Genomic DNA, 115,090 nt, shown 5'->3' on the forward strand with positions numbered 1-115,090 from the left:
GCCCCTGGTTGAGGCGGTGCCGGCTGCACGAGACAGAATTGTGAGCCGTGCAAGGCGGCTCGGGCTGGCCCTGAACGAGGAGCTGGCCCAAGACTTGAAGTTGCTCACCGGAGAACTGGTCGCGAACTCGGTCATGCACACGCGGGCCGCGTGCGTTGTGTCCGTACGGTGGACCGGACAGCGGCTCCGCGTGGAAGTCACCGACGTCGACCCCACTACGGTGCGTCCGTCTCAAGCTCGGTCCGCGGACGAGAATGGGCGCGGTCTCTTCCTCGTCTCAGCGTTGGCAACGGAGTGGGGATCACACCCCTGTGCGGCGGGGAAGAAGACCTGGTTCGAGCTGACGGTTCCCACGTCCGTGGGGGACACCAAAACCGGGATGCCCTCACACGATGAAGCACCTGCTGACCACGCGGTCTTCAACCGCGCGGTAGACACCCACTCCGCCGTAACAGAACCCGCGCCAATCGCCAGTGCATGTACACGAGTCGAGCACCAAGCGGCTTGAGCTGCTTCGAACCAGGCAGAAGTGGTCAGCCAGCGAGTTTCTCGACAGCCGCGTCGATCCGGGCCAGGATGCGATCCTTGCCGAGGACCTCCAGGGACTCGAAGAGCGGGAGGCCGACCGTGCAGTCCATTACGGCGACGCATACCAGGGCTTGGGCCTTGCCCAGCTTCAGGCTGTGCTCCTCACCGGCGGCCAGCACCAGCTCCTTGAGGGACTCGGGGCTGGTCCAGTCGGCCGCCCCTAACTTGGCGCGGGCCGTGGTCAGGAGAGCCACCGGATCGCCCTTCATCGCACGCCACCGATCACGGTGGACGCTCGCATGAAGTCGGTAGTACGCCGTCTCACGCCGCCCCTCGTCGGGCACACCGTCGTGGTTGCCGACGTTATGGGCGAGCAGCACGCCGCCCGCGCTACCGAGACCTGTGACTCTGCACTTCAGACGGCGTTGAGCATTGGTGTGCGACTGGGCTCGCACACTAATGCCCCCTCCCGCTGACGTTGCGGCGGTGCCAGAGTGGGTGGCATGGGCAAACGCCGTAAGAACGGCCCGCTCGGGCCTGGGTCGAGAACGCCGCCATCCTGTGCCGTGGCTCCGGGACAGGACAAGGCCTTGTTCGCCCGCGACGAGCTGGCCAATCGGCTCATCCGGGAGCTTGCGGACTGGCGCACCTGGGAGGCATACCGCGAGCGGTATCTGTGGGACGAGTACAACGACGGCATCACCGATCCTGACCCGTGTGAGTTGCGCCTGGTCGACCTCGTCGTGCCCACTCCCCTGGAGCACCCCTTCGTGGCTGCGCTGCTGCAGGAACTCGGTGAGTACGCCGCCGAATACGCCACAGGAGAACAGGCTGCTGTGAAGGCAGTGGCAGTGTACGACTCCTGGGCACCGCAGCAGCCGAAGCGGGTTGTCCGCATCCATGGCGGCTGGTGGAGCCTGATCACGCGGTACCCGCGCGCCGGCCTTAACGAAGTCGGGCCTGCGGTTGTGCTTATGGACGGCATCATCGACGCGCACGACATCAGTCCCGCACCGGCCCTGCCCGGATATCTAGAGACGATCATGGCTGCCGCTCCGGACCAAGGCCGCCCCGTTCCGGATGAGCCGGACGCCTGGTTCACGTGACGGACCAGCGTGGTCGGCCAGTGCTCGGAGCCGCATGAACGGGCCGTGCTCAACCTGCCAACTCGCCGAATGAAGCGCTCAGCCACACTACCTGTGTCGGCTCGCTGAGCTCGCTCTTCGGATAGGGGCCAGGTTCATCTCCTCGATCTGAGCCAGGGCGTCCTCGCCGCGTTCAGCAAGGTACTGCCCGAAACGCAGTTGGGTACCCGGCTAGACCCACAGGTTCCCCCGGTGCCGCCGGCCGTGATCGGTAAGCCATTTGCCGGTCAACAGCGAGAACGCCCCCCGCCTTCCGTCCGGTTCACCCGGCGTCAGGCCGTCGACGTGTGGCCCACCCGGCCGAGGCGGCCAGGGCGGGATCGTGGTGGCCACCTGCGCGAAATCGGGGTCCTGGACAGACAGATCCGTACGCAGTAGCTGGCAGGCGAGCTTCCCGGTGTCCATCTCCCAGCAGAAGTCGAGCTACCCCTGGCGCTCAGCCTCGCCCCGCAACCTGATCTCGCTTCTGGTTGCGCCTCAACCAGGCCTGGCCACAGGCAGAATGGGCCGATGGACGCTGGACTCGCCGCACTGCTCGGCGCCGCCGTAGGCTCACTTGCCACCCTCGGCTCCGCGATGGTCACCGGGCGCGCGGCGGCGCGCTCGCAGCTCGCCCAGTGGCGCCGGCAGCACCGCCGGGACGCTTACGCGAATTACCTCGGCGCGGTGTACGACCGTGATGTCGCCCTGGACGCAGTGCGCGACGCGCTGCGGGCGGACCGGCCGGATCTGCGGGACGTCGACGAGAAGATGGAGCGCTTCGCAGCCCAGGTCCGCACCGTCCACCGAGCCGCTGAGCTCGTCATCCTCGAGGGTCCGCCTTCCGTGGTGGATGCGCTGTACGGTGTGGTCCACGCGGCGGACGACCTCGCCGAGGTCATGCGACGGATGGTGCGTGATGCCCACGCGGAAGACACCTCCCGCAAGGCCGCGAACACTGCGCTCGCCGCCGAGCGGGAACACCTGCTGTACCAGGCCGTGAAGGGCCTCCGAGCAGCGGCCGCCGACGTCCTCGGCAATAGCCGGATACGCGTCTACTAGTCGCGCTCCTGGGCGCACCGGAGGTTCGCCCAGGGGGGGTCGTTCGGTGCTGTGACCTACTGCGCCGCTCGGTGCGGGCTGATCAGTGGAGTCGAAGACCAAAAACAGCCACTCATCGCGTAGCGACGCCGTATACGCCCTCGACGGGGCGGCACTGCCTGCACACTCAACAAACATGCTGGGCATCATCACCAGGCTTCGGCTGTCGGCCCGTTACGCGACCACGCTGCTGCGGGCGCTGCTTGTGCTTACCCACACCGAAGTCGCACGCCCTTGGGAGCAAACAACCGCCCGCGACCAGTACCAGTATGAGATCGCTGACTCGCACCAGCCCCAATGACCTGCGGGTTCGAAGTTGGAGGAGGCTTATTCCTCATCAGGCCGATTCACCCCACTCCAGAAGCGGCCTTGAGGTGGGTGGTGAGATCTTGGAGCGTGGTCCATGCGTCGGCCTCGGTTCCGTCCCCCAGGAGGTAGTGCAGGGCGGGGTGCCTGTGCGTGCCGAGTTGTCTCGGGCGCAGGGCGACGGGTGGCCTTCGGGCGTGGGTGAGGCCGATGGCGTTGACGTCCCGGGCGCCGAGGGTGAAGGACACCGGGATGGGCGGGGCCTCCAGACGCGGGGTCAGCGTCAGGTCCGCGCGGGCTGCTCGGAGCGTGGTGAGCATCGACACCAGGCCGTGCTCGTCGACCAGCGCGGCTGCAAGGGATTCGACGGCGTCCAGAGGGACGTCCGCAGCGGACGTGTATCCGAGGGTGAGCGTGATGTCCTGGGCGACGCTGGCCTTCGTACGCGCTGTGCGGAGTGTGGCGATGGACGGATGATCCGCTGCGCCGATCGCGACCAGGTGGGTCGGAGCAGGTGACCGTTCGCGGGCGAGATCCGTCAACTGGCGTGGTGACCAGGGCAGGTTGACGGGCTCCGATGTACTCCACCCCACCGGCGCCGAGCCCGTCAGATGGCGCCAGGCGGTCTCCAGACCGCGGCCGAGGACCAGGTCGGCGGTGGGGGCGTGGAGCGTGCGGAACGTGAGGGTCAGCTGACGTTCCGGGGTGGGCTCGGTGTGGCGGGTGAACGCGTCGGCGACCGTGGTGCCGGTCGGGAGAAATGTGCCCTGCTGCCAGGCGAGGGGGACACCGGACAGGCCGTCGTAGTAACCGCCGGCCGGGTCCTGGACCACCCACCGGTTGGGGGCGCCCCGCAGCGCCGTGCGCAGGGGGAGAGTGAGCCGAGCTTGGGGCGGGGTGACCAGATGCAGGGCGCGGTTGGTGGCGCTCGTGGTGCGGAGTACTTCGGAGAGCCAGGTGGTGAAGGCGAGGACGGGGCGGTCGGAGATGACGACCGCCGTGGAGTCGGTCAGGACGTCGACCGAGGGAACGGTGGGAGCGGAGGGGGCGACGACCTCCTGTGCGTCATCGGCCGACTGGTCCTGCGGGATGGCCACCACGCGTGTCGTACCTGCGGCGCGTGGCCACGCTGTCCCGCCGAGCAGCGTGGTCAGGCGTCCGCACAACGATTCAGCGAGAGCTTCTGCTTCGGGTACCGAGGTCGAGGCGCGGGTCTCGGTCCACCAGTACGGCGGCGGGGGCGCTGACACATCGGGGCCGAGGAGGCGTTCCGCTTCGCCGGGTATGTGGACCAGGAGCGGCGCCTCGACGGAGACCAGCGGACGGCCAACGCTTGTGCACAGCTGAAGGACGCCGCCGTCACCGGTAGAGGTCAGCCCCAGGTCGAGGCCGCCTGCTGAGAGGCCGGCGATCAAGGAGCGGGTGTCCGGCATCTTCGGGGTGAGAGCTATGACGTCTTTGGTCACGTCGGGAACTCGCCCACCCAGGAACGTTCGAGGAGGTGCTTGGGCAGGTACGCGGATTCGACGTCGACCGGGATGTCCGCGTCGAACGCCATGCAGGCGACGGCCAATGGGGCCAGAGCCACCAGGCCTTCGCTGCTCTTTGACCGTGTCTCGTTCTCGGTCCAGTACTCGCGATGCCAGGTGAGTGCTTCCGCAAGAGCGGTGTTGAACGGCTCCGGCTCCTGCCGCTGGTAGCGGTGGAAGATCTCCAGCGGCGGGTAGAGAATTTTCAGCATCAGTTCGGCACTGGCAATGTGGGGGGCTTCGGGGTCCGTCCCATCAATCGCGGCGGCCAGGGTGTTCCAGGTTTCCGGGCGGCCGAACCAGGCATTCTGCAGGGTCTCCACCCAGGCGTAGATGTACTCGTCGAACTCCACACCTGATGCGCGCAGGAATGAGACGGGTACACGGGCAAGTTGGTCGAGACGCTCGTTCTCCCGGCAGATCACCGCCAAGTAGTACGTGGTGAGCCAGTTGCCGGCGTGCAGATATTCCTGCGGGCCGGTTGCCGGAAGGTTCTTGATCTCACCTTTTCCTCCGATACGGCATGGGACAGGGCCTTCCGCAGCCGCTCCAGAGATGAACAGGCCCGATCCGACCTGCATCGCGGTGACCCAAGCCTCCCACGTCGAAAATTCCTCACCCGAGGGATCCGTCAGGCAGTTCCATTTGGCGACAGTCAGTGAATAGTCCAAGGCATCGAAGCGGTCAAACTCTGACGTTTCGAGTTCAGCAAGTGCTTCGTCGTTGCTTTGGACGATCGGCGCCATGGCTTCGGCCACGTTGTCCACGGGGAAGTCGTGACGGGAAATATGGATGACCACGCCCCTCCCTTTCTCAGTTGATTTTCATGTGTTCGATCACGACGCCAGCATAGAGGGTGCCGTCCGGCTCCTGGACCTTGACCAGGACGTACTGCAACTTCCTGTCCTTCAGCGCCTGTCTGAACTCTCGCGCGAGTTCGGCGTCCCGACCGCCACGTTTCGTCATCTCGCCCAGGATGGTCCGCAGGTACAGATACGTTCCCTGCTTCACTCGCATACCGGCCGCCCCGCCGTCGTCGCCGACGTGCGGTCGCCCAGGATCCTCGGGGTCGGCTCGTCCCTGTCGCCATTGGAGATCGTTTCCCGGCGCCTTGTCCTCAACGATCAGGATCTTGTCGTCCTCAAGCCTGTATGCGCCGTCGAACATGTGGGCCCCGGTGGGCGTCTTGGGGAGGTCGATCTCCTGAGCGTCCGGGAACTCGCGTCGAACGGCGTGGAGCCTGGAGGCGTCCTCACCCAGCTTCTCGGAGATCTTGCTGTTCGGAGGCACGTCTCCGAGCTGTTTTCCATAGGCCTTTTGAGCAGCGGCAAGGGCCTCACGGTTCGATGTCGAGGGCGTCTCGTCGAAGGCCTTCTGCGCGTTCATGAGGTCCATATAGGCGCGACGGTCAGCGGTCCTTCTGTCGAGCCTCGGAAGAACGTCGTCGGGGGCGGTACTCCGCGGCAGCGGCTTCGCACCGAACCGGGTTTCGGACGGACCACTCGGCAGGTCGTGCTTGGCCACGAAGCGCCCTTGCGCATCCTTCGCGAGCTGGGGAAGTTCGACGCCGTCCACCAGTCCGATATGGGGTCTCCTGCGTCCGAGGGTGTCGTAGTGCTTCTTGCGCCACTCCGGGTCTTCGTTGGCCCTCCGGACATGCTCGTCCTGAATGGCCTTGCGCTCGGCAGGAGTCAGCTTCCGCTGTCCTTCGTCACGGGAGCCGTCGCCGTCCGCCCGATCCGCCCGATGCTCATCGGGCCCTGCCGACCGTGTGGCGCGGTCATGCGGCCCGCCATGTCCAGGACCGGAACCGGTTGGGGTCCCCCTGCCCGTTCCCGGACCGTCTCCCGAACCATGCCCGACACCGTTGCCCGGAGCGCGCTCGCCCGTCCGGCCCACGTCGGCGACGGAATTCGTCCCCGCGTGAGCACCGACGAGTTCTGGCTCCCGGGTTCCTGTCACCGGGGCGCGAGACGTGGAGTCGTCCCCGGCGCGGGCGGCGGCCGACGGCTCGGCCTTGGCCTGGGAGGCGTGCTGGTGAAGGGTGCCGTCGGCGTTGAGCAGGTGGCCCTTGTCGGTGAGGTAGACGACCCTTCCGGTCGCGTCGTCGACGTACGGGATCGCGTTGTCGGGAACCTTGGGCGACCGCAGGGCATCGCCTCGCTCGAGCAGGTCCAGTGTTGCCCCGGAGTCCAGTCTCTTCAATGCGCTGAAGGCGTCACCGACTTTGACGTAGGCGAACTTGCCCGCCTTGCCGACATACGTGAACGGGTCGACGGCCCGGCCGACCTTGCCCACGACCGACACGGCACGAGCGGCCGCTCCGGTCCGGCCGGCACCGGTGGCCGCCGCGCCCGCCCCTTCGGTGCCCAGCAGGCCCAGGACGTTGAAGCTGACGGCGCCAGCAGCCCGGGCCGGGTTGCTCTCCCACGTGTCCCACGCGACAAATCCCTTGACGGTCTGCTTGTAGGTGGTGCGGGAATCGCGCAGCCACGAGGGGAGTTTGTCGTCGGGCACCAGCCACCAGGTGCCGAGGGTGGCGCTGGTCAGGAAGGAGGCAGTGCCGAGCTTGGCCAGGCCCGTCCACGCCTCGCCCGCCGCGTCCGAGCCGTCCGCGCCGAACAGGGTGCCCACGCCATGGACCGTGCCCATCACACCGTCGGTCCAGAAACCGTCCCAGACCTGCCCGGACGTGTGCGTGAACCAGTCCCAGCCCTCGTACTCCTGCTCGACAGCCGCGCCCCACGGGGTCTCCCCGGCGTGATCGAGGTCCTCGGCGCGATAGCCGTACATGTTCTCGCCGTGCGAACCGTCATCGACGGTGAGCGTGGAGCCGCCGACGAGAGCGGTGATCTTGTTGTGGCAGGCGCGTTCAGCGGCCTGGAAGGCGGCGACTGTCTGGTTGACCTCGCGCCATAAGCCATTGTTGGTGTCGACCTTGTCTTTGTCCTTACGCCAGTCGTCGTCCCCCGCGACCGAGTCCACGAACGTCCGCGCGTCCGCCTTCAGGGTGGCCAACTTCTCCACCAGCGGCCTGACTTCGACACCATACTCATCCAACGCGCCAGCGACCTTCTCCAGATCGTCCGCGAACGCGTCCGCCTTCGCCTTCACCGGCTGCGTGGAGGAGAACAGGTCATGGGCCTCCGGGGCACGATAGAAGGCCGACAACCCCTGGAAGGCGGTGTGCAGATCCGCGCCCGAAGCCCGGAACTGACCCGCGTTCGCGTACAGCAACATCACGTCGATGCCAAGGGTGGACAGATCCCCGAGGAACTGCGGTATCCCCGACGGGTCGATCAGCTTCGCCTCGTCCGCCATCACTGACCCTTGGCCGGCGAATCGACCCCAGGCAGCTCGACCTTCGGCTCCTTGGCCGCTTCACGCTGCGCGTTGGCCGCCAGAGTCAGGTCGCCCTCGACGTAGTGCCCGGTGGCCTCCGCAGCCCCGCTCAGCGACTTGGACGCCCGCTCGGCGATATAGAGCAGGTCACGGCTCCACTGCTGCAGAAACTCCCCCAGCGCCGCGCCCACCACGCCAACGGTGCTGGTGTAGGGCCCGTACTGACTGGTGATCATCCCCGCCGCCGAGGCGGCCTCCTCCAGGTTGCCCTGCATCGCCGAACCCGCCTCCGACAGGTTCTTCCCATGCGTACCCGACGTCTCCAGAACACCGCGCACCCCGACCGGGTCTATGTCCCACCCCGTCACACCGCTCTCCCAACCCCCGTACACGCCAAGAGCCACCCGATACAGAGCGTCAGCCCCTGCCGCCGCACCGACTGTCCCGACAAGACGAACGTCTCATCGATCATCGAACATGCTCTCGCGTACGCCACTGCGGACACAACATCGTGCTGCGGCATGAGGCTGGAACCAGTCACTTCACACGGCGAGAACGGGCGCCTGCTCGCCCCCCTTCAACCGAAGCGTCGCCGCTACTTCGCCGACATCACGTTGTCTACACAGCGCCCCACCGTGCTCCGCTTCGCCGCAAAAGCCGCGCAGTGTACCGCCGAGCAGCCAGTTCTGAGGCAAGTGCCGCCCGAACGGAGAGGCAGGTGCCTGACCTTGGCGAGGCTGGGCGACCACGAGGACCGAAGCAGCAGAACAGCCGTGCATTCGACAGTCGCGCCCACAGGCCAACGTCTCTGCCCCAGCCTTTCTGCAACAAGGAGAGAAGCGTGAGCATCATCGCAACAACAGCTACTGAGAGCGACGAGGACTGCCCCGCCCGGACCCTCCAACTTGCCGACGCCCCCTCGATGCCCCCGACCGAGGCAAGCCTCGAGCCCAGTGACCGGCAGCCGTGCACTGTCCACCCAGACTGGTGCACAGAAACCGGCAACCACTACGACCACTTCGGAACCCTGCACATCGTCAAGGGCAATGACGGCCGGGAGCTGCTGAATGCGCACCTTCTGGATCTGTCTGGTTCGAAGCCGATCATCGGTCTGGCCGACACGGACACGACTGCGGCCGAGGCCCGCGTCAAGGCGACGGAGCTTCGCAGGTTCGCCGACGAGCTCGAGACCCTCGCGGACAAGGTGGAGGTCTCCGCCAGCCACGAGCCATCGGGCACTCCGCAGATGACCGCCTGCCCCGCCGGCGTCTCGTTCTGCGATGGAAACCCCAGGGACCACGAGGACCCGCGCGAACACCTTCACCACGGCCCGCTAATCGCCATGGGTGCTCACCGCCCTTACGCCTGTCAGCGCAGGGACGGCATCATGGCGTTCCAATTGTCCCAGGTAGACGACGAAACGCCCGGCCTGGACTTCGTGGCTGGCGGCGACTGGCCGACGCTCGACCTCGGAGAGGTCGACGAACTGATCAGCGACATGAGCGCGCACCTGGCGAAGCTCCGGGCCGCACGTACGCAGCTCGCGTGCCTGGTATCCGGGCGGACCGGCGAGACGGCCGCAGCGCTTGACCGCACCTGGATGTACGACGACAGATACGGCACCCGGCACACCGTCACCTGCCCGTCCTGGTGCACGACGGACCACACCTTTGAAATGAAGGGCAGGCCCCACCCGGCCGACGTACACCACCAGATGTACGGCGCTGTGGCCTCTGCCGAATACACCGAGGCCTACGAGGAGTACGAGTCCTGGCAGGTGCTCTGCGCACACCTCGCCGTAAGTCCGGACTCGACAGTCAGCCCGGCCTACCGAGTCCCGCACGTACTGGTCGAAGTAGCCGCCGACATGTACACCCGCCCGATGGGTCCGGACCAGCTGGCCGAGTTCATCGAAACGGTGGCCGGGCAGCTGGAAGAGCTTCGCGCCATGCACCCTCGGCTCACCGCAGCCCGCGCCGAATGGGCCGCGCGGAACGACACGACGGCCGACGCCGAGGCCGCGTAACCCCGCCGGGCCAGGACCGCCACGATGCCCGCGGCTCCAGCGCCATGCTCCAACAGCTGTCGCGAACACCCAGCTCAGAGGCGTCGCCCGCCCCTCCGCTCCAGGGACTTTTCAGGGACTTTCAGCTCTGTCCGAGGGACTTCCGAGGGACTTTTTGCCGCCTAACGCGGCAAGCTCCTGAAAGATCGGAAAGGGCCTCCGACGCAGGTCAGAGGCCCTCTCCCAGGTAAAACCGCAGGTGGCGGCAGACGAGTCGGGCTGTACGCCTACTTTGGGTCAACCTTGGCGACGACCACACCCCGACCCGCCTGACCAGGTACTTTACGTAAGGCGGAGGGCCCGGTGCGGCCGCTGGGACTTCTCGGGGACATTCGGCCGAGAGGCTCCAGGCGTGAGGGAGGCGTACGTGCGCCCGAAGGACGTGGAGCCCTCGCCCATTGCTGGCCCTACTCGAATTCGCTCCGTCCACAGGTCTCGGCAGGACCAGGATCGCGGCGGCCGGAGCGAGCTCCAACTGTTGGTGGTACACACCCTGGGCTCAGTGTCCGTGACCACTCCGACGCTGCCGGCGGAGCGAGCCGTCAGTCAGTACGGAGTCGGGATGCCGCCTCGCCCAAATCAATCCGAACCAGGCCATTGAGCGGACGTGCGAGGCCGGGGCGAAGACCCTGGACCCGTACCCGGGCGCGGACAGTCCATGGCACTGCTGCCCTCCGGTGCCGCAAGGGGCAGCGCCGCCGCTCCAAGCGTTACACATATTGCACTTGGTTCACTTGTTTCATATGGTTGAGGGTGATAACAGCCACTCGAAGCTGAGGACGCACCTATGCCCGCGACCCACCAGGAACAGAAACCGGCCAAGCAGAAGAAGCACCCCACCGACGACAGTACGACGACCCTCAGCCACCAGATCGAGACCTCCCGCACTCGGAAGAAGGTGCGCAAGCGCCCCACCGAGAACCCGCCCGCACTGCGTGGGACCCAGGCGCAGCGGACGCGTAAGGAGCAGCGCAAACGCAGCGTCGAGGAGGCCGTGCCATGCCTGCGTGACGCCCTCACCAGTAGTGCCGAGACGTTCCACATCACCGTCGCCGAAGCGGGCAAGGCCACCATCGAGGTGCCACGTGAGGCCCTGGCGGTCCTCATGGAGACCATGGCGCTCATTACGTCCGGCCGCGCGGTCGAGGTAATCCCCAAGAGCATGGAGCTGTCCACTATCCAGGCAGCGAAGACCCTCGGCGTCTCCCGGCCGCACCTGGTCAAGCTGCTCGACAAGGGCGTGATCGACTTCCGCATGGTCGGCACCCACCGCCGCGTGGACGTCGCATCCCTAGAGGGCTACCGACGACGCGAACAGAACGAGCAAGCCCAACGTCGCCGAGCGGCGGTCGCCTCCGCCATCGGCTCCACCGAGGCCGAGGGGCTGCGCGTCAGCGCAGACACCGCCGCCGGCCTCGACGCCTACGCCCGCGGAGAACTCGACGCCGCAGCCTTGCGCGCCCGCACCCTCGCCCGCTACACCCGTAAGGCCGCTGAGTGACCGACCCCTACAGCGAGCCCAACGGCGTCCTCCGAAACAGTCTCGGCATCACCGACGCAACCGAGCTCTCCGAGGCCGAAGCGGACATCGCCGCCGTGGAACTCGCCATCCTGGACGCCGAGCCGCTGCCTGGCAGCTACGACCTCGCGCACCTGCAAGCGTTCCACCGGCAGATCTTCGGCAGCGTGTACCCGTGGGCCGGGGAGCTGAGAACCATTGAGATCTCCAAGGGCACATCGTTCTGCCCGTCGATCCACATCGTCTCCTTCGCAAAGGACGTGTTCCGCAAGCTCGCCGACAACAACCACCTGCGAAGCTCGGACCACCGGGAGTTCATCCGAGCCCTGGCCGACCTGTACGGCGATGTGAACGCCATCCACCCCTTCCGGGAAGGCAACGGCCGCACCCAGCGCGCCTTCCTCGCCCAACTCGCCCGCGAAGCCGGATACACCATCTCCTGGCAGGACATGGACCAAGAGGAGAACATCGCGGCATCGGTGGCCAGCTTCAACGCGAACAACGACCTATTGGAGAAGATGCTCGACGCCCTGGTACGTCCCGTCTGACCGGCGTCCGCCGACGGCGCCATCACCGAGATCGGTCTGCCGGTCACGGCCTCTCAGCTCAGTCATCGAAAGCGACGAGCCCATACAAGATCGTCCCAGGTTCCTTCCCGGACGGGTCTGCACGGTGGCCGGCGGCGAACTGGCCACGGCGATCCACGACCGCCTCCTGCACCACTGCGAGGTCGTCCCGATCAACGGCAACAGCTACCGGCTCAAGAACCGCCTCCAGGTCATCGAGCGGGACACCGACGTGGCCTGAACAGTGGCGCACATGACTTCGTACTCGGTGGCGCACTCAGACGAGTACGCGGACACCGTTCCCGGGGGCGGCTCGCCGACCGAGCTGAACGCGATGGTCGACCGCTGGGACGAGGAGGACGACGCCCGCCGGATCCGCTACCGGCCGTTGGTTGCACGTTCAAATCCGGCCCGAGCCGACCCCGCCTCCGACATGCACGGGCGCCCGGCCCCGACTGCTTCTCGAACGTCTGGCGGGGCCACGTCGGGCCGGAGAGGCGTGGGCGGCTCGGAGTGGGAAAGCCACCGGGCGGGGTCGGATCTCGCCGACACCTCCCGCAGTCCGGGGCAGCCACCGCGGTCCAAACTCGCCGACAGAGTGGCGTCGACCACCATCTGCAGCGCCAGGTGAGTACGTCCTGGTTGGCGCGTGGGCAAGTATTGCTCTCGTGCTTGGCGCGTGCCGCGCCGACGATGTGTACGCCTCGGCCTTCCTGCCGGGGTCCCCGAGCCTGCGGCGCTTGGTGATGAACACCGGCGGTGCCTCCCCCCGCACACCGTCAGTGGCGCACGCAACGGGGTGGGCGGGGGCGGACCGCGGCTGTGCGCAGCCGCGGTCCGCCCCCGCAGTCGCTCAAGGGAGAGCACGACGTGCGACGACTTATCCGCCTGAGCCTGGCCACAGGCGCGGTCACCGCACTCACGGGCGGCCTGCTCGCGATCGCCGAAAGGGGGTCGGCTGTGGTGCCGACATCGAGCCTGACCGCACCCGAACCCGCGCGGGCCCTCGCCGAGACCCCAGCCCCGCCGACCCCGGCCCCAACCCCAGCCCCGCCGACCCCGACACCGGCCGGGGCCGACGCTGCGGCCAAGTACTACAGCCGGAGATCTTGGGGGTCGGTGATCGGTGGGGTCGGCTGGTGGTGTGCCCAGGCTCGTAGACGGTGAGGGAGCGGGTCGCCGCGGCGGCGGTAGTGGCTGACGAGAGCTCGGGTCTGGTGGAGGCGGCGCCAGTACTCGCAGGCCAGGACGGTTTCGACGGGGTGGCGGGGGTTGAGGTGGGTGGCGGCGAGGCAGTGCCGGATGGTGTGAGCAGAGGGCCGCAGGAGTGGTCCGGGAGTCAGCCGGTGGCCTCGCTCCCGGCCGTGACCGGGGCTTTTCCCGGGGCGGACGGCTCCGGAGTGCCATCGCAGGCGGCTTCGGCTTCGGGGAATGCTGCGCGTTGAACGGCGAGGAAGGCGGTGGCCAGCATGCATGCGGTGACGTGCCGGTGCCAGGGGGTCCACTTGCGGACCTGGTACTGGGCGAAACCGACGAGCTGCTTGTTGAGCTCGTTGTCCTCTTCGATCTGCCAGCGGCGGCCAGCCCGGACGATGATCTCCGAGATGGTCGTGGTGGCGGGGGGGTGAACGAGGAAGTAGGCGATCTCGCGGTGGAGCTGTCCGTCCTTGCCGCGCCGGTTGGGGTGCGGGGATCTGCGCAGGACCATCCAGTGGCTTAAGTCTTCGGCGGGTGTCTCGTCCTTGACCTCGACGGCGAACGCGGTCCAGTCGTAGAGGCGTTCGCCTTTCGCGCCGAACCCGCAGGAACGGCGTTCCCACTGGTCACGAACCTTGACGTAGTGCAGGAGGTCGTCGGCGCGTTTCACGGCCGGCTGGCGGGGCTTGCCCGGCGGGCCGTCCAGAGGGAGGTCGACGGGGACGCCCAGGACGTAGGGCAGGGCGCGTTCGTGGCAGAAGGCCCGCAGCTGTGGATCACGGCCGTAGCCGGCATCGGCCAGCACCCAGGCGAAGGGGACCGCGGCGGCCAACGCGTCGGTCAGCATGGCGATGGCCAACTCGGGCTTGGTGGCGAAGGCGACGTCGTCGGGGACTCCGGCCTCACGGCATCGTTCCCGGTCAGAAGTCCACTCCTCGGGCAGGTAGAGGCGACGGTCGAGGAAAGCGTGCCCGCCGCCGGCCGCGTAGGTGAGCATGACCATGGTCTGGCAGTTGCGCACGTCCCCGGTCAGTCCGCAGTGCTGGAAGGCCACCCCGACCGATTTGGTGCCCTTCTTCTGGGCCTGGGTGTCATCGATCACCAACAACGCGTCCGCGTCGCCGAGATGCTCCACGACGTAGCCGCGCACCGTGTCCCGCAACAGGTCCGCGTCCGACACCGATCCGTTCAACAACCACTGCATCCGGTCCGCCGTCGCATGCCCCGCCCGCTCGGACAACGTCCAGCCGTTCTTCCTCGGCAACTCCGCCAGCAGGCCCTCGACGAACTGCGCGAACACCACCCTCGGCTCCGGCCGGTTGAACAGGTGCCCCAACGAGCCGGTCAGGGCCGACAGTTCATCACGCCACTCGGCTATCAGCTCAGCCGTCACATCCCGCATCATGCCCGGTCAACGACAGCGACCGGGCCCCGTCACAAGATCTCCGGCTGTAGTACGAGAGAGACTCAGCCGCTCTGTGGGAAGCGGCTCGCCGATAAAGCTCCCAGCAGTCACCGACACACATCACCTATGCATCACCGAGGCACCCACCGGACGGCTGACATTCTGCCGGCGCGGTCCTCGCGCAGCCCGTCGACGCGACGACGGAAGCGTGGGACCTCCACCATCTCTGGCCGTCCGCTGGGAGCGTGTAGATGGGGTCGTAGTACTCGTGCAACTGCGTCAGATCGTCTCGTTGGCCTTGGTCCAGGATGGTGCGGTAGTTCTTGGACCAGTACGAGATGCCTCGCCGCCGGTCGTAGTCGGAGACCTGGTCGACCCAGCGCTTCCCCACCATGGGCACGTCGCACACGATGCGCGGGGTCGCGAACCCCGGCAGGTAACCCATGATTGCGTGCTGGAGTTCCTGCGCCTCCGCCACGGATGTCCGCCAGTGCTCACTGTTGGGAATCATGTCGCACATATAGAAGTAGTAGGGAACGATTCCGGCGGAATCGAGTAGGGCGAAGCAAAGGTCTAGCAGGGCGGCCGAGGTGTCGTTCACCGTGCGCAGGAGGACTGCTTGGTTGCGCACTTCGCGAAGCCCGGCCTCCATCAGCAGCCGGGAGGCGCGGGATACGCTCGCGGTGATCTGCTGTGCCGCGTTGGCGTGCGTGTGCAGAGCGATCTGCACCCCTCGTGAGCGTGCCGTCGAGGTCAATCTTTCGATGCCGGCCAGCACTTGGCCGTCCGTCCAGTGCTGCGGCAGCCCGACCAGGCCTTTGCTGGCCAGCCGGATGTCACGGACCGATGCTATGTCCAGCAGCGCTTCTACGAACGACTCGACTCGGGGCCAGGGAAGGTTGGCGAGGTCGCCGCCGGAGACGACCACGTCCCGGACGTTGGGGGTTCGGCGCAAGTAGTCGATCATCGCTTGGAACCGTGCTTGTGGAGTGAGGACGAAACGCGTCTTGGTGACCGACGGCGTTGAGTTCCCGACCAGATCCATCCGAGTGCAATGCCCGCAGTACTGCGGGCAGGTGGCCACAAGCTCGGCTAACACCTTGGCCGGATATCGATGAACGAGTCCCTCCACGGCCCACATGTTGCGCTCATGAAGAGAGTCCCTTTGAGCGTATGGGTGAGAGGGGAAGTCTGTGCGGCGGTCGGAGAAGACGGGCAGCATGTACCGCCGGACGGGATCGGCGTAGAAGGCGTCGGTCAGGCTCCCCGGCCCGCGCGGCGGCGCGTCCGGTGCCACGGTGTTGATCATATGCGGTGTGATGAGCAGCGACATCGTGGCACGTTCCTTTTGGTCGCGCTCGAGGTCGGCGAAGAAGGAGTCGCTGAGGAGGTTGCCGGTCAGGGCACGCAGCTGGCCTATGTTCTTCACACAGTGCGTACGCTGCCACTGGACGCAGTTCCACTCCGCTGCGGTGACGTCACGCCATCCCGGTAGCCGATGAGGATCGGGTTCCCGCGCTTCGCGGTATTGGTAGGAGTAGGGCTGCTGCAAGCTGTCAGACATACGTTGAGAAGCCTCACTGATCCACATCGAGGTTCGTTCGGCGTGCTGCTGCGCGAACGGCCTCGGCGTAGGGGGCGTCGGCAGCGCGTGTGTCTGGATCAAGGTCCTTGTACGGGACCAGGGCACCACGGGCGCTGTTCACTACTGCATCCACGCGGTCCAGGCATTGTGAATGTCTTCGTCGGTAACCTGTTCTCCCTTAGCCTGCAGCAGCACGGCGTAGATGCGGAACAGGTCGTCAGAGTCTGCAGGAGGCTTGGCAGGCGGGGAGAGGCAGGACCGGATCAGGTCGGCGAGGCGATCGAGGTAGGTCACACGGTCAGTGTGCCTACAAACAGGATCAGGTGCGCTACAGCGAACACCAGAGGCACCACGCGTTCGGAGGCACCCAACTCCACGTAGCGCTTGCGCTGGCTGGGGGTCGGTTCGCTCTTCAGGGCCTGCCATTCGTGAGTGTAGATCTTGACCGAGAGGTCTTCCTCCAGCTTGTTTATGACGGTGAATTTAGCGGTGTTGAGGTTTCGGTAACTGCGAAGCTGCATCCACCAGGTGGCAGACAAGGTGCAGCCGGCCAAGGCCACGGCCAGGGACACCCACCAAGGAGACTGCGAGAGCTTCGGGGTCCCGAAGCCGATCAGGGTGACGAGCGCGGACTGCACTGAGAGGAAGAAGGCGTTGGCGCTTCCACGACGCGCCGAGACTCGGTCGGCCATTTCCACGGCGAGTTTGTAGAGGTCGAGTACCTCCGACCGTTCCAGCGGTTCAGGCTGTTTGTTCACCATGCCCCCCGACGAGCTTTTGAGGTTCTCCCAGCCACTTCTGGGGGATTCTGCCGTAGGAAACGCGGCGCCGTCATCCCCCTCGTGTGGCGGCGGGTGACCACCGAACGAACGGCCGACGGTGGCCCCGGATGCCGATGGTCGGCGACCATTGGATCGAGGCTTGGGCGGCCGGGACCCAAGACATAGGATCGCCGCGACGTGGTTCGCCTCGGCGGGGTGGGACAGGCCCAGAGGGAGTTGGCATGCGGATCGCGGTGGATGCCGACACCGGGCAGCCCCTGATCGTCGGCGACGGCAGATCGTGGTCGGTGGCCGAACTTCTGCCGGATGTCCCTTCGATCAGGTCCGCAACCATCGCCGATGTGATCGCCGCCTGGGCTGAGTTGGGCCCCCGCTGCGAGCGCGCGATCTCCGGTGCCGGTCCGTTCGTCCCCGGCCGGGTTCGCAGGTTGGGACCGCCGGCTGGTCCGGCCACTAAGATCATCTGTGCGATCGACAACTACCGCGACCACGCTGCGGAATTCGCCACCGAGATCTTTCCGAAGCCGATATTCTTCCTCAAGCCGGCGACCACGCTCATCGGGGAGGGCGCCACTGTTCTGCTGCCGCAAAACGCTCGTCGCGTCGACTACGAGTTAGAGCTGGCCACCGTCATCGGCACCCGATGCCGTGACGTTCGCCCGCAGGACGCTGCGGAGGTCATCTTCGGCTACACCGTGTTTCTGGACATGTCCGCCCGCGACTTCCGCTCGATCCCCTACACCTGGTTCGGGATGAAGGCGTGGGACACGTTTGGGCCGATCGGGCCTTACGTGGTCGAAAAGCAGGATATCGGGGAGGCACAGGCGCTCAGGATGACGCTGACCGTCAATGGCGAGACCAGGATGACCGGCCACACCGGCGACATGATCTTCTCCGTCGCCGATCTGGTCTCTGCGGCCTCCGAGGTCGTCACACTCATGCCCGGCGATGTCATAGCCACGGGCACCATGGCGGGCGTCTGCCAGGCCGAGCACGGCGACGAGGTCGAGGCGACGATCGAGGAGACCGGGACCCTGCGAGTCAAGGTCGCGCGATCGGACGCGGCGACCCACTGGCACGATCGCTCGTTCCCGGAACAGTACGCGTCTTTCCGGGATCAGCCGCGCAGCGACAGTGGGCCCGACCCGATCGCCCCAGCTGATGGCGAGTGAGGAGATCGGGTGGACGTAGCCGAATATCTGTCCCACCGCGTGGCGTCCACGGCCGAGCCACCGGACGAGGTCAGCCTGCCGGACGGCGTCATCGACGCGTCGTTCGGCGAGCCCGATCCCGCTCTCTTCCCGCTCGACCTGATCAGGGACGCCGCGTCGGCCGTCCTGGCCGCGCCGTCCGCTGCACTGCAGTACTCGCCCCTGCGCGGGCATACGAACCTCATCGAGGCCGTCGCGACGTGGACGCGCCCCCAGGCGGAACCGGCCGAGATGGTGCTCACCAGCGGCTCGATCCCCGCTTTGCTGCTGCTCACCCACGCAATGGTGGATCCGGGGGACACCGTACTGTTCGAAGATCCCGGCTATTTCCGCGCGAGCGCGATCCTGAGGGCGCACGGAGCGAACCTGTTGCCGCTACGGCACACGCGAGACGGTCTCGACCTGGACGCGATGCGGCATGCGTTACCCACCGGGCGGACGCTGAGGAGCTTTGCGTACGTTCACCCGTCGTTCCAGAACCCGAGCGGCTACACGTGGTCGTTGGAGGAACGCCGGGAGTTCCTCGCGTTCTGTGCACAGCGTGGGATCGTCGTCGTGGAGGACACCGCCTACGACGAACTCTGGTGCGCCGAGCCGCCGCCGCCCTCGCTGCGTTCCCTCGCTGATGGTCACCCGGTCATCCAGATCGGCACGTTGTCGAAGATCATTGCACCCGGCATGGGCGTCGGCTGGATCATCGCGCCGGCCGCGCTCGCGTCTGTTCTGGTTGACAACCGGGTCGAGTTCGGTGGCGTCGGTGGTCTGACGAGCGCCATGGCGGCGGCCGTCCTGCGTGACGCGCGGTTCGGCACGCATGTGCGCGACATGCGCCGCGAGTACGCGGAACGCTGCCGGCGGTTCGCCGACGGGGTCCGATACATCCCCGAACTCGCCGACTGGTCTCCGCCGGGCGGCGGTTACTATGCCTGGCTGCCGTTGCCCGAGACGGTCAGCGACGACTGCTTCGCCCGTGTGGCGCTCTCGGCAGGCCTGCGAGTGCTTGAAGGCCGCCATTTCTTCCAACCGAGCGACCGCGAGCGGGACTTCGTCCGCCTGACGTTCGGTCGCCTTGCTCCGCAGGCCGTCGACAGAGCCGTGTCGCGGCTTGCGACGACGTATCGCCGGATCGGCGGCCGATGACCATGGCCCCGTTCTTGCACGTCCTGCTGCTGGACGAGCGTGGCGTCGTCCGGTCCATGGCCGCGAACCTCTCCGAGCGGGAGGTTGCCGACTTCGTCCGGCAGGTGGGCCGCTGCAAGCCGTTCCAGTTCAAGGCCGCTGTCATCAACCCGCTGGAGGCCCGGACCATCCAGGTGCGCCAGACGGACCGGCCGACGTCGGACATGCTGGAGGCGGCCCGCGCCGCGCGCCGGCTCGTACCGGCTGACGATGTCAACGCCGACGCGAGCGACGAGATCCGGGCCGCGCTGATGGGGCGGGAGGTGACCGATCGCCACATCAGCCAGGAGGCGCAGAGCCGCAGCCCCGCGAAACCCGATCCTTCGATCGGCGTCTTCATCGTCCACGGCCACGAGGAACTGGCCCTCAAGACCGTAGAGCGCATCCTGACGCAGGACTTCGGGGTCGCCGTCCGGATCCTGAAGGAGCAGGCGGGCGGGGGCATGACACTCATCGAGAAATTCGAGCATGCCGCGACGGAGGTGGACTATGCCATCGTCCTGCTGACTGCCGACGACTTCGTCCGCAACGGTGATGAGGAGTACTGGCAGCCGCGTCCCAACGTGCTTTTCGAACTCGGCTGGTTCTGTGGCCGACTGGGGCGCGATCGGGTGTGCCTGCTTGCGCAGCGTGGCCTGCGCATCCTCAGCGACATGCGAGGCGTGATCTGTCATGAGTTCACCAACGACGTGGCCGAGTGCACGCTGCCGCTGTTGCGCGAGCTCAAGGCCGCCAAGTATGTGGATTGACCGGGCGTCCGGAGGATAACGAGTGGGAGAGAGAGCCTTGCGAGTAACCGCGCGACAGCTTGGCGTCGTCCTGGGGCAGTTGCCCACCGGACCGCGGAACACAATCACCGATGTTCCCGGCGTCCTCGTCGGACACGAGACGATCATCGAAGGCCAGGGCGCGCACCGGCCCGGCATCGGCCCGGTGCGCACTGGCGTCACCGTGATCCAGCCCCACCCGGGCGACACCTATCTGGACCGCGTCGCCGCGGCGGTGGAGTGGTTCAACGGCTTCGGTGAATGTCTCGGGGCCGGTCTGGTGCACGAGTTCGGGCTCATCATCGGCCCGATCACACTGACCAACTCCTTCAACGTCTACAGGGTGGCTGACGCGTTGCAGGACTGGAGCATTCGGCAGCATCCGGAAGTGGGCATCGACACACACGGTTTGCTCTGTCTCGTCGCCGAGTGCAGCGACGACTATCTGAACGACATTCAGGGCAGGCACGTGCATGCGGAACATGTGGAGCGAGCCCTGGGCGCTGTCACGGCCGACGCCCTCCAGGGAGCGGTCGGCGCCGGCACCGGCATGGAGGTGTACGGCTTCAAGGGCGGCATCGGCACCTCCTCGCGGGTGGTGGATGCCGAAGACCGGGCCTACACGGTGGGAGTCCTGGCGTTGGCCAACCACGGCATCAAGGAACAGCTGACCATCCTGGGTGTCCCGGTCGGCCGTGAGCTGGAGCGGCATCCGGCTGGACGCCCCGACCGCCGTGAGGACGGTTCGTGCGTCCTCGTCGTGGCCACCGACGCACCTCTGCTCCCACATCAGCTCCGGCGCCTTGCCCGGCGGTCCTTTCTCGGCATGGCCCGCACCGGCGCAACTGCCCGCAACGGCAGCGGAGATCTCGCCATCGCGTTCTCCACCACAAACCGGATCATGCGTGACCCAGGACCCGTCGCGACGTTCCCGTTCGTACCAGACTTCCACGAAGACGTGATCAACCCGCTGTTCAGCGCCGTGTGCGAGGCCTCCGAGGAGGCCATCGTCAATGCACTGTTCACGGCCGAGTCGATGACCGGGAGGGACGGCCACCATCTGGAAGCCCTCCCCATCGAGCCGACCCTGGCAATGCTGCGCAAGCACGGACAACTCGCCGCGCATGCCTGACCGGTCGCCTCCCGGCCCGGGATTCGCAGGGCGACTTCGGGCGGTGGAGATCCCCGGCGCGCACCTCGCTGCGGATCTCCACTTCGACGATGCCGCGCCGGTCCGGCTTCGCATGGTCGCGCGCGAGCCCCTGAACCCGCCCGGGGCGGCCGTCCGCGGGCTCTTCGCCGCCCTCTGCGCAACGTTCGCCGGACAGCTGTCGCTGGCGCGGACCATCGAGATCGACGGGCCGGAGCTCCCGCTCAGTGCGATGGGCTGGCTGGAGGAACTCCGGCGCTACCTCTACGCCGTCCGCTCGTACCGGGACGGGCGTGCCGTCGCGGCGTACGGGTGCTTCGCCGATCGTTCCGCGGGCCCGGACCCCTCCCACCTGGACCGCGACGACTCTCGAACCGCGCTGCTGTTTCTGTCCGGCGGTATCGACTCGGCGCTGAGCGCGCTGCTGCTCGATGCAAACGGCTATCAGGTAGTGCCCGTCCATGTGACCGGCGTCAACGGCGATGTCGCGGTGAGCGAGACGGAGGAACGGGCGGCCACCCGGGTGGCGGGCGAACTCGGCCTGCCACTGACGGTCTTCGACATCGTCTCGGAGCCGCCCCTGGCAGAGCTGGCAGCAGGCTGGACCACCGTTCCCCCCTCATTCCCGAGCGTGAACACGGTGCCGCACGGCCGCGAACTGCTCCTGCTGTCTGCCGCTGCCTGGTGGTGCGAGAGCGCCGGGACCGCGGCCTCAGTCGCCTTCGGTGTGGAGAACAGCGGGTGGTCCGACACGTTCCGGTTGAACGGCCACTCGTATCCCCGTTCGGACACCCAGAGCGAGCGTGGCCTGACGGCACTTCAGCGACTCTCGTCCTATTGCCAGCCGGGCATGCTGACGCTCGTCTCCCCGGTCGCGGGCTTGACCGAGTACCGCAAGTTCGTCGACTTCTCGCGGTGGCGTCCCGACCTGCTGAACGTCTGCTCGTTCTGTTTCTGGGGCGTTTGTTGTGGTCTCTGCCAGAAGTGTTCGCTGTACTACGTCATCGGCCGTAGCCTCGGCTCGCTCGGCCCGCAGTACCGTAACAGCCCCATGAAGCTGCCGAGCGAGTACCTCGTCGATGCGTTGCGGCGCCCGCTCGACCCCCGCTACCGTGAGCGACAAGTCGCACTGATCGACATCGACAGCGCCGGGCTGTGGCGCGACGGTGAGTCGTCGCTCAGGTCTCTGGTTCGGAAGGTACGCCCCACCCTGCTCCACCATCGTGACGCGTGGCGCCGCGATCTGCTGAGGGCTCGATACAACGTATCGTTGCCGGCCAAGTTCGCCCTGAAACGATGGGGGTAGCACGATGAGTACGATGTCGACCCGCCAATCCATGCCCAGACTCGGCATGGGAACCTGGGCGTTCTCGGGGGACGTCTGGGGGGAACAGCCGGAGGCCGACTCCACGGCCGCCGTACTGGAAGCCCTCGATCGCGGTTGCACTCTGATCGACACGGCCCAGTCCTATGGTTCCGGCCGCAGCGAGCGCATCGTCGGCGCGGCTGTGAAGGGCCGGAGGGGCGATGTCGAGATCGTCACCAAGGTCCCTCCGCGCAACGAAGTCTGGGGGCCGCCGCCGGAGCAGCCGATTGGGGACGGCTACGACGCTGCCTGGATCCGCGACTGCTGCGAGCAGAGCCTGCGCAACCTCGGCACCGACCACGTCGACACGCTGCTGCTGCACACCTGGAGCCGAGGATGGCCGGTGGACGGCGAGTGGCGCGATGCGCTGGAGGAGCTGAAGCAGGCAGGCAAGATCCGTGGCTACGGCATCTCAGTCGACGACCTCGGCGCGTCGGACGCCGATGCGGCGATCGACGCCGGGCTGGACGCCGTCCAGCTGGTCTACAACGTCTTCTATCAGGAGGCGGCCGAGGGAACCCTGGAGCAGGCGGCCGCAGCGGGCACTGCGGTCATCGCACGCTCGCCGCTGCAGGCGGGCATCCTCACCGGCAAGTACCAGGACCGTGCTTTTCCCGCGGGCGACTGGCGCGCCGACTGGACGCCCGACGACTGGCTGGAGCAGAACCGGAGCATGGTCCGGGAAGTGACATCGATCGCCGATGAGTTCGATATGACCATCAGGGAACTGGCATTGCGCTTCGCACTCAGCCAACCAAAAATTGACACGGTCATCGTCGGCTGCCGCACCCGTGAGCAGGCTGCTGAGAATTTCTCGGCAGCCGCCCGGGAAGCACTCGCCCCGGGCCTTCTCGGCCGACTCACCAGTCTCTGGTCGGACGGGACAGTGCGGGGCACGTACCTCGGCTCGTCCTGAACCAGACCGGCGAGCTGGACCATGAACGCACAGGCATCGAACCATGAGGGCGGTGGGCAGGCCACCGAGGCGATCCGTACCCGGCTGACCAATGAGGAGTTTCTGCGCCGTCGTCAGCTCCAGCAGTTCACCAACCGTGATGCCGAGAGGCGTGCGTTGGCGGCGGCCGTCAAACCCGACAGTCAGACGAGGCTGCTGCACCTGACCGGCATCGCGGGCATAGGAAAGAGCACGGTCCTCACCGCGGGGGAGGACTACTGCCGCCGCCATGGCATCGTCTACGCCCGGGTGAACCTCGGCGGCCAGCGGACGCCGGAGACGATCCTCGCCGAGCTCTTCGAGCAGCTCGCCGCGACTGACTCGGCGCTGCCCGGCGGCCAGACGTTCGCCAACGGCAGCTTCGCTCGGGAGCTGGCCCGGCTGCGGTCCGTTCGCAGCCTCGTGCAGAGCACGGAATCGGCCTCGCAGGACACCCGGGTGATGGCGGCGGGAAGCTACGCCCCGGTGCGTCAGGGCGAGTCGGCGGTGGTGGCCGAGCGGGTGCTCGCCGAGGTCGCGGAGATCGTCGGCCGGGGCGACGCGGAGTTCCTGTTCAACCCGGGCGAAGCCCTCACCCACGCCCTCATCGAGGACGTCGAGGCCTGGCACCGGGGCGACTCGCGCGTCTGTCTCTTCTTCGACCAGTACGAACAGGCCGGGACCTCCGTCGACGAGTGGATCCGCAACAGCCTTTTCCCGGGGCTCAGTTCGGCGCTGCTGGTCTTCGGCGGACGCGGGCAGCTCGCGCCCGGGTGGACTCGATGGCGGTCGATGACTCAGGAGATCGCGATCGAGCCGTTGAGTAACGGCGACATGAGCCTGCTCATGGAAAAGGCGGCGGTCCGGGATTCGGCGATCGTCCGACGGATCATGGAGCTTGCCGCCGGCCTGCCGCTCGCCGCCGGCATTGCAGTCGACCTGCTCAACGAGACGGGAGGCAAGCTGGAACTCGGCCGAGTGCAGGGCCGGGAAGTGGTCAAGCAACTGGTCGACCTCTTCCTCGCGGACGTACCACAGGATCTGGTGACCTGGGTGCAACGTGCCGCCATCGTACGGTCGTTCAACGAGGACACTCTCCTGCAGATGGCCACCGATCCGGGCTTCGACCCGACACCCGTCTTCGAGCATCTGGCGAGACTCTCGATCACTCAGCTGCACGCCCGAGGACTGGCCATCCACGACGCCGTGCGGGCTTTCCTCAACCAGGACCTGCAGGTGCGAGCCCCCACCAGGTACGCCAACCTCCACCATCGCGCCTACCAGTACTACTCGCTGCTGCTCGGGAAGGGGCCGTCCGCGGAGGACCAGCGGGAGCTGCAGATCGAGCAGCTGTACCACCAGATCCGCTACGACCCCGACGCGGGCCTCGTCGCGATCCGCGAGCTAATCGAAAGCACCACCCTGCTGTCGCAGTTGGAGCTTTCCGAGGCGGTGCTCTCGCTGGCCACCGAGGCCACCTGGAGCGAGGCACAGTCCCTCTGGGTGCGTTACATGGACGCGCTGGTCCGCCAGCAGCGCAATACCGACAACCGCGGCTCGGCCCAGATCCTCGACGAGATCCTCACCGACCCCCGTTGCACCGATCCCGATCTGCGGGTACGGGCGGCCGCGTACCTGGCGATGAACACCTGGTACCTCGGTGACTTCCAGAAGGCCCTGCACTGGGCCGCTGTGGCCATCGACAACGCGCAGCGAGTGGAGCGGGCCACGGGGTTCGAGCACATCGCCGTCGAGGCCAAGGCCCTGACCCAAGACCGGATGGGCCAGTTCGCCGAGGCGGTCGACACCCAGCAACGCTTGCTGGAGAGCGCACGCGCCACAGGCGACAAGGTCGCGGAGGCCTGGGGCCTGAACAACCTGGGCTACTTGAAGTGGCACACCGGTGACTGGCAGGAGGCCGTCGGTCACCTGAGTGAGTCGCGAAACACCTTCGAGGAGTTGCGGCACCCCTATGGCGCCACATACCCGCAGTGTCATCTCGCGCTGGTGCACATCGCGTGTGGCCAGCCGGACGAAGCCCGGGACCTGTTGCAGACGACCCTTGAGCTGTGCCGGGAACGCGGCAACCGGGAGATAGAGGCCAAGTGCCTGCAGAACCTCTCCGACTACTGGCTGGCGGTCGGCGACCCGAGGCAGGCTGAGGCGGCCGCGCTGGAGGCCCTTGGCATCTCGCGAGACCTGGACCTGCCCTTCTACGAGTGCGACACCTTGCGGCGCCTGGGCGAGGCGCGGCTCCGCTTCGACGCCGCCCAGGCCCACGCCGACTTCACCGCCGGCAGCGACCTGGCGGCAGGCATGCACGCCCATTACACCCTGCTGCGCTGCCGACTCGGCCAGGCCCAGGCGGAGCTGGCCGGCGGTTCTGTCTCACCGGAGCTGCGCGCCGCCCTGCTCGACGCGGCGCGGGACGACCGTCAAGGGTACGGGGAACTGCGCTCCCGTGTCGCAGTGTTCACCGGCAGGCTCTGCTTGGCCGACGGTGATGCCGGGGCCGCCGACCTGTTCGTCGAGGCGCTGCATGCCGCCTCGACCTGCAATGCGGTCGCTCTGGAGCGCTGTGCGGAGGCGATCATCGCCTGCTGCGCCGACGCTGGCCGTCCCGACCTGGCCGACGATGTACGGGGGCGGTGGACGGGGGCCCTGACCGTACCCACGACGGTTTCGGCCGTCGAGCTCGCCCAGGCCCGCATCGGCGACTTGCGCCCCTGCCTGGCACCGGAGGTCATGCTGGAACGCATGAGGAGAACCAGTCGGTGAAGCGGCGGGACTGTTTCGTCGCCAACATCAGCGAACCCTTCCTGCCGTTCCTTCGGCGCGAGACCGATCCGGCGCGTCGTAACCACATGATCGCCGAGGAGCATGCTCTCTCGGAACGAACGGCACTGTGGGGCGGGGTCGACAAGATCTGCCTGCTGCCCCAGCCACCGCACACCATCGGGCTCCTCGAATCCCGGTTCGGCTACCGAGTGTCGGCCAAGGCCCTCGAAACCCCCGACGATCGTCTGAGCCGTGCCATCACACGGTCGGACGACGCGATCGCCTGGCTGGCCGCAGCCGGGCGAACCGCTCCGCTCGCCCTCAGCAGTTACGCGGCCACTGAGGACTTCGTCGACCTGGTAGCGACCCTTCGCAGCAGCGGGGTCGACTTCGCCGCAGACGACGCCACTGTGAGCCCGGAGGGCTTGAGCGTCCTGCGCCGGATCGAGAGCAAGTCTGGTTTCCGGCAGGTCGCGGCCGTCCTGCTGAACGGCTTGCCCTGTCGGCTTCCTGCGGGCACGACCTGCGAATCGCCAGGCGCCGCGCTGGGCGCTGCGCGCCGGCTGAGCCGGGCCACCGGTGCCGTGATGATCAAAGCGGACGACGGTGAAGGTGGGTTCGGCAACGTGGCCCTTTCTGCTCGCGAACTGGAGCGGATCGATACGACCCGCCTGTTGGAGGTCTGCCCGTTCCTGGGGCTTCGGTCGGTGGTCGAGCAGCTCATACCGTGCGTCGGTGCGCCGTCCGTCGAGTTCTTCGTGCCGTCGGCGCCGAGGTCGCCCGTGGTGACATACGCGTGCACCCAGATCTTCGACCGGAACAACTACTTCATCGGCGTCCGGCTGAGCCCTGCGGACCGCGACGCTGCCTGGTTCGAACCGCTCGCCGAGTTCGGCTGCCGCCTCGCGGCGCACCTGCAACAGCGCGGCTTTCGCGGCCACTTCGACATCGACGCCATCGTGACGGCCACCGGTGACCTCTACGTCGTCGAGGCGAACCTGCGCCGGACCGGCGGCACTCACGTGCATGACTTCGCCCGCACGGTCCTCGGCAGTGACTACGCGTCCCGCGTCGAGATACTCAGCCGGTCGATCACCATACCGCCGTGCTCCCCGGCCGAGGCGCTGCGCCGGCTGGAACCTCTGCTGGTCGATCCCGGATCCGGCACCGGTGTGCTGCCGGTCGTCGTCGGTACAGCTCAGGATGGCGCAGTCGAGCTGATGGTCTTCGCAAGGGACGAACACGGCCTGCAGGAGACCCTCGCGGCCGCCGTCGGAACCCTGACCGTGGGAGGCGCAGCCCATGGCTAGGGGGAATTTCCCGGCAGTCGTGTGGATCGGACCGCGCGCGGCGGACGGGGCCGTCGTCGGCGCGGGTGACCACCCGGTCGCGGTCTTCTCCGCAGATACGGCTCAGCCGCACGGGCCGGGTCGGACCGCACCGTCCCTGGAGACGCGTACCGGCGTACGGCAACGGTGGGGAGCGGCCAGCGTGGGCGACGTGGTGGCGGCCTTCGGCGCGGAGATCCGCCAGGCGGCAAGGCGAGCCGCCGCGGTGCTGCCCTACACAATGGACGAAGCGCTGCCCGCTCTGATCGGCGACACCGGCGCGAAACTACTCGGGCCCGCCCCGCGCCTGCGGCACTGGCTGGACGACAAGCGTGCGGCGCTGCAGGTCTTCGACGGCGTTGGTTCACCCAGGCTTGCCTACCGGGAGATGTCCGCGAGGCAGCTCCCGAGCCTGGCGGCAAGGGACCGCATCGGCCGCCGACTCGTGGTGCAGATCCCGCGCGCCTCCGGTGGCAAGGGCACCCACTTCGTCCGGGCGGACGCGGAGAGCCTTGGCCGACTCGCCTCACGACTGGCTGCCGGCACCGTGCTGGTCACGGACTACGAGGAGGGCTCGTACTCGCTCAACGCACACGTCGCTGTGCTGCCGGGGAGAATCCTGGTCGCCCCGATGTCGGTCCAGCTCGTCGGTATCGCGCCGTGCACGTCGCACGCGGCCGCGTACTGCGGAAACAACTTTGCGGCCATGGCGGACATCGGCGCGGGCGTGGTGAGCCGCGCACGGGAGATCACCACCAGGGTGGGCGAGTCGCTCGCGGCTCGGGGGTACCGGGGCTTCGCGGGCCTCGACCTGCTAGTCACCGCGCGCCCGGACGGGATCTTTCCCATCGACCTCAATCCCCGTCTCCAGGCATCGACGAGGGCCTTGGCTTTGGCCGAGCGCTCCGCCGGCAACGGGCCGGGCTTCGTTGACCTCGCCGTCGGCGCCGAACTAGGCGTTTACGGTCGTGAAGACCTGGACCGTTACGTGGCCCCGGGCGCACTCGCCATGGCTCAGCTGGTCTTCTACAACCGGTCCTCCTACTCACTGAGCCGGAGACCCGGGGCCGCCCGGACGACGGCAATCGTCGACGGCTGGTCGCTGACCGGTCTCGCTCCGGCAGGCGTACGGGTGGAGAGCGGAGCGGTCCTGGCCACCGCGACGCGATGCTCCTCGGACCGGGCCCCGCTCGAGACGGCAGCACAGGAGCTGGTGGTTTCGGTAGAGGACGGCTACGAAGCCGCTCAATAGCTTCGGTATGCCAGTCCTGTGGGCAGGGAAAGGACATTGTTCTGGCATCCGACGCAGGTCGGGCCGAGAACCAGCCCGGCGCCGGTCGCGATCTCCTGGCACTGCTCATACAGGTTCCAGTACTCCGGGCCGGTCAAACCCCGCCGGTCGGCCAGCGTGGTACCGGCGAGGGGCCGGAACGGCGAGATGATCGGCATGACACCGAGTTCGCAGAGCCTGGTGACCCCGCGAACGGTCTCCTCGACCGGCTCCAGCCCGGCGATGAGAATGGAACGGGCCCGGTACGGTCCGAAGAGCCGCGCCGCGTGGCTCAGCGCCTCCAAGTACCGACCCCTGCCGATCAGATCGCGTTTGCCGGGGATGAAACCGTCCCACGCGGCGTCGCTCCAGAACTCCAGGTTCATGCCGAGTTCGTCCACCCCCGCGTCGAAGAGCTCGTCGATGTGCCGGTTGTGGAGTGGTGCGGCGATCATGACGTAGACGGGGATGTCGTAGCGGCTCTTCACGATCCGGGTGAGCCGGGCGGCAAGGGACGCCCCCATGTCGTCGCCGGGCGGCGTACCACCGCCGATGAGCAGGTGGCGAGCCGGGCGAACACTGTCCGACCATGCCTGTTCCACCACCTCCAGGAAATGCCGCTCCAGCTTGCGGGAGGCGTCTGCGTCGTAGTTGAAGCCGATCGAGCAGTACGCGCAGCGCTTGTGGCGTGCCCAGAAGCTGCACCCCGGGCCGGTCATGCCAAAACATAGCCGGTCGGGCGAGCACATCTGCGCGATGCGGGAAAGCGGGATGGTGCCGTCCGAGACCGTGCGGCCGTAGTACTCCGGCTCGGGAACTCCGACGACGTCATGTCTCTTCCTGCCTGGTGCGCTGAGGTACAGCCGTCCATCGGCTGCTTCGAGGCGGTATGGGGAGGACACGGCGATCGCCTCGCGGACGGGAACGTTGACGTACAAGCCAAGGTCCTCATCGAGGGCAAGATCGAGGCCGCCAGACACGCCGGAGCGGGTTCTGAGGATTGTCGTGCCGGCACGGTGCCCGGTCCCCGATGCGAAGAGGAACGTCTCGGCGCTGGGGTCGAGCCGGGCGCCCCGAGCCAGCAGATCGAACTTCAGCCGGCCCAGCTCGGTCAGCCGCCGCCACCGTTCCGGTGACCAGCCGTCAGGATCCATCGCCATCGCCTCCCAGCGCGTGGGGACGGCGCGGCACCCAGGACACCGTGTGTTGGGGGATGGGCAGTCCCGAACTACATTGCAGCATCGCCGAGCGGCGCAGGCCAGAGGCTGGCTCCGCGAATCAGTCGAAGGCACGATTCTCGAGCCAGCCACGCACTTCTTCGCCGATCTACACCAGCGCATCGCGCAAGGCTCCGCTCCGCTGACCGCCTTCCGCAGGGCGCAACTCGCCACACGGGCCGTCTTCCCCGTATACCGGGACTGGGGGGCCTTCGTGTTCCTTAACGGCTGGCACTACACCGCGCAGGAGGCAACATGACGGCGGCGAACGGCTGGACCATTCCCTTGCAGGAGGTCCCCCTCATCCCCGAACGCACCCTGGGCACGCCACCGGTGTCCGGACACCTGGCGCGTAGGCTGTCGTTCGGCCAGGACCTGTTGCCTGTGTCCGAGACCTACGCTCCCGCCGAGTGGTGCGCCTGCACTGCGGGGCTCACCCCCGAGCGCACGTTCCGACTACGCGCGCTGGTGTGCTCCTTCTACCCGCCGGACAGTCCCTGGATCATGAAAACGGGCTCAATCGGGCTGTCCCTCAGCACGGTCGGTGAAATACCCGCCAGGGCCGTCGCTCGCCGCATCGACCCGGGTCGGCGGAGTCAACCGGTAAATTTCACACCCTCCACCTTCAACGCGGGATTGTTCAGCGCAGGGGTGGAGCACCCGATCGGGGGCTCCACCATTGGCTCAGAATGATGGCATCGCCCGGATTTTGCCGGACACGGACTCTCCCGTGGGCCCCGCGTCTGCCTGGGACCAGCACCGACGGCACAGCCTGTCGACGGGAGTCGTCTTCGGACTAGCCATGGGGTTGCGCCCCCGGGCTGACCGACGCCCTTGCCACGGCCTGCCATGATCCGCTCGGGATCGCGATACGGGTCGGGCTCATCACCGGAACGGTCATCAGCCTGCTGACCGGGGTCGCGGCAGGGCTCACCGTGTCCCACCGTTGGCGGACCGTAGTCGTGTTCGTACAGCTGTGGGCCAAGCGGGTTCTCCCGCTGCGGGCCATGCGGTTTCTGGACGATGCCTGCAGACTGGAGGTGCTGCGGGAGGCGGGCCCTTACTACGAATTCCGGCACGCGCGTCTTCAGGACTATCTGGCCCGCCCGCGGGACCGAGAGGGCGGCAATGTCGGCCAGAGCCCAAGCCGGAGCCGAACGTGAGCGCCGGACAACAGGCCACGCGAACCGACACGACGGCCGACGCCGAGGCCACGTAATCCGGCCGAGCCAAGACCACCCCCTGCCAGCGGCTCCAACGCCATGCTCCGACGACTGTCGCGAACCGCCAGCTCATAGGCCTCGCCCACCACTCCGCTCCAGGGACTTTTCAGGGACTTTCAGCTCTGTCCGAGGGACTTGCGAGGGACTTTTTACCGCCTAACGCGGCAAGCTCCTGAAAGATCGGAAAGGGCCTCCGACGCAGGTCAGAGGCCCTTTCCCAGGCAAAGCCGCAGGTGGCGGCAGACGAGTCGGGCTGTACGCCGGGTTCTGTCGCCCGGTCGCCTCGCGGCGGCCGGGGAGACGGCCATCCATCTAGGGCCGGCGTTGCCGCCGGCCTCGTGCGGTCTACCCGCGGACTCGGGCGGGCTGCCCTCGAACGTCCGCGCAGGGTCGCCCTTCTTTCGAAGAGGCGGCCCCTCTTGACCTTGCTCCGGGTGGGGTTTACCTAGCTGCCCAGGTCACCCTGGGCACTGGTGGTCTCTTACACCACCGTTTCACCCTTACCGAGGACCGAGGTCCCCGGCGGTCTGTTTTCTGTGGCACTGTCCCGCGGGTCACCCCGGGTGGCCGTTAGCCACCACCCTGCCCTGTGGAGCCCGGACGTTCCTCGGGAAGACCCCCGTCAAGGGGACTCCACGCGGCCGTCCGCCCGGCTCGTCTGCCGTGTCGACCATGCTACCCGGCGCCCGCCGGTCTTCTGTCCCGTCGAAGCGCTGGACGCCGTCGCCAGGAACGAGCCCGCCAGGATCAGGGCGAAGGACGCCAGGATGCCGGGGGTCAGGCGCTCGTCCAGGAAGATCGCGCCCGCTGCCACCGCCACCGCCGGGTTGACGTACGTGAAGACCGTCGCCCGGGTCGGGCCCACCTCCCGGATCAGTTCCAGGAAGGCCACGAAGGCCAGGGCCGTGCAGATCACGCCCAGGGCGGCCAGGGAGACCAGAGCCGGGGTCGAGGGGAGGGTGGGCGGGCGGGTGAGGGCTGCGGCGGGGGCGTAGACCACCGCCGCCAGGAGCAGGACCGGGGCTATCAGTTGGAGGGTGGGGACCTTGGTTAGGTGGCGGGCCATGATCAGCGGGGCCGTCGCGTAGCCGATCACCGTGATCAGGACCTCGGTGAGGGAGAGGATGTTGCCTCCGGTGAGGTGCGGGACGGTGAGGACCCCTACGCCTCCCAGGCCCAGCGCCAGGCCCGTCATACGGCGGGCGCCGAGCCGTTCCGTGTCGCCGAAGAGGCGGGCGAGGAGCACGGCCACGATGGGGACGCCCGCGATCAGGAGGCCGGCCGTGGAGCTGGAGAGGTGGCGTTCGGCGTCGGTCAGGGTCCACCAGGGGCCGATGACCTCGATCACGGCGAAGGCGAGCATCGGGCGCCAGTGCTGCGCGACCACCCGGACCAGCCCTCCCTGGCGGATCGCGAAGGGGAGCAGGAGGGCCGCGCCCAGGGCACAGCGTACGAAGACGACCATGGACGGCGACACCTCGTCCACGGCCACTTTGATCATCAGGTAGGGGATGCCCCAGAGGACTCCCATCAGGGAGAACAACGCCCAGCCGCGTGCAGTCATGAAACGATTTTCGCCCGTTCAGCGGTGTACGTCTTGAACGCTGTTGCGGTACGCCGCCGGCGTCACCCCCAGCACCTTCCTGAACCAGCGCGTCATATGGGCCTGGTCCGCGAAGCCCACCTGCCCGGCCACCTCCGCCGGGCGACCGCCCGCCTCCAGCAGGGTCCGGGCCCGGCTCACCCGGTGCTGGGCCAGCCAGGCGTACGGGGGCATGCCCATGGTCGTACGGAAGGCGCGGAGGAGCTGGTAGCGGGAGAGGCCCAGGTCGGTGGCGAGGTCGGCGAGGGACGGGGGAGCCACCAGCTCGTCGGCCAGGCGGTCCCGGACGGCCAGGGCGATGCCGCTCGCGCCGGGGATCGTGTCGCTGGTGGGGCGGGCCGTGGAGTGGCGGCGGGCCAGGGCCGTGAGGAGCCAGGGGAGGCGGGACTCGGCCTCCAGCGGGTCGGGGCCGGTGCTCAGCTCGGTGTGGGCGGTGCGCAGGGCGGCGGCGAGTTCGGGGTCGTGGAGGAGGGGGTCGCGGAAGTGCGGGGTGCCGCCGAGGATGCCGTCGGTGAGGAGGTCGGGGGCCGGGTAGAGGGCGCGGTAGGCGTAGGTGCCGTAGGCCGACTCGCCGGTGTGGACCTCGCCGGGGGCCAGGACGACGATCGAGCCCTCCCCCACCGTGAGGGCGCCGCCCCGGTAGTCGATGCACGAGGCACCCTGCACACAGATGCCGACGCTGAACTCCTCGTGCGTGTGCGGGGCGTAGCGGTGGCGGTCGAAGCGGGCGGTGAGGAGGTCGAGGGGGCGGTCGGGGCGCCCGAGGGTGGCCCGGGTCCACCGCGTCTGTCCGTCTCTGCCCTGGCCCACCTCACGCACCCCTTTCCATGGCCTTGAGGGTGCAACACCTTGGGGCCCGGCTTTCATACCGTCGGCGGACGTCGGCGTTCGCCCCGTTCCTCGGAAACGTGCATCGCCCGGACGTGAGATCAGGAACCGTCCGGCCGTGAGATCGGGAACCGTTCCCTCGATCGTGGCACATGATCCCGGTCACCGTCAGTCGCCGGTCCGGGCCACTGACGGTGACCGGGCCCGTCGCTTGACCCTGCCGCAGCGTCAACGTTTCTACTGGTCGTATGCGGATCGGAGAGCTGGCCGCGGCCGTCGGTGTCACGACGCGGGCCGTGCGGCACTATCACCATCTCGGGCTGTTGCCGGAGCCGGAGCGGCGGACCAACGGGTATCGGGACTACACGTTGCGGCATGCGGTCGTGCTGGCGCGGATCAGGCGGCTGACGGAGCTGGGGCTCGGGCTCGCCGAGGTGCGGGACGTGCTCGCGGACGATGCGGGGCGTGAACTCGTCGAGGTGCTCGGGGAGTTGGACGAGGATCTGGCGCGGCAGGAGGAGGGGATCCGGGAGCGGCGGGAGCGACTGCGGGTCCTGATCGAGGACGCGCGGGCCGGGCGGCTGCCGGCCGAGGGGCCCGTGTCGCCCGAACTCGCCGCGCTCTTCGGGAGGTTCGGGCCCGTGCCGCAGTCGCCGATGGCCGCCAAGGACCGGGAGGTCTTCGCGCTGCTGGAGACCACCGCGACGCCGGAGGTCCGCGCCGAGATGGTCGCCTCGCTGGAGCGCATGATGACCGCCCCCGGCGCGGTGGAGCGGGCGCACGAGGCGTACGCGCTGCTCGACGCGCTCGCCGACGCCGAGCCCGACGACCCCCGCGTGGCGGAGGCGGCCCGCCTGCTCGCCGACCTGGTCCCGCCCGAGATGGTCCCGCCGGACACCGACACCGGCGAGGGCGGCGGCCACGGCAGCTTTCTGCGTGCCTTCTACGCCGACTTCGCCCCGGCCCAGGCGGAGGCCATCCGCCGCACGCTTCAGCTTCTGCGGGAGGACCGCCCATGAGGATCACGAGGACAGCGACGGGTATGAGGAGCGCCTACCGGGTCGGGCGCACTCTCGTGCGTCATGAACTCCTGCTGCTGGGCAGCCTGTTGCGCTGGACGGCGCGGCGGCCGCACGGGGTCGGGGACGGCGGGCGGGCCTTCGGGTATGCGCGCGGGCAGGGGGCCATGATGTTCGGGTTCGGCTTCGTGTGTGTCGTCGAGACCGTGGCCTTGGCCGTCCTGCTTCACGATCATCCGCTGGTGCACAGAGTCTTCCTCGTCCTCGACCTCTACACGATCCTCATCGTCGTCGGGCTTCACGCGGCCTCCGTGACCCGCCCCCACGTCCTCACCGGCACGACCCTGCGCCTGCGCCGCTTCGCCACCGTGGATCTGCGCGTGCCGCTCGACGCCGTGGCCTCGGTGCGTCGTGAGCTGCGTACGACGCACGAGAAGCGGGACGGTGAGCTGAACCTGGAGGTGGGTTCGCAGACCACCGTCACTATCGAACTGGCCTCGCCTGTGACGTACTTGACCTTCTTCGGGCGTCCCAGAGAAGTGCGTCTGGTGCGTTTCCACGCCGATGAGTCCGATCAACTCGCGCGTCTGGTGCGGGAGTTCACGCCGGAACGAAACGCACCTTCGCCGCTCCCGGCTCGGCCTGCGTGAGCCGTACCCGCAGCCGTTCCCCCAGTGGCAGTCGGCCGCCGGGGGTGGCCGTGACGCGGCCGATGACCGCCGGGTTCTCCAACTGGACCACTCCGACGGCGGGTTGGTCCTCCTCCACGTCCACCACGCACCCCTCGAAGACCTCGCCCACCCGGTCCCTGAGCAGCGCCGCCTCGACGATGTCCACGCACTCGCGCTCCACGCGTCCGGCCCTCCGGGTGCCCTCGGTCATCTCGGCGGGGAGGGTGTCGAAGGCCGGCAGAACCCAGTCGGGGGTCGGGGTGCCTGCTGCCGCCGCGAGGCAGATCTCCGAGGCGTAGCGGTCCACGAGGCGGCGGAGGGGGGCCGTGCAGTGGGCGTAGGGGGCGGCTACGGCGGAGTGCGTGGTGATGTCGGGGAGGCGGCCGTCGCGGAAGGGTGTGTAGTGCGCGCCGCGGAGCAGGGTCGTGCACTCCAGGAGGAAGGCGGCGTGGCGGGGGTCGTGCGGATCGAGGGAGCGGACGAGCCGCGCGTACGAGACGTGGTGCGGCCAGTCGATGTGCAGGGCCTGTGCGGTACGGCGGAGGCGGCCCACCGCGCCGTCCGGTGCGGCGGGGAGGGTGCGGAGTACGCCGGTGCCTGCGGCGAGCATCAGTTCGGCGGCGGCCATGCCGGTGAGCAGGGAGATCTGGGCGTTCCAGCCTTCGGCGGGGAGCGGGGTGCGGTAGGCCAGTTCGTAGCTCTCGCCGCCGTCGCCCGGGGCGGTGTGCTCGGTGATCTCCTGCTCGGGGATGTTGAGGGAGATGCCGCCGCGTTCGACCTCCAGGCGCTCACGCAGGTGCCCGATCTCCTTCAGCAGGGCGAGGGGTTCCTCGGCGGTGCCCGCGTCGATCTCCTGCTGTACGCCGCCGTAGTTCAGCTTGGCGCGGCTGCGTACGAGGGCCCGGCGAACGTCGACGCTCTCGGTGCGGCCGTCCGCGTCGAGGTCCAGTGTCCACAGAACCGCCGGGCAGGTGTGGCCCGGGAGCAGGCTCGCCGCGCCCTCGGAGAGGCGGGCGGGGTGGAGGGGGACCTTGCCGTCGGGGAAGTAGAGGGTCGTCACCCGGCGGTGGGCCTCGGCGTCGACCGCGTGGCCCGGGGTGACGAAGGCGGCGACGTCGGCGATGGCGTAGCGGACGCGGTAACCGCCGTGGCCCCCGCCGGCCGGGCGTCGCGACAGGTGCATCGCCTGGTCGAGGTCCGTGGAGGTGGGCGGGTCGACGGTGAAGAGGGGGAGGTCCGTGGCGTCGTACGACGGCAGGCGCGGTGACTTCGCGGACTGCTCCGCCTCGACGAGGACCTGGAGCGGGAAGGCGTCGGGCACGCCGAGTTCCCCGCGCAGTGCGCGCAGGGCCGCCCGGAGGGGAGCCTCGGCGGCGCCCTTGACGCGGAGATGGCGGCGGGGCATGGGTCGAGCGTAGGGCCGGGTGGGCGGGACGGCACCCTGTCGTGGGCCGGCGGACGGCCCTGGGATCGTGGCCGCCTGTGCGGGGCGCGGCTCCCCCGGGCGCGAGGCGCTCCGGTCGGCACCCCGTACGCTGTCGCGGGAGCCCGAACCCCCGGAAAGCCCCCGAGAACACCCCGAGAGCCCCGGGAACCCCCGAGAACAAGGAGCCCCCGTGCTCGTCCTGCTGCCCCCCTCCGAAGGCAAGGCCCCCTCCGCGGGTGGCGCTCCGCTGAAGCTGGAGGGGCTTTCACTGCCGGCGCTCAACGGGGCGCGGGAGGCGGTGATCGCGGAGCTGGTGGAGTTGTGCGCCGGGGACGAGGACAAGGCGCGTGAGGTGCTCGGGCTGAGCGAGGGACTGCGCGGGGAGGTCGCCAAGAACGCGGAGCTGTTGACGGCGGGCACGCGGCCCGCCGGGCAGGTCTACACGGGGGTGCTGTACGACGCCCTCGACCTCGCCACCCTGGAGACCGCCGCGAAGCAGCGTGCGGCGCGTTCGCTGCTGGTCTTCTCGGGGCTGTGGGGCGCCGTCCGCGTGACGGACCGCATCCCCTCGTACCGTTGCTCGATGGGCGTGAAGCTGCCCGGTCTCGGCGCGCTCGGCACGCACTGGCGTACGCCGATGGCGTCGGCGCTGCCCGAGGCCGCCGGCGGTGGACTCGTCCTCGACCTGCGGTCCTCGGCGTACACGGCCGCGTGGAAACCGAAGGGCGAGGTGGCCGGCCGGACCGCGACCGTACGGGTGCTGCACGCGCCCACCCGGAAGGTCGTCAGCCACTTCAACAAGGCGACCAAGGGCCGCATCGTACGGAGCCTGCTGTCGGCCGGGATCGCGCCCAAGGGCCCGGCGGAGCTGGTGGCGGCGTTGCGGGACCTCGGGTACGTGGTGGAGGTGGAGCCTCCGGCGGGGGCCGGGAAGGCGTGGACGCTGGATGTGCTGGTGGACGAGGTCCACTGATCACCCCCTTTTTCGTTTCCGTCCCCGTCCCCGTCCCTGTCCCCGTCCCCGTCGCCGCCTCCTCATTGCAACATGCGCAACGCGCGTTGTGCATGCTGTTCGCCGCGGGCAGGATGACGGCATGTCCTCACCCCCGCCCTCGTCCCCACCCCCGCCTCCGCCCTCGCCCCCGTCCCCCCGCGTCTCCGTCCTCGACCTGGCGCCCGTCCTGCCCGTGGTCGTCGTCGACGACCACGCCGACGCCGTGCCGCTCGCGCGGGCGTTGGTCGCCGGCGGGTTGCCGGCGATCGAGGTGACCCTGCGGACGCCGATCGCGCTGGACGCCGTACGGGCCGTCTCGGCGGAGGTTCCGGGGGCGGTGGTCGGCGTGGGTACCGTCATCACGCCCGCGCAGGTGGCCGAGTCCGTCGCGGCGGGCGGGCGCTTCCTGGTCAGCCCGGGGTGGACGGACATGCTGCTGCGGGCGATGTGGGCGTCCGGGGTGCCGTTCCTGCCGGGGGTGTCGACGGCCTCGGAGGTCGTGGCGCTCCTGGAACGCGGGGTGCGGGAGATGAAGTTCTTCCCGGCCGAGGCGGCGGGCGGTACGACGTATCTGAAGTCGCTCGCCGGGCCGCTGCCGCAGGCGCGCTTCTGTCCGACCGGCGGAATCGGGCCGGGCAACGCCCCGGAGTACCTCACCCTCCCCAACGTCGGTTGTGTGGGCGGTACGTGGATGCTGCCGCCCGAGGCCGTGGCCGCACGGGACTGGGCGCGGATCGAGCGGCTGGCGCGGGAGGCGGCGGGCCTGGGTGAGCGTCGTTCAGCGCAGGTGTGACGTGTCGTTGAGGAGGCGGAGCGTGGCGTTGCCGTCGGCGTAGTAGGCCAGGGCCGACAGGGAGGCCGCCGAGAGTTCCATGCGGAACAGGGACTCCGGGGGCGCGCCGAGGGCCAGGCGGACGAGGGTCTTGATCGGCGTGACATGGCTGACGAGCAGGACCGTACGGCCCCGGTGCGCCGCGACCAGCTCGTCGCGGGTGGCGGCCACGCGGTGGGCGACGGCCTCGAAGCTCTCGCCGCCGCCGGTGGGTTCGGCGTCCGGGGAGGTCAGCCAGGCGTTCATGTCGTCCGGGTAGCGCTCCCGCACCTCACCGAAGCTCAGGCCCTCCCACGCGCCGAAGTCCGTCTCCCGCAGCCCGTCCTCGACCGTCACGCCGAGCCCGAGCCGGGCCGCGACGATCCCCGCCGTCTCTCGGCAGCGGGCGAGCGGTGAGGACACCACCTCCTGGACGGTCCCGCGGGCGGCCAGGGCGACGGCGACCCGCTCCGCCTGGTACCGGCCGACGTCGGAGAGGGACGGGTCCGAACCCCCGCTCCCGGAGAACCGCTTCTGGGGGGTGAGGGGCGTCTCGCCGTGCCGCAGCAGGACGAAGGTGGCGGGAGTGCCGAGATCGGGGGCGGCCGACGCCACGTTCCTGGCGGCGCGGAGGTCGGCGGCTGTTCTGGCGGCATCGGGATCGGTGGTTGTTACGGCGGCGCGGGGATCGGTGACGGTTTCGGCGGCCCGGACGTCCGCGGCGGTTTCGGCGGCCCGGGGACCGGCGGCCGTTCCAGCGGCCCGGGAACCGTCCGTGCGTGCCGCGGTCGTGGCCCCCGCGAGCGCCGCACGGGCCTTCGCCGCGCCGGCCGTCGCGTCCCCCGGCGGTCCCGAGGGCTCGGGCGCGGCGGTGGCGGCGGTGCGCGTCGCGCGGGTGTCCAGGTCCGCGGTGGACGCGGCGGGCGACCACTGCTCGCCGCGCTTGCCCGCGTCCATCGCCTCGTTGGCCAGCCGGTCGGCGTGCTTGTTCTGCTCCCGCGGCATCCACTCGTACGTGACGCGGCCGGGCGGGAAGACCCGCGCGGCCTCTGCGGCCAGCGGCTTCATGTCGGGGTGCTTGATCTTCCAGCGGCCCGACAGCTGCTCGACGACGAGCTTGGAGTCCATGCGGACCCGGACGGACGCCTCCGGGTCCAGCTCGTACGCCGCCTTCAGACCCGCGATGAGCCCGCGGTACTCGGCGACGTTGTTCGTGGCGACCCCGATGTACTCGGCGGCCTCCGCCAACGTCTCGCCCGTCACCGCGTCGAGGACCACGGAACCGTAGCCCGCGGGCCCCGGGTTGCCCCGGGAACCGCCGTCGGCCTCGACGATGAACTCCCGCACGCCGACAGCCCCTTCGCCGCTTCTAGAGGCCGGACTCGGAGGTCCGCACCAGGATGCGGCCGCAGTTCTCGCAGCGGACGACCGTGTCGGGCGAGGCCTTGCGGACGTCGTTGAAGTCGGTGATCGACAGCTCCTGGCGGCAGCCCTGGCAGGTGCGCTGGTACAGCTTGGCCGCGCCGACGCCGCCCTGCTGGTCGCGCAGCTTGTCGTAGAGCTTGAGGAGGTCCGCGGGGACGGCAGCCGAGATGACCTCGCGCTCCTTGGTCACCTTCGCCACCTCGCCGTCGATCTCCTCGAACGCGGCGTCCCGGCGCGCGGTCGCGTCGTCGATCTTGCCCTGGACGGCACCGACCCGCTCGGTCAGCTCGGCGACCCGCTCCTGCGTGGACTCCCGGCGCTCCATGACCTCCAGGACGATGTCCTCCAGGTCACCCTGCCGCTTGGCGAGGGAGGCGATCTCGCGCTGGAGGTTCTCCAGGTCCTTCGGCGAGGAGACGGCACCCGAGTCCAGGCGCTGCTGGTCACGGACGGCGCGCTGACGCACCTGGTCCACGTCCTGCTCGGCCTTGGTCTGCTCGCGGGCGGTGTCGCTCTCCTCGGTCTGCGCGGCCACGAGCAGGTCGCGCAGCTGGGTGTGGTCCTTGGTCAGCGACTCGATCTCGGCGTGCTCGGGCAGCGACCTCCGCCTGTGCGCGAGCTGCTGGAGGCGTACGTCCAGGCCCTGGACGTCGAGGAGGCGGATCTGGTCGGCGGGCGCGGCGTTCAGTTGGGGGCTCCCAGTGGGTCAGAAGTGGTGGAGGACGCCGCGTGGGCGGTCCAGGGGTCGGTGACCGTCTTGGAGACGTGGACGCGCAGGTCCCAGCCCTCCCGGTCGGAGATCTCGTCGAGCTGGGCGGCGGCCAGCTCGCACCAGGGCCATTCGGTGGCCCAGTGCGCCGCGTCGAGCAGCGCGAGCGGTGTGTGGGTGCCCTCCGTGGTGCGGGCGACCGCCTCGGAGGCGGGGTGATGGCGCAGGTCCGCGGTGAGGAAGGCGTCGACACCGGACGCGCGTACGGCGTCGAAGAGGCTGTCGCCGGAGCCGCCGCTGACGGCGATCGTGCGGACGACCGCCTCGGGGTCGCCCGCGACGCGGATGCCCTGCGCGGTGGCGGGCAGCCGCTCGGCGGCCCGCGCAGCCAGCTCCCGGACCGTCAGCGGGTGGTCCAGCTCGCAGACCCGGCCGAGACCGCGCCGGCCGGTGGGGTCGGCGGGGTCCGGTACGAGGGGGCGTACGACCCTGAGGTCCAGCGCGCCGGCGAGGGCGTCGCTGACGCCGGGGTCGGCCGTGTCGGCGTTGGTGTGGGCGACGTGCAGCGCGATGTCGTTCTTGATGAGGGTGTGCACGACCCGGCCCTTGAAGGTCGAGGCCGCCACCGTCGTCGTACCGCGCAGATAGAGCGGGTGGTGGGTGACCAGCAGGTCGGCGCCCAGCTTCACCGCTTCCTCGACGATCTCCCGCACCGGGTCGACGGCGAACAGGACCCGCGTGATCTCCTGGTCGGGGTCTCCGCAGACCGTGCCGACCGCGTCCCACCCCTCGGCCCTCTCGGGCGGCCAGAGGGCGTCGAGCGCGGCGATGACTTCAGACAGACGGGGCACGGACAAAGGCTACCTGCACCTCTGCCGTCCCCGACCGGCCGCGGGTCGGTTGGCCGGACGCCCCTCGGCCGCCGCACCCGCCCCGGGGTCACGGCCGCCCCCTCCCGGCCGTCCGGCAGCACATGAATCGCCGTTCCCTCAGGCGAATCGGGGGACGAGCACCCTTATGTGTGAAGGGGGTGCGAGCTGTCCCACGTCTGTGCGTGCGAAAACTAGCTTCGTCACCGGAGGTGATCGAACCATGACGGCCTGCGCTTCCCCACCACCCTCGACGGGCCACGGGAACGAGTCGGGACAGGGGGACGAGGAGAAGGACGCGGACGCTACCGGGGAGAGATTCGGAAGCGAGGGGCTCGTGACCGACGCGGGGGCCGACGCGCACGCGGGGCGGCCTGAGGCGCACGCGGGGGGCGGTGGTGGTGGCGGGGACGGCCGGCTGCGCCGGCCGGCGCCCGCACCCGCACCCGGCTGTGTGATCGCCGCCGACGGGTCGTACGCGGCGCGCCTCGCGCTGGACGGGGAATCCTGGTTCCCCGAGCGCTGGACCCTCGACGGCCCCGAGCCGTACGCCGTGCCCCTGCCCGGCAACCAGCCCGAGGAGCCCGGCACGGAACTGCTGCCGCTGGCCGACGGGCGGGTCCTCATCCACCGGCTGGCCGCCGACCGGCATCTGTTCTCGCTGCTCTATCCGACCGGCCCCGGCACCGGTGAACTCCCGCTCGGGGCGGTCGAATGCGCCGACCCCACGGCCGAGTTGCGTCTGCTGCCGCCCGCGCCGTGCGGGGAGCGGGCGTACGCCCTCGCCCTGGGCCGGAGCGCCACGACCGTGTGGCTGGTGGCGGGCGGGGCCTTCGGCCCTGAGGTGCTGGCGCAGGTGCCGGGGCGGTGTTCGGGCGGGGTCTGGCTGGACGGGACGGGCCGGATGCTCGCCCTGGACCAGGAATGGGAGGGCCGGACCAAGTCGGTGGTGGTCGATCTGGAGCAGGGCGGCGCGGTCTCGCCACTGCTGCAGATCGCGGACGACAGCAACGACCGGGTCCTGCTCGCCGACCCCGACAGCGGGCTGCTCCTGATCCGTTCGGACGCGCCCTCCCCCGGGCACGACCGGCTCGGCTGGGGCGTGCTGGGCAGTACGCTCCCGGTCCGCTTCCCGGAGTGCCTGCGGGTGCCCGACGGTCATCGCGTCACCCCGTTCGCCATCCAGCCGGGTCAGATCCTGACCCCCGAGAGCTGCGCGGTCGCGCTGCGCCTGGACGGCCCCCGGGGCAGCTGGGTCGGCGTCTGGCGCCCGGCGGCACGACGGATCCTTCATCTGCCCGCTCCCGAGGGCTGGTTGGCGGGAGCGGGGCTGTGGAGCCGCGAGGGGGTGCTGCACCTGCCGTACGCGACCGGGATGGTGAGGTGCGGGGTGGCCCGGATGGGGGTGGCCTGGGACGCGGACGAGCCGGAGGGGTCACCGGAGGCAACCCCCGAAAGGGAGGGCCGGGCGGACTGTGAAGAGGCCCCGGGGCCGGAGGATTCGGACGGGACACTCCGGGCCGGAGCGTCAGCCGCGCCGGCGCCCGGGGCGGAGCCGTCCGTGCCTGTCGTCGCTCGGCCCGTGCCGTTGCAACAGGCGCCGTTGGAGGGGCGCGTACCCGAGGAGGTGACCGTCGGGTGAAGGTGCGGTGCGGGGCTCGGGCACAGTGGCCGCGGTGCGGGCGACACGCCCGCGGGCGCCTTCGAGACCCTCGGGTTCGCCCGTTAAAATCACCCGCCGATAAGAAGATCATTCGACGGGGAACACTTCCAATGAGCGACGTGCACACCATCCAGCCGCCCACGGCCGACTCCCACGAGGCGGACGGCCACGGAAAGCACCGGGGTCAGCTCTCGGCCCAGGAGGCCGAGAAGACGAGCCCTCGCGGGCGCCACCGCAAGCCGGCGGACCACATGGAGCCGACGACGTCCGCCTGACCGGCGGCACTCGTCTCCTCGGTCGCCTCTGGAGAAACGTCCATGCGACGCCAGAGCCGATCACCACGGCACCCGGCCCCGCTCGTCGCCGACGAGCGGGGCTTCGCCGTTCCGGGTACGGCCCGCGCGGAGGCGGAGGGGCAGGCGGGCGCGGGGACGGGCGCGGGGGCTCCCGCCTATCCCTCCGCCGCCCCCCGGCCGTGCCTCAGCCCCAGCACCTCCGCCGCCGCGAACGTCTCCCCCTCCGGCCGGTCGGCGTAGTGCGGCGTGAGCAGGCCGTCCAGTTCGTCGTACGTGAACGCGTCCTGCTTGGTGTCGAACTTGGCCCGCACGCGCGGTCGTTCGACGATCGCGACCATGCCGCCGTGCACGACGAGGAGCTGACCGTTGACCCGCGCGGCGGCGGGTGAGGCGAGGTAACCGACGAGCGGGGCGACGTGCTCGGGCGCGAGCGGGTCGAGGCCGGTGCCGTCGCCCTCTCCCGCCGCCCCCGGGAGGCCCGCGAAGACGTCCTCGGTCATCCGGGTCCGGGCGCGCGGGCAGATGACGTTCGCGGTGACGCCGTACTTGGCGAGCGCCAGGGCCGTGGAGGTGGTCAGCCCGACGATCCCGCCCTTCGCCGCGGCGTAGTTGGGCTGTCCGGCGGAGCCGGCGAGGAAGGCCTCGGAGGAGGTGTTCACGATCCGCCCGTAGACCCGCCCTGCGCCCTCGCCCGACTTCGCCCGGGCCCGCCAGTGGGCGGAGGCGAACCGGGTCGTGTTGAAGTGCCCCTTGAGGTGCACGCGCACGACCGAGTCCCACTCGTCCTCGGACATGGAGAAGACCATGCGGTCGCGCAGGATGCCCGCGTTGTTGACGAGGATGTCGAGTCTGCCGAACCGGGCGACCGCCGACGCGACCAGTTCCCGGGCCTGTTCGTGGTCGGACACGTCACCGATGTGCGCCACCGCGCTGCCGCCCGCCGCGCGGATCGACGCCGCGACCTCCTCGGCGGGCCCCGTGGACACCTCACCGGAACCGTCCCGCCCCGGCCGGCCGTAGTCGTTGACGACGACGGCCGCGCCCAGCCGGGCCAGCTCCAGCGCCTCGGCCCGGCCGAGACCGCGCCCCGCGCCGGTGACGATCGCGGACAGTCCTTCGAGCGGCCGTCCGCCGAGTGTCGATGTCATCCCGAGCCCCTCTCCCCTCTCCTCAACTGCCATCCGTTCTCGTCCGCGGTGGTCAGAGCTCGATGCAGGTCCGGAGCGCCACGCCCGTCCGCATCTGGTCCAGGGCCTCGTTGATGTCGGCCAGGGGCACCCGGTGGGTGATCAGGCCCGCGAGGTCAATACGGCCGGCCCGCCACAGGGCGATGGTCCGCTCGTAGGAGCGCAGGACGTCCCCGCCGCCGTACATGGACGGCAGGATCCGCTTCTCGTCGAAGAACAGCTCGAACATGCTGAGCTGGAGGAAGTCGTCCAGCGCGCCCGCGCCGACCACGACGAGGGTGCCGCCGCGCCGGGTGGCCTCGTAGGCGGTGCGGGCGGTGGTCGAACGGCCGACGACCTCGAAGACGTAGTCGAAGCCCTCGCCGGCGGTGACGGACTGCTTGGTGTCGGCCAGTTCCTCCGGCGAGATCGCCTTGGTGGCGCCGAACCTGAGCGCCGCCTCGCGCCGCGAGACCACCGGGTCGACGGCGACGATCTCGGCGGCGCCCTTGAGCCGGGCACCCTGGATCGCCGAGATGCCGACGCCTCCGCAGCCGATGACCGCGACCGACGAACCGGCTTCCACATCGGCGGTGTTGAGGGCCGCGCCGAGACCGGTGGTGACTCCGCAGCCGATGAGGGCGGCGATGTCGAAGGGCACGTCGTCCGGTATCGGCACCGCGCAGCCGGCGTCGACGACGACCTCCTCGGCGAAGGTGCCGGTGCCCGCGAAGCCGAAGACGTCCCCGGCGGGCCGCTTGAAGTTGGGCGTACCGGCGTTGAGGAATCCGGCGAGGCAGAGCTGCGTCTGACCGCGCTTGCAGGCGGGACAGGTGCCGCAGGCCGGGAGCCAGCACACGACGACCCGGTCACCGGGCTTCAAGTGGGTGACGCCTTCCCCGACTTCGACTATCTCGCCGGCGCCCTCGTGCCCCGGCACGAACGGTCCGGGCTGCGGCAGCACCCCGGCCATCGCGGACAGGTCGGAGTGGCACAGCCCCGTGGCCCGCACCCGGATCCTCACCCGCCCCGGCCCGAAGCCCACCGCCTCGACGTCGTCGAGCACGTCGAGCTTGTCCTGGCCGATCTCGTGCAGTACCGCTGCGCGCATGGTGCGGCTCCCCTCAGGAGTACCTGACCTACGTCTGTACCGATGGGCTCATTCGTGTGCGACCAGCGTGTCCGCCAGCACCGGCGCGTCGTCCCTCTCGACGGCGCTCACCGTCACCCGCACCGAGCGGTCGTCCGGCCTCCACATCCGGATGCGGAGGGTCTCGCCCGGGAAGACGACACCCGCGAAACGCGTCCCGTACGAGCGGACGCGGCCCACGTCCCCGCCGAGCACCGTGTCCACCACGGCCTTCAGCGTCATCCCGTAGGTGCACAGCCCGTGCAGGATGGGCCGGTCGAACCCGGCCCGCCCCGCGAACTCCGGGTCGGCGTGCAACGGGTTCCAGTCGCCCGAGAGGCGGTAGAGCAGCGCCTGGTCCTCCCGGACGGTCCGCTCGACCTCCTTGTCGGGCGCGGTCGTGGGCGGTTCCTGCCGGGCGGACGGCCCGCGCTCACCGCCCCAGCCACCCTCTCCCCGTACGAAGATCTGCGCCTCGTTCACCCACAACGGGCCCTCGGTGTCGGCGACTTCGGTCCGCATCACCAGAACGGCCGCCTTGCCCTTGTCGTACACCGCCGCCACCCGCGAGGTCGCGGTCGCCCGCCCCTCGACCGGGATCGGCCGGTGCACCTCGACGCGCTGACCGCCGTGCAGGACCTTCGCCAGGTCGACGTCGACGCCGGGTGCGTTCAGGCCACCGATGACATCCGGCGAGCCCGCGCCCGCGACGGTCGCGAAGCTCGGCAGGACGTGCAGCCGGGACTCCAGCGTGTAGCGCAGCTCGCCGGGGTCGGTCGCGGGGACACCGGCGCCGATGCCGAGGTGGTAGAGCAGGACGTCCTTGCGACTCCACGCGATCTCGGCGGAACGGGGCTCGGCCGCGAGCGCCTTGGCTGCGTCGATGGGCATGGGGCTCCTGTGTGCGACGGGGGCGGAGGGTGGCTGAGGGGGTTGAGGGGGTTGAGGGGGTTGAGGGGGTTGAGGGCAGAAGGGGGTCGGACGGCGTGGGGGCGGAGGGTCGGACGGCGCGGGGCGGGTGGTGGGTGGCTCGCGCTGAGAAACCTCGGTACGACCGTCCGCACCAGCGGTCGCACCGAGGTCGTCACCGCCGACCCGGAACCCGTCCACCTAGAACGCGTTCCAGTCCGGCGACCCTCTGTATAGCCGAGCCACATGCACTTGTGAAGGCTCCTGACACTACGTCAGATACGTGCCGCAGCGCCCAGGACATTTGTCCCGCCGAACTCCGTACACGTGCATCTGCCGGGCCGCGTCCGGTCTTCGTACTGTCGAACACATGAGGCGGAGAGAAGCGACTACGGCGACCCCGACGGGTGCGGGCGCCGCATGTACGGGGGACGCGGGTACCGAAGACGCGGGTGCCGGGGACATGGGCGCCGAGGACACCGGGTGCGAGAGCCGGCGCCCAGCGGGGAGGGCGGCATGGCTCCCGTGGCGTGGGGGCGGGCGGGCGGCGTCGGACGAACCGGGGCCGCCCGCCACCGGGCTCACCCTGGTGCCGTGGCTGCTCATGGGAATGGGCGCGTACGCGAACCTCCTCCAGGGCCGCGCCCCGAACCCCTGGATCGGCGGTCTCGGCATCTTCATCTTCAACTCCCTCTACATCTACGTCGTCATCCGCGCCTTCCTGAAGGAGAAGCGCGAGTCCCGCTCCACCCGCGTCGCACTCGCCGTGGTCGGCTTGATCGCCTACGGTCTCGCCCTCGCCTACGGCGGCAGCTGGCTGAACTTCCTCCCCCTGTTCGGCCTTGCCGTGGGCGCCGCCATGCGCGGCCGACTGTTGCGCGGGACCGGGCTGGCGGTGACCGTGCTCGCGGGCGGGGTCGCGGCGGTGCGGGAGGGCTGGGCCGCGATCAACGTCGCCTACGGCACCTTCATCTCCATCGTCGTGACGGCCGCGATCCTCTCCCTGGTGGAGGCGGTCCGCGAACTGCGCGCCGCCCGCGAGGAACTCGCCCACCGCGCGGTGGAGCGGGAGCGGCTGCGCTTCTCCCGCGACCTGCACGACCTCCTCGGCCACACACTGTCGGTGATCGTGGTGAAGTCGGAGGCGGCCCGTCGTCTCGCCCCGCACGACGCGGACGCGACGCTCGCCCAGATCACGGACATCGAGGCGGTCGGCCGCCAGGCCCTCACGGAGATCCGCGAGGCCGTGACCGGGTACCGCGAGGGCAGCCTCACGACCGAACTGGACCACGCCCGGCCCGTGCTCTCGGCCGCGGGCACGACCCTGACCGTGCGCCGCCGCGGACCGGCTCCGGATCCACAGGCCGAGGCCCTGCTGGGCTGGGTCGTCCGTGAGGCGATCACCAACGTCCTACGCCACAGCCGAGCCACCGCCTGCGACATCACCCTCACCACCACCTCCACCCACACCCGCCTCACCATCACCGACAACGGCCCCCTCACCCCTCCCTCACCCGCACGCACCACCCCCAACGGCCTGAGGGGCCTCACCGAACGTCTCGCCATGGCCGGCGGCACGCTCCAGGCCGGGCCCGCACCGCGAGGCGGCTTCACGGTCACGGCGGAGCTGCCCCTCCCCGAACTGCCGCTCACCGCGCACGGAGCGGACGACGAGAGGCCGACGGGGGCGGCTGCGGGCTCGGAGAGGGGGCGGTATCCGTAGTGGTGTCCCCGCACGACCCGCGTCACTCGCCCGTCCGAAGCGACGCCCCCGCCCTACTCTTGGGCCGTGAACGAGATGCCCCGGGATCACCGGACCACCAAGTCCATCAGGATTCTGCTCGCCGAGGATCAGGGGATGATGCGGGGCGCGCTGGCGCTGCTGCTGGGCATGGAGGCGGATATCCAGGTCGTGGCGCAGGTCGGGGCGGGGGACGCGATCGTGGACGCGGCGCTGATCCACCGGCCGCATGTCGCGCTGCTGGACATCGAGCTGCCCGGGATGAGCGGTCTGGACGCCGCCGCCGAGCTGCGGGACCAGGTGCCCGACTGCCGGGTGCTGATCCTCACCACCTTCGGCCGGCCGGGGTACCTCCGACGGGCCATGGACGCCGGCGCCGCCGGGTTCCTGGTCAAGGACGGGCCCGTGGAGGAGCTGGCCCAGGCGATCCGCCGGGTGCTGACCGGCGAGACCGTCGTCGATCCGGCCCTCGCCGCTGCCGCGCTGAGCGCCGGTCCCAACCCGCTCACCGACCGCGAACGCGACACCCTCAACGCCTCCACCGACGGCGCCACGGTCGCCGACATCGCCGCCCGGCTCCACCTCTCCGAGTCCACCGTGCGCAACTATCTCTCCTCCGCCATCGGCAAGACCGGCACCCGCAACCGCATGGAGGCGATGCGGGAGGCCCGGCAGCAGGGGTGGCTCTAGCCCCGCCCCCGCCAGACAGAACAGGATGGCCCGAGCCCCCTCGTCGCCTCGTCGCCTCGTCACCTCGTCACCTCGTCACCTCGTCACCTCGTCACGTCGTCACGTCGTCACGTCGTCACGTCGTCACGTCGTCACGTCGTCACGTCGTCACGTCGTCACGTCGTCACGTCCGCAGACTGGTAACCCACCCCTCCCGGCGCCAGTGCCACGAACCAGCTCGCCTGGGCACCCTTCACCAGGTCCTCCGCGGCGTGCTGCTCTCCGGTGAGCAGAAGCGCCGTACGCATCAGTCGTGGCCAGCGGCCGACGAGGAAGCTCCGGAACTCCTCGTCCCGAGCTGCCCTCGCCTGCTTCCGATCCCCCATCGAGCACCTCCTAAGACGTTGTCTCATTTGGTGAGCCTGCGGTAGCAGATGAGGGTGCAAGCGATGCTGGTGAAGGCCATGAAGTGTTCGGCTTTGCGCTCATAGCGGCGATGAAGTCGGCGACAGCCGGCGAGCCAGGCCATCGTGCGTTCGATGGTCCAGCGGTGTCGGCCCAGGCGTGTGGACGACTCGATGCCCTTGCGGGCGATGCGGTGGCGGATGCCTCGCTTGCGGAGCCATCGCCGCAGGTGGTCGTAGTCGTAGCCCTTGTCCGCGTGCAACTTGGCGGGGCGGCGTCGGCGGGGTCCGCGGCGGGAGCGGATCGGCGGGATACCACGGACCAGTGGTTCGAGTGCCTGGCTGTCGTGGAGGTTCGCACCGGAGATACCGACCGAGAGGGGCAGACCGGTTCGCTCGGTGATCAAGTGGATCTTCGAGCCCTTCTTGCCCCTGTCGACAGGATTCGGACCTGTCAGGTCCCCCCTTTCAGGGCTCGCATGTTCACCGAGTCGATCGCGCACCGGGACCAGTCCAGTTCACCGCGGGAACCGAGTTCGTCCAGGACCAGGCGGTGGAGCTTGGCCCACACCCGGGCCTTGCTCCATTCGGTGAACCGCCGGTGGGCCGTCGGACCCGATGGCCCGAACGACGGGGGCAGCTGCCGCCACGTGCAGCCTGACGTGGCCACAAAGACGATCGCCGCCAGCACCTCGCGGTCCCCGTACCGTCGTCGGCCACCGCCCTGCGGCCGCGACGGAGCAGGCGGCACGACCCGCTCGAACAGCTCCCACAACTCATCCGGCACCAGACGCTCAACGATCCCCACGACGGCATACTATCGAACAGCCCAAATGAGACGACCTCTAAATGCTTTGAACAGCCACGAGGGATCGGATTCGTTGCCCCGTCGCGGCGGAGTTTTTCGAGCCGGCCCCGCCAGCCCTGACGTGCCGTCACTTCCCCATGAGCGGGTCAAGTTTTCGTTAGTCACTCAAAACAACGGAATAGTTGCCCAGGCACACGAGGTTCAGATGGCACACATACGTAGACCCGGCCAGGAGGCCTCGCTCAATGACGCAACCGCAGACACCGCCGCCGACCGACGGGCCCGCCACCGGGGCCACGGGCGCGACACGAGCCCCCGGAGCGATCGTCCCGGTGCTGGCCTTCGCGGGAATCGTCGTCGCGGTGATGCAGACCCTGCTGGTCCCGGTGATCAAGGACCTCCCGCAGCTGCTGGACACCTCCCCCAGCAACGCGACCTGGGTACTGACCTCCACCCTCCTCTCCGGCGCCGTGGCCACCCCGATCATGGGCCGCCTCGGCGATCTCTTCGGCAAGCGCCGCATGCTGCTCGCCAGCCTCGCCGTGATGGTGGTCGGGGCGCTGATCAGCGCGTTCACCAGCGCGCTCCTCCCGATGATCGTCGGCCGGACCCTCCAGGGCTTCGCCATGGGCGCGATCCCGCTCGGCATCGGCCTGATGCGCGACGAGCTGCCCCGCGAACGCCTCGGCTCCGCCATGGCCCTGATGAGCTCGTCCATAGGCGTCGGCGGCGGACTCGCCCTGCCGCTCGCCGCCGCGGTCGCCCAGAACGCCGACTGGCACCTCCTCTTCTTCGGTGCGGCCGGTCTCGGCGTCCTCTCCATCGTGCTGACCCTCATCGCCGTACCGGAGACGAAGACCCGCGCACCGGGCACCTTCGACCACCTCGGCGCGGTCGGCCTCTCCGCCGGCCTCGTCCTCTTCCTCCTGCCGATCACCAAGGGCAGCGACTGGGGCTGGACCTCCACGACCACGCTCGGCCTGTTCGCCGCGTCCGCCCTGGTACTGCTCCTCTGGGGCGTCTGGGAGCTGCGCGTCCCCGCGCCGCTGGTGGATCTGCGCACCACGGTCCGCCGCGAGGTCCTCCTCACCAACCTCGCCTCGATCATGGTCGGCGTCTCCTTCTACGTCGTCTCCCTCGTCCTGCCGCAGCTCCTCCAGCTGCCCTCCGCCACCGGCTACGGCCTCGGGCAGTCGATGATCGTCGCGGGCCTGTGCGTGGCTCCGCTCGGCCTGACGATGATGTTCACCGCGCCGGTCTACGCCCGCATCTCCGCCAAGTACGGCCCCAGGAGCACCCTCATCCTGGGCCTGCTGATCATCGCGGTCGGCTACGGCGCCGGGCTCGGCCTGATGAGCGCCGCCTGGCAGACCGTGGTCGTGTCGGTGGTCCTGGGCGCGGGCATCGGCCTCGCCTACTCCTCGCTCCCGGCGCTGATCATCGGCGCCGTGGACCCGTCCGAGACGGGTGCGGCGACCGGGCTCAACACGCTCATGCGGTCCATCGGAACGTCCGTGTCGAGCGCCGTCATCGGGATGGTGCTGGCCAACACCGCGAACCACGTGGGCGGGGTCGCGATCCCGACCATGCACGGCTTCCGCGTCTCCTTCCTCATCGCCACCGGCGCGGTCGCCGTGGGCCTCCTCCTGGCCCTGTTCCTGCCGGGGCGCGACCGTCGGGCGACCGGGCATCGGCTGCTCGCGAGCAGCGAGGGTGCCGAGTCGGCCGACGTCGTCGACGAGGCCGACGGGGCCGACCTGGTTTCCAGGGAGGACCGGGCTGCCGTCGCCCGGTAGGCCGGGGGCGGCGTGCCCGTCGAGGCCGCCTGCGGGTCCGGTGGGGGCTGGTCGCGCAGTTCCCCGCGCCCCTGAAAAGCACGGGCCGAGCCCCGTGCTTTTCGGCCCGAGTGGGCCCTGGGCCTACAAGAGACGCGGGAAACCACGCGATCAGCCCCACTCACCCGCGCCCGCCGGCCGACCGAATCCCCCCAGCCCTCCCCCGATCACCGCATGACAGCATGAGGCGCCCCCTTGACGTACGACCACACGGAGGACCCCATGTCCGCGGCATCGAGCCCCCCGACCTCGCCGGCGCCCGAGCCGGAGATCCTCCGCGCGTTCGAGGCGGCCAAGGGGTTCATGCCGGCCGGCGAGGGGCTGGCGTTGTACGCGGCGGCGGTGGAGGCGGGGCGGCTGGGGCTGCCGTTGCTGGAGGTGGGGACGTACTGCGGCCGTTCGACGATCCTGCTGGCCGACGCCGCCCGTGCGGCGGGCGTGCCGGCGATCACGGTCGACCATCACCGGGGCAGCGAGGAGCAGCAGCCGGGCTGGGAGTACCACGACGCGTCCACCGTCGACCCCGAGGTGGGTCACATGGACACGCTCCCCACCTTCCGCCGCACCCTGCACCGGGCGGGACTGGAGGAGCACGTCGTCGCCGTCGTCGGCCGTTCCCCGCAGGTCGCCGCCTTCTGGGGCACTCCCCTCGGTCTCGTCTTCGTCGACGGCGGCCACACCGACGAGCACGCCACCGCCGACTACGAGGGCTGGGCGCCGCACGTCGCCCCGAACGGTCTTCTCGTCATCCACGACGTCTTCCCGGACCCCGAGGACGAGTTCACCGGCCAGGCCCCTTACCGCGTCTACCTCCGCGCCCTCGCCTCCGGCGCCTTCACGGAGGTCTCCGCGACGGACTCCCTGCGGGTACTGCGGCGGACCGGGACCGGTATCTGACCAGCGGCACCCCTGCACCACCACTCCTGGGCCGCTGGGCTACCCCACCTCTATGCCGTAGTCCTGGACCAGTTCCTCCAGGCCGCCCCGGTACCCCTTGCCGCCGACGACGAAGTCCCAGTCGCCGTTGGCGCGGCGGCGGAAGGAGCCGAGGGTGAGGGCCGTTTCGTCGGCGCGGCCGTCGGAGACGTCGAGGCGGCCCTGTTCGGCCCGGGCGGGGTCCAGGAGGCGGATGCCGGCGTCGGTGAAGCCGGAGAGGTCGGCGTCGGGGTTCACGGCCGGGTCGATCGCCGCCACGAGGACGAGACGGTCGGCCTCCGTCGGCAGCGCGTCGAAGGAGACCAGGATCGCGGCCTTGTCGGGAGTGGTCGGCGGGACCGCGCGGACGGTGCCGTCGGGCGTGCCGAGGTTGTTGTAGAACACGAAGTGGTCGTCGCTGAGGACCCGGTTGCCGTGGCAGACGAGCGCGCAGACGTCCAGGGCGACGCCACCGGTCCAGTACATGCCGAGCACGCTGTGGTCGTCCGGGACGGAGGCCGGGTCCGAGTCCGCGCCGTCCGCGGCATCTGCGGCGCCCGCGGCGTCCGCCGAGGTCCGCTGGGTGGGCAGCACCACGGTGGGAGCGGTCGGGGACGCGGGCGCGGGGCGCTCGCCGGTGCCCAGGCGCCCCCGGAGCCCGTGCCGGTGGAGCAGGTCGACGAGTTCGCGCCCCGAGACCAGCTCCAGCGGCTTGCCGTTGGCGAAGGTGTGGGAACCGGGCCCGAACTTGGACGTCGTCACCAGGACGCCCTTGTTGGCGCCGGCGTCCTGGACCGTGCCGTAGAGGTCGCGGACGGCGGTCGGCGGGACGGTGTTGCGGTACCGCTTGACCTGCACGACGATCTTGCCGCCCCGGATCGGGGCCGGATCCAGAGCGTCGACGTCCACCCCGCCGTCGCCCGAGCGCTGGGTCGTGACCGCCTGCATGCCCATGGCCCGGAACAGTTCGGCGACGAGGGCTTCGAAGGCGAGGGGGTCCATCTCCATCAGGTCGGGCTCGTCCTCGCCGCCGTGCGTGACGACGCCGTTGCCCACGTCGTCGGGCCTGCGCTCGGGGCGGACGGGGGTGCGCTGGTCGGGGCGGGCGGACAGCCGGCCACGGAGGCCGTCCGTCAGGCAGTCCACGGCGCTCACCTGCTCCAGATGCAGCTCGGCGAAGACCGACCGGGGCACGGTGACGGTCGCCAGGAAGATCTGGGTGCGGCGGCCGGTCGCCGGGTCGTGGTCGTCCACGAAGCCGTTCAGGACGACCGACTCCAGCGCGCCGAACTCGTCGGCGGCGAAGAGGTCGTGGAGCACGAGGAGGACGCACTGCGCGAGGACGTCCCGGTAGAGGGCACGTCGCTGGGTGACCGGGCGCGGGCGCTCCTTGTCCTGGTCGACGCTCGGCATGTAGACGACGCTCTTCGCCTCGGGGACGGCGTCGTACCTGGGCAGCTCCCAGTCCAGGACCAGCTGCCGGGCCGCCGAGTCGTAGGCGGCGGAGACGCCCCGGGGGAAGCCGTCGGGCCAGGCGGGCGAGGCGTAGAGGGCGGCGGAGAAGTAGTCGACGGCGGCTTCCGGGTCGCCGTCGCGCAGGGCCGTCGCCATCTGTGCGAGCCCGGCGTTGTGCCGCCGGATCTCCGCCCGCTGTCCTTCCGCCCACTGCTCGTACTGCCGCTGATACTGGGCCAGTTGACGCTGTCGCTGCTGCTCGGCGGCCTGCGCGGCGTGCCAGTCGTGCTCGTACCGGGCGCGCGCCTCGGCCTGCGCCTGCGCCCGGCGCTGGGCGGTCCAACCGCCCTGCGCCTGGTAGTGGTTGGGGTCCGGCATGGGTACGGGCTGGGCGAGGGGCCCCGGGGAGAACGGCTCCAGCCGCTCGGTGCGGGTGAGGGAGGCGGACCGGAACGCCGGGGCCCGGCAGCCGGCGACCAGGAGCCCCTCCAGTGCCTGGACCTGCGCGTCCAGCTCCTCCGTGCGCCGGCGCGCCTCCGCCTCGCGCTGCTGGCGGTAGGCCGCCTGCTGCTCCCGCTGGCTGCGCGCGACCTCCCGCTGGTACGCGCGCTGCTGTCGCTCGTACTCGCGCTGCTGGCGGGCCTGTTCCTCCGACTGACGCTGCTGCTGGCGTTGTGCCTCGGCCCAGATCCCGGCCAACCCGTTGGAGCGACGACTCATGCGCTACAGGCCCTCCCACCGGAGCCCACCGACCGCGCGCCGAGGCCCCGCCCCCACAACCAGACGTAACCGCCCGACTTTATCCCGCGACGGCCCGTACGCCTACCGCTGGTCAGCGCCCCGGCTCCGCCCGCACCACGGAGCGGGGGCGCTGCGCACCGGACCCGACCCGTAAGGTGGCAGGCGTGTCGTATGTAGGTCCGGACTTCGATCCGCCCCAGCCCCGCCGTTCCGCGCTGCGCCGCCCGCTGACCGTGGCGGTGGCCGCGGTCGTGGTGGGGGCGGTGGCCGGGTGGGGGGTCTGGCAGGCCGTCGGGGACTCCGGGGGCGGGGACGGCGGCTCGGGCAGTGTGGCGGGGCCGCAGACCCGGTCGGCGAAGACCCCGGCCTCCTCCTCCGGCCCGTCCGGCGCACCGACCGCCTCGGACGACGGCAAGGACGGCAAGGACGGCACCGGCGGTGGGGACGGCGACAAGGCGAGCCCCTCCGGCTCGGCCTCCGCGCCCGCCGCCACCGGCCCCCTCAAGGGCAAGGTCGTCGTCATCGATCCCGGTCACAACCCCGGCAACTTCCAGCACACGACCGAGATCAACCGCAAGGTGAACATCGGAACGCACGCGAAGGAATGCGACACGACCGGGACGACCACCAACGACGGCTACCTGGAAGCCAGGTTCACGCTGGACGTCTCCCGGCGGCTGCGGACGCTCCTCGAACAGGAGGGCGCCACGGTGAAGTTCACGCAGGACGGTGACCGGGCCTGGGGTCCGTGCATCGACGAGCGGGCACGGATCGGCAACGAGGCGAAGGCGGACGCGGTGGTGTCGATCCACGCCGACGGCTCCGGCGCCGGCAACCGCGGCTTCCACGTGATCCTGCCGGGTTCGGTGAACGAGGGCGCCGCCGACACCCGGCCCATCGTCGCCCCCTCCCGTGACCTCGGCGAACGCATCGCCGGCTTCTTCGTCCGCGCCACCGGCAGCGCCCCCTCCAACTACGTCGGCGACGGCACCGGCATGGTCACCCGCACCGACCTCGGCGGCCTCAACCTCTCCACCGTGCCCAAGGTGTTCATCGAGTGCGGCAACATGCGCGACAGCAAGGACGCGGCCCTGCTCACGAGCGGAGCCTGGCGGCAGAAAGCGGCCCGGGGAATCTCGGACGGCATCACGAGCTTCCTCGAAAATTGAACGACTCTCCCCTTTGGGGAACTCCGGCGGCTAACCCCGAGTGCCACGGAATGAAGTGCGCGCGGTCTCAATCTGTCAACGGTTCCCGCCGTGTTCGTCGTACGTACCGCGATGCGCGATATCCATGACCCGGCACCGTTGACCAGCGGTGCGTGGCGGCAGAAAGCGGAGCGGGGGAACTCTGAGGGAATCGTGAGTTTCCTGCGAGGGTAGCGGGCGGGTCGTGATCATCGAGATGATCCCGGAGGACACCCAAGTCGGTCGGACGATAAGGTCGTCCCTACGATGAGGAGCCACCCCCGCGCTTCCCACCACGGCCTGACGGCGACATGGTGACGGCGACGCCTCCACCGATGACGAGACGACTGACGAAGGACCTGAAGTGAATATCCGCTCCCTCACCAGAGGCGACGGCGTCGTGATCGGAGCAGCGGTATTGCTGTTCATCGCGTCGTTCCTCGACAACTACTCCATCGACGGGATCCCCGACAGCATCGATCTCCCGATCCTCTGGGAGAGCGGACCGGTGCTGCTGAGCGTGGTCCTGGCGGGTCTGATCGGCGCCGTCTTCATCGTTGTCGCCAGAGGTCTGCCGCAGGCGCCCAAGATCGCCGGGATCGACCTCGGCCACTTCGGCATCGCCTTCACGATCTTCGCCGCATGGAGCGCGCTGGGCAACATCTTCGATCCGTCCGGTGGCGGTGACAACTTCAGCGATACCAGTGGCAGCGGCACCGACGCCGGCATGGGTCTCATCCTCGCCCTCATCGCCACGCTGGTCATGGCCGGCGCCGCCGTCGCCACCCCCCTAGTCCCCGCCCTCAAGGTCGCCCTCGTCGGCGCCCCGCGGCCGGTCGCGCCGCAGCCGTACGGGGCCCAGCCGCCCGGTGGTTACGGGTACCCGGGTGCCGGTGCGCCGGGTCCCTTCGGTGCGGGCCAGCCGGGCCCCGGTCAGCCTGGGCCCGGTCAGCCGGGGCCGGGGGCGCCGTTCGGTGGTCCTCAGCAGCAGCAGGCGGCGGCCCCGCCGCCCGCCGGTGACTTCTCGCCGTTCTGGTTCGCGGTGCCGGTGGCCCGTCCGCTGTTCGCCGAGGACGGTTCCCAGTCGACGATCGCCGAACTGGCGCCGGGCACCTGGTACCTGGCGGTCGAGCAGCGCGGCGCCAACCTGGTGGCCCAGACGCAGGACGGCCGTCGTGGCGTCCTGCAGGACACCAGCGGTATCCAGCGCGGCTGATCATCACGCGGTGCACAGCCGTACGCCAGTGGCCCCCCGCTCTTCCGAGCGGGGGGCCACTGGCGTACAGTCGCCTCCCGCCCGTACAGCTGACGCACCGTCAGGAGGCAGGCACATGCGGCTCGGTCTGGCACTCGGGTACTGGGGGCGTGGTCCCTCCGCGGAGCACGTCCCGCTCGTCCAGGAGGCGGAGCGGCTCGGCTACGACTCGGTGTGGACGGCCGAGTCGTGGGGCTCGGACGCCTTCACCCCGCTCACCTGGATCGCCGCGCACACCTCGCGGATCAAGCTGGGCACGGCCGTCGCGCAGATGGCCGCCCGGTCGCCGACCACGACCGCGATGCAGGCCCTGACCCTGGACCACCTCTCCGGCGGACGCGCCCTGCTCGGGCTAGGGCTCTCCGGGCCGCAGGTCGTCGAGGGCTGGTACGGGCGGCCGTTCCCGAGGTCCCCGCTGACCGCGACCCGGGAGTACGTCGACGTCGTACGCCAAGTCCTCAGGCGCGAGGCCCCTGTCGAACTGGACGGACGCTTCCACCCCCTCCCGTACGACGGCCCGGACGGGACCGGCATCGGCAAGGCGCTCAAGTCCATCACCCATCCCCTCCGCGCGGACCTGCCCGTCCTGCTCGGCGCCGAGGGGCCGAAGAACATCGCGCAGACGACCCGGATCGCGGACGGCTGGCTGCCGCTGTACTGGTCGCCGAGCCGGACCGATGTCCACGAGGCGTCGCTGACCGAGGTTTCCGACGGTTTCCTCATCGCGCCCATGGTCCGGGCGAAGGTCTGCGAGGACGTCACCGAGGGGCTGCTGCCCGTGAAGGCCATGCTGGGCTTCTACATCGGCGGCATGGGGCACGCCAAGCGCAACTTCCACGCCGACCTCATGGCCCGCATGGGGTACGAGGAGGAGGCCCGGCGCATCCAGCGGCTCTTTCTCGACGGGCGGCGCGAGGAGGCCGTACTCGCCGTGCCGGACACCTTCGCCGACGAGATCTCCCTGGTCGGGCCGCGTGAACGGATCGCGGAGCGGCTGGAGTCGTGGCGGAAGGGGCCGGTGACGGATCTGCTGGTGCTGTCCCCGGATCCGCACACGCTGCGGGTGCTGGCGGAGCTCAACTCATAGGGAGTGTCCGGGTTTCAACGACGGCATGCGGGCAACCCGTTGAGCATGTCTCGATATAGCGGTTCCAACCAGGCGGGCCGGGTCATAGCGATCGTGGCCGACGTCATGGCCTTCATCCTGGGCCTGTGGATCCTGATGTATCTGTTGGGCGCGAACGGCGCGAACGACTTCGTGCAGTTCATCCATGACGCGGCCCGCTGGCTCGCCGGCTGGTCGCACGACCTGTTCACCTTCGACGAGCAGTGGGCTCGGGTGGTGGCCGGTTATGGCCTGGCGGCCGTCGTGTACCTGTTCGTGGGCCACGCCATCGCCAACCGGATGCACCGGCATTGAGCGGGTGCGGCTCCGGTGGGGGCTGGTCGCGCAGTTCCCCGCGCTCCTGAAAAGCACGGGCTGTGCCCCGTGCTTTTCGGCCTGAAAGGCCGCAGGCCCTTCAGGGGCGCGGGGAACTGCGCGAGAAGCCCCACCCGCCCGGCAGCCGACGACGGATCCCCCGGCCCAGCGGCGCTCCGCTCAGCGGCACCCGCTCAGCAGCACTCCGAGTCGTCGAAGTCGTCCAGCCCCCGCGGCAACCGCTCTCCGCCGAACACCGCGCACGTCGCCTCGTCGCCGCCCAGCGCGGCCACGGCCAGCAGCACGGACCCGGCGGTCCAGGAGGTCAGTTCCACGGGCCAGACGGCCCGGTCCTCGAAGACGTAACCCGTCCAGTACAGGCCGGACTCGGGGTCGCGGAGGTGCTGGATGGACTGGAGGATGTCCAGGGCGCGGTCGGACTCGCCCATCGCCCAGAGTGCGAGGGCGAGTTCGGCCGACTCACCGCCGGTCACCCACGGGTTGGGGACCACGCAGCGGACGCCGAAGCCGGGCACGACGAAGCGGTCCCAGCTCTCCTCGACACGGGCCTTGGCCTCGGTGCCGGTGAGCGCGCCGCCGAGCACGGGGTAGTACCAGTCCATCGAGTAGCGGTCCTTGTCGAGGAACCGCTCGGGGTGCCGGCGTATCGCGTGCCGGAGTTCGCCGACGGCCAACTCCCAGTCGGGCTGCGGCTCCTCGCGCTGCTCGGCGATGGCGAGGGCGCAGCGCAGTGCGTGGTGGATGGACGAACTGCCGGTCAGCAGGGCGTCGTTCACCGGAGTGCCGTCGTCCTCGCGCTTCCAGCCGATCTGGCCGCCGGGCTGCTGGAGCCGTAGGACGTACTCGATCGCCGCGTGGACGGCCGGCCACATGCGGTCGAGGAAGGTGTCGTCGCCGGTGGCCAGGTAGTGGTGCCAGACGCCGACGGCTATGTAGGCCACGAAGTTGGTCTCGCGGCCGCGGTCGGTGACGTCGTCGGCGTCCCCGTCGGCGTAGGCGGCGTACCAGGAACCGTCCTTGTTCTGGTGTCGGTGCAGCCATGCGTAGGCGCGTCCGGCGGCCTCGTGCTCACCGGCCGCGTCCAGGGCCATGGCCGCCTCAGTGTGGTCCCACGGGTCGAGGTGGTGTCCCCGGAACCACGGGATGGCACCGTCCGCGCGCTGCACCGCGAGGATGCCCCGCACGGTGGCGGCGGCCTCCTCTGCGGTGAGGACCCCGGGCAGGACCAGGTGTTCTGTCCGGGGCGTCGTCACTTGGCGGCCGCCTCGGACACGCCGGTGGTGTCGCTGTCGGCCAGCGTCGGCAGGTGCGGCTTGGTCGCGTAGGCCACGAAGCTCTTGCCGATCACCGGGTTCAGCGCCTCCTCGGCGACCCGGGTGAGCAGCGGCTTCTTCATGATGTCCCAGACCAGCAGCTTGTGGTACGCCCGCACGGGCAGCGCCTTGTCGTTGTCGACGCCGAACGCGCACTTCAGCCACCAGTAGGGCGAGTGCAGGGCGTGCGCGTGGTGGGTGCCGTACGGTTCGAGGCCCGCCTCGCGGATCCTGGCGAGCAGTTCGTCCGCCCTGTAGATGCGGATGTGGCCGCCCTCGACCTCGTGGTAGGCGTCGGAGAGTGCCCAGCAGACCTTCTCGGGGCCGTAGCGCGGGACGGTGACGGCTATGCGGCCGCCGGGCTTCAGCACCCGGACCATCTCGGCGAGGACGCCCTTGTCGTCGGGGATGTGCTCCATCACCTCGGAGATGATGACGACGTCGAAGGACTCGTCGGGGAAGGGCAGCGCGAGGGCGTCGCCCTCCATCGCGGTGGCGGTCGCGCCCTCCGGGGCCTCCCCGGCCTCCTTCATCGCGGCGAACCACCTGGCGACCTCGCGGATCTCCTCGCCGTTCTGGTCGAGGGCCACGACGCGGGCGCCGCGCCGGTAGCACTCGAAGGCGTGCCGGCCCGCTCCACAGCCGAGATCCAGGACCCGGTCCCCCGGGGCGAGGGGGAAGCGGGAGAAATCGACGGTCAGCACGTGGCCCTGCTTTCGCGGTTGGCGTTTTCGCGGTTGGTCTCGACTACGTCGTCGGCGGCTGCGACAGCCCCATGGGTCTCGACGGACCCGTGGGTCTCGACACCCTCGTGGGTCGGGACGCCCCCGTGGGGGTCGCCGGCCCTGTTGATCGCGGCTGCGTCGACCGCTTCGGCGGTCGCAGTGGTCTTGACGGTCGCAGTGGTCTCGACGGCTGGATCGGCCGCCGGTCCGACGCTCGTGACGGCCCTCTCCGGGCGTACCCCCGCGCGGGCGACGGCCTCGCGGTAGTGGGCGACCGTGCCCTCTGCGGCGCGGGCCCAGGTGAACCGCCGGAGCACCCGCTCGCGGCCTGCGCGGCCGAGCCGCCGCCGCAGTTCCGGGTCGCCGAGGAGCCTGCTCAGGGCGGCGGCCAGGGCGCCCGGGTCGCCCGGGGGCACCGCGAGGCAGGTCTCGCCGTCGGGTCCGGCGACCTCCGGTATGGCTCCGCCGGTGGTGGCGACCAGCGGCGTGGCGGTGGCCATGGCCTCGGCGGCGGGCAGGGAGAACCCCTCGTACAGCGAGGGCACACAGGCGACCTCGGCCGAGCGGACCAGGTCGACCAGCTCGGCGTCCGAGATGCCCTTGACGAACTCGACGGCGCCTTCGAGGCCGTACCGTTCGATCGCCTGCGCGACCGGGCCCTCGGTGGGCCGCTTGCCGACGACGACGAGATGGGCGGCGGGATGCTCGGCGCGCACCTTGGCGAGCGCCTCGACGAGGAAGACGAGTCCCTTGAGCGGCACGTCCGCGCTGGAGGTGGTGACGATCCTGCCGGGCACCTCGGCCACGGCCGGATTCGGCGAGAAGAGGTCGGTGTCGGCGCCGATGTGCACCACGTGCATCCGGTCGTCGCGGACACCGAGGTGGTCGACTATCTCCTGGCGGGAGGTGCCGGAGACGGTGAGCACGGACGGCAGCCGCCGCGCGACCCGCTTCTGCATGCGCGTGAACGCGTACCAGCGGCGCACGGACATCCGCCGCTGCCATCCCTCGGCGGCGTCCAGCTCCAACTGGCGGTCGACGGTGATGGGGTGGTGGATGGTGGTGACGAGGGGCGCGCCCACGTCACCCAGCAGACCGTAACCGAGGGTCTGGTTGTCGTGGACGACGTCGAACTCCCCGCGCCGGGCGCGCAGATGGCGGCGGGCGCGGAGGGAGAACGTCAGGGGCTCGGGGAAGCCGCCGGTCCACATCGTCGCCACTTCGAGGGCGTCGACCCAGTCGCGGTACTCGTCCCGCTTCGGCGTGCGGAAGGGATCGGGCTGGCGGTAGAGGTCGAGGCTCGGCAGCTCGGTGAGGGAGATCCCGCCCGGACCGTCGACGGGTACGGCGTCCTCGTCGAGTACGGGGTACGGCTGGGAGCCGATCACCTCGACCTGATGGCCGAGGCGGGCCAGCTCGCGCGAGAGGTGCCGTACGTAGACGCCCTGTCCCCCGCAGAACGGGTTCCCTTTATAGGTGAGGAGCGCGATGTTGAGCGGTCGCTCGCCGTCCGCGGCGAGGTCACGTCGGGACCCCGCCTGACTGGCCTCCGCGGTCACTCCTGGCCCCCTTCTCACTGCGATTTCCCGTGAGATTACGACGAGACGGTAATCTAGAACAAGTTTCAGAGTTGATCGTTCAAGAGGCTCTGAATCTACCGGCTGGTAGAACGGCTGTGAGAGGTGGATCAGGTGATTCACGCCACGGCACACGCCCTGGCATGCTATTTGATCGCATACCCTCACCGATCGTCACGACTGTCACGGAACGAGACCCATGCCTGCGGAAGTCAAGGTGGAAGCCGGCGCCGGGCGACCGGACTCACCGCCCCTCACGGAGCGGCAGGAGGCCCGTCGGCGCCGGATCCTGCACGCGAGTGCCCAGCTGGCCAGCCGGGGCGGTTTCGACGCGGTGCAGATGCGGGAGGTCGCCGAATCCTCACAGGTCGCGCTCGGCACGCTCTACCGCTACTTCCCCTCGAAGATCCATCTGCTGGTCGCCACGATGCAGGCCCAGTTGGAGCACATGCACGGCACGCTCCGCAAGAAACCCCCGAGCGGTGCGACGGCGGCCGAGCGCGTCGCCGAGACCCTGATGCGCGCCTTCCGCGCCCTGCAGCGCGAGCCCCACCTCGCCGACGCCATGGTCCGCGCCCTCACCTTCGCCGACCGCAGCGTCAGCCCCGAGGTCGACCAGGTCTCCCACCAGACGACCGCGATCATCCTCGACGCGATGGGCCTGGAGGACCCGAGCCCGGAGCAGCTGTCGGCGGTCCGCGTCATCGAGCACACCTGGCACTCGGCCCTCATCACCTGGCTCTCCGGCCGCGCCTCGATCGCCCAGGTGAAGATCGACATCGAGACGGTGTGCCGCCTCATCGACCTGACGGCGCCGGACCGGCGGATGCAGACTTGAAGCAGGCTCGAAGCAGCCTTGAAGCAGGCCGGAACCGGCGGGAACAGGATGGCGGGGAAACGGCAGCACAGAAGACCTACGAGACGGGTTCCCTGCGCCGGTACCACTCATCCGGCATCAGGTGCCGAGGGTCACCGTCCGGCCCTGTTGTGCCGCCTTCCGGCCTCTCAGCCCGACCGTCGACGTCGGCACCGGCGGATCTGCTACCTCTCGCCGCTGTCGGCTACTTCGGTCGGCTCCCTCACTCGTCTCGTAGGCTGATTTCTACGATAGAACGCCCGTACGGGAATGCAACCCCTCAAAGGGGATTTTTTCCATCATTCGAGGCGAAGTACTCGGCGACGCCCAAGCCCCTACGCCACGGCCTCCAGCCCGCTCCAGCTCCGCCCGATCGCCTTCTCCCCCACCCATCGGTCGAGCAGACGGCGGGCCTCCTCCTCCGGGGCCGCCAGACAGACGCGCTGGGCGCCCGCGTGGGCGGGCCGGGGCTCCTTGTGGAGGGTGCCCTCGCTGCAGCAGGCGCAGTGCGTCGTCAGGGTGCCGGCGGGCTCGGCGGCGAAGTCGTGGTCGGCGAAGAGGGTGGTGAGGGCTTCCAGGTCGCCGGGTTCGGCGGCCGCGACCGTCACCTGGAACGTGGGCAGGTCGGAGGGCTCGAAGAGGAGCAGCTCGTCGAAGACGGGATAGGTCGTGCCGTCGACGACGCGTTCGCCGTTCGGCTGCCCGTCGTGGAGGACGATCTCGCCGAAGCGGCGGCCGCCGGTCACGGGGACGTTCAGCACGCGCCCGCGCGTCGGGCACAGCCGGTCGATCCACACCACCTCACGGGCGCCGCCGGTGTCCAGGCGGACGCATGCCTGGCCGAAGCGGCCATGGATCTCGCCCTCATCCCCACCCGCGCCCTCGCCCTCACCCCCGCTTTCGGGCAGCCGGATGCCGAAGCCGGCCCAGGCGTCGCGGGCGACGGCCCAGTCGCGGCGGATCGTGGCCGCGATGCCCAGGTTCCAGAAGGCGGGGTCGCCCTCGCCGCGCGGTGCGCGGGCGGCGGCCTGGACACCGAGTTCGTACGCCTTGTCCCAGTCGCGCAGGAACTTGTGGGCGAGCGCCGCGTCGTACCACCACTCCGCACTCGGCCTCTCGTCCGGGAAATGGGCGAGCACCTGCTCGTAGAGGTCGGCGGCGCGCTGCCACTCCTCGGCGTCCCAGGCCGCGTACGCCTGCTCGATCAGCTCCCCGGCCTCGGACTTCTCCACGTTCCCCGCCCCGGCTTCCCGATCGTCCCGTTACCGACCGCAGAGCGTAGGCCCCTACTCCTCGGGCGGGAACACCGGCTCCCCGCTGCCCGGCAGGGCGATCGCGATCGCCTCCACCGGGCAGCCCTCCGCCGCCTTCAGGATGCGTTCGTTGGCGTCGGTGTCGGGGGCGGTGGGGTGGGACTGCATGGCGGAGTCGAGGCGGAAGGCGTCCGGGGCGAGGTGGGTGCACTGGGCGGAGCCGATGCAGAGGGCGCGGTCGACCTCCACGTGCCAGCGGTCACCCATCGCCGGTCACTCCTCCCCGTCGACGGCGGCGGTGTGGGTGGTGGTCGACTCGGCGTCGGCCTCGGCGGGCGGCTCGTATCCGGCCGGGAGGTGGATCATCTTGTGTTCCAGGTACTCGCCGTAGCCCTCGGGTCCGAACTCCCGCCCCAGGCCGGAGTTCTTGTAGCCGCCGAAGGGGCCGAGCATGTCGAGGCTGAAGGTGTTGACGGAGTAGGTGCCGGTGCGGACCTGGCGGGCGATGTCGATGCCGTGTTCGTCGTCGGCGGTCCAGACGCTGCCGCTGAGGCCGTAGTCGGAGTCGTCGGCGATGCGTACGGCCTCGGCCTCGTCGCCGTACGGGAGGAGGCAGATCACCGGGCCGAAGATCTCCTCGCGGGCGATGCGCATGGAGTTGTCGACGTCGCCGAAGAGGGTCGGCTCGACGTACCAGCCGTGGTCCAGGCCGGCGGGACGGCCGCCGCCGGTGAGGATCTTGGCGCCCTCCTCCTGGCCGATGCGTATGTAGTCGAGGCTGCGGCGCTGCTGGCGCTGGGCGACCAGCGGGCCGAGTTCGGTGGCCGGGTCGAGGGGGTCGCCGATCTTGAGCGCGGAGGCGTAGGCCGCGAAGGCCTCGGCGAACTCGTCGTAGCGGGAGCGGGGCACGAGGATGCGGGTCTGGGCGACACAGGCCTGGCCGTTGATCATCCAGGCGAAGGGGGCGATGCCGTTGACGGCCGTCTGCGCGTCCGCGTCCGGCAGGATCACCGCCGCCGACTTGCCTCCCAGTTCCAGGGTGACGCGGGTGAGGTTGCGGGCGGCGACCTCCATGACCCGTTTGCCTGCGGCGACCGAGCCGGTGAAGGAGACCTTGTCGACGCCCGGGTGCCCCACCAGGTACTCGCTGACCTCGCGGTCGGCGGGGAGGATGGACAGCACCCCCTCGGGCAGGCCCGCCTCGGCGGCGATCTCCGCCAACAGGTAGGCGTCCAGGGGGGTTTCGGGCGAGACCTTCAGGATCGCCGGGCAGCCGGTGAGGAGGGCGGGGGCGAGTTTCGCGGCGGCGGTGAACTGCGGGACGTTCCAGGGGACGACCGCCGCCACCACCCCGACCGGCTCGCGCCGCACGAGGATCTTGCCGAGCACGCCGTCGCGCCGCTCCTCGTACGTGAATCCGCGCGCCGTCGTGATCGCCGCGTCCCACACCAGCATCGAGGCGAGCGCCTGCACCATCACGCTGGAGGTGACCGGGGTGCCGTTCTCGGAGCTGATGATCCGGGCGAACTCCTCGTGGCGTACGGCGAAGGCGTCCTTGATCCGGGTGACGACCTCGATGCGCTCGTCGAGGGTCATGCGCGGCCAGGGGCCGTGGTCGAAGGCGTGGCGCGCGGCGGCCACGGCCCGGTCGACGTCCGCGCGCGACGCGTGCGGGACGCGGCCGATGACCTCCTCCGTGTGCGGGGAGACCACCTCGATGACGTCGGTGCCCAGGGGGTCCGTCAACTCCCCGCCGATGAAGAGCTGTCCGTGTTCCACGAGTTCGGTCATGGCCGCTGCCTCCCGGAGCCACTTCTCTGACGTACCGTCAGTTTCTGGTAGGGAACTGATACCAGTTCCGGGGGGAGGAGTCCATGTCGTTCGTCGACGGACGGCCGCGACGGCGGGCTCGCACGCCCATCCCTGGTGGAACTCGTTCTAGTTATAGTGACTTCATGACACAGGTGACCGACCACGGCGGAGGCGTACGGTCCATCGAGGTCCCCATCCCGGACAACCCGCTCGGCCACACCCTCGTGTACGTCGTCGACACCGACCGGGGGCCGGTCCTCGTCGACACCGGCTGGGACGACCCGGCGGCGTGGGACGCGCTCGCCGCCGGACTGACGGCGTGCGGTACGTCGGTCGCGGAGATCCACGGGGTCGTGATCACGCATCACCACCCCGACCACCACGGCCTGTCGGGGGCGGTGCGCGAGGTGTCCGGGGCGTGGATCGCGATGCACGCGGCGGACACGGCGATCGTGCGGCGCACGCGCGGGACCGGCCCGGACCGCTGGTTCACGTACATGACGGACAAGCTCACGGCGGCGGGCGCTCCGGAGGAGCACCTCGCCGCCCTCCGCGCCCCGCGCCGCCCGCGCGCCCTGCCCGGCTTCTCCCCCGCGCTCCCCGACCGCGACATCGTCCCCGGCGAACTCCTCGAACTGCCCGGCCGCCGCGTCCGCGCGATCTGGACGCCGGGGCACACGCCGGGGCACGTCTGCCTCCACCTGGAGGAGGCACACCCCTCCCAACTGCCGGGCCACGGACGCCTGTTCTCCGGCGACCATCTCCTCCCCGAGATCAGCCCGCACATCGGCCTCTACGAGGACCCCGACGACGACACGGTCACCGATCCTCTCGGCGACTACCTCGACTCCTTGGAACGCGTCGGCCGCCTCGGTCCCGCCGAGGTCCTGCCCGCCCATCAGTACGCGTTCACGGACACCGCCGCCCGCGTGGGGGAGTTGCTGGCCCATCACGAGTCCCGGCTCACCGGCCTGCTCACCCTCCTCGCGACCCCCCTCACCCCCTGGCAGCTCGCCGAACGCATGGAGTGGAACCGTCCCTGGCCCCAGATCCCCTTCGGCTCCCGCAACATCGCGGTCTCCGAGGCGGAGGCGCATCTGCGGCGGCTGGTGAAGCTGGGGCGGGCGGAGGCGGTGACGGGGAGCGATCCGGTCACGTATGTGGCGGTCTGAGGGGGCGCCGGTCAGGGGTGCCCGGCCTGCCGCCGCACGCTCGGGTCATCGTTCCCGGCTCGCGAGGGAGCGGACCAACTCCTGCGCCTCTCCGATGAGTTCAATCTCCGGCGCGGTCATCGTCGGGGTGGCCGCCCGGCGCCGCCCCGCCTCGACCAGCCCCGCCTCCGTCAGGGCGGAGGGGCCGCCGGGCTGGTGGGCGAGAAGGGACACGAGGGTGGCCCGGGCGATCCCGGCGCGCAAGTCGGCGGTGTCCACGGCGACTTGGGCGAGGATCACGGCGGACATTCCCCAGTCGAGGCCGGGCGGCCCGTCCTCGGCGTTGCTCCAGTCGATGACCTGGGGGCCGTGGGGCGTGAGGATGACGTTGTCGGGGTGCAGGTCCAGGTGGAGGACGTGGCGGGTGGGAGTTGCCCCGGTGGGGGCCGGGCAGGTCTCGTCACCTGGTGCGCCGGGCCCGGGGGCTGTCCGGTCGGGGGGCAAGCGCATCGCCCGGTCGCGGGGCGGGAGCGCGTGGAGGGCGTGCAGGAGGCGGGCCGACGTGGCGCCCGCCCGCGCCGGGTCGAGCAGGCCGGTGACCAACGCCTCCAGCATCGTCGGGCCGGACAGGCGCTCCAGCACCATCTCCGTACGGGTCGCCGAGCGCACGCGCGGGACGGGGTACCCGTGGCCCCTTACGTACGCCATGACCTCGGCCTCGGCGGCCGCGTCTCCCCAGTCGTCGTTCCGGTAGCGCCGCAACACCCAGGCTTCGGCGGATTTCCCGGGGGCGGCGGGGCATTCCCGGCCGACGGGCCCTTCCCGGCCGACGGGCCCGCCCGTTTCGGCGCGTTCGCCGAGGCCGCCGATCTCGCCGGGGCCGCCGATCTCGCCGGGGCCGCGTCCGGTATGTCTGTCGACTCCGTCACGGTCGTCGAGGCTCTCGGGGGCGGTCGGTTCGCCGGGGGCCGTGAGCGGGGCGGGGGCGGGGGGCGTGGACTCGCCTTCGTCGGGGTGGAGTTCGTACACGTCGGCCGTGCGGCCCGAGCCCAGCAGTCTCCCCGTACGCATGGCCCGAACCTATCCCGGGGCTCCGGCGGCCCTCAGGGGTTTTGCTACCGGCAGGTACAGTGACCGGGTCGTCATCACACCCGTACAGGGGGAAGCCGGTGCAAATCCGGCGCTGACCCGCAACCGTGAGCCTCCCCCGGCAGGGGGCGGCAAGTCGGACTGCCCTGCACGGAATTGTGACCGGCTCGCGTCACCGGCGGCCCGCCGGTGTACGGCACCGTCGAGGAATACGGAGCCGAGCCGCCCGGCGCTTCGCCGTGCGTCCGGCTCCCGTCAGGGAGAGGCAGCAGCCGATCATGAATGTCCGCCGCAGCGCCACGGTGGTCGCCGTACTGGCCGTCACAGCCGGACTCGGGACCGGACCGGGTGCCGGAGCCGGGGCCGGTTTCACGCCGGTCGCCTCCGCCGCCGACGCGACCTCGGTGTCCGCCGACTCCTCCCCCGCTCCCTCCGCCTCGCCGTCGCAGGCGGTCCCCACCGGTCTGTACGGCTCCACCGACCCCACGTACGACGGTGTCTGGCGGCAGTCCCTGGCCCTGCTCGCGCTGGACACCGTGGGCGAGAAGCCCGGGGCCGGGGCCGTGGAGTGGCTCGTCGGGCAGCAGTGCGCGAGCGGGGCGTTCGCCGCGTACCGGGCCGACGCCACCGCCCGGTGCGTCGCCGGGACGGCGGTCGACACCAACAGCACGGCCGCCGCGGTGCAGGCGCTGGCCGCGCTCGGCGGGCGGGACGCCGAGGCCGAGCGTGCGGTGCGCTGGCTGAAGGACAGCCAGAACAAGGACGGCGGCTGGGGCTACACCGCCGGCGGGCCCAGCGACGCGAACTCGACCTCCGTCGTCATCGGCGCGCTGACCGCCGTCGGCGACGCCCCCGAGAAGCAGGAGAAGGCCGGCAACTCGCCCTACGACGCCCTCCGTTCCCTGGCCCTGCCCTGCGAGGGCGGCAAGGGAGGCACGGGTGGCGCCGGCGGCAAGAAGGACGGCGGCGCCTTCGCCTATCAGCCCGACAAGAAGGGCGCTCTCGCGGCGAACGCCGACGCCACGGCCGCCGCCGTACTCGGCAGCCTGGGTGCGGGGTTCGTGGCCGGGCCGGGCGACGGGCCGGCCGCCCCAGAGGATTTCGCCGAGAAGTGTGTCCCGGGTGGCTCCCCGGCGGATCTGGCCCACAACGGGGCCGTCCACCTGGCCGGTGACCTCGCCGCCGACGGCTACCTGACGTCCGCCCTCGCGGGCGCGAAGGACCAGCCCGATCACGGCAACACCGCCGACGCGGTCGTCGCGCTCGCCGCCGCCGGGGACCTGGACGCGACCGAGAAACCGCTCGCCTGGCTGGCGAAGAACCACGGCGCCTGGGCGGCCGGGGCCGGGCCCGCCGCGTACGCCCAGCTCGTCTTCGCCGCGCACGCCGCCGGTGCCGACCCGCGTGACTTCGGCGGCACGGACCTGGTGGCCCGCCTCCAGGACACCGGTCCCGCGCGCGACGTGGACGACCACTCCTCCGTGCCGAGCGACGACACGGCGGGCGAGGTGGACGGCGACGGTCCGGGCGCGGGCACGTGGTGGGCGGTCGGACTCGGGCTCGCCGTCGTCGCGGCCGTCGTCGGGTTCGTGTCGGTGCGGGCCGGCCGGAAGCGGCGGGAGGCGTGACCGGGCGTCGGCGGGACACCGTGGCGCGTTCGGCCGCGTGGCCGCTGCTCCGGCCGCGTGGTGTGCTGCTCGTGCTGGCCGGAGTCCTGCTCGTGCTGACGAGTGTGGGCGCGGGGCAGGCCCGGGCCGCCGCGTACCGCTACTGGTCGTTCTGGGAGCGGGACGGCTCGGCCTGGACCTACGCCACGCAGGGGCCGTCGACCGCGCGGCCGTCCGACGGGGATGTGCAGGGGTTCCGGTTCGCGGTCAGCCGCGACTCCGCGGACGCGGCCCGGCCGCGCGGGGGCGCCGACTTCGCCGCCGTCTGCGGGGGAACGGCCGCGCGGGGCGGGGAGAAGCGGGTCGCGCTGGTCGTCGACTTCGGTACGGCGGCGGACGCGCCGGACGGCGAGACGCCTCCGGCGGCGCGTACGGCGTGTGCGCGGGTTCCGGACGACGCGAGTACGGCGGAGGCGCTGGCGTCCGTCGCGAAACCGCTGCGATACGACACGAACGCGATGCTCTGCGCGATCGCCGGGTATCCGGGGCAGGGGTGCGGTGAGGCGGTCGGCTCGGATGCCGATACGGATGCGGATGCCGGCACCGACGCCGGCGCCGATGGCCGTGCCGATGCCGACAGCCGTGGCGCTGCAGCGAGTTCACGGTCCGCTGCCGCCTCCGACGCGGGAGACGGGCCGCCTGACGGGCCCTCCGTCGGGCTGTTCGTCGGCGTGGGTGTGGTCGCCGTGCTCGGCGGCGCGGCGGTGTGGCAGGCGCGCCGGCGCCGGGGCTAGGAGGCGTGATGCGGTGGTTCACCCGGCGCCCGGAGGCGGCGCCTGCCGGGGGCCGGTCCCGCGGCCCGGCGGTACGAGGTGTCGCGGCGCCCGCCCGTGGCGTCCCGACGGCACGGCTGCCCGCGGCGAGGACGGCCGAGCGGCGCGCCCTCGGCCCTGCGCTGCGGCAGCCCGCGGACAGGCCGGCGCCCCGGGGCCCCGGTGTGCACCCCCTCGCCTGGTGGCTCTGGGCCCTCGGGCTGGCGACCGCCGCGTCCCGGACCACGAACCCCTTGCTGCTCTGCCTGCTCATCGCGGTCTCCGGGTACGTCGTGGCCACGCACCGGACGGACGCGCCGTGGGCCCGGTCGTACGCCGCGTTCGTGAGACTGGGGCTGGCGGTGCTGGTCGTCCGCCTCGGTTTCGCGGTCGCGCTGGGCTCGCCCGTCCCCGGTACGCACACTCTGGTCACCCTGCCCGAAGTACCGCTCCCCGCCTGGTCGCAGGGCATCCGGCTGGGTGGCCGCGTCACGGCGGAGGGGGTGCTGTTCGCGCTGTGCGACGGGCTGCGGCTGGCCGCCCTGCTGATCTGTGTCGGCGCCGCGAACGCCCTCGCGAACCCGGCACGGCTGCTCAAGTCGCTTCCCGGCGCCCTCTACGAGGCGGGCGTCGCGGTGGTGGTGGCGATGACGTTCGCGCCGCATCTGGTGGCGGACGTCCAGCGGTTGCGGGCCGCGCGACGGCTGCGCGGGCGTCCCGACCGTGGCGTGCGGGGACTGCTGCAGGTCGGACTGCCGGTGCTGGAGGGCGCGTTGGAGCGGTCCGTCGCGCTCGCCGCCGCGATGGACTCGCGCGGCTACGGCCGTACCGCTCGGGTCCCGGCCCGGGTCCGCCGTACGACCGCCGCGCTCACCCTGGGCGGGCTGCTCGGCGTCTGCGCGGGAACGTACGGCGTGCTGACCGCCGAGGGCGGCACCTACGGCCTGCCCGTCCTGCTCACCGGACTGGTGGCCGCGCTCACGGGCCTGCGACTGGGCGGCCGGCGCTCGCCGCGCACCCGCTACCGGCCGGACGTGTGGGGCGTGCGCGCCTGGCTGGTGGCCGGGTCCGGCACCGCTGTCGCCGTGCTGCTGATCGTCCTCGCCGCGTACGACTCCGCCGCCCTGCACCCCGGCGTCGTCCCCCTCGCCTCCCCGGACCTCCCCCTCCGCCCGGCCGCCGCGATTCTGCTGGGCCTGGTTCCCGCGTTCGCCGTGCCCGCCCCGCCGAGGCCCGCCCGGCCCGGTCCCCCGCCGACGGCCGGTCCACCGACCGCCGTCCCACCAACCGCCGTCCCACCGACGAAGGAACCCGCGTGATCCGCTTCGAGGGTGTCTCCGTGACGTACGACGGAGCGACCGAACCCACCGTCCGGGGAGTCGACTTCGAGGTCCCGGAGGGTGAACTCGTGCTCCTTGTCGGCCCGTCGGGCGTGGGCAAGTCGACGGTCCTCGGCGCGGTGAGCGGGCTCGTGCCGCACTTCACCGGCGGCACCCTGCGCGGCCGGGTCACGGTGGCCGGGCGGGACACCCGCACGCACAAGCCGCGTGAACTCGCCGACGTGGTCGGCACGGTGGGGCAGGACCCGCTGTCGCACTTCGTGACCGACACCGTCGAGGACGAACTCGCCTACGGCATGGAGTCGTTGGGGCTCGCTCCGGAGGTGATGCGGCGACGGGTGGAGGAGACGCTCGACCTGCTGGGCCTCGCCGGTCTCCGCGACCGTCCCCTCGCCACGCTCTCCGGCGGTCAGCAGCAGCGGGTCGCCGTCGGGTCGGTCCTCACCCCGCACCCTCGGGTGCTCGTCCTCGACGAGCCGACCTCCGCGCTGGACCCGCCCGCCGCCGAGGAGGTCCTCGCCGTGCTCCAGCGGCTCGTCCACGACCTCGGCACGACCGTCCTCATGGCCGAGCACCGCCTGGAGCGCGTCATCCAGTACGCCGACCGGGTCGCCCTCCTCCCGGCCCCCGGCGCCCCGCCGGTCCTCGGCACCCCGGCCGAGGTGATGGCCGTCTCCCCGGTGGCTCCGCCGGTGGTGGAGCTCGGGCGACTGGCGGGCTGGTCCCCGCTGCCGCTGACGGTGCGGGACGCACGCCGCCGGGCGGGCCCCCTGCGGGATCGCCTCACGGCGCACACCCCGGACGCCCCCCGCACCCTGGAGAGGCACGGGGACCTGCGCGGGGACCTGCACGGGGACCTGCGCGACGGACCACGAAGCACCGGCACCCCGCGCCCAGCGGAAGCCCCCGCTCCGCCCCCGGCCCGCCCCTCCCCTCGCCCCTCCTCCCGTTCCTCCCCTCGCTCCTCCTCCCTCCTCCGGCGCCTCCTGGACAGGCGCCCCGCCCCTCCGACCGCCCCTCCAACCGCCGAACCTGCGGTCGTCGCGGCCCTCGATGTCCACCGCGGCCACGTCCACGCCCTCACCCGCGTCGACCTCACCGTCACCCCCGGCGAGACGATCGCGCTCATGGGCCGCAACGGCGCCGGAAAGTCCACACTGCTCGCGGCACTGGTCGGGCTGGTGGAACCGGCGGCCGGCTCGGTGCGCGTGGGCGGGCTGGTCCCGCACCGGACGGCGCCCGGAGATCTCGTACGCCGGGTCGGGCTCGTGCCGCAGGAGCCCCGCGACCTCCTCTACACCGACACGGTCGCGACGGAGTGCGCGGCGGCCGACCGGGACGCGGGGGCGGAGCCGGGCACGTGCCGGGGGCTCGTCTCGGAGCTGCTGCCCGGGGTCGGGGACGGCACGCACCCCCGGGATCTGTCGGAGGGGCAGCGGCTGGCCCTCGCGCTCGCGGTCGTCCTCACGGCCCGCCCGCCGCTGCTGCTCCTCGACGAGCCGACCCGGGGCCTGGACTACGCGGCCAAGTCCCGCCTGGTCGCGACCCTGCGTACGCTCGCCGCGGCCGGCCACGCGATCGTCCTGGCCACCCACGACGTGGAACTGGCCGCCGAGCTGGCCCATCGCGTCGTGATCCTCGCCGACGGCGAGATCGTGGCCGACGGTCCGACCCCCGAGGTGGTGGTCGGCTCCCCGTCCTTCGCCCCTCAGGTCACGAAGATCCTCGCGCCCCAGAGCTGGCTGACCACGGCGCAGGTACGAGGCGCCCTGCGGGCGGCGGACCCGGCCCCCGGATCGGACCCGGCCCCGGACCTGGCCCCCGGGTCGGCCCCGACCCCGGAAGCGCGGCAGGCCGCCGCCGCACCGGAGACCCTCGCCACGCCCGGAGACCCCGCCCCGCCCCACCCCGAGGAACGGCCATGAGCGACTCCTCCCCCGCGAACCCCAGCCGACGCCCCCGTCCCGTCCCTCTCTCGCCCCGCACCGTCGCCGCCCTCCTCCTCGTCGGCCTCGTCGGCGCGGCGGCCTTCGGCTGGCCCTTCCTCGCGGACCCCGGCTCGCAGGTCACCGCGCACGCGCGGGACGCGCCCTGGTTGTTCGCGGGACTGCTCGTGCTGCTGGTCGGTGTGGTCGGCGCGACACTGTCGGAGGCCGGGCTGGGCGCGAAGGCGGTGGCGATGCTGGGGGTGCTCGCGGCGACCGGTGCCGCGCTGCGCCCCATCGGGGCCGGAACCGCCGGCATCGAGCCCATGTTCTTCCTCCTGGTGCTCAGCGGCCGGGTCCTCGGCCCCGGCTTCGGCTTCACCCTCGGCGCGGTGACGATGTTCTCGTCCGCGCTGCTCACGGGTGGTGTGGGGCCGTGGATGCCGTTCCAGATGCTGGCGATGGGATGGTTCGCGATGGGTGCCGGGCTGCTGCCGGGCGCGCACCGTCTGCGCGCCCGCGGCGAACTGGCGCTGCTCGCCGCCTACGGCTTCGTCGCCGCCTTCGCCTACGGCACGGTCATGAACCTCTACGGCTGGCCCTTCATCGACACGCTCGCCTCGGACATCGCCTTCGACGCGTCGGCGGCCCCGGCCGCGAACCTCGCCCGTTTCGTCGCGTACTGCCTCGCCACGTCCCTCGGCTGGGACCTGGGCCGCGCGGTCGTCACCGTCGTCCTGACCCTCACCCTCGGCACCCCGCTCCTGAAGGCGCTGCGCCGGGCCACCCGCAGGGCCGCCTTCGAGAGCGCCGTCACGTTCGATCCGCCCTCGCGGTGAACCCCCTGTGAGGTCCGGGGCACCGTGCGTTGCGTGAGCCGTGAACCACCCCACAGGACCCACATCACATACGAACCGGGGTCGTAGATCGAAGCGCGTGGCATGCGCATGAAGAAACCCGTACCGACCTGCGCATTGAGAGCCACGTCACAGACGTGGCCTCGGACGCGGATACGACCACAACTAGCAAAAAGGGTCATTGCGGACGGCCGTCCGGGCTGTTTCTCTGGAGGAGTCGCACGGCGCCGACGAGCCCACCCGGGCCTCGGCGCCGACGTACGCCCCCACCGCACACCACGTGGTGAAGGCATGCCCGCGACGGCCCTGTCCCCGTAGAAAAGGATCCCCGTGACCCGCTCCGCTCTCCGCCGCATCGCCTCCCCGAAGAAGGCCCTCGCCGGTGTCACCCTGGCCGCTGCCGCCACCGGTGCCCTGCTCGTCGCCGCGCCCGCCCAGGCCGCGTCGGAGGCCTCTCAGGCGCAGGCTGTCGCGAAGAAGATGATCGCGGACTCGGCCCAGTACACGTGCTTCTCCCACATCGTCGACCACGAGAGCGACTGGAACATCCACGCGACGAACTCGTCCTCCGGCGCCTACGGCCTGGTCCAGGCCCTCCCCGGCTCGAAGATGTCCTCCGCGGGCTCCGACTGGAAGAACAGCGCCGCCACCCAGATCAAGTGGGGCGTGGACTACATGAAGGACCGCTACGGCAGCCCCTGTGGCGCGTGGAACTTCTGGCAGGCCAACAACTGGTACTGATCCGGCGCGCCCGGCACCACCCGCACCCCCGCACGACCAGCACCACCGGCACCACCACCCAGAGCGAAGGCGGCGGCCCCCGATCCCCGGGGCCGCCGCCTTCTTCGTCGTCCCCGTCCCGGATGCGGTGGCCCTGACCGGGGCGGAGAATGGAGGGAGTCCCTGAACTCCCTCCCACGCCACGCGCATCGGGAGCCGTGATGGACCGAACGGAACTCTTGACGGTGTTCTACGGGGAGGGACCCGTCCCTGTTCTCTGGGCGACCGACTGTCCCGTGCACTTCGACGTGTGGCTGGCGTTCGCCGAGTCTTCGCCGCCCTCGCCGCCGTCGGCACCCACGCCGACGCCGGCATCACCGTCGGCATCACCGCCGGCGTCCCATCCACCGTCGTCGCCGTCGTCGTCGTACCGGCAGGATCTGATCCTCGCCGTGCGTGAGGAGTACGGCGTCGAGCGGGCCCTGGAGCGGTTGCGGGAGCTGCGGTTGACGGACGCGTGCCGGCCGGTCGCGGCCGGCAGCTTCGTCGTGGCGCAGGTGACGCTGGAGGAGTTGGTGACGGCGTTGCTGCCGCTGACCAGTCTCGCGGGGGTGGTGCGGGTCGCCCACGAACTCGCCGTCGAAAGCGGGGCGGAGGGGATCGAGGCGGCACTCGCGGGGCACATCCGGGCACCGGCGACCAGCGAGATCCACGACAACATGCAGCGCCGGCAGGAACGCGGCCGGCAACTCACCTGGTTCCTCAACCTGCTGGCCCACGTCCTGGCGGAGGCCGGCCCGCGCGCCGGCGAACACGACGTGACCGGCACCCTCGTGCGGATGCTGGCCGAGTCCGCCCCGGACGCGTACCCGGTGCGCGGTGCCCACAGCCCCGTCGGGCAGGTCGTCGACCGGCGGCTGAAGTACCCCATCGTGTCCGTGACGACGAACCGCCGGGCGACCCACGCGGTCGTACGGTCCCGGCGGACCATCAAGGCCGACGCCGCCGAGCAGGTGTTCTCGGTGGACAGTGCCTCCCTCGGCTGGGCCGTCGTGGACAGCGGCATCGACGCGCGGCACTCGGCGTTCCACGAGTGGGACACCACCGTCTCGCCACCGCGCCGACTGGAGTCGCGCATCGCCCGCTCCTTCGACTTCACCTGCGTACGGGCGAAGCTCCCCGACGACGCGCTGGTCAACGGGCTGGTGAACTGGTCGGCGGCGCTGCCGTCCGTCGAGACGGCTCCGGCCCCCGGCCCGCCCGCGCCGGGGCAGCCGGACGCGTACGTACCGCCCGCCGACCAGCACGGCACGCACATCGCCGGGATCATCGGCGGGTGGTGGCCGGAGCTGGAGTTCCGGGGCATCTGTCCGCGCATCCGGTTGTACGACTTCCGGGTGCTGAACGACGACGGCGAGGGCGACGAGTTCTCCATCGTCACCGCGCTGCAGGCGATCCGGCACATCAACGAGCAGGCCGGACGGTTCGTCATCGCCGGGGTCAACCTCAGCCTGTCGGTGCCGCACGACGTCGCCACCCACTCCACCGGGTGGACACCGGTGTGCGTCGAGTGCGACCGGCTGTCCCGGTCGGGGGTGGTGGTCGTGACGGCGGCCGGGAACGCCGGATTCACCGGGGCCGTACGCACCCTCGGCTCCGGCTTCCACGACATCAGCATCTCCGATCCCGGCAACGCGGAGTCGGTCATCACGGTCGGCTCCACCCACCGCAGCAATCCCCACCGCCACGGCGTCAGTTACTTCTCCAGCCGTGGCCCCACGGGAGACGGGCGGCCCAAACCCGACCTGGTGGCGCCGGGTGAGGACATCGACGGACCGATCCCCGGGGAGGGCATCGCCGCCATGCACGGCACCAGCCAGGCGGCGGCACACGTCAGCGGGGCCGCGGCCATGCTGCTGGCCCGCTACCGCGAGTTGCTCGGCCGCCCCGAGCGCGTGAAGGAGATCCTCTGCGCGACGGCGACCGACCTCGCCCGAGAACGCGACTTCCAGGGCCATGGGCTCGTCGACGTACTGCGTGCCATGCAGTCCGTGTGACGGCCGAGCACCGGTCCGGCGAGGCAGGCGACCATGCTGACCTTCGATTTCCTCGACGCCCGCCACGGCGACTGCTTCCTCGTGCGCTGGGACGCGGACCACGACGGACCCGCCCCGCCGGGCGCGCCGGGCCCGGACCACGAGCGCGTGATGCTCGTCGACGGCGGCCCCGCCGGCGTCTACCGGGCCTCCCTCCAGGGCCGGTTGCACCGGCTCACCGGCGGGCACGGTGGCCCCGCGCCCGACCCTCCGCCGAGCGACACCCCTCCCCACCTCGACGTCGTCTGTCTCTCCCATGTCGACGACGACCACGCGGGCGGGCTCGTACGTCTCTTCCGGGACATGCGCCAGGCCCAGCAGGACGGGGAGGCCCTGCCGTACGAGGTGGACGCGCTGTGGTTCAACTCCGTGGAGGAGCTGGTCGACCAGCGGGCCCCGGGCCTGAGCGCCTCCGTGCATCCGCTCCTCGAACGCGCGGCCGCCTCCGGCACGGCGGTCACCGCCAGCTACAACCAGGGCCGGGACATCCGCAACGCGGCCGCCGCCCTGCGCCTGGACGGCAACGCCCCCTTCCGGGGCCCCCTCACCGAGGGTGCCGAGACGACCCTGCACGACCTGGACGTCACGGTCGTCGCGCCGGACGAGGGCGCGCTGGCCGAGCTGGCGGAGAGGTGGCGCGAGGCGAAGCGGCGCGGCGACCCGGAGGTCATCTCAGCGGCGTACGCGGACGATTCGGTGCCGAACCTCTCCAGCATCGTGCTGCTCCTGCGGCACGCGGACGGCACCGCGCTGCTCACCGGCGACGCCCGCGGGGACCACGTCCTCGCCGGACTGCGCGCCCTCGACCTGCTCGACGACGCCGCCCCGCTCCACGTGGACCTGCTGAAGCTCCCGCACCACGGCAGCGACCGGAACGTGGAGCCCGGCTTCTTCGAACGGATCCGGGCCGACCACTACGTCGTCTCGGCCGACGGCGTCCGTCACCATCACCCGGGCGAGGACACCCTGCGATGGCTCGTCGAGTCCCGCGCGCCCGAGGACGAGTACGTCGTCCACCTCACCAACCACATCCCCTTCGCCGAGGAGGCGCTGGCGCGGCTGCGCACGGACAGGGCCTTCGAGGTCGATGTCAGGGGGCCCGCCGACCAGGCGCTCGTCATCACGATCGGAGACCGGCCATGACCAAGTCCCGGCACGCGCAGGACACGTTCACCCGACCCGCCCCGGACCCCGCCCCACCGCTCGCCGACCCCTCCCGGGAGAGGCACACCGGCCCGCCCGACGGCCCGGCGTGGGCCGTCGACTCCCCCGCCCTCGGCACCGGCCTGACCGTCCGGCCCTGCGGCGACCCGCTCCGCCCGGCCGAGCCGCCGCCCGCCGCCGGCATCCCGGTCGCCCTCGCCCTCTCCGGCGGAGGCTTCCGCGCCACGCTCTCCGCCCTGGGCTTCGTCCGTCTGCTGGCCGGCACCGGGCTGCTCCGTCACCTGCGCTACTCGTCGTCCGTGTCCGGCGGCTCGCTGGCGAACGGATGCCTGGCCACCGCCTGGCCGGCGCTGCGCGCACGGGACTTCACCCCGCAGGCCGTGGACGAGCTGGTGATCGCCCCGTTCGTCGACCGCGTCTCCTCCCACTCCCTCAAGCGGACGCTCCTGCGCGACATCTGGCGCACCCTCGGCCCCACCACCCGCACGGACCTGCTGGCCCGCCGCCTCGACGACTGGCTCTACGACGGGACCGAGCTGGAGAACCTGGATCCCCAGGTCCGCTGGATCGTCAACGCCGCCAACCAGACCACCGGCGTCCGCTTCACCTTCGAACGCGACGTGTACGGCGACTACTCCATCGGCCTCGCCCGCACGAACGGCACGGGTCTGCGCCTCAGCCGGGCCGTCTCGGCCTCGGCGGCCGTCCCCGGCGCCTTCCCGCCCGTGGTCCTCGACGCCTCCCCCTTCCCCTGCGCCGCACACCGCCCCGCCCTGCTGGACGGCGGTACGTACGACAACACCGGCCTCGAAGCCATCGACAGCGACACCTACCGGCACACGTTCCTGTGCGCGCTCAACGCGGGGGGCCTGCTGCGTCCCGGCATGTACGGCCGTGTCCCGGTGATCCGGGACCTCGCGCGAGCCAACTCCCTCCTCTACCGCCAGAGCACGGCCCTGCGCACCCGGGCCACCGTCGAACGCTTCCGGCGCGCCGCGGCACTCGGCCCCGTCGGCGAACTCCCGCCCGGGGCCCGCCGGGGCATCCTGGTCCAGCTCGCCACCGACTTCCCGGCCGCGGACCCGCTCCCCCGCACCTGGCGCGCGACCTTCCCCGAACACCGCACGCACGACGGCCGCGACCTCGCCCTCGTCCCCACCGTCTTCGACCGTCTCAGCCCGTCGCTGTGCCGGGCCCTGGTCCACCGGGGCTGGTGGCTCGGCGGCGCCGCCCTCGCCGCCCACCACCCCGAACTGCTCCCCTCCGACCTGACGACCCTCGACCCACCGGAGCTGTGAGCGTCACCGACGGCCACCGTCCCGGCCACGGCCACGGCCCCGCCCCCGCCCCCGCCTTCAGCAGACCCGGCCCGGCTCCCCGTCCGGCAGATACAGCGCCCGTTCCTGCTGGGTGAGGTCGCGGTGGATCGCTCGGCAGATGCCGGTGACCGCCTCGGCCGGGAGCGGCAGTTTCGCGTCCCACAGGCTCAGACGATCGCGGTGGTCACCGACCGCGAGGGTGCGGCCGTCGGGGCTGAACGCCAGCCTCGCCGCACCGTCCGCGCCGGGAAAACTCGCGCGCGCGTACCGTGTGGCGGTGTCCCACAGCCGTACCGCGCTGCCGCCGGCCGTGGCGAGGGTGCGGCCGTCGGGGCTGAACGCCAGCTCGATGGGCCCCTCGGTGAGGCTGACGGTGAGCGTGGCGTCGAGGTGTCCCGTGTCGGTGTTCCACAGCCGTACCGTGCCGTCGGACTCGGCGGAGGCGAGAGTGCGGCCGTCGGGACTGAACGCCATCGACTCCACCTGCCGGTAGAAGAAGGGGAGGTCGCCTCTCGCCCCCTTCGGCGAGGCGCTGCCCTCGGGTTCGCTGAGCGTGGACCGCACCCGCCCGGTGACGGGATCGCGGAGCCGGATGTCCCGGTTCCGGCCCCCGGTGGTGGCGAAGAACTCGCCCGTGGGGCTGTACGCCAGCGGCGAGCCCTCCTCGGCCTCGGGGAGTTCGACGCGGGGCCGCCCGGTGCGGGCGTCCCACAGCACGAGGCCGTCGCCCACCGTCACCAGGGTCTTTCCGTCGGGGCTGAACGCCATCCCGTTGACGAGACGGACGGGCAGAGTGGTCCGGGGCCGCCGGGTGGCGACGTCCCACAGCTGTCCTCGCGGGAGGCCGCTGATGGCCAGGGTCCTGCCGTCGGGGCTGAACAGGACCGACCCTGCGCCGGTCAGCCCGTCGGCGAGGGTCGCTCGCGCACGGCGGGTGGCCGTGTCCCACAGCCGGACCACCCCGTCGGTCCTCGCGTCACGGGCGGACATCCGGACACTGCTGGTGGCGATGGTGTCGCCGTCGGGGCTGAAGGCCACCGACTGCAGATCCCCGCCGGGCACGTCCAGCGTGGCGCGGGGGCGGTTCGTGCCCACCTTCCACAGCCGGACCCCGGCATCGCCGCCGCCGGAGCCGTGGGCCTCGTCGCCCGTGGCCAGTTCCGTACCGTCCGGGCTGAACGCCACGGACATCACGGGGCTGGTGTGGCCGGTGAGGGTGGTGGCGGCGCGGCCGGTGGCGAGGTCCCACAGGCGTACCGTGCCGTCGTAACTACCGGCGGCCAGGGTCGTGCCGTCCGGGGCGAACGCCATGGACTCCACGCGGCTGCTGGCGCTGGTGAGGGTGGTCCGCTGCTTGCCGTCGGCCGTGTTCCACAGGTGGACGGTGCCGTCCTCGGTGCCGGTGGCGACAGTCCTGCCGTCGTGGCTGAAGGCCAGTGAACTGACCACTCCCGTACGGCTCCTGAGGGTGAGCAGTACGCGCCCGGTGGCCAGGTCCCACAGCTGCGCGGTGTGGTCCCGGGTGCTGGTGGCGAGGGTGCGCCCGTCGGGACCGAACGCCACCGCCATCTCCAGGCCGGTGGGCCCCCTGAGGGTGGTCGTGACGCGGCCGCCGGCCACGTCCAGCACCTGCCCGCTCTCCGTGACGGCCAGCGCGCGCCCGTCGTGGTCGAAGCCCACCGCCGCCATGTTGTCGTCGTCGGGTTCACGGACGGCGACCGAGGCCCTGACGCGCCCGGTGTCCGGGTCCCACAGTCGCGCGTCGTCGTTGCCGCTGGTGGCGATGGTCCTGCCGTCCGGGCCGAAGGCGAGGGTGCGTACGAAAGCGGGGTCGTCCTTGTCCTCGGGGCCGGCGAGCACCTTCCGGGTGCGGCCGGTCGCCGGGTCCCACAGCCGTACCGTGCCGTCGAAACCGCCGCCGGCGAGGGTCTTCCCGTCGGGGCTGTAGGCCAGGGTCGACACGGTCGAGGTGTGTCCGGTCAGCCGGTGCTCCAGCGGGACGGCCGCGGCCGCGTACAGGCTCCGGGTGGCCTCGCGGGTGGGGCTGGTCCGGTAGGCCTTGATGGCCAGGAGCGAGGCGAGATCGGTGTCGCTCTCCAGCAGCGCGGCGGACTGGGCGGCCAACTGGCGCGAGAGTCCGTCGCGTTGGGCGTCCAGGGCGCTCTGCCGCTGCCAGTAGGCGACGGCCGTCGCGGTGAGCGCGAGGGCGAGGAGACAGGCGAGGGAGCCGACGAGGACGCGCAGACGGCGGGTGGTCCGGGCGCGGGCGCGTTCCTCCTGGTCGAGGGCGGAGATGCCGGCGGTGAGGAACGCGGCCTCCCGGTCGGTCAGTTCGTCGGTGTGGCGCGGCCCCCCGAAGTACTCCCGTGCCGTGGCGAGCCGGCTCCCCCGGTACAGCGCGCCCGCGTCGCGGCCCAGCTCCTCCCAGGCGCGGGCCGCCTCGGTCAGCTGCCGGTGGGCGCGCAGGCGGTCCCGGTCCTCCTCGATCCAGCCGCGCAGCCGGGGCCAGGCCGTGATGAGCGCCTCGTGGGCGAGGTCGACGCTCGGGCCGTCGAGGGTGAGGAGGCGGGCCCCGGCCAGGGCCTCCAGGACCCGGGCGACCTCCGCCCGGCCGGTTCCCGTGGTCTCCAGCTCGTCCCGGTCGGCGGGCCTGCGGGTGTCGGGCGTGCCGTCGCCGGGGGAGATCAGCCGCAGGAGCACCCGGCGGGCCGTCACCGCCTCGCCCTCGGTGAACCGGCCGTACGTGTCCTCGGCGGTCTTGGCGATGGCCCCGTCCAGCCCGCCGGCCGCCTCGTACCCGGCGAGGGTCAGCGTCTTGCCCCTCCGGCGACGCCATGTCTCCAGCAGGACGTGCGAGAGCAGCGGCAGACCGCCGGGCGCGTCGGTGATCTCCTCGACCAGCCGTGTGGTCAGGGCCCGTTCCACGGTCAGTCCGGCGGCCGCGGCGGGCTTGACGACGACCTCGCGCAGCTCCGCCGGACTCATCGGCCCGGCCAGCAGGTTGGCGTCCCCGAGCGCCCCGGCCAGTTCGCGGTGTTCGGCGCAGCGGCCGTAGAAGTCCGCGCGCACGGCGACCAGGACCCGCAGCCGGCTCTCCGGGTCGCGTGCGGTCAGCAACAGGTCGATGAACCGCGTCCGTTCGGCCACGTCGTGGCAGAGGGTGAAGACCTCCTCGAACTGGTCGACGACGACGAGGGTGTCGCCGGTGCCGTCGCCGGGCGTGATCGCCTCCCGCAGCAGGTCATGGGTGCGGGCCAGGTGGTCGCCGGGGGTCAGGATCCGGATCCCGGACAGCCGCGGGCCCGGTTCCGGGTGTTCCGGGGATTCCCGCGGCTCCGGCGACTCCCGCGCCTCCCGGAGGACGGGTATCAGGCCGGCGCGCAGCAGGGAGGACTTGCCGATCCCCGACGGCCCGAAGACCGCCGCGAACCTTCGGCGGCGCAGCAGCCCGGCCAGCTCGGCGGTGAGGCGGTCCCGGCCGAAGAAGAGTCCGCTGTCGTCGGTCTCGAACCGGGCCAGCCCCCGGTACGGCGGCCGCGCGTCCCCGCCGTCGTTCTCCGGGTCGAAGGCGGCGGCCTCCTCGACCGCCTGGTGCCAGCGGCTCTCCCACTGCGCCGGGTCGCCTCCGCAGGCCCGCGCGAAGGCCAGGGCCACGGGCAGCGTGGGCAGCTGCTCGCCGCCGGCGGCCTGGGAGAGGGTGGTGATCGAGTAGCCCGCCCGCTCGGCCATCGCCCGGTAGGTGAGGCCGCCCGCCTCGGTCCGCAGCTTCCGCAACTCGAACGCGAACCGCTGCACCGGCCCGGCCCCCGGATCGACCGGCACCTCACGACGACCCGCCACCGTGCTGAATCCCCTCTCGCACCCGTACTGTCCCGGACACCCCACCGTACGCATCCGGCCACCTAAGCGGAGAGATCGCGTCCGGCCATTGTTTGGCAGGCCCGACCCCCCTGCCTGACAATGCGCGACCCGCTGGAATAGGTGGTGCGGGCGGTACGGCCACGGGGGACATGCCGCCCACGGGGGAACGGGGCGGCACGACCGGCCGCCACGGGGGAAAGAGGCGGCACGGGGGACTTGCCGCACGGGGGAAGGCCCTGCTGGTCGCGGGACGACCAGCAGGGCCACCTCAGTCCTCGGGCCCGCCGGACGGCTGGACAGCTGGACGGCTGGACGGCGAGGAGCGACAGCCGGGCGGGGCACGGACCAACCGCCGGACGTCCCACGGACCCACCGCCGGGCGGGGCACCGGCCGTCGGTCCGACGGGCCCGGCCGGGCGGGGCACCGGCCGTCGGTCCGACGGGCCCGGCCGACCGACCGACCGAGGGCAACGACCCGCGACCCGACACCGGCGAGCGCCGGACGGCCACGGGCCGACAAGAGGACGGCTTCCGCCTCATCGCCGCGGGGCAGCCGACGCGAAGCCGTACGGCCGTCGGCAACCGGACGGCGGCCACGAGGCATCGACCGTCACCCGTCAGCCGTCACGCATCGGCCGTAGGGCCCCGGCCCGGGAGCCGTCAGGCGGCACGCCCGCCATCGGCGACGGGGCACCAGCGGTGCACGGGAGCGCGGCGGACGGAAGCGGCGGAGCCTCCTCCCCCGTGCCTCCCAGCCGTCACCCCGCACGCCGCCCCACCTCACAACCGCTGGATGATCGTCCCCGTCGCCAGGCCTCCACCCGCGCACATCGTCACCAGCGCGAACTCCTTGTCCGTCCGCTCCAGTTCGTGCAGGGCGGTGGTGATGAGGCGGGCGCCCGTCGCGCCCACCGGGTGCCCGAGGGCGATCGCCCCGCCGTTGACGTTCACCTTCGTCAGGTCCTGGTCGAAGACCCGCGCCCAGCTCAGCACCACCGACGCGAAGGCCTCGTTGATCTCGACCAGGTCGATGTCCTTGAGGGACATCCCCGCCTTCCCCAGCACCGCCTTGGTCGCGTCGATCGGCCCGTCGAGGTGGAAGTGGGGGTCGGAGCCGACCAGCGCCTGGGCGACGATCCGCGCCCGGGGCCGCAGCTTCAGCGCACGCGCCATCCGCTTCGACGCCCACATGATCGCCGCCGCGCCATCGCTGATCTGGGAGGAGTTGCCCGCGGTGTGGACCGCCGTCGGCATGATCGGCTTCAGTCGGGCCAGCGCTTCCGCCGACGTGTCCCGCAGCCCCTCGTCGTGGTCGACGAGCCGCCACATGCCCTGCCCGGCCCCCTGCTCCGCCTCGGTCGTCGGCACCTGGACGGCGAACGTCTCCTTCTTGAACCGCTCCTCGGCCCACGCGGCGGCGGCCCGTTCCTGGGAGAGCAGCCCGAGCCCGTCCACGTCCTCCCGGGTGAGCCCCCGGTGCCGCGCGATCCGCTCCGCCGCCTCGAACTGGTTGGGCAGGTCGACGTTCCACTCCTCCGGGAACGGCTTGCCGGGCCCGTGCTTGGACCCCGACCCGAGCGGCACCCGGGACATGGCCTCGACCCCGCAGCTGATCCCGACGTCGATGACACCGGCGGCGACCATGTTGGCCACCATGTGCGAGGCCTGCTGCGAGGAGCCGCACTGGCAGTCGACCGTGGTCGCGGCCGTCTCGTACGGCAGGCCCATGGTCAGCCAGGCCGTGCGCGCGGGGTTCATGGACTGCTCGCCGGCGTGGGTCACCGTGCCGCCGACGATCTGCTCGACGCAGTCGGCGGGGATGCCGGTGCGGCCGAGGAGTTCACGGTAGGTCTCGCCCAGCAGGTAGGCGGGGTGCAGGTTGGCGAGCGCGCCACCGCGCCTGCCGATGGGGGTGCGCACGGCTTCGACGATCACGGGTTCCGCGGCCATGGGGATTCCTCTCAACGGTTACCCGCGCGGCGCGGGGCGTCCCGGCCCGGCCCGCCACGCAGAACTAGTACGCGTTCTAGTTCTCCTCAGCAGTCTGCTGAGCGCGGCTCCGGGACCGCAAGGGGCGTGCGGCAACTGAAAAGCCGAACGAAAGCCCCGTACCCCTTGCTTGTTCTAGAACCCGTTACTACGGTCACCGCAATTCCCTCTGTCTGATGCTCCGTCAGGAGTGGCCGATGCCCTGTCCAGCGCTGCCCGACGGGTTCGACTTCACCGACCCCGACCTGCTGCACCACCGTGTCCCCCTCCCGGAGTTCGCCGAACTGCGCCGCACGGAACCGGTCCACTGGATCCCGCAGGCACCCGGCATCGCGGGCTTCGCGGACGAGGGCTACTGGGCCGTCACCCGGCACGCGGACGTCAAGTACGTCTCCACGCACCCGGAGTTGTTCTCCTCGACGGTCAACACCGCGATCATCCGCTTCAACGAGCACATCGAGCGCGACGCGATCGACGCCCAGCGGCTGATCCTGCTCAACATGGACCCGCCGGAGCACACCCGGGTCCGCCAGATCGTGCAGCGCGTCTTCACCCCGCGGGCGATCCGCGCGCTGGAGGACAACCTGCGCCACCGCGCCCTCACCATCGCCCGGGAGGCGGGCGCCCACGCCGGGCCCTTCGACTTCGTCACCGAGGTCGCCTGCGAACTCCCGCTGCAGGCCATCGCCGAGCTGATCGGCATCCCGCAGGAGGACCGCATCCGGATCTTCGAGTGGTCGAACCGGATGATCTCCTACGACGACCCGGAGTACGCGATCACCGAGGAGGTCGGCCAGCAGTCGGCGATGGAACTCATCGCCTACGCCATGAACATGGCCGCCGACCGCAAACAGTGCCCGGCGAAGGACATCGTCACCACGCTCGTGGCCGCCGAGGACGAGGGCAACCTCGCCTCCGACGAGTTCGGCTTCTTCGTGCTGATGCTGGCGGTCGCCGGCAACGAGACGACCCGCAACGCGATCACCCACGGCATGCACGCCTTCCTCACCCACCCCGACCAGTGGGACCTCTACAAGCGCGAACGCCCGGCGACGGCGGCCGAGGAGATCGTCCGCTGGGCCGCACCGGTCAACTCCTTCCAGCGCACCGCCACCCAGGACCTCGAACTCGGCGGCAAGCAGATCAGGAAGGGGGACCGCGTCGGCATCTTCTACGCCTCCGCCAACCACGACCCGGACGTCTTCACCGACCCCGACTCCTTCGACATCACCCGTGACCCCAACCCCCACCTCGGCTTCGGCGGCGGAGGCCCGCACTTCTGCCTCGGCAAGTCCCTGGCCGTCCTGGAGATCGACCTGATCTTCCACGCGATCGCCGACGCGATGCCCGGCCTCCGGCTGGTCGGCGAGCCGAGCCGGCTGCGCTCGGCCTGGATCAACGGGGTCAAACACCTCCAGGTGACCACCGCCTGACCGCCCCACCCCCGCAGTGCTCGGGCCGACGGCCTCCCGGCGCCGTCGGCCCGACCCGATGGAGGCAGGGGCGCACACCCCCCTACGCCCCGCCCCTGCCTCCGTCGTTCTGCCGGGAGGCCGGCGACAGGCCGCGGTCCGCCGGCGGCGGCTCGCCAGGTTCTCCGGGCACCTGCCGGGGCCCGGATGCCCTCGGCCCCGTCAGGAGGTACGTCAGGCCGAAGCCCGCGCCCACCACCGCCGCGCCGCCGACCGCGTCGAGAATCCAGTGGTTGCCCGTCGCCACGATCGCCAGGACCGTGAAGAAGGGATGCAGCAGGCCCAGCACCTTCATCCACATCCGGGGGGCGACCAGCGCGATCGTGAGCCCGCACCACAGCGACCAGCCGAAGTGCAGCGACGGCATCGCCGCGTACTGGTTGGTCAGTTCGGTCAGCCTGCCGTAGTCCGGCCGGGAGAAGTCCTGGACGCCGTGGATGGTGTCGATGATGCCGAGGCCGGGCATCAGGCGCGGCGGCGCCAGCGGGTAGAAGAAGAAGCCCACGAGCGCGAGGACCGTGGTGAAGCCGATGGCCGTGCGGGCCCAGCGGTAGTCGGCGGGGCGGCGCCAGTAGAGGACGCCGAGGACGGTCAGCGGGACCACGAAGTGGAACGACGTGTAGTAGAAGTCGAAGAAGTCCCGCAGCCGGTCGATCCCGACGACCGTGTGGTTGACCCAGTGCTCGATGTCGAGGAACAGGGCCTTCTCCACGGCGAGGACCTGCCCGGCGTGCTCCTCGGCGGCGGCCCGGCTGCCGGTGGCCTCCAGCCGGGTGCGCTGGTAGGCGGCGTACGTGACGCGGATCAGCAGCAGTTCCAGGAGCAGGTTGGGACGGGTCGCCACCCGGCGCAGCAGCGGCGCCCAGCTGAAGCGGGTCTCCACCGCGGGGGCGTACTCCGTCGGGATCGGCGCCCGGTAGTACACCGAGGTGCGGGACAGGAACGGCACGGTGAGCGCGGCGGCGAGCGCGGTCAGGAGGACGACGTTGTCACGCACCGGATGCAGGACGGCCCCGTTCGGCACCGTCATCTTCGCGGGCAGCGTCGTCACCAGGACGACGGCGACCGGCCACACGTACCGTGACGAGGCCTTCCGGCCGACCCGGCCGACCGCCGCGAGCAGCACCCACAGCAGCTGGTGCTGCCAGGACGTCGGCGAGACGGCGACCACGACACAGCCGGTGAGGGCGACCGCGAGCAGCAGCTGTCCGTCGCGGGCGTAGCGGACGGCCCGGCGCAGGCCGAGTACGGCGACGGCGGCGGCCAGCGCGAGGAAGACGGCGATCTCCAGCGGGCCCGTGAGGCCCAGCCGGAGCAGCGCGCCGTGCAGGGACTGGTTGGCGAGGCCGTCCGCCCGGCCGCCGAGGCCGACGCCGGCGAGGTGGTGCACCCAGTAGGTGTACGAGTCGTGCGGCATCGCGGCCCAGGCGAGGGCGGTGGCCCCGGCGAACGTGATGCCGGTGCCCGCGGCGGCGCGCCTGCGGCCGGTGAACCACAGCAGCGGCACGAACAGCAGCACGGTCGGCTGGAAGGCGGCGGCGAGCCCGACGCAGACGCCGCTGGCGCGCTCGCCCCGGACGACGAAGCAGCCCACGAGGACGAGCAGGACGGGGAGAACGCTGGTCTGGCCCAGGTGGAGCGTGTTGCGCACCGGCAGCGACAGCATCAGCAGGGTGACGGCGACGGGGGCCGCGAGCAGGGCCGTCCGGCGGGTGACGGGCCGGGGCAGGGCGCGGGCGGCGACGAGGCCGAGGGCGACGACCAGCAGGAGGGTGCCGAAGGTCCAGCCCCAGCCGAGGGCCTGTTCGGCCGTTCGGGTGAGGGGCTTGAGGACGAGGCCGGCCAAGGGGGTGCCGGTGAACTGTGTCGAGTCGTAGAGGGAGCCGTTCACATGCAGGACGCCGCCGGCCCCGACCCAGGTCTCCAGATCCGTGAGCCGCTCACCCCTGGGTGTGCGCAGCACGACGGCGATCTGGCGCGCCGCCAGGATCGCGGCGACCAGCCACAGCACGGCGCGTACCGTCCCCAGCCGGCCCGCCGTCGGGCCCGCTCCGGCGGCACCGCCCGGTCTGCTCTGCTCCGTGGCCACGCGCTGTCGTCCTCCCGACCCGTCGACGTCCCCCGGCGAGGCTCGCACCGCCCCCGGGCGGGACGCGGGCAACCCTCTCTTCACCTGAGAGTCGCCCCTGTTTTGTCCGGATGACGATAGTGCGCGGAGAGCCGCCCCCACGCTCAAGGGCGCGACGTGGATCACGGATGCCCACCACGGGCGGGGTCGTGACAGGCCACTGACAAATACCTGAAAGCATGGCTGTCGGCATGAACGCCAAGGCGGCGCACGGCAGCGCACAAGCGGGGGGAGCACGGGGGATGAACGGTCGCGTACGGGGGCGCGGACGGCTACTGGTCGTCGTACTCGCCCTGCTGGGCTTGCAGCTGGCGTCGCTCGTGGCACCGGCGTACGCCTGCGGCTGCGGTGCGATGGTGCCGGACGACCGGCGGAACGTGTACGTGAGCCGCGAGAGGTCCGTCGTGCGCTGGGACGGCCGCGAGGAACAGATCGTGATGAGCCTGACGGTCTCGGGTGACGCCCGCACGGCCGCCTGGATCATGCCGGTGCCGAACCGGGCGACGGTGAGGCTCGGTGACGCGGCCGTCTTCGAGCGGCTCGACGAGGAGACCGCGCCCGTGTACGAGCGACGGGAGTACTTCTGGCCGCGCTCGGGCGACTGGCCGTTCGACATGTTCGAGGGCGACGTTACGGCGGGGGACGCCGCGCCCCGGAGTCCGGGCGCCCCGGTGGATGTCGTCGGCCGCGAACGGCTCGGCCCGTTCGACGTGGCCCGGCTGACCGCCACCGACTCCGGCGCGCTCGGCGACTGGCTCGACGACAACGGCTTCGCTCTCCCGGACCGCCTGGACACGGCCCTGGAGCCGTACGTCCGGCAGGAGTGGGAGTACGTGGCGATCCGGCTGGCCCCCGAGGACACCGCCGCCGGTCTGCCGCTCACGGGCACGCTGGACCCGCTCCACCTCACCTTCGCCGGCGACGAGTTGGTCTACCCGATGCGTCTGTCGCGGCTGGCCGGCACCCCGCAGGCCCTCGACCTGTACGTGCTCGCCGAGCACCGGATGGAGCCCGGCTCCTCGATCGGCGGGGACGAGCCGGTGGTGACGTTCGCCGGGCGCCTCGGCCGGCAGGCCGGCCCGCTCGGCGACCTCACCGAGGGCGGTACGGACTTCCTCACCGCCGTCGAGCAGGACTTTCCGCGGCCGGAGCTGATCTCCGGCGATCACACGCTGCGGCGGGCCGCGGCCGACGACACCTATCGAAAGGTCATCCACGTGGACGAGATGTGGACCGTGTGGGGCATCCCCGGCTGGCTGGTGTCGTTCGGCATCGGCATCGCCGTGCTGGCGATCAAGGCGGTGGCCGTCGGGTTCGTGCTCCGACGCAACGCGAAGCGGCAACCGCCGCCCGTGCCACCGCCGGGCGCGGCCCTGTACCCGCCGGGCGCCCTCCCGCAGGCCGCCGGCCCCTACCCGCCGGGGGCACCGGGGCCCTACCCGCCGGGGCCGTACCGGCCGGAGGCGCCCGCCGCTCCGGCCGACCCGAAGCTCGGACCCCGCCCGGGACCGAACTCCGGACCGAACGGCTGAAACACGCCCCGGGAACCGCTGACAGGAAGGCCGCCCCGCGCCTATATTCATTAGCGCACCTACTTAGCTGATCTAAGTAACTGTCCTGATGAAAGGCGCGGGAGGCACAGCTTCATGAGCGAGTCGCGGACCTGGGACGACGTCGACGCCTACTTCACCACCCACCTCGCCCCGAACGACGAGGCCCTGGAGGCGGCGCTGCGCGACAACGAGGCGGCCGGGCTCCCGGCCATCGACGTCGCCGCCAACCAGGGCAAGTTCCTTCATCTCCTGGCGCGGATCCAGGGTGCCCGCCGCATCCTGGAGATCGGCACCCTCGGCGGCTACAGCACCATCTGGCTGGCTCGGGCGCTGCCCGCCGACGGCCGGCTGATCTCCCTGGAGTACAGCGCCCGGCACGCGGAGGTCGCCTGCCGCAACATCGCGCGCGCCGGACTGGAGGGCATCGTCGAGGTACGGGTCGGCCCCGCCCTGGAGTCGCTGCCCAAGCTGACCGACGAGAACCCCGAGCCGTTCGACCTGGTCTTCGTCGACGCGGACAAGGCCAACAACCCGCACTACGTCGAGTGGGCCCTGCGCCTCACCCGGGCCGGCAGCGTCATCGTCGTCGACAACGTCGTACGCGGCGGCCGGGTCACCGACGCCGACAGCTCCGAGCCGGACGTGCGCGGCACCCGGGCCGCCATCGAACTCATCGCCACGCACCCGAAGTTGAGCGGCACGGCGATCCAGACGGTGGGCAGCAAGGGGTACGACGGGTTCGCGCTGGCCCGGGTGCTGGACTGACCTCCCCGGGGTCCCCGTCAGGCCTCGTGGTAGAAGCCCACGTTGACGCTGCGGGGGCCCGTGCGGTCGTAGATGACGAGTTCGCCGGAGCTGCCGTGCGGGAGCTTCGCGGTACCGCCGTACGGGAGCGGCGAGGGCTGGTGGCCGAGCAGGGTCAGCCGCACCTCGGAGGAGGGGTCGGCGTGCGAGCCCCGCAGCCAGGTGACCTGCCAACTCCCGTCGGGGGCGCACAGGAACTCCAGGTGCACGCGGGAGACGAAGAGCCAGTCGTCGGGTGTCGCGAGCCGGCACACCGCCCGATCGCGGCCCACCCGGAGCACGCCGCCCGGCTCGCTGGGCGCGTCGGCCATCTGCATGCCGGCCGTCGCCCCGGCGTCCGCCTCGGAGACCGAGGCCATGGTGAGTTCGAGCACGTACCGCTCCTAACGGGTCAAACTCCGATTGTCGCTGCGCACGGCGCGTTTGCGGTGCCGCCGCCGCATGATAATTCGCCGGATCGTCCTGCTGTGCGGGCTCCGGCACAATGGACGCATGACCGAGCGCAAGCCCCCCGGTGTCAGCTTCGAGTCCTTCGTCGACAAACAGATCCGCGACGCGGAGGCGCGCGGCGACTTCACGACCCTCCCCGGCGCCGGCCGCCCCCTGCCGGACGACAACACCACCTACGACGAACTCTGGTGGATCAAGCGGAAGATGGCCCGCGAGGGCCTCTCCGTCCTGCCCCCGACCCTGGCCCTGCGCAAGGAGGCGGAGGACGCCCTCACGACGGCCGCCGACGCCCCTTCCGAACACGCCGTCCGCAAGATCATCACCGAGATCAACACCAAGATCCGCGACATGATGTTCAAACCGCCCCCGGGCCCACCACTCGGCCTGAAGCCGTACGACGTGGAAGAGGTGGTACGGCAGTGGCGGGCGGGACGGGAGCGGCGCGAGGGGCGTGACCCGGCGAACGCCGGTGAGTGAGGTCCCGGCACCCGCCCACGCAGAAGGCCGCGCCCCGGTGCACGAACCGGGGCGCGGCCTCGTCTGTCGCTGTCCGCGGTGTTACAGCCGCAGCAGCCGTTCGGTCAGCTCCCGGTAGTCGCGCAGGGCGAGGCGGAGCTGTTCGGTGTCGGTGGAGCCGTGGCCTGCCGCCGTGGTCTCCCAGGAGGTGCGCAGGGTGCGGCGGCGCTGGGTCATCGCGTCGGTGAAGCGGGCGGTGACCTCTTCGAGGACCTGGTCGGCCTCCTCGACGGCGGACCGGGGCTCGTCGACGAACCCGCCGACCGCGTGCTGCAGCCGCGTCGTCAGCTTGTCGGTCTCGTCGTGGGGCAGGAGATCGGCGCCCCCGGAGCGGGAGCCGCCGGGGGTGGTGCCCCTGGTGCGGTCCTCGCCGCGGTCCCGGCCGGGCTCGTCTTCGGCGCCCAGCGTCCGGCCGACACGGTCGTCGGTGCGGCCCTTGGTGGTGTCGTGCCCCGCGACGAGCGGGGCCCCGGTACCCGTGCCGGCCGCAGCGCCGGTCGCGTCGGCCGTCCGCGTGCCCGGCGCGATCCCGTTGCCCCGGACCCCGTCACGCCTCGGGTCCGTGCCCGGTGTCTCGCGCGTGCCGCGTTCCCGGATGCCGTCGCCCCTGGTCATGTCGTCAGTCATCGTCCTCAACTCCCCTTCGCGTGGCGCCTGGTGAGCGCCCATGGCAGATGGGACCGGTGGTGGCCGTCACCGGCCGCTCCGTCGCGCTCGTCGTGCCGCACCGTGCCGTCGTGGTGGGCCGGGTCCTGTCGCCCGGCGGTGTCGTGCCGGTCCGCGCGCGCGTCCCGGCGGCCCGGTGTCACCAGGTCCTCGAACAGGGCGCGGGCCTCGATCATGGCCTCGCGCATCTCCTCGGTACCGGTACCGGTACCGGGGCCGGCGCCGTCCACGGTGCCGGTACGGCCGTGGGCGCCGTCGCCGGTGGTGTGCGCCGCAAGGTGCACCCTGCGGTAGCCGTGCACATGGTGGGCGTGGTGGACGGACAGCGCCTCCACCTGGGTCTCGTAGTGGCCGCCGTCCGGGAAGCCGCGCGCCGCGGCCACCTCGGAGAGCAGCCGGTCGGCCTCGGCGACCGCCTCACGGGGCGAATCGACGAAGCGTTCCTGGGCTGCCGCCCAGCGGGACTCGTAGCGTTCGCGCTCCGCGCTCGGCAGCGCACGCTTCTCCATCGAGCCGTGCCGCTTCACCCGCTCCGCGAGCTCCCGGGCGGCGGCACGCTCGTCGCCGTCATGGCGGGTCACGGTCCGGTCGTACTCCGGTCCGAACCGCCGCTTCAGCGATCCGCCGCCACCCGTACCCGCACGGGCACGCCCGGCCAGGACGGCCGCCACAACGACCACGACCGCCACGATCACGATCAAAGCGATGATCAAGCCTGTGGACATGAATGCCTTCCAGAGTCCTCGGCCCGGGCGTCTCGCCCCATCGGGCCGTTTCGGACCGGGTTGCCCGAACCCGGTCGTTCAAACGGCAAGCGCGTGGGAGGCGGACAACGGCGTAAATCGTTTGCGGGCCACCCGCCCCCGCTTCCGACAATGACCGCCATGACCCACAGCGCCCCCGTTCCCCACCTCGCCCACCCCGCTCGCACCGTCCCCACGCCGCCCGGCTGGTCCGTGGCCGAGGAGCCCTACGACTCCCCCGTGGCCGCCGCGCTCTGGCGGGCGTACTACACCGAGGTCAGCGACCGCTGGTACCTGCTGCACGAGGGGCACGCCACCGACCCGGACGAGCTGGAGCGGGAGATCGCGGCGGACGCCGGGGAGTATCTGGCGCCGCCGGGCGGGCTGCTGCTGGTGGCGCGCTACCGGGGCGAGCCGGCCGGGACGGCGGGGGTGCGGCTGACGGACACCGCGACGGCCGAACTGAAGCGGGTCTTCCTGCTGCCGCAGGCGCGCGGCAGGGGCGGTGCCGCGCTCCTCGTGAACGCGGCCGAGGACGCGGCCCGCGCACTCGGCGCCGAGCGGATCGTCCTCGACACCCGCGGCGACCTGGTCGAGGCCCGCGCGCTGTACGCCCGGCTGGGTTACGAGGAGAGCGCCCCGCACAACGACCAGGCGTACGCGGAGCACTGGTTCACGAAGACACTGACGTAGACGTGGGGGCCGCGGGGGGCGGGGGTGGCGTGGGCGGCGTACCCGAGGCCGTCCCGCCCGACGGCCGTCGCGTGATCGCTCCGTCGTCGTGCGGGCGTTCCGCGTCCGAGCCGCACAGCTCGGCGTTGAGTTCCCCGACGAGACGGATGAGGTCGGTGGGGCGGTCGGGCCCCCACCAGTCGCCGAGGAGTTCCGTGAGGGAGTCCTCGCGGGCCTGGGCGAGCCGGTCGGCGGCCTCGTGGCCGGCGTCGGTGAGGACGAGGTCGATGCCGTCGCGGCGGGCGAGGCGGCGCTCCTCCACCTGCCGCGTCGCGGCCATGATCACATCGAGCGGCACGGTGCTGCGTTCCGCGAGCACGGCCGGTTCGGCCCAGCCGTACCGCCGGATCCGCAGCAGCAGCCAACTGCTGGCGGGCAACAGGTCGTAGCCGGCCCGTGCGGTGATCTTCCGGTAGACCTCACGGCGGCCCTCCCGCGACCCGAGCACCGACAGCGCCCGGCACACCTCGTCGTACGACGACCGCTCGACCGGGTTGCTGGCGAGCGTCTCCGTGGCGTCGGGCGCCGTCACGGAGGCCCGCAGCCGGTCCTCGCGCAGGAACCAGGCGAGGACGAAGCCGAGCAGGGCGACCGGAGCCGCGTAGACGAACACGTCGGTGATGGAGGAGGCGTACGCGTCGAGGACGGAGGGGCGCAGCGAGGCCGGGAGCCGGCCGATCTCGCGCGGGTCGGCCTGCAGCCCGTCCACGCTCACGCCGGAGGGGAGCGCCGCCCCGTCGAGCGCGTCGGTGAGCTTGGCGCCGAGGTGTCCGGCGAAGACCGTGCCGAAGACGGCGACGCCGAACGAGGCGCCGATGGACCGGAAGAAGGTCGCGCCGGAGGTGGCGACGCCGAGATCCTCGTACGGGACGGCGTTCTGCACGACCAGGACGAGGACCTGCATGACGAGACCGAGCCCGAGCCCGAAGACGAAGAGGTACGCGCTCATCTCACCGGTGCCGCTGTCCGCGTCGAGCTGGTGCAGGAGCAGCAGGCCGAGCGTGGTGACGGCCGTGCCGGCGACGGGGAAGACCTTCCAGCGGCCCGTACGGCTGACGATCTGCCCGGAGACCGTCGAGGACAGCAACAGCCCGAACACCATCGGCAGCATGTGCACACCCGACATGGTCGGTGACACGCCCTTGACGACCTGGAGGAACGTCGGCAGATAGGTCATCGCGCCGAACATCGCGAAGCCGACGACGAAGCTGATCACGGCGGAGAGGGTGAAGGTGCGGACGCGGAACAGTTTGAGGGGCAGGACGGGTTCGGCGGCCCGCCGCTCGACGGTCACGAAGACGACGACGAGCAGGACGGCCAGGACGGAGAGGCCGATGATCTGCGGTGAGTCCCAGTCCCAGGTGGTGCCGCCGAGGGAGGCGACCAGGACCAGACAGGTGGCCACGGAGGCGATGAGGAAGGTGCCGAGGTAGTCGATGACATGCCGTTCGGCCCGGCGCGGGATGCGCAGCGCGGCGGCGATGACGAGCAACGCCACCGCTCCGACGGGCAGGTTGACATAGAACACCCAACGCCAGCTCAGATGCTCGGTGAACAGCCCGCCGAGCAGCGGCCCGAGCACACTCGTCGCGCCGAAGACCGCGCCGAACAGCCCCTGGTAGCGCCCGCGTTCGCGGGGCGGGACGAGATCGCCGACGATCGCCATCGACAACACCATCAGCCCGCCGCCGCCGAGCCCCTGCAGGGCCCGGAACCCGATCAGCTGCGGCATGTTCTGCGCCGCCCCGCACAGCGCCGACCCGATGAGAAAAATCACGATCGCCGTCTGGAAGAGCCGCTTGCGGCCGTACTGGTCGCCGAGCTTGCCCCACAGCGGGGTAGCCGCCGTCGCGGCCAGCATGTACGCCGTGACCACCCACGAGAGGTGCTCCAGCCCGCCCAGGTCGCTCACGATCGTGGGCAGCGCCGTCGACACGATCGTCTGGTCCAGCGCCGCCAGCAGCATGCCCAGCAGCAGGGCCCCGATGGAGACCATCACCCCGCCGGGCACCCCCTCGGCGACGGGAACGCCCTGGCCACGGGGGCCGGGCGGGGGCGCGCCCCCGGCGGCGCGGCCGGTGTCGCCGGTGCCGTCACCGGTGCTCGCGGTGCCGGCACGCGCGTCGGCGGCGGCGTTCGCGTGCTCGTCGCCGCCGTCGGCGGGGGCGTGGCTGGTGTCGTCGGTCATGCAGACCTCCCGTGGGGCCGAGGGTCTCCCACAGCGTGCTCGTACAACGTCCTTGGGTTTCCTCTTCCTCCATGTCCATTCCATCGTGGTCGGTGTGACCGGTTATGGCCTGTCGAGCTGTTCCGGAACCCTTGATTCCAAGGGCAACTGGGAGATTCTGTGTCGGCCATTTGCTTAAACTCTGGAGTCTTCACGGGGAGGAACGACACGTGAGTGAACCGACCAGTCACATATGCCCGGAATGCTCCACCCCCCGGGCCTCGGACGGCACGCCGTCCTGCGCGTGCGGCCGCCGCGCGTCCGAGGCCCTGCTCGAAACCCGTACGGCCGAGGCGGCGGCCGCGGAGGACTTCGACCCCCTCCGGATTCGCCCGTACGTGGAACTGGGCGAGGAACGCGACGGACACGACGGGCGCGACGGTTCGGCCGTCGCGGCGGGTGACGGACGGGGACCCGACCGGACGTCGACGATCGCCATGCCGATGACCACGGCGGCGACAGCGGCCACGACGACGGCGACAACGGCTCCCGGGCCGGACCCGACGGACACACGGGCGTTCGGCCGACAGGGTGAGGGCGCGGGCGGGGCGGGATTCGACGTGTGGGGCACGTCGAGTACAGCTGGTACGTCCGGTGCGCCAGGTGCGGCGGGTACACAGGGTGCGGCGGGTGCGGCGGGTGCGCCGGGTACACGGGGTGCGTCGCACTCCGCCGCTTCGACCCGGGCACTGTTCCCGGCACCGCCGTCGCAGCCATCGACGCGGGCCTCCTCGCCGGACGCCGCCGCGGGGCACCCCGTACGTCGTCGGCGACGCCGCCGGGCGGGGATCGCCGTCGTCCTGGCCGGTACCGCCGCCGCGGGGGTGATGGCCGCCGCCGGGTTCGCGAGCGGACTGTTCTCGTACAGCGCCCCGGAACGCGACCGCGCGCTGCCGGACGACCTGCGGGCGAGCGCCCCGGACGCGTCGCCGGACGGGGAGGCGTCACCGGCGGGGCCGTCCGGGGAGGGCGGGGGCGGGGCGCCCGCACCGGCGCCGGGTGGTGGCGCGGGTAAGGCGACGACCCCGAGCCCCACGCGGAGCCCGTCCCCTTCGCCCTCGGCGTCGGAGGCGTCCGGCTCGCCGTCGCCGTCGGTCTCGGCCGACCCCACGCAGAGCGGCTCGCCCAGCGCCGGCGCCTCCACCGGCTCGTCGGCCACCGGCTCGGACGGGTCGAAGGACAGCCGCATCGTCGCGCCCAAGACGCTCCGCCCGGGTGACGACGACCCCGAGGTCAGCGAACTCCAGCTGCGACTGCGTCAGTTGGGCCTCTACACCGGTGACATCGACGAGAACTACGACGATCAGGTCGAACAGGCCGTCCTCTTCTACCAGAGCAGCCGCGGCATCACGAAGGACCAGGACGAGCCGGGCGTCTACGGCCTGGTGACCCGGGAGCGGCTGGAGTCCGAGACGAAGCAGCCGTGACCGACGGGGCGGCGCGGAGCCCGGGAGCGACGGGGCCGACGGGGGCCGTGCACGATCGACGGGGCGGCGCGGGGGTCGGCCGACGTCCCCTCGTCGTGGGTGATGCAGGATGAGGACATGAGCATCGTCAAGATCAATGTCCTCACTGTTCCGGCGGAGCAGCGCGAGGTGCTGGAGAAGCGGTTCGCCTCCCGCGCCGGAGTGGTCGAGAACTCCGACGGCTTCGAGTGGTTCGAGCTGCTGCGTCCCGTCGACGGCACCGACAACTACCTCGTCTACACCCGCTGGCGCGACGAGGCCGCCTTCCAGGCGTGGATGGACGGCCCCATGAAGCAGGCCCACCAGGGCGGCGGCGACCGCCCCCGGCCGGCCGCCTCCGACTCGTCCGTCTGGACGTTCGAGGTCATCCAGCAGACGGGCGCGAAGACCGCTTCCTGACGGACACCGTCACCGGTACCACCAGCACTCCCCACACCCACCCCCTCGCCCCCGTCCGACGGCTGCGCAAGCGCCGCCGGGCGGGGGCGAGCCGGTCCCGCCGAGTACCCACCTTTTTGTGGGTACTTGGCGAGCGGAGCCCGTCGGGCGACCCTTGTGGAGCAGGAGCGGCCGACAGGTCGCACGGCACGGACCAGGGGACCGAAGGCGAACGCGATGAACACGACGGCGACGGCGATCACAACGATGAGGCAACGACGATGCCGACGATGACGACGGCGTGAGGCGTCACGAAGCCGGGCGGCACACGGTCTCGTCCTCGACCCCCGTGAGGGTCTCCAGGCGCCGGTGCCCCCAGTCCGACAACGGCCCCAGCGCCTCGGAGAGTTCACGGCCGAACGGGGTCAGGCTGTACACGGTCTTCAGCGGCAGCACGTCGTGCACCTCCCGGTGCACGAGCCCGTCGGCCTCCATCTCCCGGAGTGCCTGAGTCAGCACCTTCTCGCTGAGGCCCGGCAGTATCCGGCGCAGTTCACCCGGGCGGTGCGGGCCGGACTCCATCAGCCAGAGCAGCGACGTCTTCCACTTGCCCTCGATCACGGCGATCGCCGCGGTCACCCCGCAGACATTCGGGTCCTGGGCACGTTTGCGCGACATTCTCGCTCCCCCTCGCCCCGTTCGTGGCGAATCGACAACCCACCTATTTTCCACAGGAGTTACCGAGTCATGCCCGCACACACCGTAGAGCCCACCAGCAGCGCCACCGGTACGGCCACCCCCGCCCCCGCCGTCACCGTACTCGGCCTCGGTCCGATGGGCCGTGCCCTCGCCGACGCGTTCCTCGACGCCGGGGTGCGGACCACGGTCTGGAACCGCACGCCGGGCCGGGACGCCGAACTGGTCGCGCGGGGCGCGGTCGGCGCCGGGTCGGCCGAGGAGGCGGTGGCGGCGAGCGCGCTGACCGTCGTCTGCGTCGTGAACTACGACGCCTCGGACGCGATACTGCGAGACCCGGCGGTCACCCGGGCCCTCAAGGGCCGCGCGGTGGTCAACCTGACCGCCGACACCCCGGACCGGGCCCGCTCCACCGCCGGCTGGGCGGCCGAGCACGGCGTCGACTACCTGGAGGGGGCGATCATGACGCCCACGCCGACCATCGGCACGCCGGACGGTGTGTTCCTCTACAGCGGAGCGGCGGACCTCTACCGCACCCACCGGCCCGTGCTGGACACGCTCGACGGCACCCACACCCACCTCGGCGAGGAGATCGGCCGAGCGGCGACGTACGACATCGCGCTGCTCGACCTCTTCTGGACCTCGATCGCGGGCTACACCCACGCCCTGGCGCTGGCCCGTGCGGAGGGGGTCGGCGCGCGGGAGCTGACCCCGTTCGCCCAGGGGATCGCCGCGATCCTCCCGGCGCTGTTCGAGGCGGGGGCGGAGGAGGTCGACAGCGGCCGGCACTCCGGCGAGGGCAATCCGCTCACCTCGGCGGTGTCGACCATGGCCCACATCGTCCAGGTCTCCGAGTCCCACGGTATCGACGCGAGCATCATGCGGTCGGCCGAGGGCCTCGCCCGCCGAGCGATAGCCCGAGGCCACGGCACGGACGGCTTCACCCGCCTGACGGACGTCCTCGACGACCCCGAGCCGATCACCCCCGTCCGGCCCTGACGGGTAGGGCGACGGCCGACGCCGTCCGGGGAGCCCCGGAACCCCCGCCCCACCCTCCCCACAGACACGGACGGTCCAGGCGGCCGCCGACCCGCTCGCCGCCGGTCGGCACCGCCGAGAGCCGAAACCTGGCCCACCGACCGGCGTGGGCGGGGGGCCGGCGTGGGCGGGGGGGCCGGCATGGGCCGGGCCTACCAACAGGGACACGTCGGCCGCCCCGCCAACCCGCCAACCCGCCAACCCGCCAACCCGCCAACCACAGAAACGTCTGCGATGCGCGACCGGCCATCCCACGGTTCGGCCTCACGACGACACCGGCCGGCTCTGCCCGGAAGCCGGAACACCGACATCACCGCGAGGGGGCGCGGGCACCCCGCCCATCCCCCTCAGCCGCGCACGTGCAGCCGTACCGCCCCGTCGCCCGCCACCTCGACCCGCACCGCCGTCAGGTCGGGCGCCACCACGTCCGGGCCGTGGGACCGTGCGCGCTCGCCGATGCCGACGACCCGCATCCCCGCGGCGCGCCCCGCCGCGATGCCGGCCTCGGAGTCCTCGAAGACGACGCAGTCCTCGGGCGCGATGCCCAGTTCGGCGGCCCCCTTCAGGAAACCCTCGGGGTCCGGCTTGCTCGCACCCACCGACTCGGCGGTGACGCGCAGTTCGGGCAGCGGCAGCCCGGCCGCGGCCATCCGTGCCGTGGACAGCGGGACGTCCGCCGAGGTCACGAGGGCGTGCGGCACGCCTCCGGCGACGAGGGCGGCGAGGAACTCCGGCGCGCCGGGTATCGGGACGACACCGTCCACGTCGGCGGTCTCCTCGGCCAGCATCCGCGCGTTCTCCGCGAGGTTCTCCGCCATGGGCCGGTCGGGCAGGAGGACGGCCATGGTGGCGTACCCCTGGCGGCCGTGGACCACCTTCATGATCTCGGTGCCGTCCAGCCCGTGCCGCTCGGCCCAGCGTCGCCAGACCCGCTCGACGGCGGCGTCCGAGTTGACGAGGGTGCCGTCCATGTCCAGCAGGAGGGCGCGGGCGGTCAGAACGGTCGTGGCCGTCATCAGCAGCTCCAAAACGCGAGGGGCGAGCAGGGGCCGCGGACGATCGGGCCCGGCGAGGCGGCCCGCAGGGACAAGGCGGCCCCGCCCACCGGTCAGGGAATGCGGGCGGGAGCCACTTTGTTCACCCACGGTACAAAACAAACAGGGTTCCCCGCCACCCCGTCACCCGCCCGGCCCCTCATCCCGTCACGGCCTCCCACAGGCTCCACACGCCAAGCCCCAGCATCAGCACGGCCGCGACCTGCGTGATCAGCTTCAGCGGCACCCGCTTCATCAGCGCCTTTCCGCCCAGGATGCCCAGCCCCGCGACGGCCCAGAGGGCGAGCACCGCGCCGAGTCCGACGGACAGCGGGTCGTCGTACCGGGCGGCGAGGTTCGCCGTCATGATCTGCGTGAGATCGCCGAACTCGGCGACCAGGATGAGCATGAACCCCGCCCCCGAGACCTTCCAGAAGCTCTGGTCCTCGGGCCGCCGGACCTCCGCGTCGTCATCGGCCCCGCCCTTCGTCCTGAGCAGCACCGCCGCGCCGCCCAGGAACAGCACGCCGGTCAGCGCCTGCACGATCTGTTGCGGCAGCAGGGTGAGGACGCTGCCCGCCGCCACCGCGAGCACCACATGCACGGCGAAGGCGGCGGCGACACCGGCGAAGACGTACGAGGCGCGGTAGCGGGTGCCGAGGACGAGACCGGCGAGCGCGGTCTTGTCGGGGAGTTCCGCAAGGAAGACGACGCCGAAGACGAGCGCCGTGACACTGAAGCTGATCAAGGTTCCTCAGACGGTCGGGCCACCCCACCGAGAGAAATCATCCGCTGACGCGACATCGACACCTCGGCACGGCAGCACACGGACGGTCCGTACCGGGCGGCACGGACGGTGCACTGCTTGCCGAAGGTCTCGCTGGCCGGTTCCGGTCGACGGAACCTGCCTCCGGGCGCCGGCTCAGACGAGCTGAGCAGTATGTCGACGGTCCGGCGAAGAGCTACTCCCCTTCTGCGCCGTCCATGGTACGCCGGTCGCGCGAGGGGCGGGTGCGTCGGGGGTACACAGTCGACCGCGGGTCCGGTGAGGGCTTCTCGCGACCCTGCTTTTGAGGGGCGCGGGGAACTGCGCGACCAGCCCCCACCGGGCCCGCACCGCACCCGCACGCCACCCGAACCCACCCCACGCCCCACCCGCCCACGCCGGAGGCCCCGGCATCAAATCACCGCCGCACCCCTTGTCGTGTCATGCACACGTCACTAGCTTCTCACCAGACGCACATCCGCCGGTAACACAACGACGCGACCCTTCAATCGCTCGCGCCCCCCACCGCCCCGCCCCGCTCAACATCCCCGGCCCCACAAGGAGTTCACATGCGCAGGTTCTACGCGCGTCGACGAGTCAGCATACTCGCGGCGCTCAGCGGATTGATAGCCTCCGCCGCGCTCTTCAACGCCCCCGCCGCCTCCGCCGCGCTCCCCACCCCGGTCAGCGCCGCCACCGCCCGCTCCTACCTCGCCACCCTCACCGTGGCGGCCGAGGACCGCACCGGGTACGACCGGGACCTGTTCAACCACTGGATCACCATCAGCGGCACCTGCAACACCCGCGAGACGGTCCTCAAGCGCGACGGTACGAACGTCGTCACCAGCTCCGCCTGCGCCGCCACCAGCGGCAGCTGGTACTCCCCCTACGACGGCGCCACCTGGACCGCCGCCGCCGACCTGGACATCGACCACCTGGTGCCGCTGGCCGAGGCCTGGGACTCCGGCGCCGGCGGCTGGACGAGCACCCAGCGCCAGAACTTCGCCAACGACCTCACCCGCCCCCAGCTCATCGCCGTCACGGACAACGTGAACCAGTCCAAGAGCGACCAGGACCCGGCCGAGTGGATGCCGTCGCGCACGGCGTACCGCTGCACGTACGTCCGCGCCTGGGTCCAGGTGAAGTACTACTACGACCTCTCCGTCGACTCCGCCGAGAAGAGCGCCCTCACCAGCTACCTGGCGGGCTGCTGACCCACCCGCCCGGCGGGCCGCCGTCGTGGCCGTCCGCGGCGCGTCCCCGGATCCGGCGAACAATGTGGCCCGGAAACGGTCCGGAACCTCGCCGATCGCCTCCGTCGTTCCGTACCGTACGGGGCGACGGAGGAAGGTGATCGCGATGACCGGGCTACGCCTGGGACCACTGCTTCGCTATGTGGACGGCTCGTCCGCGACCGTGTGGATCGAGGCGAGCCGTCCGTGCGTCGCCGAGGTACGGTGCGCCGGCGGCGGGCGCGGCGAGGCCCGCACGTTCCAGATCGCCGGCCACCACTACGCGCTGGTCCCGGTGACGGGCCTCACGCCGGGCACGGCCTCGGCGTACGAGGTCCTCCTGGACGGGGCGCCCGTGTGGCCGGAGCCGGACTCCCCCTTCCCGCCCTCCGAGATCCGCACCCCGGCCGAGGGCGACACCGTCCGGGTCGCCTTCGGCTCCTGCCGCTGGGCCGCGCCGCCCGCCGGCGAGCCCGACCCGGTGGGCCCCGACGCGCTAGACACCCTGGCGGTCCGGCTGGCCGCCGTACCCGGGGCCGAGCGCCCCGACGTGCTCCTCCTCCTGGGCGACCAGGTCTACGCGGACGAGACCTCCAAGGCCACCCGCCGCTGGCTCGCTGCCCGCCGCGACCTGAAGGAGCCGCCGGGCGACCAGGTCGCGGACTACGAGGAGTACACCCACCTCTACTACGAGTCCTGGCTCGACCCCCAGATCCGCTGGCTGCTCTCCACCGTCCCCAGCTGCATGATCTTCGACGACCACGACGTCATCGACGACTGGAACACCAGCGAGTCCTGGCTCACCGACATGCGGGCCACCCCCTGGTGGCGCGAGCGGATCCTGAGCGGCCTGATGTCGTACTGGGTCCACCAGCACCTCGGCAACCTCTCCCCCGTCGAACTGGCCGCCGACCCCCTGTACGCCGCCGTACGCGCCACCCCGGACGGCACGGACGCGCTGCGCGCCCACGCCGCCACGGCCGACGAGGACCCCGCCTCGGTCCGCTGGAGCTACCGGCGGGACTTCGGACGCGTACGCGTGCTGATGCTCGACAGCCGGGCCGCCCGCGTCCTCGACGAGCGCGACCGCTCGATGCTCAACCCCGGCGAGGCGCGGTGGCTGCGCACCCAGGCCCTGGACGCGCGCGGCTCCTACGACCATCTGCTCATCGGCACCTCCCTGCCCTGGCTCCTTCCCCACCTCGTGCACGACGCCGAGGCGTGGAGCGCGGCCTTGTGCCGGGGCGAGCGCGGGGAGCGCTGGGCGCGGTTCGGGGAGAAGCTGCGCCGGGGCGCCGATCTGGAGCACTGGGCGGCCTTCCCCTCCTCCTTCGAGGACCTGACCCGGCTGATCGCCGAGGCGGGTACGGGCGACGACGCCCCGGCGACGGTGCTCGTGCTCTCCGGGGACGTGCATCACGCGTACGTCGCCGAACCGTCGTGGCCGAAGGGGGTCACCTACGGTGGGGCGGGGCGTCCGGGCGGCGGCCCCGACGCGCGCGTCCTGCAACTCACCTGCTCGCCCGTGCACAACTCCATCCCGCTCTCGATAAAGCTCGGTTTCCGCTTCGGCTGGAGCGGGACGGGGCGGGCGCTCGGCCGGTGGTTCGGGCGGCACGGGCGAGGTGCGCGGCCGTCGATCGACTGGCGCCGGACGGACGGCCCCTGGTTCGGCAACCACCTCATGACGCTGACGCTGCGGGGCCGTTCGGCACGGCTGCGGCTCGACCGCGCGCGGGCCCGGCGGGACGGCGGGGCGCGGCTGGAAACGGGATCCGACTCGACGCTCGCCCCTTAATCCACCTGTTGCGCACGGTTGTCACCCCTGTTGTCCGAGATGCCCGTGAGGCATCCCACACCTGACGCGCCCAGGGGTTTCAGAGCCCTGTTCCCGTGACGTACGGCGGCATGATGAGGCGGACCGTCCGCTTCCCGGCGGGCGGTCCGCCGCGCCGCGCCCCACCATGCGCCCCACACGCACGGGAGTTGCCCCTTGCCGGACATTCCAGGTTTCCCAGGGACCAGTGACATCGGCATCGCTCTCGTCGGCGCCGGCCCGCGCGGCACCAGCGTCCTGGAACGCCTCTGCGCCTCCGCCCCCGAACTGCTCCGTCCCGGCACCCGTCTGACCGTCCACGTCGTCGACCCCGCGCCGCCCGGCCCCGGCCAGGTCTGGCGCACCGACCAGTCCCCCCACCTGCTGATGAACACGGTGGCCTCCCAGGTCACCCTCTTCACCGACGACAGCGTGGACTGCTCGGGCCCGATCCGGCCGGGCCCGAGCCTGTACGCGTGGGCGACCGGCCGGGAGGGGGACATCCTCGGCCCCGACGACTATCCGACCCGGGCCCGGTACGGGCGTTATCTGGAGTGGGTCTTCGCCGAGGTGGTGCGCGGCGCGCCGCCCGAGATCCGGGTCGAGGTGCACGGCACCCGCGCGGTCCGCCTCGACGACGATCCCGAGGACGCCGGCGGCGGCCAGCGGCTCACCCTCGCCGGCGGCCGCGTGCTCACCGGCCTCGCCGCGGTGGTCCTCACCCAGGGCCACCTGCCCACCCTCCCGGACGGAGCCGAGGCCGACCTGGCCGCCCACGCCACCCGCCACGGCCTGCGCCACTTCCCGCCGGCCAACCCGGCCGACCTCGACCTCTCCCCCCTCGCCCCGGGGGAACCGGTGCTGCTGCGCGGCCTCGGCCTCAACTTCTTCGACCACATGGCCCTGTTGACGACCGGCCGGGGCGGCCGCTTCGTCCACGATGCCGCGCAAGGGAGCCTGCGGTACGCCCCCTCCGGCCGGGAGCCCCGTCTGTACGCCGGTTCCCGGCGCGGTATCCCGTACCAGGCACGCGGGGACAACGCCAAGGGCCCCTACGGCCGCCACACCCCGCTCGTCCTGACCCCCGAGGTCGTCGCGGCCTTCCGTAAACGCGCGGACTCCGGCGAGGCTCCCGACTTCCTGGCGGAGATATGGCCGTTGGTGGCGAAGGAGGTCGAAACGGTCTACTACGAAGGGGTGTTGAAGGCACCCCGCGTCGGCGAGGCACCTGGCCCAGGAGCGGACCTTCCCTTCCGCGACCGTTTCCTCGCCACGCCCCACCGCTCCGCCCAGGAGTCCGCCGTTCTGGAGGAGTTCGGGGTCGAGGAGGCGGACCGGTGGTCGTGGGACCGGATCGCGCGGCCGTACACGGGGCGGGAGTTCGCGGACGCGGCGCAGTGGCGGGAGTGGCTGCTGGAGTATCTGCGGCAGGACGCGGCACAGGCCGCGCTCGGGAACGTCGACGGGCCGGTGAAGGCCGCGCTAGACGTGCTGCGGGACCTGCGGAACGAACTGCGGCTGATCGTGGACCACGGCGGGCTGGCGGGCGCGTCGCGCCGCGAGCATCTGGACCGCTGGTACACGCCGCTCAACGCCTTCCTGTCGATCGGCCCGCCCCGCAGCCGTGTCGAGGAGATGGCCGCGCTGATCGAGGCCGGTGTGCTGACCGTGCTCGGCCCCCGGCTCGACGTACGGCCCGAGGGCGGGGCCTGGCTGGCGCGCTCGCCCGAGGTGCCGGGGTCGGCGGTCCGGGTGACGACGGTCGTCGAGGCCCGGCTCCCCGAAGCGGACCTGCGCAGAACCGCCGACGGTCTGCTCGCCCACCTGCTCGCGACGGGAGGGTGCCGACCGCACCGGACGAACGGTTACGAGACGGGCGGACTGGACGTGACCCCTCGCCCTTATCACCTGATAGACCGTCAAGATCGCTCGCACGCAAGGAGGTTCGCGTTCGGTGTGCCCACGGAGGGCGTCCACTGGGTGACGGCGGCGGGCGCGCGCCCAGGAGTTGATTCGGTCACACTTTCGGACGCCGATGCCGTGGCGCGAGCGGTTCTACGTGCGGCGACGCCTGGGACAACGCCCGGTGGGCCGGTGCGGAGCTGGCCAGATGTTGAACTTGTAAGCATCGATTAGGCCTGCCTACCGTGGTGACTCACCGGTAAGAACCGTCCCCACTGGTCCCACAAGGACCGGGTCACTACCGAAGGAGTCCCCCACATGACCGGACGCCTCAACAGCGCCCAGCCATACGTCCTCGGACTGTTCCGCATCGTCATCGGCCTGCTCTTCGCCTGCCACGGCGCCAAGAGTCTCTTCGGCATCCTGGGCGGCGTGGACGGACAGGGCGCGACCGCCGCCGCGGGCACCTGGCCCGGCTGGTACGCGGCCGTGATCGAACTCGTCGGCGGCACGCTGGTCCTCCTCGGCCTGGGCACCCGCGGTGCGGCGTTCATCGCCTCGGGCGCCATGGCCTACGCGTACTTCAAGGTCCACCAGCCGCAGGCCCTGTGGCCGGTCGAGAACGGCGGGGAGGGCGCGGCCCTGTACTGCTGGGCCATGTTCCTCCTGATCTTCACCGGCTCGGGCGCGCTCGGCCTCGACCAGTTCCTCGCCCGGCGCCAGGCCGCGTCCGCGGGCAAGGCCGACAGGGGCAAGGCGCCCGTAGCGGCCTGACCCGCCCCGGTCACCACCGGCACGAACGGCCCGCCGGGGGTACCACTCACCCCCGGCGGCCCCACCCGCCCCCTCTCCCCTCGCCCCTCTCCCCGCGCCCCCGATCCGAGCCGAGCCGTTGAACACGGTGTGACAGACACATGAGCCCCAGCGGGCCTTCTGTGCCACCCGGGGCGTACGCTGTTCGGCTGTCACGGGTTACGTGACGCCGGGGGAAAACAGGAGAGTGCGCGGTGCTTGAGAGTCTGGGCTGGCTGGCCGTCGGCCCATGGATCTATGCCGTCGTGGGCGTGTCCATCGTGCTGGACGTGTTCCTCCCGGTCCTGCCGAGCGGCGTCCTGGTCGTCACGGTGGCGACGGCGGCCGCGGCCGAGACGGCGGCGGGGGCGATGGCCCGCGAGGTCCCCGACATCCTGGTGCTTCTGCTCTCGGCGGCGACCGCGTCCGTACTCGGTGACCTCGTGGCGTACCGGCTCGCCTGGCGGGGCAGTGCCTGGCTCGACCGTGCCATCGCCCGTTCCCGCCGCCTGACGACGGCGCAGGAACGTCTCGGCGCCGCGCTCGCCCGGGGTGGGGGCCTGCTGGTCGTCGTCGCCCGCTTCGCCCCCGCCGGCCGGTCCGTCGTCTCCCTCGGCGCCGGCGCCGCCCGCCATCGCGCCCGCGACTTCCTGCCCTGGTCCGCCGTGGCCGGTCTCGCCTGGGCCGCCTACAGCGTCGCCCTCGGCTACCTCGGCGCGCAGTGGCTCGGCCCGACCTGGCTCGCGACGGCGGTCTCCCTGGCGGCCCTCTTCGGCGCGGGCGCCGGGGCGGCGTACTTCATGCGCCACCCACGCACCACGGACTGACGTCCGCGCGGGTCCGCGTACGTCGCCGGGCGCGAGCCGAGGCCCCTCACCATCCAGCCCCGCCCCACCCCACCGCCCTCCAGGGGCGCGGGGAACTGCGCGACCAACCCCCACACCCACCCGCAGCCAACAACCCCACCCAGCCCCTCAGGCCCGCAGGGCCAGGGCTTCCAGGGGCGCGGGAACTGCGCGACCAGCCCCCACCGACCCGCAGGCAAGGACCCCAACCCAGGGGCAGCCAAGCCCGCCCAGCCGAAGGCAGGGCTGGGGAACTACCCGGCCCGCCGCGGAGCGCCCCGTACCTCCAGGCCGTCCAGCAACTCCGCCGTCGCCGCCGCGATCACCTCCACTGCGTGGTCGAAGACCTCACGGTTGTGGGCGGCGGGCGCGCGGAAGCCGGAGACCTTGCGGACGTACTGCAGGGCGGCGGCACGGATGTCGTCCTCGGTGGCCTCTTCGGGCAGGACGGGCGGACGAAGGGTCTTGATGCTGCGGCACATGCACCCAGTCTCGCGCGTACGACCGCCCAACCCCAGCCCGGCCACCCAGGTCACCGCCGTACCCAAGCGGCCCCTTGGGCATCGGCAAGTTTCCCCGAGGATTGACTCCGCCAGCCACCCCTTGTGATCATCACCGAGCCCGCCTCGACCCCACCCGGCGGCGGACAGAAACGAGGGGATCATGACGAACGAACGGCTCACGGTGGCGGTCCTGGGCCCCGGCGGCGTCGGCGGCCTGCTCGCCGCACTGCTGGCCCGCGCCGGGAACCGGGTGATCTGTCTGGCCGGGGAGACCACCGCACAGCTCCTGCGGAGAGACGGCATCGAGGTCACAAGCCCCCGCTTCGGCGAGTTCACCGCCCGCGTCGAGACCGCGACCCAACTCGGCGAACCAGTGGACGCGGCCCTGATCGCGGTGAAGCACACCAGCCTGGCGACGGCCCTGGACCGGCTCCCGGCACGGGCCCTGGGCCCCGGCACCCTGGTCGTGCCGTTCCTGAACGGCGTCGAGCACCCGGCACTCCTGCGCGCCCACTACGGCGACACCGCCGCCGTCGCCCCCGCCACCATCCGCGTCGAGTCCACCCGCGTCGCCCCCGGCGTCATCGAACACGGCAGCCCCTTCGCGGAGGTCGACCTGACCGGCGACACGGTCCCCCGCGACCGCCTCAACCCCCTTGCCGGGGCCCTGGAATGGTCCGGCGTGGGCGTCCGCGTCCTCGCGGGCGCGACGGACGAGACGGCCGTGCTGTGGGCGAAGATGTCGTTCCTGGCTCCGTTCGCCCTGCTGACGACCCGCCACGGCCTGCCCCTGGGCGAGATCCGCACACACCACCGTGCGCAACTGACCGCCCTGGTCCAGGAGACGGCGGCGGTCAGCACGGCCGCCGGAGCCCCCGTGGACCCGGCCGAGGCCCTGCGCCGATACGACGCCTTCCCGCCCACCACCAAGTCCTCCATGCAGCGCGACGCCGAGGCCGGCCGGCCGCTCGAACTGGACGCGATCGGCGGCGCGTTGCTCCGCGCGGCCGAGCGGCACGGCGTCCCCGTACCCGCGACGGCCGAGGTGGTGGCGGAGCTGCGCGCGGCGGGTCACTGAACGAGCACCGGACGATGACCGAACCACGAACGGAAGACGAACGGAGACGACAGGACGACGACAGGACGGCCACCCGCGTCGGCCGGTGGCCGGCCGCCTACACCCCCCGCACCCCACCCCCCACCCGCACCGCGTGCCGGGCCACCGTGTCGGCGAAGGCGCGGGCCGGTGGTGACAGCGCATCCCAGCGCCGTACGGCCCAGCCGACGGTGAGCGGGGGCAGATCGGGGACCGGGACGAAGCGCAGCCCGGGGCGGCCGGGGCCGGTCCAGCCCGGGAGCGCGGGGACGACGGCGGGCCCGACACCGAGTTCGGCGAGGAGGATCGCGGTGTCCCAGTCGGCGACACCGGCGCCGGAGGTGCTGACGGAGATGCCCAACTCCCGGTAGGCGGCGTCGAGATGGGCGTACGAGGTGGAGTTCTCCGGCAGTCCGATGAGCCGCATCCCGTCCAGCTCCGCGCCCGCCACCCGCTCCCGCCCGGCGAGTTCGTCGTCGGAGCGGACCGCGAGCACCCAGGGCAGCTCCGCCACCGGCCGCTGCTCGATGCCGCGCACGGCGGGTCCGAGGGTCAGCCAGGACAGGTCCAGGTCGCGCGCCGGGTCGGCCAGCGCGTCGCGGCACCCGGCGCTGGACCGTACGGTCTGGAACTCCAGACCCACGTCCGGGTACGCGCGCCGGAAGTCGACGATGCCCTGGGCCATGAAGTGCCGCACGGTCGTGCCGCCGGTGGCGATCCGTACGACACCGCCGTCGCCGCGCACCATTTCGGCCAGTCGGCGCAGGGCGAGGTCGAGGCCGCCGATGCCCTCGGCCGCCGCCTCCTGGAGCACGCGTCCGGCCCGGGTGGGCACGACCCCGCGGGCCTGCCGTTCCACCAGCCCGACGCCGGTCTCCCGCTCCAGCCGCCGCACGTGCTGGCTCACCGCCGACTGGGTGCAGCCCAGGTCACGGGCCACCGCGCTGAGACTTCCGGCCCGGCAGACGGCGACGAAGACACGGAGATCGTCGAGGGTCATGCGGGGACGATACCCAAGGTCGAGCTTGGGCGATGAACCCACTTCCCAGGGCCCCCTCCCCCACCTCACCCGTTCGTATGAAGCGGAGGCCGAAGTGCCAGAAGGAACTCGCATCCCAAAATCGAACAGGCGTAGCATTGCCGTGTGGCTAAGACCTATGACTTCCCCAGCGACCTCCTCGCCGGTCAGGAGGAGCTGCATCAGGTCCGGGCCGAGCTCCTGGCACTGCTGAAGCGGCTGCCCTGGTCGGTCGAACCCCTGGACGGTTTCAGTGACGACAACGGCTGGCGGAAGATCGAGCGGCCCGCCTCCCCGGGCTGGACTCCCGACGAGCAGGCCGAGGTGGAGAAGCTCCGCGAGCGCGAGCGTGAACTGGCGGTCTTCGTGAGCTGCCACCGCTTCTGGGCCGAGGTCGCCACCGAGGAGAAGGTCGACGCCCGGACCCGGCTGAAGCACACCCGCGAATCCTGAACACGACCGCACACGACCGACGACCGCCGGACAGACCGAACACGCCTGAGCCCGCCCGGACATGACGAAGACCCCGGCCGACCGGCCGGGGTCTTCGTCTCCACGGTGGGCATGGACGGTTTCGAACCGCCGACATCCTGCTTGTAAGGCAGGCGCTCTACCCCTGAGCTACACGCCCGAGTACGAGTCGACAGCCTACATCGCGCTGGCCGGTGCCCGGCAAACCGATAGTCGGGGGTTATCCCCACCCTTGTTCCGGGAGCGGCCCGGATCCCCCTGCGGACCCCCGCTCCGTACGGTCGAAAGGACAGCGCGGGACCAGGCCCAGGGGGAGATCGTCATGGCACGCACGGCTCGTACGGATCGCAGCTCACGCCGGGGCGCGGTGGCCGTCGCCGGCCTCGCCGTCGCGCTCATGGCCTCCGTCGCCGCGTGCGGGGCGGACGCCGGGGAGGACAGGGACCCGGAGCACCGGAGCTTCGCCCTGGAGGGCCGCACGCTCACGGTCGACTCGGACGACTCCGCGCTCGAACTGGTCGCGGCGGACGTGGACGAGGTCGAGGTGACCCGGTGGTTCGAGGGCCGGGTCATGGTCGGCGGGAAGCCGCGGGTGACGTGGGAGATGAAGGACGACCGGCTGAAGCTGCGGCTGGAGTGCTCGGGCATGGTCGCCGACTGCGCGGCCAAGCACCGCATCGAGGTGCCGCGCGGCATCGCCGTCGTGGTGCGCAGCGACGACGGGAGTGTGGCCGCCAAGGGCTTCGCGGAGCCGCTGGAGGTCCGGTCGGCCGACGGCGGTGTGCGGGTGAGCGACTCCACCGGTCCGCTGGAGCTGCACACCGACGACGGTTCGGTGCGGGCGCTCGGTGTCGCCTCGCGGAGCGTCAGGGTGAGCACGCAGGACGGTTCGGTCGCGCTCGAACTCGGCGTCGTGCCGGACCTGGTGGAGTCCCGCAGCGACGACGGCTCGATCAGCATCGGGCTGCCGCGTGACGCGTCGTACCGGGTGGAGACCGGCAGCGAGGACGGTTCCGTGGAGGTGTCGGTCCCCCGTGACCGGGACAGCTCCCACGTGGTGACCGCCCACACCGAGGACGGCTCGGTGAAGGTGCGCGGCACGGACTGAACACCGCCCGGCAAGCCCGAACCGATCGCCCCGTGTTTTCGTCCTTGACCGGTGGGAGAATGGCAACCGGTCAGGGTGGATGACAGCACGGGAGAGGGAAGTGACGGCGACACCTGCACAGCCGTACACGTCGATGGTGCCGAGCGCACCACAACCCCACAGCCGTGCACCACGGCCGGCCGGAGCGCCCTCGGCCGGCCGTGACGCGCTCGCCCTGCTCGCTCTCCCCCTCCTCGCCCTACTCGTCGTGCCCGGCGCCTTCGCCGGCGGGGGTACCCGGCGGTGGTTCGGGGGGCGGGCCGAGGGGCAGCGGGCCGAGGCGCAGGCGGCGAAGGACGCGGCGGCGGCCGCGTTCTACGAGCTGGACACCGCGCAGCGCGACCTGCGGATCTCGATAGAGACGATCACGGCGGTGGACGACTCCCCCGGCGCCCGCCGGGCGGCCAACGGCTTCGAGGCGCTGGGGCGGCGCATCAACGAGGTCAGCCAGCAGTACATCAACGCCGTGGACGCCCACGACCTGGACCGGGACGACCTGGAGGCCTCCGTCGCCGCCCGCGCCCGGAGCGAGCTGACCGCGGCCAGGGAGGAGCTGGGGCGGGTCAAGCAGGAGCTGGACCGGTTCGCCGAGGGGCTCGGTCCGCTGCTGGGCACGGCCGAGACGCAGCTGGCCCGGCTGGTCCCGGCGGTGGAGCGCGCCCGGCAGGGCCTGCTCGCCGCCTCCGACGCCC

General features: G+C 71.3%; 98 protein-coding genes, 1 tRNA gene, 1 other RNA gene, 4 pseudogenes and 1 riboswitch (2 of these 105 cut by a window edge). Of the genes and pseudogenes, 60 read left to right on the top strand and 44 right to left on the bottom strand.

Annotation, left to right across the window (positions count from 1 at the left end; all coding sequences use genetic code 11):
• Positions 1-508, top strand: the 3' portion of a protein-coding gene (locus tag H4687_RS48475) for an ATP-binding protein (protein ID WP_078907240.1). 44 nt of this gene lie to the left of the window's left edge; 508 of the gene's 552 nt are visible here — the last part of the coding sequence; the start codon falls outside the window, past its left edge; the stop codon is at positions 506-508.
• 25 nt (positions 509-533) lie between these two features.
• Here H4687_RS48475 and H4687_RS14030 read toward each other — a convergent pair.
• A pseudogene (locus tag H4687_RS14030) lies at positions 534-803 on the bottom strand (glutamate--tRNA ligase); the annotation flags it as partial.
• A gap of 315 nt (positions 804-1,118) precedes the next feature.
• Between H4687_RS14030 and H4687_RS14035 the strand changes: the two are divergent.
• From H4687_RS14035 to H4687_RS14045, 3 genes are all read left to right on the top strand, one after another.
• The gene (locus H4687_RS14035) at positions 1,119-1,634 is read left to right on the top strand and encodes a hypothetical protein (protein WP_046913990.1); all 516 of its coding nucleotides are present in this window, start codon (positions 1,119-1,121) and stop codon (positions 1,632-1,634) included.
• A 549-nt stretch (positions 1,635-2,183) separates the two neighbouring features.
• Positions 2,184-2,714, top strand: coding sequence for a hypothetical protein (locus H4687_RS14040; RefSeq protein ID WP_046913989.1), 531 nt, complete (start codon positions 2,184-2,186; stop codon positions 2,712-2,714).
• Positions 2,715-2,889: 175 nt separating this feature from the next.
• The gene (locus H4687_RS14045) at positions 2,890-3,054 is read left to right on the top strand and encodes a hypothetical protein (protein ID WP_159026104.1); all 165 of its coding nucleotides are present in this window, start codon (positions 2,890-2,892) and stop codon (positions 3,052-3,054) included.
• A 46-nt stretch (positions 3,055-3,100) separates the two neighbouring features.
• Here H4687_RS14045 and H4687_RS14050 read toward each other — a convergent pair whose 3' ends face one another.
• The 4 genes from H4687_RS14050 to H4687_RS14065 are packed head-to-tail and all read right to left on the bottom strand — an operon-like array spanning position 3,101 to position 8,298.
• Entirely contained in the window at positions 3,101-4,525 is a 1,425-nt protein-coding gene (locus tag H4687_RS14050; protein ID WP_046913988.1) for a DUF6177 family protein, read from the bottom strand.
• The gene (locus tag H4687_RS14055) at positions 4,522-5,388 is read right to left on the bottom strand and encodes an immunity 49 family protein (RefSeq protein WP_233443422.1); all 867 of its coding nucleotides are present in this window, start codon (positions 5,386-5,388) and stop codon (positions 4,522-4,524) included. The genes H4687_RS14050 and H4687_RS14055 overlap by 4 nt, the downstream gene beginning before the upstream one ends.
• A gap of 13 nt (positions 5,389-5,401) precedes the next feature.
• Positions 5,402-7,909 carry a hypothetical protein gene (locus H4687_RS14060; protein ID WP_159026103.1) on the bottom strand — a complete coding sequence of 836 codons (2,508 nt, stop codon included), beginning with the start codon at positions 7,907-7,909 and terminating at the stop codon, positions 5,402-5,404.
• Positions 7,909-8,298: a DUF6507 family protein gene (locus tag H4687_RS14065; RefSeq protein ID WP_046913987.1), complete on the bottom strand. Its 390-nt coding sequence runs from the start codon at positions 8,296-8,298 to the stop codon at positions 7,909-7,911. The genes H4687_RS14060 and H4687_RS14065 overlap by 1 nt, the downstream gene beginning before the upstream one ends.
• A gap of 473 nt (positions 8,299-8,771) precedes the next feature.
• Between H4687_RS14065 and H4687_RS14070 the strand changes: the two genes are divergently transcribed.
• The 4 genes and pseudogenes from H4687_RS14070 to H4687_RS46375 all read left to right on the top strand — a co-directional run.
• Positions 8,772-9,956 (top strand): DUF6907 domain-containing protein, encoded by a 1,185-nt coding sequence (locus H4687_RS14070; RefSeq protein ID WP_046913986.1) that lies wholly within the window; start codon positions 8,772-8,774, stop codon positions 9,954-9,956.
• Positions 9,957-10,782: 826 nt separating this feature from the next.
• Positions 10,783-11,496 (top strand): antitoxin VbhA family protein, encoded by a 714-nt coding sequence (locus H4687_RS14075; RefSeq protein WP_050398445.1) that lies wholly within the window; start codon positions 10,783-10,785, stop codon positions 11,494-11,496.
• The gene (locus H4687_RS14080) at positions 11,493-12,062 is read left to right on the top strand and encodes a Fic/DOC family protein (RefSeq protein ID WP_046913985.1); all 570 of its coding nucleotides are present in this window, start codon (positions 11,493-11,495) and stop codon (positions 12,060-12,062) included. The genes H4687_RS14075 and H4687_RS14080 overlap by 4 nt, the downstream gene beginning before the upstream one ends.
• A 139-nt stretch (positions 12,063-12,201) precedes the next feature.
• Positions 12,202-12,321 (top strand): annotated as a pseudogene (locus H4687_RS46375) (ATP-binding protein); the annotation flags it as partial.
• 1,098 nt (positions 12,322-13,419) lie between these two features.
• Here the strand turns inward: H4687_RS46375 and H4687_RS14085 are convergent.
• The 5 genes from H4687_RS14085 to H4687_RS14100 all read right to left on the bottom strand — a co-directional run bounded on the left by H4687_RS14085 (position 13,420) and on the right by H4687_RS14100 (position 17,028).
• Complete coding sequence (locus H4687_RS14085; RefSeq protein ID WP_199813396.1) at positions 13,420-14,670, bottom strand: IS701 family transposase; 1,251 nt, start codon at positions 14,668-14,670, stop codon at positions 13,420-13,422.
• Between the two features lie 136 nt (positions 14,671-14,806).
• On the bottom strand, positions 14,807-16,246 hold the full coding sequence (locus H4687_RS14090; RefSeq protein ID WP_046913983.1) for a KamA family radical SAM protein: 1,440 nt from the start codon (positions 16,244-16,246) through the stop codon (positions 14,807-14,809).
• Positions 16,247-16,259: 13 nt separating this feature from the next.
• The gene (locus tag H4687_RS48685; RefSeq protein ID WP_443042102.1) at positions 16,260-16,400 is read right to left on the bottom strand and encodes a DUF7701 domain-containing protein; all 141 of its coding nucleotides are present in this window, start codon (positions 16,398-16,400) and stop codon (positions 16,260-16,262) included.
• Complete coding sequence (locus H4687_RS46380) at positions 16,388-16,561, bottom strand: DUF7701 domain-containing protein (protein WP_225966688.1); 174 nt, start codon at positions 16,559-16,561, stop codon at positions 16,388-16,390. The genes H4687_RS48685 and H4687_RS46380 overlap by 13 nt, the downstream gene beginning before the upstream one ends.
• Positions 16,558-17,028: a RipA family octameric membrane protein gene (locus H4687_RS14100; protein WP_046913982.1), complete on the bottom strand. Its 471-nt coding sequence runs from the start codon at positions 17,026-17,028 to the stop codon at positions 16,558-16,560. Before H4687_RS14100 ends, H4687_RS46380 begins: the two co-directional genes overlap by 4 nt.
• 242 nt (positions 17,029-17,270) lie before the next feature.
• Between H4687_RS14100 and H4687_RS14105 the strand changes: the two genes are divergently transcribed.
• The 9 genes from H4687_RS14105 to H4687_RS14145 are packed head-to-tail and all read left to right on the top strand — an operon-like array spanning position 17,271 to position 29,014.
• A complete protein-coding gene (locus H4687_RS14105; RefSeq protein WP_050398444.1) occupies positions 17,271-18,221 on the top strand; it encodes a fumarylacetoacetate hydrolase family protein in 951 nt (316 codons plus the stop codon).
• A 9-nt stretch (positions 18,222-18,230) separates the two neighbouring features.
• Entirely contained in the window at positions 18,231-19,400 is a 1,170-nt protein-coding gene (locus H4687_RS14110; RefSeq protein ID WP_046913981.1) for an aminotransferase-like domain-containing protein, read from the top strand.
• Positions 19,397-20,188: a TIR domain-containing protein gene (locus H4687_RS14115; RefSeq protein WP_050398443.1), complete on the top strand. Its 792-nt coding sequence runs from the start codon at positions 19,397-19,399 to the stop codon at positions 20,186-20,188. Before H4687_RS14110 ends, H4687_RS14115 begins: the two co-directional genes overlap by 4 nt.
• A 22-nt stretch (positions 20,189-20,210) precedes the next feature.
• On the top strand, positions 20,211-21,338 hold the full coding sequence (locus H4687_RS14120; protein ID WP_050398442.1) for a DmpA family aminopeptidase: 1,128 nt from the start codon (positions 20,211-20,213) through the stop codon (positions 21,336-21,338).
• Positions 21,339-21,381: 43 nt separating this feature from the next.
• Positions 21,382-22,662: a 7-cyano-7-deazaguanine synthase gene (locus H4687_RS14125; protein WP_046913979.1), complete on the top strand. Its 1,281-nt coding sequence runs from the start codon at positions 21,382-21,384 to the stop codon at positions 22,660-22,662.
• Positions 22,663-22,675: 13 nt separating this feature from the next.
• Positions 22,676-23,638 carry an aldo/keto reductase gene (locus H4687_RS14130; RefSeq protein ID WP_159026101.1) on the top strand — a complete coding sequence of 321 codons (963 nt, stop codon included), beginning with the start codon at positions 22,676-22,678 and terminating at the stop codon, positions 23,636-23,638.
• A 21-nt stretch (positions 23,639-23,659) separates the two neighbouring features.
• Positions 23,660-26,434 (top strand): tetratricopeptide repeat protein, encoded by a 2,775-nt coding sequence (locus H4687_RS14135; protein WP_046913978.1) that lies wholly within the window; start codon positions 23,660-23,662, stop codon positions 26,432-26,434.
• Positions 26,431-27,744 (top strand): hypothetical protein, encoded by a 1,314-nt coding sequence (locus H4687_RS14140; RefSeq protein ID WP_046913977.1) that lies wholly within the window; start codon positions 26,431-26,433, stop codon positions 27,742-27,744. Before H4687_RS14135 ends, H4687_RS14140 begins: the two co-directional genes overlap by 4 nt.
• Positions 27,737-29,014, top strand: a complete 1,278-nt coding sequence (locus H4687_RS14145) for an ATP-grasp domain-containing protein (RefSeq protein WP_107082315.1) — start codon at positions 27,737-27,739, stop codon at positions 29,012-29,014. Before H4687_RS14140 ends, H4687_RS14145 begins: the two co-directional genes overlap by 8 nt.
• On the opposite strand, the gene H4687_RS14150 is transcribed toward H4687_RS14145, so the two are convergent.
• Positions 29,008-30,186 (bottom strand): radical SAM protein, encoded by a 1,179-nt coding sequence (locus tag H4687_RS14150; protein ID WP_159026100.1) that lies wholly within the window; start codon positions 30,184-30,186, stop codon positions 29,008-29,010. The genes H4687_RS14145 and H4687_RS14150 overlap by 7 nt on opposite strands.
• A 318-nt stretch (positions 30,187-30,504) precedes the next feature.
• On the opposite strand from H4687_RS14150, the gene H4687_RS14155 reads away from it, so the two are divergent.
• Positions 30,505-30,942, top strand: a complete 438-nt coding sequence (locus tag H4687_RS14155; protein ID WP_050398440.1) for a hypothetical protein — start codon at positions 30,505-30,507, stop codon at positions 30,940-30,942.
• A gap of 770 nt (positions 30,943-31,712) precedes the next feature.
• Here the strand turns inward: H4687_RS14155 and rnpB are convergent.
• The 3 genes and pseudogenes from rnpB to H4687_RS14170 all read right to left on the bottom strand — a co-directional run bounded on the left by rnpB (position 31,713) and on the right by H4687_RS14170 (position 33,894).
• Positions 31,713-32,129: RNase P RNA component class A (gene rnpB, locus H4687_RS14160), an RNA gene on the bottom strand.
• Between the two features lie 127 nt (positions 32,130-32,256).
• Positions 32,257-33,036 (bottom strand): annotated as a pseudogene (locus tag H4687_RS48480) (DMT family transporter); the annotation flags it as partial.
• A gap of 18 nt (positions 33,037-33,054) precedes the next feature.
• Positions 33,055-33,894, bottom strand: coding sequence for a helix-turn-helix domain-containing protein (locus H4687_RS14170; RefSeq protein ID WP_046913762.1), 840 nt, complete (start codon positions 33,892-33,894; stop codon positions 33,055-33,057).
• Between the two features lie 257 nt (positions 33,895-34,151).
• On the opposite strand from H4687_RS14170, the gene H4687_RS14175 reads away from it, so the two are divergent.
• Positions 34,152-34,922 carry a MerR family transcriptional regulator gene (locus H4687_RS14175; RefSeq protein WP_046913761.1) on the top strand — a complete coding sequence of 257 codons (771 nt, stop codon included), beginning with the start codon at positions 34,152-34,154 and terminating at the stop codon, positions 34,920-34,922.
• On the top strand, positions 34,919-35,572 hold the full coding sequence (locus H4687_RS14180; protein WP_078907236.1) for a hypothetical protein: 654 nt from the start codon (positions 34,919-34,921) through the stop codon (positions 35,570-35,572). The genes H4687_RS14175 and H4687_RS14180 overlap by 4 nt, the downstream gene beginning before the upstream one ends.
• On the opposite strand, the gene H4687_RS14185 is transcribed toward H4687_RS14180, so the two are convergent.
• The gene (locus H4687_RS14185) at positions 35,523-36,998 is read right to left on the bottom strand and encodes an RNB domain-containing ribonuclease (RefSeq protein WP_046913759.1); all 1,476 of its coding nucleotides are present in this window, start codon (positions 36,996-36,998) and stop codon (positions 35,523-35,525) included. The two genes, H4687_RS14180 and H4687_RS14185, sit on opposite strands and share 50 nt — an antisense overlap.
• Before the next feature lie 211 nt (positions 36,999-37,209).
• Between H4687_RS14185 and yaaA the strand changes: the two genes are divergently transcribed.
• Complete coding sequence (yaaA, locus tag H4687_RS14190; RefSeq protein ID WP_050398437.1) at positions 37,210-37,992, top strand: peroxide stress protein YaaA; 783 nt, start codon at positions 37,210-37,212, stop codon at positions 37,990-37,992.
• A 121-nt stretch (positions 37,993-38,113) separates the two neighbouring features.
• Entirely contained in the window at positions 38,114-38,806 is a 693-nt protein-coding gene (gene eda / locus H4687_RS14195) for a bifunctional 4-hydroxy-2-oxoglutarate aldolase/2-dehydro-3-deoxy-phosphogluconate aldolase (RefSeq protein ID WP_050398436.1), read from the top strand.
• On the opposite strand, the gene H4687_RS14200 is transcribed toward eda, so the two are convergent.
• From H4687_RS14200 to H4687_RS14210, 3 genes are read right to left on the bottom strand one after another with little or no spacing between them, the layout of a single operon-like run.
• Positions 38,792-40,171 (bottom strand): bifunctional RNase H/acid phosphatase, encoded by a 1,380-nt coding sequence (locus H4687_RS14200; protein ID WP_046920118.1) that lies wholly within the window; start codon positions 40,169-40,171, stop codon positions 38,792-38,794. The genes eda and H4687_RS14200 overlap by 15 nt on opposite strands.
• A 22-nt stretch (positions 40,172-40,193) precedes the next feature.
• A complete protein-coding gene (locus H4687_RS48030; RefSeq protein ID WP_078907235.1) occupies positions 40,194-40,937 on the bottom strand; it encodes a zinc ribbon domain-containing protein in 744 nt (247 codons plus the stop codon).
• On the bottom strand, positions 40,934-41,809 hold the full coding sequence (locus H4687_RS14210) for a Nif3-like dinuclear metal center hexameric protein (protein WP_046920120.1): 876 nt from the start codon (positions 41,807-41,809) through the stop codon (positions 40,934-40,936). The genes H4687_RS48030 and H4687_RS14210 overlap by 4 nt, the downstream gene beginning before the upstream one ends.
• A 241-nt stretch (positions 41,810-42,050) precedes the next feature.
• Between H4687_RS14210 and H4687_RS14215 the strand changes: the two genes are divergently transcribed.
• Positions 42,051-43,469 carry a hypothetical protein gene (locus H4687_RS14215; protein WP_050398435.1) on the top strand — a complete coding sequence of 473 codons (1,419 nt, stop codon included), beginning with the start codon at positions 42,051-42,053 and terminating at the stop codon, positions 43,467-43,469.
• 131 nt (positions 43,470-43,600) lie between these two features.
• Positions 43,601-43,765: a hypothetical protein gene (locus H4687_RS14220; protein ID WP_097250321.1), complete on the top strand. Its 165-nt coding sequence runs from the start codon at positions 43,601-43,603 to the stop codon at positions 43,763-43,765.
• A 176-nt stretch (positions 43,766-43,941) separates the two neighbouring features.
• On the opposite strand, the gene H4687_RS14225 is transcribed toward H4687_RS14220, so the two are convergent.
• The 3 genes from H4687_RS14225 to H4687_RS14235 are packed head-to-tail and all read right to left on the bottom strand — an operon-like array spanning position 43,942 to position 46,972.
• Positions 43,942-44,934 (bottom strand): 3-oxoacyl-ACP reductase, encoded by a 993-nt coding sequence (locus tag H4687_RS14225; protein ID WP_050398434.1) that lies wholly within the window; start codon positions 44,932-44,934, stop codon positions 43,942-43,944.
• A gap of 52 nt (positions 44,935-44,986) precedes the next feature.
• Positions 44,987-46,063, bottom strand: coding sequence for a Zn-dependent alcohol dehydrogenase (locus H4687_RS14230; protein ID WP_046920043.1), 1,077 nt, complete (start codon positions 46,061-46,063; stop codon positions 44,987-44,989).
• A 48-nt stretch (positions 46,064-46,111) separates the two neighbouring features.
• Positions 46,112-46,972 carry a MaoC/PaaZ C-terminal domain-containing protein gene (locus tag H4687_RS14235; RefSeq protein ID WP_046920042.1) on the bottom strand — a complete coding sequence of 287 codons (861 nt, stop codon included), beginning with the start codon at positions 46,970-46,972 and terminating at the stop codon, positions 46,112-46,114.
• Between the two features lie 481 nt (positions 46,973-47,453).
• Between H4687_RS14235 and H4687_RS14240 the strand changes: the two genes are divergently transcribed.
• Positions 47,454-48,713, top strand: coding sequence for a sensor histidine kinase (locus H4687_RS14240; protein WP_225966691.1), 1,260 nt, complete (start codon positions 47,454-47,456; stop codon positions 48,711-48,713).
• Between the two features lie 75 nt (positions 48,714-48,788).
• The gene (locus H4687_RS14245) at positions 48,789-49,421 is read left to right on the top strand and encodes a response regulator transcription factor (RefSeq protein WP_050398432.1); all 633 of its coding nucleotides are present in this window, start codon (positions 48,789-48,791) and stop codon (positions 49,419-49,421) included.
• A 187-nt stretch (positions 49,422-49,608) separates the two neighbouring features.
• Here H4687_RS14245 and H4687_RS14250 read toward each other — a convergent pair.
• A pseudogene (locus H4687_RS14250) lies at positions 49,609-49,786 on the bottom strand (SigE family RNA polymerase sigma factor); the annotation flags it as partial.
• Positions 49,787-49,809: 23 nt separating this feature from the next.
• A protein-coding gene (locus tag H4687_RS14255) for an IS5 family transposase (protein ID WP_233443437.1) occupies positions 49,810-50,606 on the bottom strand; the annotation gives its coding sequence in 2 pieces (ribosomal slippage) (positions 49,810-50,268 and positions 50,271-50,606; 795 coding nt in all).
• A gap of 251 nt (positions 50,607-50,857) precedes the next feature.
• On the opposite strand from H4687_RS14255, the gene H4687_RS14260 reads away from it, so the two are divergent.
• Both H4687_RS14260 and H4687_RS14265 read left to right on the top strand, forming a co-directional pair.
• Complete coding sequence (locus H4687_RS14260) at positions 50,858-52,408, top strand: MFS transporter (protein WP_046918401.1); 1,551 nt, start codon at positions 50,858-50,860, stop codon at positions 52,406-52,408.
• 261 nt (positions 52,409-52,669) lie between these two features.
• Entirely contained in the window at positions 52,670-53,344 is a 675-nt protein-coding gene (locus H4687_RS14265) for a class I SAM-dependent methyltransferase (RefSeq protein ID WP_046918402.1), read from the top strand.
• 39 nt (positions 53,345-53,383) lie between these two features.
• On the opposite strand, the gene H4687_RS14270 is transcribed toward H4687_RS14265, so the two are convergent.
• Positions 53,384-55,537, bottom strand: a complete 2,154-nt coding sequence (locus tag H4687_RS14270; RefSeq protein ID WP_192781671.1) for a restriction endonuclease — start codon at positions 55,535-55,537, stop codon at positions 53,384-53,386.
• Between the two features lie 185 nt (positions 55,538-55,722).
• Between H4687_RS14270 and H4687_RS14275 the strand changes: the two genes are divergently transcribed.
• From H4687_RS14275 to H4687_RS14290, 4 genes are all read left to right on the top strand, one after another.
• Positions 55,723-56,727, top strand: a complete 1,005-nt coding sequence (locus H4687_RS14275) for an N-acetylmuramoyl-L-alanine amidase (RefSeq protein WP_050398430.1) — start codon at positions 55,723-55,725, stop codon at positions 56,725-56,727.
• 382 nt (positions 56,728-57,109) lie between these two features.
• Positions 57,110-57,961, top strand: a complete 852-nt coding sequence (locus tag H4687_RS14280; protein ID WP_097250314.1) for a hypothetical protein — start codon at positions 57,110-57,112, stop codon at positions 57,959-57,961.
• 115 nt (positions 57,962-58,076) lie between these two features.
• Positions 58,077-59,087, top strand: a complete 1,011-nt coding sequence (locus H4687_RS14285) for an LLM class F420-dependent oxidoreductase (RefSeq protein ID WP_046918076.1) — start codon at positions 58,077-58,079, stop codon at positions 59,085-59,087.
• A gap of 45 nt (positions 59,088-59,132) precedes the next feature.
• On the top strand, positions 59,133-59,420 hold the full coding sequence (locus H4687_RS14290) for a hypothetical protein (protein WP_046918077.1): 288 nt from the start codon (positions 59,133-59,135) through the stop codon (positions 59,418-59,420).
• A 194-nt stretch (positions 59,421-59,614) separates the two neighbouring features.
• Here the strand turns inward: H4687_RS14290 and H4687_RS14295 are convergent, their stop codons facing one another.
• Genes H4687_RS14295 through H4687_RS14305 form a run of 3 tightly spaced genes read right to left on the bottom strand, consistent with a single transcriptional unit; the run spans position 59,615 to position 63,038 of the window.
• Entirely contained in the window at positions 59,615-60,694 is a 1,080-nt protein-coding gene (locus H4687_RS14295) for a prenyltransferase (RefSeq protein WP_046918078.1), read from the bottom strand.
• Positions 60,691-61,458, bottom strand: coding sequence for a class I SAM-dependent methyltransferase (locus tag H4687_RS14300; protein WP_046918079.1), 768 nt, complete (start codon positions 61,456-61,458; stop codon positions 60,691-60,693). The genes H4687_RS14295 and H4687_RS14300 overlap by 4 nt, the downstream gene beginning before the upstream one ends.
• Positions 61,452-63,038, bottom strand: coding sequence for a glycosyltransferase family 4 protein (locus H4687_RS14305; protein WP_046918080.1), 1,587 nt, complete (start codon positions 63,036-63,038; stop codon positions 61,452-61,454). Before H4687_RS14305 ends, H4687_RS14300 begins: the two co-directional genes overlap by 7 nt.
• A gap of 217 nt (positions 63,039-63,255) precedes the next feature.
• On the opposite strand from H4687_RS14305, the gene H4687_RS14310 reads away from it, so the two are divergent.
• Entirely contained in the window at positions 63,256-63,894 is a 639-nt protein-coding gene (locus tag H4687_RS14310) for a TetR family transcriptional regulator (RefSeq protein ID WP_046918081.1), read from the top strand.
• A 353-nt stretch (positions 63,895-64,247) separates the two neighbouring features.
• On the opposite strand, the gene H4687_RS14315 is transcribed toward H4687_RS14310, so the two are convergent.
• From H4687_RS14315 to H4687_RS14325, 3 genes are read right to left on the bottom strand one after another with little or no spacing between them, the layout of a single operon-like run.
• Positions 64,248-65,144, bottom strand: coding sequence for a tetratricopeptide repeat protein (locus H4687_RS14315; RefSeq protein WP_046918082.1), 897 nt, complete (start codon positions 65,142-65,144; stop codon positions 64,248-64,250).
• Positions 65,145-65,198: 54 nt separating this feature from the next.
• Positions 65,199-65,432 carry a ferredoxin gene (locus H4687_RS14320; RefSeq protein ID WP_046918083.1) on the bottom strand — a complete coding sequence of 78 codons (234 nt, stop codon included), beginning with the start codon at positions 65,430-65,432 and terminating at the stop codon, positions 65,199-65,201.
• Positions 65,433-65,438: 6 nt separating this feature from the next.
• Positions 65,439-66,956, bottom strand: coding sequence for an aldehyde dehydrogenase (locus tag H4687_RS14325; protein WP_046918084.1), 1,518 nt, complete (start codon positions 66,954-66,956; stop codon positions 65,439-65,441).
• A 164-nt stretch (positions 66,957-67,120) separates the two neighbouring features.
• On the opposite strand from H4687_RS14325, the gene H4687_RS14330 reads away from it, so the two are divergent.
• Positions 67,121-68,149, top strand: coding sequence for an MBL fold metallo-hydrolase (locus tag H4687_RS14330; RefSeq protein ID WP_046918085.1), 1,029 nt, complete (start codon positions 67,121-67,123; stop codon positions 68,147-68,149).
• Positions 68,150-68,194: 45 nt separating this feature from the next.
• Here the strand turns inward: H4687_RS14330 and H4687_RS14335 are convergent, their stop codons facing one another.
• Positions 68,195-69,199, bottom strand: a complete 1,005-nt coding sequence (locus tag H4687_RS14335) for a phosphotransferase (protein WP_050398289.1) — start codon at positions 69,197-69,199, stop codon at positions 68,195-68,197.
• A 42-nt stretch (positions 69,200-69,241) separates the two neighbouring features.
• Positions 69,242-69,384, top strand: a riboswitch (cobalamin riboswitch).
• A gap of 111 nt (positions 69,385-69,495) precedes the next feature.
• Between H4687_RS14335 and H4687_RS14340 the strand changes: the two genes are divergently transcribed.
• The 9 genes from H4687_RS14340 (at position 69,496) to H4687_RS14380 (ending at position 81,036) form a co-directional block, all read left to right on the top strand.
• Positions 69,496-70,845, top strand: a complete 1,350-nt coding sequence (locus tag H4687_RS14340; RefSeq protein WP_046918281.1) for a prenyltransferase/squalene oxidase repeat-containing protein — start codon at positions 69,496-69,498, stop codon at positions 70,843-70,845.
• Positions 70,842-71,618, top strand: coding sequence for an SCO2322 family protein (locus H4687_RS14345; RefSeq protein ID WP_373560647.1), 777 nt, complete (start codon positions 70,842-70,844; stop codon positions 71,616-71,618). Before H4687_RS14340 ends, H4687_RS14345 begins: the two co-directional genes overlap by 4 nt.
• 203 nt (positions 71,619-71,821) lie before the next feature.
• Entirely contained in the window at positions 71,822-72,955 is a 1,134-nt protein-coding gene (locus tag H4687_RS14350; protein ID WP_050398304.1) for an energy-coupling factor transporter transmembrane component T, read from the top strand.
• Entirely contained in the window at positions 72,952-74,901 is a 1,950-nt protein-coding gene (locus tag H4687_RS14355) for an ABC transporter ATP-binding protein (RefSeq protein WP_050398288.1), read from the top strand. The genes H4687_RS14350 and H4687_RS14355 overlap by 4 nt, the downstream gene beginning before the upstream one ends.
• Positions 74,898-75,740 (top strand): ECF transporter S component, encoded by an 843-nt coding sequence (locus tag H4687_RS14360; RefSeq protein ID WP_050398287.1) that lies wholly within the window; start codon positions 74,898-74,900, stop codon positions 75,738-75,740. The genes H4687_RS14355 and H4687_RS14360 overlap by 4 nt, the downstream gene beginning before the upstream one ends.
• A 348-nt stretch (positions 75,741-76,088) precedes the next feature.
• On the top strand, positions 76,089-76,499 hold the full coding sequence (locus tag H4687_RS14365) for an aggregation-promoting factor C-terminal-like domain-containing protein (RefSeq protein WP_005478676.1): 411 nt from the start codon (positions 76,089-76,091) through the stop codon (positions 76,497-76,499).
• A 200-nt stretch (positions 76,500-76,699) separates the two neighbouring features.
• The gene (locus tag H4687_RS14370; protein ID WP_046919924.1) at positions 76,700-78,535 is read left to right on the top strand and encodes a S8 family serine peptidase; all 1,836 of its coding nucleotides are present in this window, start codon (positions 76,700-76,702) and stop codon (positions 78,533-78,535) included.
• A gap of 33 nt (positions 78,536-78,568) precedes the next feature.
• A complete protein-coding gene (locus H4687_RS14375) occupies positions 78,569-79,717 on the top strand; it encodes a ComEC/Rec2 family competence protein (RefSeq protein ID WP_050398286.1) in 1,149 nt (382 codons plus the stop codon).
• On the top strand, positions 79,714-81,036 hold the full coding sequence (locus H4687_RS14380) for a patatin-like phospholipase family protein (RefSeq protein ID WP_050398285.1): 1,323 nt from the start codon (positions 79,714-79,716) through the stop codon (positions 81,034-81,036). The genes H4687_RS14375 and H4687_RS14380 overlap by 4 nt, the downstream gene beginning before the upstream one ends.
• 57 nt (positions 81,037-81,093) lie before the next feature.
• Here the strand turns inward: H4687_RS14380 and H4687_RS14385 are convergent, their stop codons facing one another.
• Both H4687_RS14385 and H4687_RS14390 read right to left on the bottom strand, forming a co-directional pair.
• Positions 81,094-84,897 carry an nSTAND1 domain-containing NTPase gene (locus H4687_RS14385; RefSeq protein WP_050398284.1) on the bottom strand — a complete coding sequence of 1,268 codons (3,804 nt, stop codon included), beginning with the start codon at positions 84,895-84,897 and terminating at the stop codon, positions 81,094-81,096.
• A gap of 801 nt (positions 84,898-85,698) precedes the next feature.
• On the bottom strand, positions 85,699-86,868 hold the full coding sequence (locus tag H4687_RS14390; protein WP_046917786.1) for a steroid 3-ketoacyl-CoA thiolase: 1,170 nt from the start codon (positions 86,866-86,868) through the stop codon (positions 85,699-85,701).
• A 236-nt stretch (positions 86,869-87,104) separates the two neighbouring features.
• Here H4687_RS14390 and H4687_RS14395 point away from each other — a divergent pair, with 236 nt between their 5' ends.
• Positions 87,105-88,340 (top strand): cytochrome P450, encoded by a 1,236-nt coding sequence (locus H4687_RS14395; RefSeq protein WP_046917787.1) that lies wholly within the window; start codon positions 87,105-87,107, stop codon positions 88,338-88,340.
• A gap of 82 nt (positions 88,341-88,422) precedes the next feature.
• Here the strand turns inward: H4687_RS14395 and H4687_RS14400 are convergent, their stop codons facing one another.
• Positions 88,423-90,468 carry a bifunctional glycosyltransferase 87/phosphatase PAP2 family protein gene (locus H4687_RS14400; protein WP_046917788.1) on the bottom strand — a complete coding sequence of 682 codons (2,046 nt, stop codon included), beginning with the start codon at positions 90,466-90,468 and terminating at the stop codon, positions 88,423-88,425.
• Positions 90,469-90,749: 281 nt separating this feature from the next.
• Between H4687_RS14400 and H4687_RS14405 the strand changes: the two genes are divergently transcribed.
• Together H4687_RS14405 and H4687_RS14410 are read left to right on the top strand one after the other, a co-directional pair.
• Positions 90,750-92,039, top strand: coding sequence for a DUF2330 domain-containing protein (locus H4687_RS14405; RefSeq protein ID WP_046917789.1), 1,290 nt, complete (start codon positions 90,750-90,752; stop codon positions 92,037-92,039).
• A gap of 114 nt (positions 92,040-92,153) precedes the next feature.
• The gene (locus tag H4687_RS14410) at positions 92,154-92,825 is read left to right on the top strand and encodes an O-methyltransferase (RefSeq protein ID WP_046917790.1); all 672 of its coding nucleotides are present in this window, start codon (positions 92,154-92,156) and stop codon (positions 92,823-92,825) included.
• A gap of 17 nt (positions 92,826-92,842) precedes the next feature.
• Here the strand turns inward: H4687_RS14410 and H4687_RS14415 are convergent, their stop codons facing one another.
• Positions 92,843-93,238, bottom strand: a complete 396-nt coding sequence (locus H4687_RS14415) for an FHA domain-containing protein (protein ID WP_005478697.1) — start codon at positions 93,236-93,238, stop codon at positions 92,843-92,845.
• A 118-nt stretch (positions 93,239-93,356) separates the two neighbouring features.
• Between H4687_RS14415 and H4687_RS14420 the strand changes: the two genes are divergently transcribed.
• Positions 93,357-93,791, top strand: a complete 435-nt coding sequence (locus tag H4687_RS14420; protein WP_046917791.1) for a DnaJ family domain-containing protein — start codon at positions 93,357-93,359, stop codon at positions 93,789-93,791.
• Positions 93,792-93,872: 81 nt separating this feature from the next.
• Here H4687_RS14420 and H4687_RS14425 read toward each other — a convergent pair whose 3' ends face one another.
• Together H4687_RS14425 and H4687_RS14430 are read right to left on the bottom strand one after the other, a co-directional pair.
• On the bottom strand, positions 93,873-94,457 hold the full coding sequence (locus tag H4687_RS14425; protein WP_046917792.1) for a hypothetical protein: 585 nt from the start codon (positions 94,455-94,457) through the stop codon (positions 93,873-93,875).
• 5 nt (positions 94,458-94,462) lie between these two features.
• Positions 94,463-95,221, bottom strand: coding sequence for a hypothetical protein (locus H4687_RS14430; RefSeq protein WP_050398283.1), 759 nt, complete (start codon positions 95,219-95,221; stop codon positions 94,463-94,465).
• Between the two features lie 150 nt (positions 95,222-95,371).
• Between H4687_RS14430 and H4687_RS14435 the strand changes: the two genes are divergently transcribed.
• Positions 95,372-95,932 (top strand): GNAT family N-acetyltransferase, encoded by a 561-nt coding sequence (locus H4687_RS14435; protein WP_078907167.1) that lies wholly within the window; start codon positions 95,372-95,374, stop codon positions 95,930-95,932.
• On the opposite strand, the gene H4687_RS14440 is transcribed toward H4687_RS14435, so the two are convergent.
• Complete coding sequence (locus H4687_RS14440) at positions 95,913-98,159, bottom strand: MDR family MFS transporter (RefSeq protein WP_050398282.1); 2,247 nt, start codon at positions 98,157-98,159, stop codon at positions 95,913-95,915. The two genes, H4687_RS14435 and H4687_RS14440, sit on opposite strands and share 20 nt — an antisense overlap.
• A 209-nt stretch (positions 98,160-98,368) precedes the next feature.
• Between H4687_RS14440 and H4687_RS48040 the strand changes: the two genes are divergently transcribed.
• Both H4687_RS48040 and H4687_RS14450 read left to right on the top strand, forming a co-directional pair.
• Positions 98,369-99,625: a peptidoglycan-binding domain-containing protein gene (locus H4687_RS48040; protein ID WP_050398281.1), complete on the top strand. Its 1,257-nt coding sequence runs from the start codon at positions 98,369-98,371 to the stop codon at positions 99,623-99,625.
• Between the two features lie 117 nt (positions 99,626-99,742).
• Positions 99,743-100,063 (top strand): antibiotic biosynthesis monooxygenase family protein, encoded by a 321-nt coding sequence (locus tag H4687_RS14450; protein ID WP_050398302.1) that lies wholly within the window; start codon positions 99,743-99,745, stop codon positions 100,061-100,063.
• A 288-nt stretch (positions 100,064-100,351) separates the two neighbouring features.
• On the opposite strand, the gene H4687_RS14455 is transcribed toward H4687_RS14450, so the two are convergent.
• Positions 100,352-100,720, bottom strand: coding sequence for a winged helix-turn-helix transcriptional regulator (locus tag H4687_RS14455; protein ID WP_050398280.1), 369 nt, complete (start codon positions 100,718-100,720; stop codon positions 100,352-100,354).
• A gap of 69 nt (positions 100,721-100,789) precedes the next feature.
• Between H4687_RS14455 and H4687_RS14460 the strand changes: the two genes are divergently transcribed.
• Positions 100,790-101,737 (top strand): NAD(P)-dependent oxidoreductase, encoded by a 948-nt coding sequence (locus H4687_RS14460; protein WP_050398279.1) that lies wholly within the window; start codon positions 100,790-100,792, stop codon positions 101,735-101,737.
• A gap of 386 nt (positions 101,738-102,123) precedes the next feature.
• On the opposite strand, the gene H4687_RS14465 is transcribed toward H4687_RS14460, so the two are convergent.
• Positions 102,124-102,792 carry an HAD-IA family hydrolase gene (locus H4687_RS14465; protein WP_046914679.1) on the bottom strand — a complete coding sequence of 223 codons (669 nt, stop codon included), beginning with the start codon at positions 102,790-102,792 and terminating at the stop codon, positions 102,124-102,126.
• Positions 102,793-102,970: 178 nt separating this feature from the next.
• Positions 102,971-103,558 (bottom strand): TMEM165/GDT1 family protein, encoded by a 588-nt coding sequence (locus H4687_RS14470; RefSeq protein ID WP_046914680.1) that lies wholly within the window; start codon positions 103,556-103,558, stop codon positions 102,971-102,973.
• Between the two features lie 587 nt (positions 103,559-104,145).
• Here H4687_RS14470 and H4687_RS14475 point away from each other — a divergent pair.
• The 5 genes from H4687_RS14475 (at position 104,146) to H4687_RS14495 (ending at position 110,145) form a co-directional block, all read left to right on the top strand.
• Positions 104,146-104,790 carry an HNH endonuclease family protein gene (locus H4687_RS14475; protein WP_050398278.1) on the top strand — a complete coding sequence of 215 codons (645 nt, stop codon included), beginning with the start codon at positions 104,146-104,148 and terminating at the stop codon, positions 104,788-104,790.
• Between the two features lie 145 nt (positions 104,791-104,935).
• The gene (locus H4687_RS14480) at positions 104,936-106,606 is read left to right on the top strand and encodes an alkaline phosphatase D family protein (RefSeq protein WP_046919888.1); all 1,671 of its coding nucleotides are present in this window, start codon (positions 104,936-104,938) and stop codon (positions 106,604-106,606) included.
• Between the two features lie 195 nt (positions 106,607-106,801).
• Positions 106,802-108,760: an FAD/NAD(P)-binding protein gene (locus H4687_RS14485; RefSeq protein ID WP_046919886.1), complete on the top strand. Its 1,959-nt coding sequence runs from the start codon at positions 106,802-106,804 to the stop codon at positions 108,758-108,760.
• An 84-nt stretch (positions 108,761-108,844) separates the two neighbouring features.
• Positions 108,845-109,300, top strand: coding sequence for a DoxX family protein (locus H4687_RS14490; RefSeq protein WP_050398277.1), 456 nt, complete (start codon positions 108,845-108,847; stop codon positions 109,298-109,300).
• A gap of 233 nt (positions 109,301-109,533) precedes the next feature.
• Complete coding sequence (locus tag H4687_RS14495; RefSeq protein WP_050398276.1) at positions 109,534-110,145, top strand: DedA family protein; 612 nt, start codon at positions 109,534-109,536, stop codon at positions 110,143-110,145.
• Positions 110,146-110,417: 272 nt separating this feature from the next.
• Here H4687_RS14495 and H4687_RS14500 read toward each other — a convergent pair whose 3' ends face one another.
• Positions 110,418-110,645 carry a DUF2277 domain-containing protein gene (locus H4687_RS14500; RefSeq protein ID WP_005478730.1) on the bottom strand — a complete coding sequence of 76 codons (228 nt, stop codon included), beginning with the start codon at positions 110,643-110,645 and terminating at the stop codon, positions 110,418-110,420.
• Positions 110,646-110,826: 181 nt separating this feature from the next.
• Here H4687_RS14500 and H4687_RS14505 point away from each other — a divergent pair, with 181 nt between their 5' ends.
• Complete coding sequence (locus tag H4687_RS14505) at positions 110,827-111,744, top strand: ketopantoate reductase family protein (RefSeq protein ID WP_046920247.1); 918 nt, start codon at positions 110,827-110,829, stop codon at positions 111,742-111,744.
• Between the two features lie 97 nt (positions 111,745-111,841).
• On the opposite strand, the gene H4687_RS14510 is transcribed toward H4687_RS14505, so the two are convergent.
• Positions 111,842-112,762, bottom strand: coding sequence for a LysR family transcriptional regulator (locus H4687_RS14510; RefSeq protein ID WP_050398275.1), 921 nt, complete (start codon positions 112,760-112,762; stop codon positions 111,842-111,844).
• Between the two features lie 144 nt (positions 112,763-112,906).
• On the opposite strand from H4687_RS14510, the gene H4687_RS14515 reads away from it, so the two are divergent.
• Positions 112,907-113,233: a hypothetical protein gene (locus H4687_RS14515; protein WP_013004011.1), complete on the top strand. Its 327-nt coding sequence runs from the start codon at positions 112,907-112,909 to the stop codon at positions 113,231-113,233.
• 106 nt (positions 113,234-113,339) lie between these two features.
• On the opposite strand, the gene H4687_RS14520 is transcribed toward H4687_RS14515, so the two are convergent.
• A tRNA-Val gene (locus tag H4687_RS14520) sits at positions 113,340-113,411 on the bottom strand.
• Positions 113,412-113,573: 162 nt separating this feature from the next.
• Between H4687_RS14520 and H4687_RS14525 the strand changes: the two genes are divergently transcribed.
• The gene (locus tag H4687_RS14525) at positions 113,574-114,359 is read left to right on the top strand and encodes a DUF4097 family beta strand repeat-containing protein (protein WP_046920122.1); all 786 of its coding nucleotides are present in this window, start codon (positions 113,574-113,576) and stop codon (positions 114,357-114,359) included.
• 100 nt (positions 114,360-114,459) lie between these two features.
• Positions 114,460-115,090, top strand: partial view of a glycosyltransferase family protein gene (locus tag H4687_RS14530; protein ID WP_078907166.1) — the 5' portion only. It continues 782 nt past the right edge of the window; the window shows 631 of its 1,413 coding nt (coding positions 1-631); it begins with the start codon at positions 114,460-114,462; the stop codon falls past the right edge of the window.

The organism is Streptomyces stelliscabiei (assembly GCF_014873495.1).
Classification (GTDB): domain Bacteria; phylum Actinomycetota; class Actinomycetes; order Streptomycetales; family Streptomycetaceae; genus Streptomyces; species Streptomyces bottropensis.

Bases quoted from the DNA above. Each gene is read 5' to 3' on its own strand.
- H4687_RS14040 (WP_046913989.1), top strand. From the start codon at position 2,184: ATGGACGCTGGACTCGCCGCACTGCTCGGCGCCGCCGTAGGCTCACTT.
- H4687_RS14045 (WP_159026104.1), top strand. From the start codon at position 2,890: ATGCTGGGCATCATCACCAGGCTTCGGCTGTCGGCCCGTTACGCGACC.
- H4687_RS14060 (WP_159026103.1), bottom strand. From the start codon at position 7,909: ATGGCGGACGAGGCGAAGCTGATCGACCCGTCGGGGATACCGCAGTTC.
- H4687_RS14075 (WP_050398445.1), top strand. From the start codon at position 10,783: ATGCCCGCGACCCACCAGGAACAGAAACCGGCCAAGCAGAAGAAGCAC.
- H4687_RS14090 (WP_046913983.1), bottom strand. From the start codon at position 16,246: ATGTCTGACAGCTTGCAGCAGCCCTACTCCTACCAATACCGCGAAGCG.
- H4687_RS14100 (WP_046913982.1), bottom strand. From the start codon at position 17,028: ATGGTGAACAAACAGCCTGAACCGCTGGAACGGTCGGAGGTACTCGAC.
- H4687_RS14105 (WP_050398444.1), top strand. From the start codon at position 17,271: ATGCGGATCGCGGTGGATGCCGACACCGGGCAGCCCCTGATCGTCGGC.
- H4687_RS14115 (WP_050398443.1), top strand. From the start codon at position 19,397: ATGACCATGGCCCCGTTCTTGCACGTCCTGCTGCTGGACGAGCGTGGC.
- H4687_RS14130 (WP_159026101.1), top strand. From the start codon at position 22,676: ATGTCGACCCGCCAATCCATGCCCAGACTCGGCATGGGAACCTGGGCG.
- H4687_RS14135 (WP_046913978.1), top strand. From the start codon at position 23,660: ATGAACGCACAGGCATCGAACCATGAGGGCGGTGGGCAGGCCACCGAG.
- H4687_RS14145 (WP_107082315.1), top strand. From the start codon at position 27,737: ATGGCTAGGGGGAATTTCCCGGCAGTCGTGTGGATCGGACCGCGCGCG.
- H4687_RS14150 (WP_159026100.1), bottom strand. From the start codon at position 30,186: ATGGATCCTGACGGCTGGTCACCGGAACGGTGGCGGCGGCTGACCGAG.
- H4687_RS14155 (WP_050398440.1), top strand. From the start codon at position 30,505: ATGACGGCGGCGAACGGCTGGACCATTCCCTTGCAGGAGGTCCCCCTC.
- H4687_RS14175 (WP_046913761.1), top strand. From the start codon at position 34,152: ATGCGGATCGGAGAGCTGGCCGCGGCCGTCGGTGTCACGACGCGGGCC.
- H4687_RS14180 (WP_078907236.1), top strand. From the start codon at position 34,919: ATGAGGATCACGAGGACAGCGACGGGTATGAGGAGCGCCTACCGGGTC.
- H4687_RS14185 (WP_046913759.1), bottom strand. From the start codon at position 36,998: ATGCCCCGCCGCCATCTCCGCGTCAAGGGCGCCGCCGAGGCTCCCCTC.
- eda (WP_050398436.1), top strand. From the start codon at position 38,114: ATGTCCTCACCCCCGCCCTCGTCCCCACCCCCGCCTCCGCCCTCGCCC.
- H4687_RS14215 (WP_050398435.1), top strand. From the start codon at position 42,051: ATGACGGCCTGCGCTTCCCCACCACCCTCGACGGGCCACGGGAACGAG.
- H4687_RS14220 (WP_097250321.1), top strand. From the start codon at position 43,601: ATGAGCGACGTGCACACCATCCAGCCGCCCACGGCCGACTCCCACGAG.
- H4687_RS14225 (WP_050398434.1), bottom strand. From the start codon at position 44,934: ATGACATCGACACTCGGCGGACGGCCGCTCGAAGGACTGTCCGCGATC.
- H4687_RS14230 (WP_046920043.1), bottom strand. From the start codon at position 46,063: ATGCGCGCAGCGGTACTGCACGAGATCGGCCAGGACAAGCTCGACGTG.
- H4687_RS14235 (WP_046920042.1), bottom strand. From the start codon at position 46,972: ATGCCCATCGACGCAGCCAAGGCGCTCGCGGCCGAGCCCCGTTCCGCC.
- H4687_RS14240 (WP_225966691.1), top strand. From the start codon at position 47,454: ATGGGCGCCGAGGACACCGGGTGCGAGAGCCGGCGCCCAGCGGGGAGG.
- H4687_RS14245 (WP_050398432.1), top strand. From the start codon at position 48,789: ATGCCCCGGGATCACCGGACCACCAAGTCCATCAGGATTCTGCTCGCC.
- H4687_RS14260 (WP_046918401.1), top strand. From the start codon at position 50,858: ATGACGCAACCGCAGACACCGCCGCCGACCGACGGGCCCGCCACCGGG.
- H4687_RS14265 (WP_046918402.1), top strand. From the start codon at position 52,670: ATGTCCGCGGCATCGAGCCCCCCGACCTCGCCGGCGCCCGAGCCGGAG.
- H4687_RS14270 (WP_192781671.1), bottom strand. From the start codon at position 55,537: ATGAGTCGTCGCTCCAACGGGTTGGCCGGGATCTGGGCCGAGGCACAA.
- H4687_RS14285 (WP_046918076.1), top strand. From the start codon at position 58,077: ATGCGGCTCGGTCTGGCACTCGGGTACTGGGGGCGTGGTCCCTCCGCG.
- H4687_RS14290 (WP_046918077.1), top strand. From the start codon at position 59,133: ATGTCTCGATATAGCGGTTCCAACCAGGCGGGCCGGGTCATAGCGATC.
- H4687_RS14310 (WP_046918081.1), top strand. From the start codon at position 63,256: ATGCCTGCGGAAGTCAAGGTGGAAGCCGGCGCCGGGCGACCGGACTCA.
- H4687_RS14320 (WP_046918083.1), bottom strand. From the start codon at position 65,432: ATGGGTGACCGCTGGCACGTGGAGGTCGACCGCGCCCTCTGCATCGGC.
- H4687_RS14325 (WP_046918084.1), bottom strand. From the start codon at position 66,956: ATGACCGAACTCGTGGAACACGGACAGCTCTTCATCGGCGGGGAGTTG.
- H4687_RS14330 (WP_046918085.1), top strand. From the start codon at position 67,121: ATGACACAGGTGACCGACCACGGCGGAGGCGTACGGTCCATCGAGGTC.
- H4687_RS14335 (WP_050398289.1), bottom strand. From the start codon at position 69,199: ATGCGTACGGGGAGACTGCTGGGCTCGGGCCGCACGGCCGACGTGTAC.
- H4687_RS14340 (WP_046918281.1), top strand. From the start codon at position 69,496: ATGAATGTCCGCCGCAGCGCCACGGTGGTCGCCGTACTGGCCGTCACA.
- H4687_RS14360 (WP_050398287.1), top strand. From the start codon at position 74,898: ATGAGCGACTCCTCCCCCGCGAACCCCAGCCGACGCCCCCGTCCCGTC.
- H4687_RS14370 (WP_046919924.1), top strand. From the start codon at position 76,700: ATGGACCGAACGGAACTCTTGACGGTGTTCTACGGGGAGGGACCCGTC.
- H4687_RS14375 (WP_050398286.1), top strand. From the start codon at position 78,569: ATGCTGACCTTCGATTTCCTCGACGCCCGCCACGGCGACTGCTTCCTC.
- H4687_RS14380 (WP_050398285.1), top strand. From the start codon at position 79,714: ATGACCAAGTCCCGGCACGCGCAGGACACGTTCACCCGACCCGCCCCG.
- H4687_RS14390 (WP_046917786.1), bottom strand. From the start codon at position 86,868: ATGGCCGCGGAACCCGTGATCGTCGAAGCCGTGCGCACCCCCATCGGC.
- H4687_RS14395 (WP_046917787.1), top strand. From the start codon at position 87,105: ATGCCCTGTCCAGCGCTGCCCGACGGGTTCGACTTCACCGACCCCGAC.
- H4687_RS14405 (WP_046917789.1), top strand. From the start codon at position 90,750: ATGAACGGTCGCGTACGGGGGCGCGGACGGCTACTGGTCGTCGTACTC.
- H4687_RS14410 (WP_046917790.1), top strand. From the start codon at position 92,154: ATGAGCGAGTCGCGGACCTGGGACGACGTCGACGCCTACTTCACCACC.
- H4687_RS14420 (WP_046917791.1), top strand. From the start codon at position 93,357: ATGACCGAGCGCAAGCCCCCCGGTGTCAGCTTCGAGTCCTTCGTCGAC.
- H4687_RS14425 (WP_046917792.1), bottom strand. From the start codon at position 94,457: ATGACTGACGACATGACCAGGGGCGACGGCATCCGGGAACGCGGCACG.
- H4687_RS14430 (WP_050398283.1), bottom strand. From the start codon at position 95,221: ATGTCCACAGGCTTGATCATCGCTTTGATCGTGATCGTGGCGGTCGTG.
- H4687_RS14435 (WP_078907167.1), top strand. From the start codon at position 95,372: ATGACCGCCATGACCCACAGCGCCCCCGTTCCCCACCTCGCCCACCCC.
- H4687_RS14440 (WP_050398282.1), bottom strand. From the start codon at position 98,159: ATGACCGACGACACCAGCCACGCCCCCGCCGACGGCGGCGACGAGCAC.
- H4687_RS14450 (WP_050398302.1), top strand. From the start codon at position 99,743: ATGAGCATCGTCAAGATCAATGTCCTCACTGTTCCGGCGGAGCAGCGC.
- H4687_RS14455 (WP_050398280.1), bottom strand. From the start codon at position 100,720: ATGTCGCGCAAACGTGCCCAGGACCCGAATGTCTGCGGGGTGACCGCG.
- H4687_RS14460 (WP_050398279.1), top strand. From the start codon at position 100,790: ATGCCCGCACACACCGTAGAGCCCACCAGCAGCGCCACCGGTACGGCC.
- H4687_RS14465 (WP_046914679.1), bottom strand. From the start codon at position 102,792: ATGACGGCCACGACCGTTCTGACCGCCCGCGCCCTCCTGCTGGACATG.
- H4687_RS14475 (WP_050398278.1), top strand. From the start codon at position 104,146: ATGCGCAGGTTCTACGCGCGTCGACGAGTCAGCATACTCGCGGCGCTC.
- H4687_RS14480 (WP_046919888.1), top strand. From the start codon at position 104,936: ATGACCGGGCTACGCCTGGGACCACTGCTTCGCTATGTGGACGGCTCG.
- H4687_RS14490 (WP_050398277.1), top strand. From the start codon at position 108,845: ATGACCGGACGCCTCAACAGCGCCCAGCCATACGTCCTCGGACTGTTC.
- H4687_RS14500 (WP_005478730.1), bottom strand. From the start codon at position 110,645: ATGTGCCGCAGCATCAAGACCCTTCGTCCGCCCGTCCTGCCCGAAGAG.
- H4687_RS14505 (WP_046920247.1), top strand. From the start codon at position 110,827: ATGACGAACGAACGGCTCACGGTGGCGGTCCTGGGCCCCGGCGGCGTC.
- H4687_RS14510 (WP_050398275.1), bottom strand. From the start codon at position 112,762: ATGACCCTCGACGATCTCCGTGTCTTCGTCGCCGTCTGCCGGGCCGGA.
- H4687_RS14525 (WP_046920122.1), top strand. From the start codon at position 113,574: ATGGCACGCACGGCTCGTACGGATCGCAGCTCACGCCGGGGCGCGGTG.